This window comes from Kitasatospora sp. NPDC001664, from assembly GCF_053596675.1.
Map to the genome: position 1 here is coordinate 168,924 of NZ_JBSFGS010000003.1, position 112,943 is coordinate 281,866.

General features: G+C 73.6%; 96 protein-coding genes, 1 pseudogene and 1 riboswitch (2 of these 98 cut by a window edge). Of the genes and pseudogenes, 48 read left to right on the forward strand and 49 right to left on the reverse strand.

The annotated features are described in order from the left end of the window. Positions 1-729: the 5' portion of an MFS transporter gene (locus tag ACWCYY_RS05565; RefSeq protein WP_449795200.1), read on the reverse strand. It extends 627 nt beyond the left edge of the window; the window shows 729 of its 1,356 coding nt (coding positions 1-729); its start codon is at positions 727-729; the stop codon falls past the left edge of the window. An 89-nt stretch (positions 730-818) separates the two neighbouring features. Further along, positions 819-1,385: a TetR/AcrR family transcriptional regulator gene (locus ACWCYY_RS05570; RefSeq protein WP_449795201.1), complete on the reverse strand. Its 567-nt coding sequence runs from the start codon at positions 1,383-1,385 to the stop codon at positions 819-821. Between the two features lie 312 nt (positions 1,386-1,697). Here ACWCYY_RS05570 and ACWCYY_RS05575 point away from each other — a divergent pair, with 312 nt between their 5' ends. The 3 genes from ACWCYY_RS05575 to ACWCYY_RS05585 all read left to right on the forward strand — a co-directional run bounded on the left by ACWCYY_RS05575 (position 1,698) and on the right by ACWCYY_RS05585 (position 3,721). Next, the gene (locus ACWCYY_RS05575) at positions 1,698-3,176 is read left to right on the forward strand and encodes an alpha/beta hydrolase (protein ID WP_449795202.1); all 1,479 of its coding nucleotides are present in this window, start codon (positions 1,698-1,700) and stop codon (positions 3,174-3,176) included. Positions 3,177-3,251: 75 nt separating this feature from the next. Next, positions 3,252-3,500: a hypothetical protein gene (locus ACWCYY_RS05580; RefSeq protein ID WP_345286713.1), complete on the forward strand. Its 249-nt coding sequence runs from the start codon at positions 3,252-3,254 to the stop codon at positions 3,498-3,500. 50 nt (positions 3,501-3,550) lie between these two features. Further along, positions 3,551-3,721, forward strand: a complete 171-nt coding sequence (locus tag ACWCYY_RS05585; protein ID WP_449795203.1) for a hypothetical protein — start codon at positions 3,551-3,553, stop codon at positions 3,719-3,721. A gap of 10 nt (positions 3,722-3,731) precedes the next feature. On the opposite strand, the gene ACWCYY_RS05590 is transcribed toward ACWCYY_RS05585, so the two are convergent. Together ACWCYY_RS05590 and ACWCYY_RS05595 are read right to left on the reverse strand one after the other, a co-directional pair. After that, positions 3,732-4,049, reverse strand: coding sequence for a cupin domain-containing protein (locus ACWCYY_RS05590; protein ID WP_449795204.1), 318 nt, complete (start codon positions 4,047-4,049; stop codon positions 3,732-3,734). Between the two features lie 116 nt (positions 4,050-4,165). Then, the gene (locus tag ACWCYY_RS05595; protein WP_449795205.1) at positions 4,166-4,696 is read right to left on the reverse strand and encodes a DUF4240 domain-containing protein; all 531 of its coding nucleotides are present in this window, start codon (positions 4,694-4,696) and stop codon (positions 4,166-4,168) included. A gap of 130 nt (positions 4,697-4,826) precedes the next feature. On the opposite strand from ACWCYY_RS05595, the gene ACWCYY_RS05600 reads away from it, so the two are divergent. The 5 genes from ACWCYY_RS05600 (at position 4,827) to ACWCYY_RS05620 (ending at position 8,287) form a co-directional block, all read left to right on the forward strand. Beyond that, positions 4,827-5,492, forward strand: a complete 666-nt coding sequence (locus ACWCYY_RS05600; protein WP_449795206.1) for a class I SAM-dependent methyltransferase — start codon at positions 4,827-4,829, stop codon at positions 5,490-5,492. 31 nt (positions 5,493-5,523) lie between these two features. Continuing rightward, positions 5,524-6,297 (forward strand): leucine-rich repeat domain-containing protein, encoded by a 774-nt coding sequence (locus ACWCYY_RS05605; RefSeq protein ID WP_380148491.1) that lies wholly within the window; start codon positions 5,524-5,526, stop codon positions 6,295-6,297. A gap of 119 nt (positions 6,298-6,416) precedes the next feature. After that, the gene (locus tag ACWCYY_RS05610) at positions 6,417-7,220 is read left to right on the forward strand and encodes a TauD/TfdA family dioxygenase (protein ID WP_449795207.1); all 804 of its coding nucleotides are present in this window, start codon (positions 6,417-6,419) and stop codon (positions 7,218-7,220) included. A gap of 204 nt (positions 7,221-7,424) precedes the next feature. Next, positions 7,425-7,805, forward strand: coding sequence for a hypothetical protein (locus ACWCYY_RS05615; RefSeq protein ID WP_380148495.1), 381 nt, complete (start codon positions 7,425-7,427; stop codon positions 7,803-7,805). Positions 7,806-7,849: 44 nt separating this feature from the next. Next, positions 7,850-8,287, forward strand: a complete 438-nt coding sequence (locus ACWCYY_RS05620) for a DUF6210 family protein (protein WP_380148497.1) — start codon at positions 7,850-7,852, stop codon at positions 8,285-8,287. A 24-nt stretch (positions 8,288-8,311) separates the two neighbouring features. Here ACWCYY_RS05620 and ACWCYY_RS05625 read toward each other — a convergent pair whose 3' ends face one another. The 4 genes from ACWCYY_RS05625 to ACWCYY_RS05640 all read right to left on the reverse strand — a co-directional run bounded on the left by ACWCYY_RS05625 (position 8,312) and on the right by ACWCYY_RS05640 (position 13,741). Then, positions 8,312-9,175, reverse strand: coding sequence for a maleylpyruvate isomerase family mycothiol-dependent enzyme (locus ACWCYY_RS05625; protein ID WP_449795208.1), 864 nt, complete (start codon positions 9,173-9,175; stop codon positions 8,312-8,314). 230 nt (positions 9,176-9,405) lie between these two features. Beyond that, positions 9,406-10,797, reverse strand: coding sequence for a GNAT family N-acetyltransferase (locus ACWCYY_RS05630; RefSeq protein WP_380148502.1), 1,392 nt, complete (start codon positions 10,795-10,797; stop codon positions 9,406-9,408). Positions 10,798-10,894: 97 nt separating this feature from the next. Beyond that, positions 10,895-12,352: a pyridoxal phosphate-dependent decarboxylase family protein gene (locus ACWCYY_RS05635; RefSeq protein WP_345287471.1), complete on the reverse strand. Its 1,458-nt coding sequence runs from the start codon at positions 12,350-12,352 to the stop codon at positions 10,895-10,897. Positions 12,353-12,637: 285 nt separating this feature from the next. Then, on the reverse strand, positions 12,638-13,741 hold the full coding sequence (locus tag ACWCYY_RS05640) for a hypothetical protein (RefSeq protein WP_345287469.1): 1,104 nt from the start codon (positions 13,739-13,741) through the stop codon (positions 12,638-12,640). 296 nt (positions 13,742-14,037) lie between these two features. On the opposite strand from ACWCYY_RS05640, the gene ACWCYY_RS05645 reads away from it, so the two are divergent. The 3 genes from ACWCYY_RS05645 (at position 14,038) to ACWCYY_RS05655 (ending at position 17,156) form a co-directional block, all read left to right on the forward strand. Next, positions 14,038-14,313, forward strand: a complete 276-nt coding sequence (locus ACWCYY_RS05645; protein WP_345287467.1) for a hypothetical protein — start codon at positions 14,038-14,040, stop codon at positions 14,311-14,313. A 42-nt stretch (positions 14,314-14,355) separates the two neighbouring features. Further along, entirely contained in the window at positions 14,356-16,182 is a 1,827-nt protein-coding gene (gene glmS, locus ACWCYY_RS05650; RefSeq protein ID WP_449795209.1) for a glutamine--fructose-6-phosphate transaminase (isomerizing), read from the forward strand. 317 nt (positions 16,183-16,499) lie between these two features. After that, complete coding sequence (locus ACWCYY_RS05655) at positions 16,500-17,156, forward strand: NADPH-dependent F420 reductase (protein WP_449795210.1); 657 nt, start codon at positions 16,500-16,502, stop codon at positions 17,154-17,156. Between the two features lies 1 nt (position 17,157). Here the strand turns inward: ACWCYY_RS05655 and ACWCYY_RS05660 are convergent, their stop codons facing one another. The 5 genes from ACWCYY_RS05660 to ACWCYY_RS05680 all read right to left on the reverse strand — a co-directional run bounded on the left by ACWCYY_RS05660 (position 17,158) and on the right by ACWCYY_RS05680 (position 20,879). After that, positions 17,158-17,820 carry a DedA family protein gene (locus ACWCYY_RS05660; RefSeq protein WP_449795211.1) on the reverse strand — a complete coding sequence of 221 codons (663 nt, stop codon included), beginning with the start codon at positions 17,818-17,820 and terminating at the stop codon, positions 17,158-17,160. A gap of 36 nt (positions 17,821-17,856) precedes the next feature. Then, complete coding sequence (locus ACWCYY_RS05665) at positions 17,857-18,054, reverse strand: DUF1918 domain-containing protein (protein WP_345287459.1); 198 nt, start codon at positions 18,052-18,054, stop codon at positions 17,857-17,859. Positions 18,055-18,129: 75 nt separating this feature from the next. Further along, on the reverse strand, positions 18,130-18,834 hold the full coding sequence (locus ACWCYY_RS05670) for a TetR family transcriptional regulator (protein ID WP_449795212.1): 705 nt from the start codon (positions 18,832-18,834) through the stop codon (positions 18,130-18,132). Between the two features lie 87 nt (positions 18,835-18,921). After that, positions 18,922-19,584 carry a response regulator gene (locus tag ACWCYY_RS05675; protein WP_449795213.1) on the reverse strand — a complete coding sequence of 221 codons (663 nt, stop codon included), beginning with the start codon at positions 19,582-19,584 and terminating at the stop codon, positions 18,922-18,924. Further along, positions 19,572-20,879 (reverse strand): sensor histidine kinase, encoded by a 1,308-nt coding sequence (locus ACWCYY_RS05680; protein ID WP_449795214.1) that lies wholly within the window; start codon positions 20,877-20,879, stop codon positions 19,572-19,574. The genes ACWCYY_RS05675 and ACWCYY_RS05680 overlap by 13 nt, the downstream gene beginning before the upstream one ends. 173 nt (positions 20,880-21,052) lie before the next feature. Between ACWCYY_RS05680 and ACWCYY_RS05685 the strand changes: the two genes are divergently transcribed. The 4 genes from ACWCYY_RS05685 to ACWCYY_RS05700 all read left to right on the forward strand — a co-directional run bounded on the left by ACWCYY_RS05685 (position 21,053) and on the right by ACWCYY_RS05700 (position 25,661). After that, on the forward strand, positions 21,053-22,333 hold the full coding sequence (locus ACWCYY_RS05685; protein ID WP_449795215.1) for a glycosyltransferase 87 family protein: 1,281 nt from the start codon (positions 21,053-21,055) through the stop codon (positions 22,331-22,333). A gap of 41 nt (positions 22,334-22,374) precedes the next feature. Beyond that, the gene (locus ACWCYY_RS05690) at positions 22,375-23,547 is read left to right on the forward strand and encodes a glycosyltransferase family 4 protein (protein ID WP_449795216.1); all 1,173 of its coding nucleotides are present in this window, start codon (positions 22,375-22,377) and stop codon (positions 23,545-23,547) included. A 124-nt stretch (positions 23,548-23,671) separates the two neighbouring features. Further along, entirely contained in the window at positions 23,672-25,015 is a 1,344-nt protein-coding gene (locus ACWCYY_RS05695; protein ID WP_449795217.1) for a GH1 family beta-glucosidase, read from the forward strand. 145 nt (positions 25,016-25,160) lie between these two features. Next, positions 25,161-25,661 carry a hypothetical protein gene (locus tag ACWCYY_RS05700; RefSeq protein ID WP_380148510.1) on the forward strand — a complete coding sequence of 167 codons (501 nt, stop codon included), beginning with the start codon at positions 25,161-25,163 and terminating at the stop codon, positions 25,659-25,661. Positions 25,662-25,700: 39 nt separating this feature from the next. On the opposite strand, the gene ACWCYY_RS05705 is transcribed toward ACWCYY_RS05700, so the two are convergent. Both ACWCYY_RS05705 and ACWCYY_RS05710 read right to left on the reverse strand, forming a co-directional pair. Beyond that, positions 25,701-26,384 carry a response regulator gene (locus tag ACWCYY_RS05705; protein WP_380148512.1) on the reverse strand — a complete coding sequence of 228 codons (684 nt, stop codon included), beginning with the start codon at positions 26,382-26,384 and terminating at the stop codon, positions 25,701-25,703. Next, positions 26,374-28,359, reverse strand: a complete 1,986-nt coding sequence (locus ACWCYY_RS05710; protein ID WP_449795218.1) for a histidine kinase — start codon at positions 28,357-28,359, stop codon at positions 26,374-26,376. The genes ACWCYY_RS05705 and ACWCYY_RS05710 overlap by 11 nt, the downstream gene beginning before the upstream one ends. Positions 28,360-28,570: 211 nt before the next feature. Here ACWCYY_RS05710 and ACWCYY_RS05715 point away from each other — a divergent pair, with 211 nt between their 5' ends. The 3 genes from ACWCYY_RS05715 (at position 28,571) to ACWCYY_RS05725 (ending at position 32,987) form a co-directional block, all read left to right on the forward strand. Beyond that, positions 28,571-28,669, forward strand: a complete 99-nt coding sequence (locus ACWCYY_RS05715; protein ID WP_345287441.1) for a class III lanthipeptide — start codon at positions 28,571-28,573, stop codon at positions 28,667-28,669. A 101-nt stretch (positions 28,670-28,770) separates the two neighbouring features. Next, on the forward strand, positions 28,771-31,458 hold the full coding sequence (gene lanKC / locus ACWCYY_RS05720) for a class III lanthionine synthetase LanKC (RefSeq protein ID WP_449795219.1): 2,688 nt from the start codon (positions 28,771-28,773) through the stop codon (positions 31,456-31,458). Then, positions 31,455-32,987, forward strand: coding sequence for an ATP-binding cassette domain-containing protein (locus ACWCYY_RS05725; protein ID WP_449795220.1), 1,533 nt, complete (start codon positions 31,455-31,457; stop codon positions 32,985-32,987). The genes lanKC and ACWCYY_RS05725 overlap by 4 nt, the downstream gene beginning before the upstream one ends. Before the next feature lie 7 nt (positions 32,988-32,994). Here the strand turns inward: ACWCYY_RS05725 and ACWCYY_RS05730 are convergent, their stop codons facing one another. Further along, complete coding sequence (locus tag ACWCYY_RS05730; protein WP_380148519.1) at positions 32,995-34,365, reverse strand: PucR family transcriptional regulator; 1,371 nt, start codon at positions 34,363-34,365, stop codon at positions 32,995-32,997. A gap of 189 nt (positions 34,366-34,554) precedes the next feature. On the opposite strand from ACWCYY_RS05730, the gene ACWCYY_RS05735 reads away from it, so the two are divergent. Beyond that, positions 34,555-35,892, forward strand: a complete 1,338-nt coding sequence (locus ACWCYY_RS05735) for a lipase family protein (protein ID WP_449795221.1) — start codon at positions 34,555-34,557, stop codon at positions 35,890-35,892. Positions 35,893-35,899: 7 nt separating this feature from the next. On the opposite strand, the gene ACWCYY_RS05740 is transcribed toward ACWCYY_RS05735, so the two are convergent. After that, on the reverse strand, positions 35,900-36,646 hold the full coding sequence (locus ACWCYY_RS05740; protein WP_449795222.1) for an alpha/beta hydrolase: 747 nt from the start codon (positions 36,644-36,646) through the stop codon (positions 35,900-35,902). Between the two features lie 398 nt (positions 36,647-37,044). Between ACWCYY_RS05740 and ACWCYY_RS05745 the strand changes: the two genes are divergently transcribed. The 3 genes from ACWCYY_RS05745 to ACWCYY_RS05755 are packed head-to-tail and all read left to right on the forward strand — an operon-like array spanning position 37,045 to position 43,802. Next, entirely contained in the window at positions 37,045-41,547 is a 4,503-nt protein-coding gene (locus ACWCYY_RS05745) for an AAA domain-containing protein (protein WP_449795223.1), read from the forward strand. Further along, on the forward strand, positions 41,544-42,398 hold the full coding sequence (locus tag ACWCYY_RS05750) for a hypothetical protein (protein ID WP_449795224.1): 855 nt from the start codon (positions 41,544-41,546) through the stop codon (positions 42,396-42,398). Before ACWCYY_RS05745 ends, ACWCYY_RS05750 begins: the two co-directional genes overlap by 4 nt. A gap of 42 nt (positions 42,399-42,440) precedes the next feature. Further along, entirely contained in the window at positions 42,441-43,802 is a 1,362-nt protein-coding gene (locus ACWCYY_RS05755; protein ID WP_449795225.1) for a hypothetical protein, read from the forward strand. A 72-nt stretch (positions 43,803-43,874) separates the two neighbouring features. Here the strand turns inward: ACWCYY_RS05755 and ACWCYY_RS05760 are convergent, their stop codons facing one another. Continuing rightward, a complete protein-coding gene (locus ACWCYY_RS05760) occupies positions 43,875-45,710 on the reverse strand; it encodes a cholesterol oxidase substrate-binding domain-containing protein (RefSeq protein ID WP_449795226.1) in 1,836 nt (611 codons plus the stop codon). A gap of 120 nt (positions 45,711-45,830) precedes the next feature. Further along, positions 45,831-45,973, forward strand: a riboswitch (SAM riboswitch). A 193-nt stretch (positions 45,974-46,166) separates the two neighbouring features. Here ACWCYY_RS05760 and ACWCYY_RS05765 point away from each other — a divergent pair. After that, positions 46,167-46,880, forward strand: a complete 714-nt coding sequence (locus tag ACWCYY_RS05765) for an IclR family transcriptional regulator (protein ID WP_345288705.1) — start codon at positions 46,167-46,169, stop codon at positions 46,878-46,880. Between the two features lie 67 nt (positions 46,881-46,947). Here ACWCYY_RS05765 and ACWCYY_RS05770 read toward each other — a convergent pair whose 3' ends face one another. After that, positions 46,948-47,868 carry a phytoene/squalene synthase family protein gene (locus ACWCYY_RS05770; protein WP_449795227.1) on the reverse strand — a complete coding sequence of 307 codons (921 nt, stop codon included), beginning with the start codon at positions 47,866-47,868 and terminating at the stop codon, positions 46,948-46,950. A 131-nt stretch (positions 47,869-47,999) separates the two neighbouring features. Here ACWCYY_RS05770 and ACWCYY_RS05775 point away from each other — a divergent pair, with 131 nt between their 5' ends. From ACWCYY_RS05775 to ACWCYY_RS05785, 3 genes and pseudogenes are all read left to right on the forward strand, one after another. Next, positions 48,000-48,851, forward strand: coding sequence for a peptidoglycan DD-metalloendopeptidase family protein (locus tag ACWCYY_RS05775; RefSeq protein ID WP_449795228.1), 852 nt, complete (start codon positions 48,000-48,002; stop codon positions 48,849-48,851). A gap of 165 nt (positions 48,852-49,016) precedes the next feature. Then, a pseudogene (locus ACWCYY_RS05780) lies at positions 49,017-49,730 on the forward strand (FHA domain-containing protein); the annotation flags it as partial. A gap of 161 nt (positions 49,731-49,891) precedes the next feature. Next, complete coding sequence (locus ACWCYY_RS05785) at positions 49,892-51,247, forward strand: serine/threonine-protein kinase (RefSeq protein ID WP_449795229.1); 1,356 nt, start codon at positions 49,892-49,894, stop codon at positions 51,245-51,247. Positions 51,248-51,296: 49 nt separating this feature from the next. Here the strand turns inward: ACWCYY_RS05785 and ACWCYY_RS05790 are convergent, their stop codons facing one another. Then, positions 51,297-52,313 (reverse strand): hypothetical protein, encoded by a 1,017-nt coding sequence (locus ACWCYY_RS05790; protein WP_449795230.1) that lies wholly within the window; start codon positions 52,311-52,313, stop codon positions 51,297-51,299. A 172-nt stretch (positions 52,314-52,485) separates the two neighbouring features. On the opposite strand from ACWCYY_RS05790, the gene ACWCYY_RS05795 reads away from it, so the two are divergent. Continuing rightward, the gene (locus ACWCYY_RS05795) at positions 52,486-52,935 is read left to right on the forward strand and encodes a hypothetical protein (protein WP_345288700.1); all 450 of its coding nucleotides are present in this window, start codon (positions 52,486-52,488) and stop codon (positions 52,933-52,935) included. A 173-nt stretch (positions 52,936-53,108) separates the two neighbouring features. On the opposite strand, the gene ACWCYY_RS05800 is transcribed toward ACWCYY_RS05795, so the two are convergent. The 4 genes from ACWCYY_RS05800 to ACWCYY_RS05815 form a co-directional block, all read right to left on the reverse strand. After that, a complete protein-coding gene (locus ACWCYY_RS05800) occupies positions 53,109-54,824 on the reverse strand; it encodes a methyltransferase (protein ID WP_380148528.1) in 1,716 nt (571 codons plus the stop codon). 184 nt (positions 54,825-55,008) lie between these two features. Next, positions 55,009-56,220 carry a 4-hydroxybenzoate 3-monooxygenase gene (locus ACWCYY_RS05805; protein WP_449795231.1) on the reverse strand — a complete coding sequence of 404 codons (1,212 nt, stop codon included), beginning with the start codon at positions 56,218-56,220 and terminating at the stop codon, positions 55,009-55,011. A 92-nt stretch (positions 56,221-56,312) separates the two neighbouring features. Continuing rightward, positions 56,313-56,861 (reverse strand): histidine phosphatase family protein, encoded by a 549-nt coding sequence (locus ACWCYY_RS05810; RefSeq protein WP_449795232.1) that lies wholly within the window; start codon positions 56,859-56,861, stop codon positions 56,313-56,315. Positions 56,862-56,874: 13 nt separating this feature from the next. Beyond that, positions 56,875-57,828: an NAD-dependent epimerase/dehydratase family protein gene (locus ACWCYY_RS05815; RefSeq protein WP_449795233.1), complete on the reverse strand. Its 954-nt coding sequence runs from the start codon at positions 57,826-57,828 to the stop codon at positions 56,875-56,877. Positions 57,829-57,920: 92 nt separating this feature from the next. On the opposite strand from ACWCYY_RS05815, the gene ACWCYY_RS05820 reads away from it, so the two are divergent. Next, a complete protein-coding gene (locus tag ACWCYY_RS05820; RefSeq protein WP_380148536.1) occupies positions 57,921-58,304 on the forward strand; it encodes a VOC family protein in 384 nt (127 codons plus the stop codon). A gap of 61 nt (positions 58,305-58,365) precedes the next feature. On the opposite strand, the gene ACWCYY_RS05825 is transcribed toward ACWCYY_RS05820, so the two are convergent. The 6 genes from ACWCYY_RS05825 to ACWCYY_RS05850 form a co-directional block, all read right to left on the reverse strand. After that, positions 58,366-58,932 carry a Uma2 family endonuclease gene (locus ACWCYY_RS05825; protein WP_449795234.1) on the reverse strand — a complete coding sequence of 189 codons (567 nt, stop codon included), beginning with the start codon at positions 58,930-58,932 and terminating at the stop codon, positions 58,366-58,368. A gap of 96 nt (positions 58,933-59,028) precedes the next feature. Beyond that, positions 59,029-61,035 (reverse strand): hypothetical protein, encoded by a 2,007-nt coding sequence (locus tag ACWCYY_RS05830; protein WP_449795235.1) that lies wholly within the window; start codon positions 61,033-61,035, stop codon positions 59,029-59,031. Beyond that, positions 61,032-62,204, reverse strand: a complete 1,173-nt coding sequence (locus tag ACWCYY_RS05835) for a VWA domain-containing protein (protein ID WP_380148542.1) — start codon at positions 62,202-62,204, stop codon at positions 61,032-61,034. The genes ACWCYY_RS05830 and ACWCYY_RS05835 overlap by 4 nt, the downstream gene beginning before the upstream one ends. Continuing rightward, positions 62,201-64,558 (reverse strand): DUF5682 family protein, encoded by a 2,358-nt coding sequence (locus ACWCYY_RS05840; protein WP_449795236.1) that lies wholly within the window; start codon positions 64,556-64,558, stop codon positions 62,201-62,203. The genes ACWCYY_RS05835 and ACWCYY_RS05840 overlap by 4 nt, the downstream gene beginning before the upstream one ends. Then, entirely contained in the window at positions 64,558-65,655 is a 1,098-nt protein-coding gene (locus ACWCYY_RS05845; RefSeq protein ID WP_380148545.1) for an ATP-binding protein, read from the reverse strand. The genes ACWCYY_RS05840 and ACWCYY_RS05845 overlap by 1 nt, the downstream gene beginning before the upstream one ends. After that, entirely contained in the window at positions 65,652-69,323 is a 3,672-nt protein-coding gene (locus ACWCYY_RS05850; protein WP_449795237.1) for a DUF4132 domain-containing protein, read from the reverse strand. Before ACWCYY_RS05850 ends, ACWCYY_RS05845 begins: the two co-directional genes overlap by 4 nt. A 171-nt stretch (positions 69,324-69,494) precedes the next feature. Between ACWCYY_RS05850 and ACWCYY_RS05855 the strand changes: the two genes are divergently transcribed. Both ACWCYY_RS05855 and ACWCYY_RS05860 read left to right on the forward strand, forming a co-directional pair. Then, complete coding sequence (locus ACWCYY_RS05855; protein WP_380148549.1) at positions 69,495-70,328, forward strand: aldolase; 834 nt, start codon at positions 69,495-69,497, stop codon at positions 70,326-70,328. A 2-nt stretch (positions 70,329-70,330) separates the two neighbouring features. Continuing rightward, positions 70,331-71,230, forward strand: a complete 900-nt coding sequence (locus ACWCYY_RS05860) for a dihydrodipicolinate synthase family protein (protein ID WP_449795238.1) — start codon at positions 70,331-70,333, stop codon at positions 71,228-71,230. 33 nt (positions 71,231-71,263) lie between these two features. On the opposite strand, the gene ACWCYY_RS05865 is transcribed toward ACWCYY_RS05860, so the two are convergent. Together ACWCYY_RS05865 and ACWCYY_RS05870 are read right to left on the reverse strand one after the other, a co-directional pair. Beyond that, on the reverse strand, positions 71,264-71,845 hold the full coding sequence (locus tag ACWCYY_RS05865; protein WP_345283595.1) for a helix-turn-helix domain-containing protein: 582 nt from the start codon (positions 71,843-71,845) through the stop codon (positions 71,264-71,266). 90 nt (positions 71,846-71,935) lie between these two features. Further along, positions 71,936-72,490 carry a DinB family protein gene (locus tag ACWCYY_RS05870; RefSeq protein WP_345283593.1) on the reverse strand — a complete coding sequence of 185 codons (555 nt, stop codon included), beginning with the start codon at positions 72,488-72,490 and terminating at the stop codon, positions 71,936-71,938. Positions 72,491-72,826: 336 nt separating this feature from the next. On the opposite strand from ACWCYY_RS05870, the gene ACWCYY_RS05875 reads away from it, so the two are divergent. Then, a complete protein-coding gene (locus ACWCYY_RS05875) occupies positions 72,827-74,896 on the forward strand; it encodes a S53 family peptidase (protein WP_449795239.1) in 2,070 nt (689 codons plus the stop codon). Positions 74,897-75,054: 158 nt separating this feature from the next. On the opposite strand, the gene ACWCYY_RS05880 is transcribed toward ACWCYY_RS05875, so the two are convergent. Next, positions 75,055-75,774, reverse strand: a complete 720-nt coding sequence (locus ACWCYY_RS05880) for an alpha/beta hydrolase (protein ID WP_345283589.1) — start codon at positions 75,772-75,774, stop codon at positions 75,055-75,057. A 290-nt stretch (positions 75,775-76,064) separates the two neighbouring features. After that, the gene (locus ACWCYY_RS05885) at positions 76,065-76,640 is read right to left on the reverse strand and encodes a TetR family transcriptional regulator (RefSeq protein WP_345283587.1); all 576 of its coding nucleotides are present in this window, start codon (positions 76,638-76,640) and stop codon (positions 76,065-76,067) included. A gap of 108 nt (positions 76,641-76,748) precedes the next feature. Here ACWCYY_RS05885 and ACWCYY_RS05890 point away from each other — a divergent pair, with 108 nt between their 5' ends. Continuing rightward, positions 76,749-78,983, forward strand: a complete 2,235-nt coding sequence (locus ACWCYY_RS05890; RefSeq protein ID WP_345283585.1) for an MMPL family transporter — start codon at positions 76,749-76,751, stop codon at positions 78,981-78,983. Positions 78,984-79,022: 39 nt separating this feature from the next. Here ACWCYY_RS05890 and ACWCYY_RS05895 read toward each other — a convergent pair whose 3' ends face one another. After that, the gene (locus ACWCYY_RS05895) at positions 79,023-79,811 is read right to left on the reverse strand and encodes an N-formylglutamate amidohydrolase (RefSeq protein ID WP_449795240.1); all 789 of its coding nucleotides are present in this window, start codon (positions 79,809-79,811) and stop codon (positions 79,023-79,025) included. 122 nt (positions 79,812-79,933) lie between these two features. Between ACWCYY_RS05895 and ACWCYY_RS05900 the strand changes: the two genes are divergently transcribed. Beyond that, positions 79,934-80,788: an S-methyl-5'-thioadenosine phosphorylase gene (locus tag ACWCYY_RS05900; RefSeq protein WP_345283582.1), complete on the forward strand. Its 855-nt coding sequence runs from the start codon at positions 79,934-79,936 to the stop codon at positions 80,786-80,788. A gap of 34 nt (positions 80,789-80,822) precedes the next feature. Here ACWCYY_RS05900 and ACWCYY_RS05905 read toward each other — a convergent pair whose 3' ends face one another. Continuing rightward, positions 80,823-81,287: a cupin domain-containing protein gene (locus ACWCYY_RS05905; protein ID WP_380148556.1), complete on the reverse strand. Its 465-nt coding sequence runs from the start codon at positions 81,285-81,287 to the stop codon at positions 80,823-80,825. A gap of 111 nt (positions 81,288-81,398) precedes the next feature. Here ACWCYY_RS05905 and ACWCYY_RS05910 point away from each other — a divergent pair, with 111 nt between their 5' ends. Next, positions 81,399-82,235 (forward strand): DNA-formamidopyrimidine glycosylase family protein, encoded by an 837-nt coding sequence (locus tag ACWCYY_RS05910; protein ID WP_449795241.1) that lies wholly within the window; start codon positions 81,399-81,401, stop codon positions 82,233-82,235. Here ACWCYY_RS05910 and ACWCYY_RS05915 read toward each other — a convergent pair. Further along, positions 82,177-82,818: a uridine kinase gene (locus ACWCYY_RS05915; RefSeq protein ID WP_449795242.1), complete on the reverse strand. Its 642-nt coding sequence runs from the start codon at positions 82,816-82,818 to the stop codon at positions 82,177-82,179. The genes ACWCYY_RS05910 and ACWCYY_RS05915 overlap by 59 nt on opposite strands. Before the next feature lie 272 nt (positions 82,819-83,090). Between ACWCYY_RS05915 and ACWCYY_RS05920 the strand changes: the two genes are divergently transcribed. From ACWCYY_RS05920 to ACWCYY_RS05950, 7 genes are all read left to right on the forward strand, one after another. Further along, a complete protein-coding gene (locus tag ACWCYY_RS05920; RefSeq protein WP_345283578.1) occupies positions 83,091-83,612 on the forward strand; it encodes a hypothetical protein in 522 nt (173 codons plus the stop codon). A gap of 112 nt (positions 83,613-83,724) precedes the next feature. Beyond that, positions 83,725-84,570 (forward strand): DUF4097 family beta strand repeat-containing protein, encoded by an 846-nt coding sequence (locus ACWCYY_RS05925; protein WP_345283576.1) that lies wholly within the window; start codon positions 83,725-83,727, stop codon positions 84,568-84,570. 75 nt (positions 84,571-84,645) lie between these two features. Then, positions 84,646-85,617, forward strand: a complete 972-nt coding sequence (locus ACWCYY_RS05930; protein ID WP_449795243.1) for an ATP-binding cassette domain-containing protein — start codon at positions 84,646-84,648, stop codon at positions 85,615-85,617. Continuing rightward, entirely contained in the window at positions 85,614-86,405 is a 792-nt protein-coding gene (locus ACWCYY_RS05935) for an ABC transporter permease (protein ID WP_345283572.1), read from the forward strand. Before ACWCYY_RS05930 ends, ACWCYY_RS05935 begins: the two co-directional genes overlap by 4 nt. A gap of 96 nt (positions 86,406-86,501) precedes the next feature. Continuing rightward, positions 86,502-87,761, forward strand: coding sequence for a cytochrome P450 family protein (locus ACWCYY_RS05940; RefSeq protein ID WP_449795244.1), 1,260 nt, complete (start codon positions 86,502-86,504; stop codon positions 87,759-87,761). Next, entirely contained in the window at positions 87,755-88,264 is a 510-nt protein-coding gene (locus ACWCYY_RS05945) for an HD domain-containing protein (RefSeq protein ID WP_449795245.1), read from the forward strand. The genes ACWCYY_RS05940 and ACWCYY_RS05945 overlap by 7 nt, the downstream gene beginning before the upstream one ends. Before the next feature lie 56 nt (positions 88,265-88,320). Beyond that, complete coding sequence (locus tag ACWCYY_RS05950; protein ID WP_449795246.1) at positions 88,321-88,485, forward strand: hypothetical protein; 165 nt, start codon at positions 88,321-88,323, stop codon at positions 88,483-88,485. Here the strand turns inward: ACWCYY_RS05950 and paaK are convergent. From paaK to ACWCYY_RS05970, 4 genes are all read right to left on the reverse strand, one after another. Next, entirely contained in the window at positions 88,482-89,807 is a 1,326-nt protein-coding gene (gene paaK / locus ACWCYY_RS05955) for a phenylacetate--CoA ligase PaaK (RefSeq protein ID WP_449795247.1), read from the reverse strand. The genes ACWCYY_RS05950 and paaK overlap by 4 nt on opposite strands. A gap of 121 nt (positions 89,808-89,928) precedes the next feature. Further along, positions 89,929-91,149: an RCC1 domain-containing protein gene (locus ACWCYY_RS05960; protein WP_449795248.1), complete on the reverse strand. Its 1,221-nt coding sequence runs from the start codon at positions 91,147-91,149 to the stop codon at positions 89,929-89,931. A gap of 31 nt (positions 91,150-91,180) precedes the next feature. Beyond that, positions 91,181-92,401, reverse strand: coding sequence for an RCC1 domain-containing protein (locus ACWCYY_RS05965; protein WP_345283563.1), 1,221 nt, complete (start codon positions 92,399-92,401; stop codon positions 91,181-91,183). A gap of 47 nt (positions 92,402-92,448) precedes the next feature. Further along, a complete protein-coding gene (locus ACWCYY_RS05970) occupies positions 92,449-92,661 on the reverse strand; it encodes a hypothetical protein (protein WP_345283562.1) in 213 nt (70 codons plus the stop codon). A gap of 287 nt (positions 92,662-92,948) precedes the next feature. Between ACWCYY_RS05970 and ACWCYY_RS05975 the strand changes: the two genes are divergently transcribed. Both ACWCYY_RS05975 and ACWCYY_RS05980 read left to right on the forward strand, forming a co-directional pair. Then, on the forward strand, positions 92,949-93,845 hold the full coding sequence (locus tag ACWCYY_RS05975; protein ID WP_345283560.1) for a hypothetical protein: 897 nt from the start codon (positions 92,949-92,951) through the stop codon (positions 93,843-93,845). Further along, positions 93,845-95,197, forward strand: coding sequence for a hypothetical protein (locus tag ACWCYY_RS05980; RefSeq protein WP_449795249.1), 1,353 nt, complete (start codon positions 93,845-93,847; stop codon positions 95,195-95,197). The genes ACWCYY_RS05975 and ACWCYY_RS05980 overlap by 1 nt, the downstream gene beginning before the upstream one ends. 60 nt (positions 95,198-95,257) lie before the next feature. Here the strand turns inward: ACWCYY_RS05980 and ACWCYY_RS05985 are convergent, their stop codons facing one another. From ACWCYY_RS05985 to ACWCYY_RS05995, 3 genes are all read right to left on the reverse strand, one after another. Beyond that, a complete protein-coding gene (locus tag ACWCYY_RS05985) occupies positions 95,258-96,190 on the reverse strand; it encodes a hypothetical protein (protein WP_449795250.1) in 933 nt (310 codons plus the stop codon). Next, positions 96,187-97,149 carry a hypothetical protein gene (locus tag ACWCYY_RS05990; protein WP_345283554.1) on the reverse strand — a complete coding sequence of 321 codons (963 nt, stop codon included), beginning with the start codon at positions 97,147-97,149 and terminating at the stop codon, positions 96,187-96,189. The genes ACWCYY_RS05985 and ACWCYY_RS05990 overlap by 4 nt, the downstream gene beginning before the upstream one ends. A 196-nt stretch (positions 97,150-97,345) precedes the next feature. Further along, the gene (locus ACWCYY_RS05995) at positions 97,346-97,963 is read right to left on the reverse strand and encodes a TetR/AcrR family transcriptional regulator (protein WP_449795251.1); all 618 of its coding nucleotides are present in this window, start codon (positions 97,961-97,963) and stop codon (positions 97,346-97,348) included. Positions 97,964-98,472: 509 nt separating this feature from the next. Here ACWCYY_RS05995 and ACWCYY_RS06000 point away from each other — a divergent pair. From ACWCYY_RS06000 to ACWCYY_RS06015, 4 genes are all read left to right on the forward strand, one after another. Next, positions 98,473-100,326 (forward strand): FAD/NAD(P)-binding protein, encoded by a 1,854-nt coding sequence (locus ACWCYY_RS06000; RefSeq protein ID WP_449795252.1) that lies wholly within the window; start codon positions 98,473-98,475, stop codon positions 100,324-100,326. A 32-nt stretch (positions 100,327-100,358) separates the two neighbouring features. Next, complete coding sequence (locus ACWCYY_RS06005) at positions 100,359-102,056, forward strand: AMP-binding protein (RefSeq protein ID WP_345283548.1); 1,698 nt, start codon at positions 100,359-100,361, stop codon at positions 102,054-102,056. Positions 102,057-102,095: 39 nt separating this feature from the next. Further along, complete coding sequence (locus ACWCYY_RS06010) at positions 102,096-102,557, forward strand: cupin domain-containing protein (RefSeq protein ID WP_345283546.1); 462 nt, start codon at positions 102,096-102,098, stop codon at positions 102,555-102,557. 153 nt (positions 102,558-102,710) lie between these two features. Then, positions 102,711-104,003, forward strand: coding sequence for an MFS transporter (locus tag ACWCYY_RS06015; protein WP_449795253.1), 1,293 nt, complete (start codon positions 102,711-102,713; stop codon positions 104,001-104,003). A gap of 340 nt (positions 104,004-104,343) precedes the next feature. On the opposite strand, the gene ACWCYY_RS06020 is transcribed toward ACWCYY_RS06015, so the two are convergent. Then, on the reverse strand, positions 104,344-107,478 hold the full coding sequence (locus ACWCYY_RS06020; RefSeq protein WP_449795254.1) for an AfsR/SARP family transcriptional regulator: 3,135 nt from the start codon (positions 107,476-107,478) through the stop codon (positions 104,344-104,346). Positions 107,479-107,643: 165 nt separating this feature from the next. On the opposite strand from ACWCYY_RS06020, the gene ACWCYY_RS06025 reads away from it, so the two are divergent. Beyond that, positions 107,644-109,920 (forward strand): ATP-binding protein, encoded by a 2,277-nt coding sequence (locus ACWCYY_RS06025; protein ID WP_449795255.1) that lies wholly within the window; start codon positions 107,644-107,646, stop codon positions 109,918-109,920. On the opposite strand, the gene ACWCYY_RS06030 is transcribed toward ACWCYY_RS06025, so the two are convergent. The 4 genes from ACWCYY_RS06030 to dacB all read right to left on the reverse strand — a co-directional run. Further along, positions 109,854-110,288, reverse strand: coding sequence for a hypothetical protein (locus ACWCYY_RS06030; protein WP_449795256.1), 435 nt, complete (start codon positions 110,286-110,288; stop codon positions 109,854-109,856). The genes ACWCYY_RS06025 and ACWCYY_RS06030 overlap by 67 nt on opposite strands. Next, positions 110,285-111,532 (reverse strand): hypothetical protein, encoded by a 1,248-nt coding sequence (locus ACWCYY_RS06035; protein WP_449795257.1) that lies wholly within the window; start codon positions 111,530-111,532, stop codon positions 110,285-110,287. The genes ACWCYY_RS06030 and ACWCYY_RS06035 overlap by 4 nt, the downstream gene beginning before the upstream one ends. Positions 111,533-111,658: 126 nt before the next feature. After that, positions 111,659-112,468, reverse strand: a complete 810-nt coding sequence (locus tag ACWCYY_RS06040; protein WP_449795258.1) for a peptidoglycan-binding protein — start codon at positions 112,466-112,468, stop codon at positions 111,659-111,661. A gap of 134 nt (positions 112,469-112,602) precedes the next feature. Continuing rightward, positions 112,603-112,943 carry the 3' portion of a D-alanyl-D-alanine carboxypeptidase/D-alanyl-D-alanine endopeptidase gene (gene dacB, locus ACWCYY_RS06045; protein ID WP_345283528.1) on the reverse strand. The gene runs 1,294 nt beyond the window's last position, so 341 of the gene's 1,635 nt are visible here — the last part of the coding sequence; the start codon falls outside the window, past its right edge — the gene reads right to left on this strand; its stop codon occupies positions 112,603-112,605.

The following is a 112,943-nucleotide window of genomic DNA, read 5'->3' on the forward strand; positions in this document are numbered from 1 at the left end:
TTGGGTCCGGCGGAAGAGCAGGAGGAGCAGCGCGGCGGCGGCGAGCGGGCCCAGCACCGCGGGGGAGGCCCAGCCGTCGGCGCGGGCCGAGGTCAGGCCCTGGACCAGGGTGACGACCGCGGCGGCGCCGACGAGCGCCCCGGGCAGGCCGGCTGACGGTGCGACACCTCCGCGCGGGGCGTCGGGCGGGACGGTGCGGAGCGCGGCGGCGAGGGCCAGCGCGGCGAGGAGGGCGCAGACGTGGAAGATCCAGCGCCAGCCGACCGCCTCGGTGAGCACCCCGCCGAGCAGTACCCCGGCCGCCCCGCCCGCTCCCGAGACCGCGCCCCAGACCCCGAGCGCCCGGGCCCGGGCGGCCCCCGGTGGGAAGAGCCCCACCAGCAGGGCGAGTGCGGCGGGGGCGGCGGCCGCCGCGCCGATCCCCTGCACGGCCCGGGAACCGACGAGCAGCCAGGGTCCGTCGGCGAGCCCGGCCGCCACCGAGGCGGCGGCGAACAGGGCCAGCCCGGCGGTCAGCACCCGGCGCGGCCCGAGCAGGTCGGCCGCCCGGCCGCCGAGCAGGAGCAAGGCCCCGAAGGCCAGCCCGTAGGCGTTGACCACCCAGGCCGTGCCGTCGGGGGAGAGGCCGACGCCGTCGCGGATCTGCGGCAGGGCGACGTTCACCACGGAGGTGCTGAGGACCACGGTGAACTGGGCCGTGGCGAGGGTGGTGAGTGCGGTGCGGTGCATGGTGTCCCCCCTTGGATTCTGCTGATGAGTGGTTGACCACTCACTCTTCGGGCCTGAGAGTGGCGGTCCGTCAGGACCGCCCGCTGCTCTCAGTAGTGCGTGATCCCCGCGCTGAGCGTGCGGGTCCACGGCGCGTCCACCGACTCGACGTCGAGCGAGACGATGAGGTGGCAGAGCATGCCCACCGCGAAGAACTCCTGCACCTGCCGCTCGTCCCCGCCGGAGGCGCCCCGTACGTACTCCACCACCCGGGCGTACCCCGCCCGGACCGCGTCGCGGACGGCCGGCACCGAGACGGCGGCCGCCTGGGCGTGCAACTGGACCAGGAGCAGGTCGTTGTCGCTGATCAGCTTGGCGTACGCGTCCCCCATCGAGGCGAGGACCGCCTCCGCCGCGCTGCCCTTCGCCTCGGCCGCGCCGCGTTCGAGTGCGGCGCGGACCTGGACGAAGCAGTGCTCGACCACGGCGGCGAACAGTGCCTCCTTGCTCGGGAACAGCCGGTACACGTACGCCTGGGAGATCCCGGCGGCCTTGGCGACCTCGGTGGTCGTGGTGCCGAAGTACCCCCGGGCCGCGAAGGCGCCGATGGCGGTGCGGAGCACCGTCTCGCGGCGTTCGTCGGCGGTGGAGAGTTGGCGTTGGCGTCCCGTCTGCATATGAGTAATAAACCACTCACACTTCTGGTCCGTCAACCCCCTCGGGGCGGTGGGCCTCGGCGGAGGCGTCCACCGAGGCCGGCGGCCGGCCAGGTGCTGATGTTCCCTCAGCTCCGTTCGGCGTGCCCGAGGTTGGCGCTGCCCTGGCGGACCGGGGCGTCAGGGTCGCGCGGCGCGTTCCCGTAGGGGGTGGCGCGTCCCGCTCCTCCATGAGTTGGATCATGAAGCCATCCCGACGTCGTACGGGGAGGGGGCGTGGCGGATCGGAGACTGATGGACATCCGAGGTACTGATACCGCACAGGGGGCCGGCATGGTTCTGCGAGATGGACGCACTGTTTCCGCACTGACGGTGGGCGCGGTGGCGGCGTTGATGGCCGGGCTCACCCCGGCGGCCGCAGTCGCGGCGGAGGGCTCGGTGGAGGGGTACGGCAAGCAGCAACTCCGCTGGGAGCGCTGTGACGTCAACGGAGACGCGCGGCTGGAGTGCACCGAGGTCAGGGTGCCGCTGGACTACGCGGACCCCGGCGGCCGGACCATCGGCATCGCGGTGTCGCGGGTCAGGGCGGGCGACCCCGCGAAGCGGCGCGGCGTGCTGCTGATGAACCCGGGCGGACCGGGCGGCCCCGGGCTGACCCTGCCCGTGGACATCGAACCGGTGCTGTCGGCGGAGGTGCGGGACCGCTACGACCTGATCGGGTTCGACCCGCGCGGGGTCGGGCAGAGCTCGCCGGTCGGCTGCGGCCTGACGGCGGACGAGATGACGGTCCACCACCCGTACTCGGCGGCGACCTTCGAGAAGGACGTGGCCCGGGCGCGGTCGGTCGCCGAGAAGTGCTGGTCCAAGTCGGCGGACCTGCTGCCGCACCTCACCACCCGCAACACCGCCCGGGACATGGACGTGGTGCGGGCGGCCCTGGGGGAGCGGAGGATCTCCTACCTCGGCCACTCCTACGGCACCTACCTGGGCGCCGTCTACACGCAGCTGTTCCCCCGGCGGGCGGACCGCTTCGTGCTCGACAGCGCCCTCGACCCGGCCCTCGCCTGGCGGGGTACCTTCCGCGGCTGGTCGGAGGGCGCCGAACTGGCCTTCACCCGCTGGACGGAGTGGGCGGCGGCGCGGAACTCCGCGTACGGGCTGGGAGCGACGGCCGCCGAAGTCCGCGCGGGCTTCTGGGAGTTGGTCGCGCGGGCCGACCGCACGCCGATCACGGTCGGCGGTGAGACGCTGAGCGGTGACGCGATCCGGCTGCGGTACGAGGGCTTCGTCCACGTCGAGACCGTCACGCCATGGGTCGTCGCGCTGAAGACGGCGGCTGCGGGCGGATCGGCCGGTGCCGCTGGTGCCCCCGCCGTGGCCGTCGAGGCTCCGTCGGACAACGCGGTCGCCGCAGCCTGGGCCGTCTTCTGCGGCGACACCCGGAGCTGGCCGCGCGACCCCGAGCAGTACCGCCGGGACGCGATCCGGGACCGGGCCACCCGTCCGCTGGCCGGCGACCTGGCCGCCAACATCCAGCCGTGCGCCTTCTGGAAGTCGGCCGCCCGAGAGCCCGCCACGGTGGTGGACAACGAGGTCAACGCCCTGATCGTGCAGAACGAGTGGGACCCCAAGACGACGCTCGCCATGGCCCGGGGCATGCGGCGCGCCCTGCACGGCGCCCGGATGGTCACGGTCGCCGGCGGCGAGGGCCACGGCGTGGTGGTGGCCGGCCCGTCCTGCGCCGACGGCCCCGTCAATCGCTACCTCACCACGGGCCGCCTCCCCGCGAAGGACCTCACCTGCGGCGGCTAGTGTCCTACTTTCGTCGAGCGGGTTCGAGACTCACGGAGGATGCCCGACTCGCGCGGGCCCGGCTAGCGTCGTGGCATGAGCTCCTCCTCCGGCACGTCGAAGAACCCGCCGCTCACCTCCGTCGCCAACCTGCTCGCCTTCGTCCTCCTGGTCGGCGGCGCCTCCGGGCTGCTGCACGAGCTGTTCGGCTGGATCCACTTCCTGGGCTTCACCCGCTTCCTGGTCCCCTCGGGGTGGGAGGTCTTCGGCTACGTGGTGATGATGGCGGTCGGCCTGGCCGTCGGCGGAGCCGGCGAGCGCTACGCGAAGCGCCACAAGGGCTGACCGCGTCGGACTCCTGGTCGGCGGGTGGCCTGCCGTGACAGGCTGCGGGCATGTCGGAGGCGGAGGCGCGGCCCGTTCGCCGCAGGGTGAGGTTGATCGGCTTCTGGGGCACGGCGGGGAGCGACCACCTCCCCCACCCCGCCGCACTGGTCGACCCTGGGTGGGACGAGTCCGAACGCCACCAGGTGGCCGGCTACCTGGAGAACGCGGCCAGGACGTAGCCGGCCCGGTTCAATCGGCGGGGTCCTCCTCCGGGACCTCGACGATGAGGAGGGTGCCGTGGCTGCCGGGGCGGACGGCGTGTCCGGTGTGCGCGGGTACGTGGTACAACTCGCCTGCGACGAGGGTGAGTTCGGTGCCGGCGACGAGGAGTTCGAGGCGACCCTCGATGACCAGGAGGACCTCCGGGGTGGGGTGGCTCTCAAGAGGGAGGGCGCGGCCGTCCATGTGCAGGAGCTTGACGGTGGCGGTGCCGACCTCCGCGAGGACGCGGGAGCTCCAGGCAGCGGGGAGCTGAGCGGCGGCGGCGGGAAGGTCGACGAGGTTCACGGCACGTCCTTTCGGCAGGCGGCCCGGCCAGGGGCGGGCGCCTGTGGTGGTGTTCGGTGGATGCCTTGGAAACTACCGGGCGCGCGGCGTGCGTTGGTCGACCGTTTGGTAAAGCTTCAGAGGTAGAGGGCCGCGAGGCGGGGCAGGCGCCGCGCCATCTCCGCGTCGTCGTCGAAGTCGAAGTCCTCGCCCATGTCGGGCGGGGTGGCGGCGGCGGGACGCGCGGCGGCGCGGTAGAAGGCGTCGCGGTCACCGGTGAGGCGGGTCCAGGCCTCGGCGGGCGCGTAGAGCACGCCCTCCTGGAAGAGGTCGTCGCAGTCCGCGTCGGGCGCGTCGGCGAGGACCACGGGGTGGTCGGCCAGGGCGTCGGGCGAGGCGGCGGCCCGCTCGTACCAGTCCCGGCCGAGGGCGATCAGCCCTGCCCGGAAGTCCATGAAGCTGTCGTCGGAGCAGCCGCCGTGCAGCAGGTAGGCGGCGGCCCACACGTCCCAGCGGTACACCGCCTCGCGCAGGCGGTCGAGATGCCCCTGGAACGCGACCACCTCCTCCGGCGAACGCTTCGTCAGTTCGCCCACCAGTGCCTCGTCCACCGGCCCGGGCTGCCGCCGGGCCGTCTCCACGATCTGCCAGAACTCGTCGATCTCCATACCGGGAGACCCTGGCATCCGCCGGTGACAATCGTCGGCTGGAGGCAGGGGAAGTCGGAGGGGCCGGACGCTTCCGCGGGTGGGGCGACGGCTTCCGGAAATGTCAGGGGCGGCTGGGAGGATGCCGGACATGGACGACCGTAGCTCCGCCATCGCCGGGTACTGGAATGCCGCCGCACCGACCTTCGACGACGAGCCCGACCACGGTCTGACGGCCACTCACACCCGGCTGGCCTGGGCGCGGTCACTGGACTCCTGGCTCCCGTCCGGGGCACCGCTCGACGTGCTGGACCTCGGCTGCGGGACGGGATCGTTGTCGCTGCTGCTCGCGGAGGCCGGCCACCGCGTGACGGGCGTCGACCTGGCGCCGGCCATGGTCGAGCGGGCGCGCGGGAAGCTGGCCGCGGCCAGTCGTCCGGCCCGCTTCCTGGTCGGGGACGCGTCGGCGCCGCCGACCGGGGACGAGCGGTTCGACGTACTGCTCTCGCGCCACCTGCTCTGGACGCTGCCCGACCCCGAGGCCGCGCTGCGCGAGTGGGTCGGGCGGCTGCGGCCCGGCGGGCAGTTGGTGTTGGTGGAGGGTCGGTGGCGCGAGTCGGGGCCGGAGGCGGAAGCGGAGCCGTACGTGGCCGGCGCGGAACTGCTCCCCTGGCAGGGCGGGATCGGCGCGGACGGCCTGACGGCGGCGGTCCGGCCGCTGGTCACCGAGCTGCGGGTCGACCACCTCAGCGCCGTACCGGAGTTGTGGGGCGGCCCGGTCCACGACGAGCGGTACGTCCTGGTGGCCCGGGTCTGAGGGGTCTCGCCGCGGTCCGTAGGGTGGCGTCATGCCAAGTGGAGCGAGCTGGATGCGGTGGACGGGCGGGGCGGACCGGGGAGCGGCCCAGGAGGTCTGCCGGTGCTTCAGCCGGACGGCCCGGTACCCGCGGGCCCGGGTGGGTTTCCACCGTGAGCGGCAGGACCTCTCGGCGCCCGGGTGGCTGCGGCTGCTGGAGCTGGTGGACGAGGCGGTTGAGGACGGGCGCGAGGAGTTCCGGCCGTTGGCGGAGCTGAGCCCGGAGGAGCGGCGGCAGGTCGTCACCCTGCCGCCGAGCATCGCCGGTCTGACCTCCGTCCGGCACCTCGTGCTCTACGGCAGCAACCTGGTCCGCCTCCCGCCGGAGATCGGCGCGATGACCGCGCTGGAGGAGTTCACCCCGTACACCTCGGGCCGGCTGCACTGGTTCCCGTACGAGATCACCCGCTGCACGCGGCTGGTGCGCAGCACGGTGAGCACGCGTGCACTGTTCGGCAACCACAAGTTCCGTCCGCCGTTCCCCCGGCTGCGGCCGGTCCGGGACTCCGTCGGAGTGGACCTGACCGACCTCGATCCCAAGCGGTGGGGGCCGACGGCCGTCCACGGCTGCAGCGTCTGCGACCGGCCGATCGCCGGGGGCGGGCTGCACCAGGTGTGGTTGACGCTCCAAGTGGCCACGGACGCACTGCCGTTGCTGGTCAACGCCTGCTCGGCGGCGTGCGTCGCGGCACTGCCGCCGGCCGCCGAGGGATACGCACCCGGCCCGCACGCGGGGGGCCGCGTGGACCTCCCGGCCGATGGGTAGGGCGGTTTCCGGTCGTATCCGTCCGACGGGGCGTCAGGACGGGTGACCGGCGCGGCGCGGGGGCCTAACCTCGCGGTGTCGTCGGGCCCGGCCCGGGGTGGCCGGGGGAGGGGGGATTGATGGAGCTGCTGACCGCAGTGGCGGGGTCCTCGGTGTGGCGAGGTGCACAGCTGGACGAGCGGGACTGGGCGGTAGCGGCCGACTGTCCGGTGTCCGAGCTCGCCGAGCGGCTCCGGCGCGGGCCGGGGTTGGCCGTGGTCCGGGGGATCGGGCTGGACGGGCTGACGGACGGCGAGTGCGTACGGGTCGCCCGGCGGTACCTGGCGGGGCTCGGTACGGTGCGGCCGGAGGACCCGGCACGGCCGGCCGACAGCCTGGTGGTCGCGGGCGCGGCACGCGACGAGGCCGGGCTCGACCTCCACACGGACCGGGCGATGTACCCGGGGCCGCCGCGGCTGCTGGGCCTGCTGTGCGTACGGCCGGCGGCGACCGGCGGTGAGTCGCTCCTGGTCAGCGGACACGCCGTCCACGACGCGCTGCTCGCCTCCCGACCGAGGGCGCTCGCGCCGCTCTACGCGGACTTCCACTTCGGCGACGGCCCGGACTTCGCCCGCACCTACCCCGTCTTCCGGCGCCGGGACGGACGTCTGGACGTGCAGTACAACCGCTACTGGATCGGACGGGGTCATGCCGAGCGCGGGCTCCCCCTGACGGGCGCTCAGCTGTCCGCCCTGGACGCCTTCGAGGAGGTCCTCGCCGAGCCGGGCCTCGCCCTACGGGTGCCGCTGCGCCGGGGCGACCTGCTGCTCGTCGACAACATGGCGGTGCTGCACGGCCGGACGGCCTTCACCGACCCGCCGGAGCCGGAGCCGGAGCCGGAGCCGGGGGAGGGGCGCTGCCTGGTCCGGGTGTGGGCGGACTAGGGTCTCCCGCAGCGCGGGCGGGCCGCCGGGAGGGGAGACGTGACGGCGAACGCCCCGGGCCCGGCCGGGTGAAGCGCCGCGACTTCGGCCTCATCGCGCTGGTGGCGCCAGCGCTCCATGAGCTGCTGCGGAGTGTTCCTCGAGCAGGGCGTCGGCCGGGCAATCCCGGTGCGCCGTGCGGCGGTCCGGGCCTACGATCACCGGGTGACGAGTACGGGGTGGCGCGTGGCGGCCGGTGTGGTGGCTTCGGGGGCGTTCTTCTGGGCGGTGGCCGGGACGGTCGACGTGGGCCTGGTGCACAGAGGGCGCGGCTACTCCGTGCCGGACGGCGGTGGCTGGTACACCTTCGCGCTGTTCGCCGGTTTCGTCACCGCCTACTTCTGCGTGGCCTCGCTCGTCGACACCACCGCCGAGCGCCACGCCGCCCTGGTCCCGGCCGCCGGGGCCTTCTTCGGCGCGGTCTGCTGCCTGCTGATGGGCCAACAGGTCCGCCACTGGGTCGCGGCCGCCGTCCTGGCCGCGGTCGGGTCCGCCCTGCCGGTGGTCGTCGCCCGGCTGCGGAGCCGCGCGCGCCGGTTCGTGTGAGGGGTGCCGACGTGGCCCGCCCGGCGCACCGGCAGGATGCCGCCATGGACCGCCGCCGCCTCCACGTCGACCTCGACCACGTCGAAGCCCTCGCACACGACTGGCTCTACGTGGTGATCGAGGCCCCCACGGGCGTGGTCTACGAGCTCCAGTACGCAGGAACGCTGTGCCGCCGGGCGGGAATCGAGGGCCACCTCGTCCCGACGGAGTCGACGGTGGGCCACGCCGCGCTGATCGACCTGTTCGTCGACCGGCTGGGCGGCGTGGGGACCCCGATGGACGCCGTCCCGCAGCACCTCGACGCCCTGCGCGCCGCGGTGGAGCACATCGTCCTCCCCGTCGGTACCTCGTCGGACGGCCTCGGCCCGACCCTCAGCCGCATCGGCGTCGACGAGACGCGGCTGGCGGAGGCCACCGAGGCACACGTCCCGGTGACCACCGAGTTCGGCCCCGGCGTGCTGGTCTGGTCGAACTCGGACTGAGTGCCCTCGGCCGTATGCGCCCGCTCAGGGGGTGGCGACCAGCTTGCTGAGGCTGGTGGCCAGCCAGGGCTTGCGACCGCCGGCGCGCATCCTGCCGAGGGCGATGGCCTTCCACATCGGGGCGCGCTTGAAGGAGACCAGCAGGAAGGTGACCGGGTCGGCGGTGATCCGGCAGTCGTGGGGGCGGGTGGGGGTGTCGTCGCGGGTGACGGTCATGGTGCCGTCGTCCACCACCACGGAGAGGCGGAGTCCGCCGTCGAAGGCGAGGTCGAAGGAGCGCCGGACGCCGCGGGAGCGGGTGGTGTCCAGGGCGAGCGGCATCATGGTGGGGATCGCCTGACCGAGCACCAGGGAGGCCTCGTCCTGGGTGATGGGCCAGGCGTCGCCGGTGCCGCGGGCGATGTCGAGGCCGTGGAGCAGGGTCTCGCTGAGCACCAGCCCCGTGGCGGCGGCGACGGTGAGCGAGCGCTCGGGGCCGTACCAGGGGGTGGCGACCGGGTCCTCGGGGTCCAGGCCGGCGGTGGCCCCGAGGAAGGTGGCGGCCCGTTCGCTGATGAACTCGCCGATGCGGGACCGCTGTTCGCCGTCGAAGAGGGCGATGGCCTTGGCGTTGACGGCGGCGATCCGTTCGGCCAGCAGGCCGTCCTCGCCGCTAGGCAGGATGCCGGACCAGTCGACCGGCTCGTCGGTGACGGCGGAGGAGTAGGCGAGGTGTACGGCGGCCAGGTGGGCGGCGGTGTCACCCACGGTCCAGCTCGGAAGTCCGGACGGAGCGTCCAAGTCCTGTGTGCCGGAGAGGAGTTGTCCGAGTCGGGTGACGGCGCCGACGAGTGCGGCGCGAGTCCGCTCGTGCTCGCGGACGGCATCGGAACGTACGACGGCACCCATGCCGGCCCCCAGGTTCTCGAACGGACCCCGAACCTTACCGGCGGGTAGCCTGCTCGCGGTAGGGCTGTCCACGGTGGGCCGCGGCCGGCTCTCCCCGGCCCGTTCTCCGAGCGCTCCGTTCTTCCGTCGGGCCGCCCCGGCGCGGTCCGGTCCGCAGCATCACCTGACGCACCTTCCGGGACCGGCGCGACCCGCGCACGGGGCATCGCCGGGTCCCGGACGGCGCGGTGTCAGCGGGTGGGCCAGGGGGCGGGGAGGGGTTCGGTGGCCTGGGTGAGGTGGGCGGTGATGACGAGGGTGGCGTCCTCGACCTGGTAGTCGAGGGGGGCGGAGAGGCGGCGCATGGTGGAGATGAGGCCGGTGTTGGCGGCGTGGGTGACGGCGTAGACGGTGGGGACGCCGGCCTCGAGGGCGAGGGCGGCCATCCGGCGGAGCAGGTCGACGCCGAGGCCGCGGCGCTGCCAGGCGTCCTCGACCAGCAGGGCGACCTCCGCGCCCTCGTCGTCCCACATCAGGTGGGCGAGGGCGACGATCCGGCCGTCGGGGGCCTCGGCGACCAGGGTCTGGCCGTGCCGGGGGTCGAGCAGGTGGTCGAGGTAGCGGTCGGCGTCGCGGACGGGGCCGTGGTAGCGCTTGCGGAGGGTGTCGGGGGAGCAGCGGGCGTGCATGGCCAGGGCTTCGGCCTTGTCGGAGGTGTCGGCCCGGCGGACGGTGAGGTCGGTGCCGGCGGGCAGCCGCAGGCGGGCCTTGACCTGGGGGACCCGGGGGCCGAGCAGGGAGTCCAGCTCGACCAGGGCCTGGGCCCGGGCGAACTCGGTGGGGGTGAACGGCAGGTGCGGGCGGCTGAGTTCGATCAGGTCGCCGGAGGGCACGGGCAGCCGCATCAGGTGGCCGTCCATCCCGGCCGCCGCGGCGGCCCCGCCGCCCGGGAACTGCCGGATCGTGCACCGGCCGAACAACTTGCGCAGCGCGACCGGGAGTTCGGCCGCGTCCAGCGCAGTGCGGGTGGCCAGGGCGAGCACGTGGGTGGGCTCGTCCACCAGGTCGTGGGCGTCGGCCCGGTCGGTCCAGATGTCGGTGCCGCCGCCGGCCGCGACGGCCCGGGCGAGCTCGGTGCGGCCGAGCGGCAGCGGGGCGCGGACCAGGAACTCGTCCACCGCGCCCGCGGGCAGCGGGTGGGTCTGCATCGAGACGATGGAGACCTGCCGGCCGGCCAGTTCGGTGCAGATCCGGGCCAGGCTGCCGGGGGAGTCGGAGACGGTGGCGCGCAGCCGCCAGAGCGCGGTGGGCACGTGCTCGTCCAGCGGGCCGGTCACCGGGGCCGCCTCGGGGCCGCCCGGGGGTGCGGTGGGGTCGGGGCCGGGCGGTCCGTGCGGATGCCGGTGTGCCCACCATGCGTGGAACACCGCCGTGGCGACCAGGGCGAGGGCCGAGAGGACCAGCAGCAGCGGTCCGTCGTGGCCGTGCACGACCGTGTTGGCGACCAGGTCGGCGGCCGCCACCGCGACGAAGACGGCGGCGAGCTCGGTGGTGGAGTGGCGCCAGCGGTGGTTGCGGGCGCTGCGCCGCTGCGCCCGGGAGGGGGCGGCGGGCTGCTGGGCGAGGTGAGAGGTGCTGTCCATGGAAACATGGTGCTCTGCCGGTGTTTCACGATCACGAATCCCCCGTGACCTGTTGGTTAATCTCTGCGGAGGGCATTCGAACGGTCCTTGGGCCGCTTCAGGAAGCGGACGGACGGTCCGTCAGTTCGCGCGCTGCGGCGCGGACTTCGGCCAGCAGCAGCTCCAGGTCGGCCTCCGTGGTGGCCGGGTTCAGCAGACAGGCCCGGAGGATCTCGCGGCCGCGGTGGACGGCGCCGGTGACGAAGGCCCGGCCGCGTGCCTGGACGGCGGCGGGGAGGTCGTGGTTGACGGCGTCGCCGCCGGTGTGGCGGAAGGCGACGATCGAGGTGTGGACCGGGGCGGTCAGCTCCAGCTCCGGGTCGGCCTCGACCAACGCGCCGAGGTGGCGGGCGAGTTCGGTGGTGCGGGCGATGTCGGCGGAGAGGCCGGCCCGGCCCTTGTGGGCGATGGTGGCCCAGACCTTGAGCGAGCGGAACGGGCGGGTCTGCTCCATGCCGTACTCGGAGAACCAGCCGAAGTCCCCGGCCGCCGCGTCCCGCAGGTAGGAGGGGACGAGGGAGAAGGAGTCGCGCAGCGCGTCGGCGTCGCGCACCAGTGCGCAGCCGCAGTCCACCGGCACGCCCAGCCACTTGTGCGGGTCCAGGGCGAGCGAGTCGGCCCGGTGCATGCCCGCGTAGCGGTCGGCGATCACCGGGTCCAGCACGCCCCAGGCGCCGTACGCGCCGTCCACGTGCAGCCACAGGCCCTCGGCCTCGGCCACGTCGGCGATCGGGTCGAAGGCGTCCACCGCGCCGGTGCCCACCGTCCCGGCGGAGGCGACCACCAGGAAGGGGAGCAGCCCGGCGGCCCGGTCGGCGGCCACCGCCTCGGACAGGGCGGCCGGGTCGAGCCGGCCGTCGGAGTCCTCGGCGACGGTCCGCAGGTGGCGGCTGCCCAGGCCCAGCAGCTCGACGGCCTTGCGGACGCAGGAGTGCGTCTCGGCGGTGGCGTAGGCGATCAGCGGGGGCAGGCCGGACAGGCCGTCGGCCCGCAGGTCGTGCCCGGCCCGGACGGCGGCCCGGTGCCGGGCGGCGGCCAGGCAGAGGATGGTGGCCATCGAGGTGCCGGAGGTGAGGATGCCGCCCGGGGTGCCCTTGGCGGCGGAGGGGACGGCGGCGGGGAAGCCGACCAGCTCGGCGATCCAGCGCACCACCGCGCGCTCCAGGTGCACGTCGGCGTGGTCGCCGCCGGCCGAGCTGGGGTTGGTCGCGGCGGCGGCCAGGGTGGCCAGCACGCCGGCGGGGGCGGGCGCGGAGTTGACCCAGCCGAAGAAGGCGGGGTGCCCGTTGCCCATCGGGGCGCTGAGCACCTGACGCTCGATCACCTTGAGCAGCCCGTCCAGCGGGGTGCCGTCCTCGGGCAGCGGGAGTTCCAGCAGGGCCCGCCGGTCGGCCTCGGCCATCGGCTGCCAGACGGGGCCGTCGGCCACCCCGGCGAGGTGGTCGGCGGCCAGGTCGGCGACGGCCCGGGCGGCGCTGCGGAAGTCCTCGTGCGAGGTGGAAGGGGTGGTGCTCATGCTGGCGCTCCATCAGACGGCTGTGGAGGGACGGCTTCCTCGACGTACCCGGTGCGCTCGATCGTACGCGGCGCCCGGTCGCCCGGTCCCCGCCGTCCGGCGGGTGGACACCGCGCGCGCCGCGTGGTGCCAGGTCGCCCCGGGGGCGCGGGGAACTGCGCGGAACGGAAGGCGGCCCAGCGCTGGATCGGGGCAGGCGAGCCGGTTCCACGTCCTGCCGTTCCCCAGCGCGCAGTTCCCCGCGCCCCCGGGGTGACCACGACCGGACCCGGGTGTCGGCCGGCCTCAGTCCAGGGTGCTGGAGAGGCCGCCGGCGGAGCGGCAGTAGCCCTGGATCTCCTTGTTGGTGATCTTCGAGCAGAGCCGGGCGCCGGCGCCGGACTCGGTGTAGTTGACGGTGTAGTAGCTCATCAGGCCCTGGGTGCAGGCCTTGCGCTGCCAGCCGTCGGCGGCGGTGGCGCACTGGTTGGCCGCCCAGTCCTCGCGGTCCAGGTTGTACTTCATGGTCCGCGAGCCGACCCCGCGCGAGCAGTCCTGGGCGCCGCCGGAGGCGACCCCGTTGAGGCACCACTTGAGCGCGTCGGCGAAGACGCCGGGGTTGTTGGCGTAGTCGTGCGAGGAGAGGTAGAAGGTCGGCGCGTAGAAGAAGCAGGCCGACTGGAAGAGCGAGGGCTGGTCCTTGCAGGGGTAGAGCGGGTCCTTGGCGAGGGCGGCCGGGTCGAGGTTGGCCTTGGCCTTCTCGTCCTCCTCGTCGGGGCCGAACAGCTGCATGAAGAGGCCCTCGGAGCAGGTGATCTTCCGGCTGTCGGTGGGGAACTTGTTGCACAGCGCGCGGGCCTTGGCCACGTCCTGCTTGGCGACGAACATCGTGCCGTGGCCGACGCCGTGGATGCACGGGCCCTTGTTGGCCGGGGCGCAGAGCTTGAGCAGGTCCTCCTCCGGGTTGGCGGAGGCGTTCAGCATCTCCTCCACCGCGCCGTGCAGGTAGCCGGCCGCGCAGGTCTCGTGCGGGAAGGAGATGACCTTCTGGAAGTCGGCGTTGAAGCGCTTGACCGCGGAGTGGCCGAGCTCGTGGGCGATCGGGTGGCAGAAGCGCACCGTGTAGGGGAGCTTCTTGGTGATCGCGTCCAGGTCCGCCAGGGCCTGGCCCGGGTCGGTGGCGTCCATCTTCGCCATCAGCTTGTTGCGCAGGGTGGAGCGGGTCCACACCGCCGGGTCCCCGGAGGGGGAGGGCGAGGCGCCGGCCGGGACGATCGCCGCCTGCTGGGTGGCCGGGGCGGCGGCCGCGGTCTTCGGCGCCGGTGGCGTCCACTCGGTCACGGCCACCGAGCCGAGGCCGAGCGCGCCCAGCAGGAAGGCGGTGATGATCGCGAAGAGTCGCGGCTGCATGTGCTTCGGTCCCCCGGCGGTCGCTACGGACGGTGGCGGTTCCCATCCTGGCTGTTCTCGACCGAAACGGAGCGTTTCTGACGGCCATTCGGGAGTGTCGGCTCGGCCGACTGGTCAACGAGGGACGGGCCCCCCGGTCACCGGAGCCACAGGCTCTCACAGCTTCTCCTCATCCGGTCGGCCGACCCCGTGGTACGGACCAATACGGCCCCGTTGCGTCGGAAGAGGGGGATCCCTGCCCGATTTCGGGCACGATTATTGGATTGGACGACCGAGAACGCATAGGCTCCCCTCTCGTGTCCGCCTCACCGCACCCTCATGAAGACCTGCTCGTCCACCTCACCCGGACCACCCCACTGGGACCGGGCGAGGCCGTACGGGTGGTCGCGGAGGTGCTCGCGTACTTCTCGGAGACCACCGAGGAGTACGTCCGCCGCCGTCACGGTGAGCTGCAGGCACGAGGACTGACCAACGAGAGGATCTTCGACCGGCTGACCGGAGAGCTCGCCGCGCGCCGGGTCGCGGCGCCCGAGCTGTCCGTGCGTCAGCTGCGCCGGATCGTCTACGGCTGACGCCGCCTCAGGGGGCGGCGGGATCAGAGGAGTTACCACCACATGTGCGGAATCGTCGCCTACATCGGCCCGAAGGACGCCACCGCCTTCCTGCTGGAGGGCCTGCAGCGCCTGGAGTACCGGGGGTACGACTCGGCGGGCATCGCCGTCACCGGCAAGACCGGCGGCCTGAAGGTCTGCAAGACCAAGGGCCGGGTGGCCGACCTGGCCGCCGCCGTCCCGGCCCGCTTCAAGGGCACCACCGGCATCGGGCACACCCGCTGGGCCACCCACGGCGTGCCGAGCGACGCCAACGCCCACCCGCACCTGGACAACGCCGAGCGGATCGCCGTGGTCCACAACGGCATCATCGAGAACGCCGAGGAGCTGCGCGCCAAGCTGACCGCCGACGGCGCCGTCTTCCGCTCCGAGACCGACACCGAGACCCTCTCGCACCTGATCGCCGCCCACCTGGGCGATGGCGTCGACCTGGAGGAGGCCGTCCGTTCGGCCCTCAAGAAGGTCGTCGGCACCTACGGCATCGCCGTGCTCGACGCCACCCAGCCCGACCGGATCGTGGTCGCCCGCAACGGCAGCCCGATCGTGCTCGGCCTCGGCGAGAAGGAGATGTTCGTCGCCTCCGACGTGGCGGCCCTGGTCCGCTACACCCGCCAGGTGGTCCACCTGGAGGACGGCGAGCTGGCCGTGGTCAAGGCCGACGGCTTCCGCACCTTCACCGAGGACGCCCGCACGGTGACCCGTCAGCCCTCCACCGTGGACTGGGAGATCGACTCCTACGACACCGCCGGGCACGAGCACTACCTCCACAAGGAGATCCACGAGCAGCCCGCCTCGGTCGAGCGCACCCTCGGCGGCCGCCTCGACGAGCGCTTCGCCACCGCCCACCTCGGCGGCCTCAACCTGGACGCCCGCGTGCTGCGCGAGATCCGCCGGGTGAAGATCCTCGGCTGCGGCTCGGCCTACTACGCCGGCGAGATGGGCGCCCAACTGATCGAGGAGCTGGCCCGCATCCCCGCCCACAGCGAGCCCGCCTCCGAGTTCCGCTACCGCAACCCGGTGATCGAGGCCGACACCCTCTACGTCGCGGTCAGCCAGTCCGGCGAGACCTACGACACCCTGGCCGCCGTCCAGGAGATCAAGCGCAAGGGCGGCCGGGTGCTCGGCGTCGTCAACACGGTGGGCAGCGCCATCGCCCGCGAGGTCGACGGCGGCATCTACCTGCACGCCGGCCCGGAGATCTCGGTCGCCTCGACCAAGGCCTTCACCTCCACGGTGATCGCCTTCGCCCTGCTGGCCCTGCACTTCGGCCGCATCCACGACCTCTCGCCGGCCGACGGCCGCCGGATCGTGGCGGGCCTCAAGGCGCTGCCCGACCAGATCCGGGAGATCCTCGCCGAGGAGGAGAAGATCGCCGCGCTGGCCGAGGAGTACGCCAAGCACGAGGGCATGATGTTCATCGGCCGGGTGCGGGGCTTCCCCGTGGCGCGGGAGGGTGCGCAGAAGCTGAAGGAGATCAGCTACGTGCACGCCGAGGCGTACCCCGCCAGCGAGTTGAAGCACGGACCGCTCGCGCTGATCAACCCGGAGCTGCCGACCGTCGCCCTGGTGCCGGACGACGAGCTGCTGGACAAGAACCTCACCACCCTCGGCGAGATCAAGGCCCGCTCCGGCCGGGTGCTGGCGGTGGCCCACCGCGAGGTGGACGCCAAGCTGGCGGACCACACGGTGATCGTGCCGCGGTCCGAGCCCGAGCTCGACCCGCTGCTGCTGAACATCCCGCTCCAGCTGCTGGCGTACTACGCGGCCGTGGCACTCGGCCGGGATGTGGACAAGCCGCGCAACCTCGCCAAGAGCGTCACCGTCGAGTAGGAGGGGTCGCCTCCGGCGGGGGTCCCCGGGACGGGGGAGGGGAGGGGCGGCCGTGGCACTCGGCCGGGACGTGGACAAGCCGCGCAACCTGGCGAAGAGCGTCACCGTCGAGTAGTCCTGGTCGTACGGGACCGACTTAACGGAGCGCGTGTCGTTCCGCGGTGGACTTCCCGGCCCGGTGGGGGTGCGAATGCCGCTCCCCGCCGGGCCGGAGGCACACCGGTCCGTCACTCTCCGCTCGCCCGGCGGCCACGCTGTGCCGATGTGCGCTCGGTAGGGTGTGGGCCCACAGCCGGTTGAGGGACGGGAGTCGTGTGATGCGGGTCGGGATCATCGGTACGGGCATGGTCGGTCGTGCGCTGGGCGGGAAGCTGGTGGAGCTCGGGCACGAGGTGATGCTCGGCTCGCGCACCGAGCAGAACCCGACCGCCGTCGCCTGGGCCCAGCAGGCGGGCGAGAAGGGCAGCCACGGCACCTTCGCCGAGGCGGCCGCCTTCGGCGAGCTGCTGGTCGTCGCGGTCTCCGGTGTGGTGGCGGTCAAGGCGCTGGCGACGGCCGGCGACGAGAACCTGACCGGCAAGGTGCTGATCGACGTCTCCAACCCGCTGGTCTTCTCGCCGCTCGGCGAGGTCAGCCTGGAGCCGGTGAACGTGGACAGCATCGGCGAGCAGATCCAGCGGGACTTCCCGCAGGCCCGGGTGGTCAAGGCGCTCAACACGCTCAACTGCGACGTGATGGTGGACCCGAGCCGGGTGCCGGGCGACCACCAGCTCTTCATCGCGGGCAACGACGATGCCGCCAAGGCCGACGTGACCGAGCTGCTGCACTCCTTCGGCTGGCCCAAGGGCGCGGTGCTGGACCTCGGCGACATCACGGCCTCGCGCGGGCTGGAGATGCTGATGCCGTTCTGGCTGCGGCTGATGAACCACTACGGCCACGCCGACTTCAACTACTCGATCCGCTCGGCCCGCTGACCTACCGTCCGGCGGACTTCCGCGCGTCCTGACGGCGCGCCAGGTGCCGCCGCCGGAGCCGGTACCCCACCAGCCCGGCGGCGGCCACGCCGGCCGCGACGAGCAGGACCAGCTGGTAGCGGGCCAGCTGGCGGTAGATCGGCCCGATGTTGTCCCCGGCCAGGTAGCCGGCCGAGGCCCAGACGCCCACCCAGAGCAGCGCGCCCAGCACGTTGGCGGGCATGAAGCGCCGCCAGGACATCCCGGTGGTGCCGGCCACGATGCCGTTGGTCTGGCGCAGCACGTCCACGAAGCGGGCGACGGTGACCACCTTGCCGCCGTGCCGGGTGAAGAAGTGCTCCCCGCGTTCCATCCGCTCCGGGGTGAGCAGCACGTACCGGCCCCAGCGCTCGATCAGCCGGTGCCCGCCGGTGCGGCCGATCAGGTAGCCGAGGCTGTCGCCCGCGACGGCCGCCAGCACGGCGACGGTGACCACTCCCGCGATGCTCAGGCGACCGGCCCCCGCGTACACCGCCGCCAGCACCAGCACGGTCTGGCCGGGCACCGGGACGCCGCAGTTGTCCAGGAAGACCAGCAGCCCCACCGCCGGGTAGCCGTAGCTGTCCAGCAGTGGGGCGAGCGAGTCGAGCGGGGCGGGGAGGTCGGCGGGCGGGGTGTCCGTCATGGTGCTCCGGTGGCCGGGGGCGGGGGCGGTGTCCGTTCAGTGGGCGGCCTGCTGACGCTCGATCACGGTGCAGTCGGAGCCCGGGTAGACCAGGGCCTCGTGTCCGTCCTCGAAGTGCACCAGGTACGGCGGTTCGCCCTGGGTGCCGCGCACCTCGAGGATCTCACCCTCCCGGTCCTTCATCCCGACCGCCCTGCCGTGCATCACCAGGTGGTCGCCTGCGGTCGCGTGCATGGTCCGGCTCCTTCCACTGTGCTGGCGGGTCCCGTCTCCACTGTGCGGCGGGCGCGGGGAGGCCGCAACGGCCGGTCAGGACGCCTGGTGGTCGGTGAGGTAGCAGCGGAGCAGGCGCTCGCACTCGGCGATCAGCGCGGGGTCGCCGTGCGGGTCGGTCCGGAAGGCCAGCTTGAGCACCGCGTCCGCGCACTCCAGCGCGACCCGCAGTGCCAGCGGGTGCCCGGGGCCGGCGAACAGGCCGCCGCCGAGGGCCTGGAGGCGCTGGGCGACGGCGGCGTTGTTGTCGAGCTCGGTGTCCAGCAGGTGCTGGTCGTCCACCCCGCCCTCCTCCTCGGCGGCGGCGCCCTCCGCCCCGGCGGTCAGCACCTCGACCAGCCCGAAGTCCAGCTGGCCGAAGCCGGGCACGGCGCGCTTCATCGCGACGAACTCGGCCACCGCCAGGTGGACGAAGCCCGGCACGCCGGGCGGGGCCTCGGCCCGCAGGCGCCCGCCGAGGCGGTCCAGGTAGAGGTCGAGGTTCCGGGAGGCCAGCGCGGAGAGCAGGCTCTCCTTGCCGGAGAAGAACTGGTAGAGCGTGCCGATCGGCACGCCGGCCCGCAGCGCGGTCTCCTTGGTCGTCAGCGCACCAGGGCCGACTTCGTCCAGCAGCTCGGCGCAGGCGTCGAGCAGGCGCTCGTAGCGCTCCTGGCTGCGCTGCTGCACCGGCCGCCGCCGGGGCGGGACGGGGGCGCCCGGCAGGCTGGTGCTCGGGCCGGGGCCGTCCGTCTCCTGCTTCATGGGCCCACTCTGCCGCATCCGGAACGCGGTGCGCCAATCTCCAACGCGAGTCGCGCTCATGTTGTCCGCCGGGCTGACGGCCCGTCATCAGGCCTGGGTGCCGCGCAGGTGGGCCAGGACGGCGAGCACCCGGCGGTTGCCCTCCTCCGGGTCCAGGTCCAGCTTCATGAAGATGTTGCCGGAGTGCTTGACCACCGAGGCCTCGGTGACGCACAGCCTGGCCGCGATCGACTGGTTGTTCCAGCCCTCCGCCATCAGGGCCAGCACCTCGCGCTCGCGCGGGGTGAGCCGGCCGAGCGGGCGGGCCGCCGTCCGGTGGGCCAGCAGCACCCGCACCACCTCGGGGTCGATGACGGTCTGCCCGTCGGCGACCCGGCGCAGCGTGTCCAGGAACTCGGCCACCTCGCCGACCCGGTCCTTGAGCACGTACCCGAGCCCGCCCCCGCCGCCCGGTGCGCCGCCGAGCAGCTGGGCGGCGTAGGCGGTCGCCACGTACTGGGAGAGCACCAGGACGGGCAACTCCGTTCGACGGGAGCGCAGTTCGAGCGCTGCCCGGAGGCCCTCGTCCCGGAAGTCCGGCGGCATCCGGACATCGGTGAGGACGAGGTCGGGGCGGTGCTCCTCCACGGCCGCGGCCAGCGCCCGGGCGTCGCCGACGGCGGCCACCACCCGGTGGCCGCTGCGGTCGAGGATCTCGGTCAGCCCGGCCCGGAGCAGGACGGCGTCCTCGGCCAGCACTATCCGGAGCACGGTACCTCCACCCGGACGAGGGTCGGGCCGCCGGCCGGGCTGGAGACCAGCAGCCGGCCGCGCAGCACCGCCAGACGGTCCGCCAGGCCGGACAGGCCGGTGCCGGCCTCGGGATCGGCGCCGCCCCGTCCGTCGTCGGTGATCAGCAGGACGAGCCGGTCGTCCGCCAGGGTGCCGGTGACGCCGACCTCGGCCGCGCCGCTGTGCTTGGCCGCGTTGGCCAGGGCCTCCGTCACGGTGAAGTACGCCGTGGCCTCCACCAACGGCGGTAGCCTGCGCGGCAGTTCGATCTCCACCCGGACCGGGACCGGCGAGCGCTCGGCCACCTCGGCCACCGCGGCGGCCAGCCCGTGGTCGGTCAGCACCCGCGGGTGGATGCCGCGCACCAGCTCGCGCAGCTGCTCCAGTGCCCGGCGGGCCTCGGCGCGGCCCCGGGCGACCAGTGCGGCCGCCTCGGGGGCCGCGGCGCCGAGCTCCAGCTCGGCGAGGCCCAGCGTCATGGTGAGCGCCACCAGCTGCTGCTGGGCGCCGTCGTGCAGGTCCCGTTCGATCCGCCGCCGCTCGGCCTCGAAGGCGTCGGCCAGCCGGGCCCGCGAACGGGTCAGCTCGACCACCCGGTGCCGGTCCCGGTCGTCGGGCGCGGCGGCCAACAGGGCGGTGGCCACCCACACCTGGCCCGCCGTCAGCCAGGCAGCGGCGTACGCCGACAGTGCCACCCCGGCCAGACCGGCCAGGCTGAACGGCAGCGCGGAGAACGGCCCCGGCACGGCCCGGCCCGGGATCAGCATCACCGTCTCCGGGGCCAGCGCCCACACCACCACCGGGGAGACCACCAGGGCGCAGCAGAAGGCCAGCAGCGCCAGGACCCCCAGCCCGGCACCGGGGAAGACCACCGCCAGCAGCGCCGCGTAACCGCACTCGCGCCAGGTGGCCCGCTCCGTCAGCCGGTGCCGCAGCAGGCCGCGGCCCGTGGGCGCGGGCCCGTGCGGATCGGCGAGCGGGTCGGGCTGCACCAGTCGCAGGCGGCGCCGCTCCACCCGGGCGACCCCGACGGCGAGCAGCGGGACGCCGGCCAGCACCAGCAGGCCGACCCCCGCCACCGAGAGCAGGATCCCGACGGCCAGCAGGACCGCCAGGGCCACCAGCAGCCCGAGGCCGAATAGCGTGCCGCCCAGCAGGTGCAGCCAGCAGCGCGGCGGCCAGGCGGAGAACAGGAACTCCGCCGGCCGCCGTCCGAGCGCCCGGCGGACGGTGCTCGCGGGCGGCGCCGGGTCGGCCTGGTGCGGGAGGGACATCCGGGCCCTTTCTGTCGGGATTTCTTGATCATCAAGCACCCTAACCCGAGCCGACGGCCGCTGTCGGTAGGGAAAACCCGACCTCCGGCCCTCGACCCAGACCCCCTGACGGGGAGGGGGCGCGCGGCTGGAATGGAGCCGTGCCGAAACGACTGTTCACACCATCGATCACCTTGCCGGACCGAGGAGTTGGGACTGCCTGGTGGCTCGCCGCCGCCGGCTACGCGGTGGCGCTCGCCGCGCTGTCCGGGCTGACGCCGCACCGGGTCTGGGGCGGCTGCGCCGCCGTCGGCTACCTGGCGGCCGCCGCCCTCGCGGGACGGTCGCGCGGCCGGGCCGCGGCGCTGCCGGCGGCCCTGGCGGGGAGTGTCCTGCTGCCGCTCGTGGTGCTGCTGACGAACGGTCAGGCACAGAGCGAGGTCGGGGTGGTCGCACGCTCCGCCGAGGTCCTGCTGCGCACCGGGACCCCGTACCTGGCCGAACCGCAGGGGGTGGACGACTACAACCCCTACCTGCCCGGCATGGCGCTGTTCGGACTGCCCGCCCGGCTGCTCGGCGACGGTCCGGGCGTGCTCCCGGTGCTCGGGGACCCCCGGCTGTGGTGCGCCGCCGCGTTCGTGTTCTGCCTCGTCTGCGCGTCGGCCCTGGTGCGGCGCGGCGGCCGGCCGGCGGGGGCGGGGGCCGAAGCCGGGCGGGTGGTCGGGCACCTGGTGGCCTCCCCGCCGGTGGCGCTCCCGCTCTGCGTGAGCGGCGTGGACCTGCCGCTCACCGGGCTGCTCGTCCTCGCGCTCGCCCTCGCGGCCCGGCGGCGGCCGGTCGCCACCGGGCTGGTGCTGGCCGCCGCCTGCTCGCTCAAGTGGACCGCGCTGCCCGCCGTCGCGGTGGCGGCCGCCCTGCTGACGGTTGGTCAGGCGGCGGATCGGTCGGCGGATCGGTCTTCGGGTCGGGCGTCCGGCGGAGGGCGGCGTCCCGCCGCGCGGTGCCTGGCGGCGTGGGCGGCCGGGACCTCGGTGCTGGTGCTGCCCGCCCTGGTGGCCGTGCCCGGCCGGCTGGTCGAGCAGGTGCTGCTCTTCCCCACCGGCCGGGGCGCCGTCCCGACCCCGGCCGCTAGCCCCTTGCCCGGACGGCTGCTGGCCGAGCTCGGGCCGGTCGGCCAGTACACCGCCGCCCTGCTGCTGTGCGCCGGAGCGGCCGTGGTCGCGGCCTCGCTCCTGGTGCGCCCGCCCCGGACGCTGCTCGCCGCCGCGGACCGGCTCGCGCTCGGACTGACCGTCGCCTTCCTGCTCGCGCCGGCCGGCCGGTTCGGCTACCTCGCGCTGCCGCTGCTGCTCGCGCTCTGGGCCCGGCTCGCCGCTCCGGCGGACAGCTCCGCGCCCACCGCCGCGCCCGTCGCCTCGGCCGCGCCCGTCGCTTCGGCCGGCCCGGCTCTGCGGGCCCGCCCGCTCGCCTCCTGAGTCCCCGTCAGCCACCGCAGAAACCCCGAGAGGTCACCACCGTGGGCACCACCCTCGTCATCACCAACGACTTCCCGCCCCGCCAGGGCGGCATCGAGACCTTCGTGCACGCCATGGCCACCCGGCTCCCGGGTCACGACGTGGTCGTCTACACCTCGGCCGAGCCGGGCGCCGCCGACTTCGACGCCACCCTGCCGTTCCCGGTGGTCCGCGCCCGCGCCCGTACCCTGCTCCCCACCCGACGGGTCACCGACCGCGCCGTCCGACTGGTTCGCGAACACGGCTGCGACCGGGTGTGGTTCGGCGCGGCGGCCCCGCTCGCCGCGATGGCCCCCGCGCTGCGCGAGGCGGGCGTCGAACGGATCGTGGCCACCACCCACGGCCACGAGATCTGGTGGGCCCGGGTGCCCGGCGCGCGCAGGCTGCTGCGCCGGGTGGGGGAGAGCGCCGACGTGGTCACCCACCTCGGCGAGTACACCCGGGCCCGGATCGGCCCGGCGCTGGGCCCGCGCGCCCGGCTCAGCCGACTGGTGCCCGGCGTGGACGCGGAGGTGTTCCGCCCGGGGGCGACGGCGGACCTGGGCCGGGCGGTCCGCGACCGGCACCGGCTGCACGGCCGCCCGGTGGTGCTGTGCGTGGCCCGGCTGGTGCCCCGGAAGGGGCAGGACGTGCTGATCCGCGCGCTGCCGCTGATCCGCCGTGCGGTGCCGGAGGCCGTCCTGCTGATCGTCGGTCAGGGGCCGGACGAGCGGCGGCTGCGCGGGCTGGCCGCCGGGCTGCCCGAGGGCTCGGTGGTCTTCGCCGGCGGACGCGGCCACGCGGAGACCCCCGCCTACTACGCGGCGGCCGACGTCTTCGCGCTGCCCTGCCGCACCCGCCGGGCCGGGCTGGAGGCGGAGGGGCTGGGCATCGTCTACCTGGAGGCCGCCGCCAGCGGCCTGCCGGTGGTCGCGGGGGACTCCGGCGGGGCCCCGGACGCGGTGCTCGACGGCTTCACCGGTCTGGTCATCGACGGCCGGGACGTGGCTGCCGTCGCCCTGGCGGTCATCCGGTTGCTGCGCACGCCGGAGGGCGCCGCGATGGGCCGCGAGGGCCGGGCCTGGGCCGAGCGGGCGTGGGCCTGGGAGGGCTCCGCCGCGCACCTCGACGCGCTGCTCGCGCCCGGGCCGGCGCCGTCGGGGCCGTCTGAGCCGTCGGGGTCATCGTGGCCGTAGGCGGGCCGACCCGGCGGCACCGGTGGATCGGCCGTGCCCGGCTCTGGCCCTCGGCGGGTGGATCTCCCTAACATGAGCACCCCTCGCGTTTTCGGAACCATGCTCGTCCTGCGGAAGGAATCCCATGACGGACCGTCACGACCTGCCCCCCGGTTTCCGCTGGGGCGTGGCCACCGCCGCCTACCAGATCGAGGGCGCCGCCCGGGAGGACGGCCGGGGGCCGTCGATCTGGGACACCTTCACCGCGCGCGAGGGCACCGTCCGGGACGGCCACACCGGCGACACCGCCTGCGACCACTACCACCGCTGGCCCGAGGACGTCGCGCTGATGCGCGGGCTCGGGGTGGACGCGTACCGCTTCTCCATCGCCTGGCCGCGCGTCCAGCCCACCGGCCAGGGGGCGGTGAACGGCGCCGGGCTGGCGTTCTACGACCGGCTGGTCGACGCGCTGCTGGACGCCGGGATCGAGCCGCTGCCCACCCTCTTCCACTGGGACCTGCCGCAGGCCCTGGAGGACGGCGGCGGCTGGCTGGAGCGGGACACCGCGTACCGCTTCGCCGAGTACGCCGCCGTGGTCGCCGACCGTCTCGGCGACCGGGTGCGCAGCTGGATCACCCTCAACGAACCCTTCGTGCACATGGTCTACGGCTACGCCCTCGGCAACCACGCCCCGGGGCGGGCCCTCCTGCTGGACGCCCTGCCGGTGGCCCACCACCAGCTCCTCGGCCACGGGCTGGCCGCCGCCGAACTCCGGGCCCGGGGCGGGGCGGTGCTGATCACCAACAACCTCACCCCCGTCCGTCCCGCCTCCGGCTCGGCGGAGGACCTGGCGGCCGCCGAGGCCTATGACACCCTGCACAACCGGCTCTTCAACGACCCTGTCCTGCTAGGGAGTTACCCCGACCTCTCGGCCTTCGGCGTGTCCGCCGACCTCGGCGGAGCGGTCCGCGACGGCGACCTCGAACTGATCGCCGCCCCGCTGGACGGACTGGGCGTCAACTACTACAACCCGACCCTGATCACCGCTCCCGCCGACCCCGGCCTCCCGTTCGCCGACGCCCCGATCGAGGGCGTCCCGCGCACCGCCTTCGGCTGGCCGGTGGTCCCCGACGGCCTGCGCGAACTCCTGGTCGGCCTGCGCGGGCGCTACGGCGCCGCCCTGCCCCCGGTCACCATCACCGAGAACGGCTGCTCCTACCCCGAGGACCTCGACGACCAGGACCGCATCTCGTACCTCTCCACCCACCTCGACGCCCTCGCGGCCGCCGCCGCCGAAGGCGTCGACGTCCGCGGCTACTTCACCTGGTCCCTGCTCGACAACTTCGAATGGGCCGAGGGCTACCACCAGCGCTTCGGCCTGGTGCACGTCGACTTCGACTCCCAGAAGCGCACCCCCCGCGCCTCCTACGCCTGGTACCGCGACCTGATCGCCCGTCACCACACCCTGCACGCGCGCCGGGTGCACTGATGCGCGGATCCGTTCGGCGCGGGACGTGGGCCGCCGGCCTCGCCCGCGTCGATCGGACGGCCGGGGCGTGGGAAGATCGGTTCACCGACGGCATCCGTACCGGAGCGGTCGGCAGAGCCGTCCGAACCGTGATCGAGGAGCAGCTGTGACCGAGCAGCCCGGCCCGCAGCAGCGCATCGCCGAGGTCATCCGCCCGGCCATGCTCGACGGCCTGCAGGACGCCCACCTGACCGGCAGGCCGGGCACCGAGCTCATCAACCAGTGGGCCGACTGGATCGCCGCGGTCGTCGCCGGGCAGGTGGTGCAGTCGATCGCGGCCGAACGCGACGCCTTCGCGGACCGGGTGGACACCCTCAGCCAGGTCGCGAGGCGCAACCTGGAGGGGCAGAAGGACGCCGCCCGGGAGGTGCGGCGACTCGAGGCCCGGGTCGCCGAGCTGGAGGCGGAGCTGACGCGGCTGCGCGAACCCGGAGCGGTGGTCCCCGGCCCGGAGGTGGTGCCCGACGCGGGATCCGCGGCCGACGAGCCCGCCGGGTCGCTCCGGGACCGGCTCCGCGCCAAGTACCCCGCGACGGCGGAGGCCCTGGACCGCCGGGACGCCGAGGGCCGCACGAGCGACCCGGACGAACCGAACGACCTGCCATGAACCCGGAGCGGTAGCCGGCCTCCCGGGCCGTCAACCCCCTCACGGGCCGCCCAGCCCCGCCTCCCGGGCGCGGACGATCGCCTCGGCGCGGCTGGCGGCCTGGAGCTTGACCAGGATGTTCGCGAGGTGGTTGCGGACCGTCTTCGGGCTGACCACCAGGCGTCGGGAGATGGTCGCGTTGTCCAGACCGCGGGCCACCAGGTCCAGTACCTCCCGCTCCCGGGCCGTCAGGCCGGGCAGCGCGGCGCCGGGGCCCGTGGTGTGACCGCCCGTCAGGTACGCCAGGGCCCGGGTCGCCACCGCCGGGCCGAGCACCACGCCGGCGCCCGCGACCGTCCGGACGGCGCGCTCGATCTCCTCCGGGGCGGCGCCCTTGAGCAGGTAGCCGCGGGCGCCGGCCCGCATGGCGGCGAACACCGAGTCGTCGTCGTCGAGCATGGTGACCACCAGGACGGCGGTGTCGGGCCGGGACCGCAGGATCTCGCGGGTGGCGTGGATCCCGGAGCCGGTGGCGGTGCCCAGGTCGAGGTCCATCACCACGACGTCGGGCCGGTGCGCCTCGGCCGCCGCGACGGCGCGCTCCAGCGTGTCGGCGGTGCCCACCACGGTCAGCCCGGGGAGCGAGTCGAGCAGCGCCGTCATCCCCATCCGGAAGACCGGGTGGTCGTCGACCACCAGGACGGACAGTGGTGCCGGGGTCGGTGACCAGTCGTCAGTCAGCATGCCGGGCGGCCTCCTCGACGGGGACGGACAGGACGAGGCGGGTGCCGGTCCCGGCCCCGCCCGGGTGCCACTCCACGGTGCCGCCGATCTCCTCGGCGCGTTCGCGCAGCGACTGGGTGCCGACGCCCGGCCGGGCGCCGGCCGCGATGCCGAGGCCGTCGTCCTCGACCGAGACGGTCAGCAGCCCGCCGCCGCGCGGCTCGACCACGCCGCCGCGCAGCGAGACCACGCAGCTGCGCGCGGCCGCGTGCCGGGCGACGTTGAGCACGGCCTCCGCGACGATCGCGTACACCGCCCCGGCCACCGCGGGCCGGACCTCGGGGACGTCCTGCTCGCGCACCGACACCGCCAGGCCGTCCGCCTCGTAGCGCATCACCAGCTCGCGCAGCGCCGGGACCAGGCCGAGTTCGGTCAGCACCGGCGGCACCAGGCCGCGGGCCAGCTGGCGGACCTCCTCGACCCGCGCGTCCACCTCCAGCCGCAGCGCGCCCAGCAGGGCGTCGGCCCGCTCCGCGCCCTCCGGCAGCAGGTTGCGGGCGGCGGCCACCCCGAGGCCGATGCCGGCCAGGGCCGGGCCCAGCTGGTCGTGCAACTCCCGGCGCAGGACCCGCCGTTCGTCGTCCCGGGCGGCGGCCAGCCGACCGCGCGACTCGCGCAGCGCCCGGGTGACGGCCGCCAGGTGGACCGCGGTCGCGACGACCGGGGCCACCTCGTCCAGGGCGGCCCGGGTGCGGCGGTCGAAGCGTTCGCCGGGCCGGGAGGTCACCAGCAGGGTGCCCGCCGTCCGCTGACGCACGGTCAGCGGCACCGCGAGGCGGTCGTCCCGGGGGTCGGCCGGGCCGCCCTCGGTGGCCAGCGGCCGCCCCTCGGGGTCGAGGATGCCCGCCGAACCCAGGTTGAACGCGGCCGCCACGCTGCGGGCGATGCCGGCCAGCGTCTCCTCGGGCGTGGCCGCGCTGCCCAGGTGGCGCCCGACCCGGCTCAGCACGGGGGCCGCCTCCTCCCCGTGCACCAGCCGGTCCACCCGCCGCTGCAACCAGGTCCGGGCGGGCTGGAACCCGGCGGCGGTGACCGCGGTGGCGAGCGTCGGGCCGACCGGTCCGGCGGTCGGCAGCAGCACGCCGAGCAGGGCCGCCAGCGCGACGTACCCGGTCACCAGCAGCCCGGTGAGCAGGGACCAGACCAGGGTGCGGCTGACCGCCAGGTCGATGCCCCAGAGCCGTTGGCGCAGCACGGCGACCAGCACGGCGGCCGGGAAGAAGGCCTGCGAGGCCAGGTGGGTGAGCGGGGTGAAGAGCCCGAGCAGCAGGCCGTCGCCGTCGCTGCCCACCGCGAGCGGCAGGAAGGCCAGCGAGATGAGCGCGGTGCCGATGGCCAGCCAGCCGAGACCGCGGGCCGACGGGTCCCGGTAGCGGCGGTACGCGGCGTGGCCCGCGGCCGTCAGGCCCAGCACCAGCACGGCGGCCATCAGTCCCCGGAGCACCGGTTCGGCGAGCCGCGCGCCGGGGTTGGCCAGCCGGACGGCCAGCAGGGCGGCCGTCACGGCGACCCCGGCGGCGAGCGCGGCGCGGACGGCCGGTGGCACCGGGCGCCGGGCGGAGACCAGGTAGGGCACCACGGTGGCCAGGGCGAGGGTGCCCGGCACCCAGGCGGTGGCCTGCAGCACGGCCCAGCCCGGCAGCGGCTCGTGCACGCCGAGCCGGACCGCCAGCCCGGCGGTGACCGCAGCGGTGCCGCCGCCGACGGCGGTCAGCGCGACCAGCCAACCCGCCGCGTTCGCACGGCGGTTGAGGACCACGGCGGCGACCAGTCCGTAGACCAGTGCGTCGGTGGTGTCGACCACGCAGTACCACCGGTCCGAGGTCCAGGGCACCTCGGCCGTCGCCATCAGGACGACGGACCACAGACCGGATCCCCAGGACAGCAGGAGGACCACCCCGGCGCCGGTCCTGGTACGTGCTCTTCCGCTTGGCATCCGCCGAGGGTAGGTGCGGCGGCTTGTCGTCGGATTGACGCCGGGTCAACGAGCGCCCGGGCCGCGTGCGCCCAGGAGAACGGGACGGCGGGCCCATGGAGTCCGGGACGCCCGGAACGGCAGCCTTCGTGGTGCCGGCCCCGAGGGGGACGGCACACCACCACCAGCCGGTGCGCGCTCCGCGTACCCGACCACGAGGGAAGTGACCAGGATGAGCGTCCTGAAGCTCCAGAACCTGCAGCCGCGCACCACCGCCGCCAAGGCGCCCGTGCTCTCCATCACGAGCAGCAGCAGCATCTGCTGCGGCTGACCCGGTGACCTCCGTGCGGGGGCGCGACGCGCCCCCGCACGGGCCCCCGCCCACGTACCGGCCGCTGTCGGCGGCACCCCCGCACGACCAGAGAGGCTGACATGCGCGACGAACGCTGGGTCGACCGGTTCCTGTTCGCCTGGAACGACACGCTGTTCTTCGACCCGCTCGACGTCCACTACCGGCCGAGGGACGACCACTTCCTGGCCGGGCTCGACGAGCGGGTGCGGGCCCGGTTCGTCCGCAGCGGCCTCTGGTGGAGCCACCGCCACGACCGGGACCTCCCGGCGCAGGGCTGGAAGATCCACGTGTCGGCCGGCCTGCACCAGGTCCGGGAGACCGCCGCCGCGGTGATCGGCTACCTGACGGAGCATGAGGTGGACTTCAAGATCGCGCTGGACCTCAACGTCCACGAGATGCTCAACTCCAAGGCGATGGCCCGCGGCAGCAGCGGGAAGCTGGTCACCGTCTACCCGCGCGACGAGGCCGCGTTCCGGTCCTGCCTGGACGGTCTGGCCCGGCTGCTGAAGGGCGTCGAGGGCGCCTACGTGCTCTCGGACCTGCGGTACCGGGACAGTCACGCGCTCTACTTCCGCTACGGCCAGTTCCTCGACACCCACACCGTCGACGCCCTCGGCCGCAAGGTGCCGAACGTGCTCGGGCCGGACGGCACCGTCCCGGACGAGCGCCAGCCCGGCCGGGCCCGGCCGCCGTGGGTCCCCTGGCCGTTCGCCGACGGGGAGCCCGAGGGCGAGGAGGCGGGGAGCGAGCTGCTCGGCGGCCGGTTCCGGGTGACCGAGGCGCTCCAGTTCTCCAACAGCGGCGGGGTCTACCGGGCCGAGGACACCGCCGACGGCGACCGGCCGGTGGTGCTCAAGGAGGCCCGCCCGCACACCAACCTCAACCCGCGCCAGGACCACGACGCCCGGGACATCCTCGCCCGCGAGTGGACCTTCCTCAACCGGCTGGCCGGCACCGGGTCGTTCCCGGCCCCGGTCACCACCTTCCGGCACTGGGAACACCACTACCTCGCCGAGGAGTTCGTCGAGGGCACCGACATCCGCGCGGTGCTGCTGGAGCACAATCCGCTCGCCCGGCCGGGGGCCGACGTCGAAGCCTCCCGCGCGTTCCTGCGGATCTGGCTCACCGTCTTCCGCGGGCTCGCGCAGGCGGTCCGGGCCGCCCACGAGCGGCAGGTGATCCTCGGCGACCTCACCGCCGCCAACCTGCTGGTGGACCCGGAGACCTACGCCGTGACCGTGGTCGACCTGGAGGCCTGCCGGCTGGCCGGGGGCGCGGGAGGGGCGGCCGAGGCCGGGCTGGAGAAGCCGGTCGAGCTGTTCACCCCCGGGTTCAGCCTCTCCCGGGGCCGCTACCAGGCCTTCGGGACCGAGGGCGACCTGTACGCGCTGGCCACCACCATGGCGTACTTCGTCTTCCCGGTCATGGCGATGTCCTACCTGCGCGAGGACGTCCTGGAGGTCTACCGGGTCTTCGTCGACGCCCTGGGCTGGCCCGAGCGGATCCACCGGCTGCTCACCGACCTGGCGGGGGCCCGGATCACCCTGGACCAGGCGCTGGAGCGCCTGGCGGACGAGGACGGACTGCTCGGCCAGGTCCGCCCCGCGCCCCGGCCGCCCGTGGTCGAGGAGGAGCTCGGGCTGGCCCGGGCCGAGGACGGGGTGGCCGCCTTCGTCCGGGCCGCCGCCGACCCCGGGCGCAGCACGCTCTTCCCGGTCGACCCGTTCGCCCACCTCACCAACCCGCTGAGCCTGGGCTTCGGGGCGAGCGGTGTGCTGTGGGCGCTGAACGCCTCCGGCGTCCCGCTCCGGCCGCAGTGGCGCCACTGGCTGCGCGACGCACTCGCCGAGGCCGACCCGGCGGAGTACCCGAACGGCCTGATGAGCGGCCTGGCCGGGATCGCCTGGGCCGCCGACTCGCTCGGACTCCGGTCACCGGCCCGCGAGTTGCTGGCCGTGGCCAACCGCCGGGCGGACCAGGGCGACGACTACACCTTCTACTACGGCCTCGCCGGGCTCGGGACGACCAACCTCCGGTTCTTCCTGCGCGACCGCGACCCGGAGCACCTGGCCGCCGCGCGCGAGTGCGCCGCCGCGCTGGCCGCCACCGCGCACCGGGAGGGCGGCCGGGCCCACTGGCTGAACGCGTACGCCACCGAGGAGCCGCTCACCGGGCTGGGCTTCGGCCAGGCCGGGGTGGCGCTGTTCCTGCTGAGGATGCACCAGGTCACCGGTGAGCAGCGGTACCTGACGCTCGGGCGGGAGGCGCTGGCCTGGGAGATGGCCCACGCCGAGCCGCTGGACGACCAGGGCCGGATCATGTTCCGGCACCAGGGGACGATGGAGCCCTACGTCGAGGTCGGCTCGGCGGGCGTGGCCCAGGTGCTGCTGCGCTACGGCTGCCTGGACGATGCCCGGGCGGTGCTGCGGGGGCTGGACATCACCCAGTCGGTGCTGCCCGGGTACGCCTTCGGGATCACCGGGATGGCCGACGCGCTGCTGGACGCCGCCGAGTTCACCGGTGACCGCGCGTACCGCGACACCGCGCTGCGCCAGCTGGACTTCGTCCGGAAGGTCTTCCTGTTCGAGCCCGCCGAACGCTTCGTGACGCCCCGTCAGGACGGGGCGGCGCTGCTGGGCGTCCCCGGCGAGGGGCTGCTGCGCTGCGCCTGCGACTACCTGACCGGCTCGGCCGGCGTGCTGCGGGTGCTGCACCGGGTGAACAGCGGCGGCACCGCCGACTTCCTGCTGGACGAGGTGGCGCGGTGAAGCGGCTCTGGCAGGTCCTGCGGGGGCGGCGCTCCCCGTTCGTGCTGCTGCTCGCCGCCGAGGCGGGCACCGGCGGCGCCGAGGCGCTGCTGCACCCGCTGATGCTCAGGGCGCTGTTCGACCGGGCGACCGGCGCCGCGGACTTCCACGGCTTCCTGCTGCTGGGCCTCGGCTACCTGCTGCTCGGCCTGGGCCTCAACTCCGCGGCCTACGGCATCTCCTGGGGGCGCAAGCGGTTCGAGAACTCCCTCGTGCTGAGCCTGGAGTCGGAGCTGCTGGAGCGCACGCTCGGGCTGGACGGCCGCGCGGTGGCGGAGGCCGGGAACGCCTCGTACACCGCCCGGATCCACCAGGACGTCCACGAGGGCGTCCTGCCGGCCCTCGACGTCTGCCTGCGGATCGCCCGGCAGGCCGTCGCCTCGGCCGCCTTCCTCGGCGTGCTGCTGTACCTCTCCTGGCAGGCCAGCCTGCTGCTGCTGGTGATCGTGCCGCCACTGGTGCTGGTCAGCAACCGGCTGGCCCGGCGGATCGAGGACAACACCGACGCCGAGCGCGAGGCGGAGGCCCGGTACCTCAACACGCTGACCCGGACACTGGAGGCCTTCCACGCGCTGCGCGGCCTGCGCTCGCTGCTGCCCGGCACCCGCCGGGTTAACCGGGAGGCGCTGCGCGGACACCTCGACCTCACCTTCGTCAACTACCGCCTGGCGCAACGGCAGCGGACCCTCAGCGACCTGGTGATGAACCTCTCGGACACCGCCTCGATGATCGTCGGAGCCTCCTTCGTCTTCGCCGGCCGGATGTCCTTCGGCAGCTTCCTCGCCTTCGTGAACTCGCTCTGGCGGGCCGTCACGGGGATCTTCGACCTGGTCAACACGATCCCGCAGGTGCGCCGGAGCAGCGCCGTCCTGCAGCGCGTCCAGGCCCTTCGCGACTCCCCGCCGGTGCGGTACCACGAGCAGGGCCCCCGGGCGTCGGTGCACGGAGCCCGGGTCGGGTACGCCGACGGCTCCGAGGTGCGGATCGAGGACTTCGAGCTGGGCGCCGGTGAGCAGGTGCTGCTCCGGGGCCCCAACGGCTGCGGCAAGACCACCCTGCTGCACGTCCTCGCCGGGACCCTCGCCCCCGACGCCGGCTCGGTCACCCTGCCGCCCCGGGTCGCCAGCGTGACCAGCCCGGTCAACCTCCCGCCGCTGCCGGTGCGGGAGTTGGTCGCCGACGGACCGCTGCGCGCGAGGCTGGGGCTGGACGGCCTGGCCGGCCAGCTGCCCTCCGAGCTCTCCTCCGGACAGCGGCAGCGGGTGGCGATCGCCGCGCTGCTGTGCGAGGACGCGGACCTGTACCTCGCCGACGAGCCGTTCGCCAACCTCGACGGGGCCGGCCGGGAGCTGGTGCTGCGGGTGCTGCGGGAGCGCACCGCGGGGCGCTCCCTGGTGGTCGTGCACCACGGGGACGAGCACCTCGACGGGGGGTTCGACCGGGTGGTGACCCTGGGGCGGGCCGCCGCCCCGTCCCCGCTGCCCTCCTGACGGCGGGTCAGCCGGTGTCCTCCCGGGCGCGCCGCGTGGTGTCCGGAGCGTCCGGGGCGTGCTGGGCGTGCTGGGCGGCCATCGGGTGCCGGGCGTGCTGGGTGTGCTGGGCCTGCTGGGCCTGCTGAGCGTCCTGGGCGGCCAGGGCGGCACGCAGGCTGAGCTGGTCGGCGCCTCGGGCGGCGTCCAGGCCGGTGAGTTCGGCGGCCCGGCGCAGGCGGTAGTCGACCGTGTTGGGGTGGACCAGGAGCCGGGCGGCGGCCCGGCGACGGTCGAGGCCGCAGGCGAGGTAGCTGCGCAGGGTGTCGAGCAGGTCGGGCCGCCCGGCCAGCGGAGCGAGCAGGGCGGCGAGCCGATCCCGGGCCGGGCTCGGGCGGCTCAACTGGTACTCCAGCAGCACGTCGTCGAGGAGGTAGAGCCCCGGCCCGCGACCGGACGCCCCGGCCACCGCCCGGACCTCGCCCACCAGCCGGGCCGCGTCCGCGACCCCGTCGGGCGCCGCGGTGGCCGCCGCCACCAGCAGCTCGGCGCCGCACCGCTGACCGAGCTGCTCGACCAGCCGGGCGAGCCGCTCGCGGGCCGGCCCGTCGAGACCGGCGGGTGACGCGGCGTCGGGGATCAGTACCAGGCCGCTGTTCCCGGACAGTCGGAAGAGCAGCTCGCCGTCGGTCCGGCGCTGCAGTTCGTGGCGCAGCCGGCGGAGCTTGCGGCGGCCGGCCACCGCGTGGTTGACGCCGGCCAGCAGCTCGTCGGGGTGGGGCCCCACCGTGATGCCGAGCACCAGGTAGCCGGCCGGCAGCGCCAGGCCCGCCCGGTCGGCCGCCGCCTGCGGGTCGCCGCCCTCCAGCAGCCTGGACAGCAGCTCCTGCCGGGCGACCTGTTCGTCGCCCAGCGCGGCCTGCCGCTCCTGCACGTACCCGGCCGCCACCGCGCAGCTCACCAGCCGCAGGTAGTCGAGCAGCCGGTGCTGGACCAGCAGCACGTCCGGCAGGTCCTCCGGCCCGGCGGCGGCGAGCACCCGGTCCGCGCACTCCTGCGCGCCGTAGTGGTAGGCCCCGACCACGGCCTCCAGCGGCACGCCCTCGTCCGCGCGCCGGGCCGAGGACTCGCTGATCCGGGCGAGTTCGGCCTCGCCGGGCAGCTCGCCGGTGCGCAGGGTCTCGGTGAACGCCCGGATGCCGCGGTCGACCTCACGGGTGATCTCGCCGCGCAGCTGCTCGGAGGGCAGGGCCTCGTACGCCGGCAGGTGCTCGACCAGCCGGGCCATCACGGCCGGTGCGAGTGCCGCCGCGGCGGCCCGGAGCCGTTCGTGGACGGGAGTGCCGCCGAGCCGTGGCACCGTCTCGTGGGGCGTCGGGTCGGACACGGGGCTGGACACGGTCACAAACCACCTCGCGAATCTCTGGTGCACGGCCCGGGGACACTCCGCCGTGCCGCCGCCATCATGTTTCCGGGACGTCACTTACCCGTTGGTAACACGTTCACCGGTGTACCACCCGACGTCTGCGGACCCCGACCGCACCGTCCACCGGACCCTCACACCCACCCACCCCACGGGGGACCCCACATGCGCAAGCACACCTCCCGGCTGCTCGCCGTCGCCGTCACCGCCGCCCTGGCCGCAACGCCCTTGGCGGCCACCGCGGTTCCCGCCTCGGCCGCCACCGCCTCCGCCTCGGCTGACTCCTTCTACGCCTACGACGGCAGCGCGCCGCTGGCCTCCTTCGAGCCGGGCGCCGTCCTGAAGACCAGGACCCTGACCTACCACCTCGTGGGCCTGCCCACGCCGGTGCGGGCGATCCAGCTGCTCTACCGCACCACCGACGCCCAGGGCCGCCCCGCCGCCAACGTCACCACCGTCGTGCGCAGCCTGACCGGTGACTCCACCAAGGCGGTCTCCTACCAGTCCTTCTACGACTCGCTCGACCCCGCCGACAGCCCGTCCCGCGCGATCGCCGGCGACCTGAGCCTCGGCGGGCTGATCCCGAACGCCGAATCGCTGTTCCTGATCCCGGCCCTGACGCAGGGTTACAACATCGTCATCCCGGACACCGAGGGGCAGAGCGCCGACTTCGCGGCCGGCCCGGAGTACGGGACCAACACCCTGGACTCGATCCGCGCCGCCGTCAGGTCCGGGGCCACCGGCATGAACGCCGACACCCGCTTCGGCCTGCTCGGCTACTCCGGCGGCGCCATCGCCACCAACTGGGCGGCCGCGCTGGCCCCGTCCTACGCGCCCGACGTCAACGCCAAGCTGGTCGGCTTCTCCGAGGGCGGCCTGCTGGTGGCCCCGGCCCACAACCTCAAGTACGTCGACGGCTCGCTGGCCTGGAGCGGTGTCATCCCGATGGCGGTGATCGGTGTCTCCCGCTCCTTCGGGATCGACCTCAAGCCCTACCTCAACGACTACGGCCTCTCGGTGTACCGGCAGTTGGAGGACGGCTCGATCATCGACGCCGTCGGCCACTACCCGGGACTGACCTGGAAGAAGATGGCCAAGCCGCAGTACGCCGACCCCAACTCGGTGCCCGCCTTCGTCGACGCGGTCAACCGGGTCAACCTCGGCTCGGCCCCCACCCCGACCGTCCCCGGCCAGATCGCCCAGGGCAACGGCGGCGTCCTGGAAGGCACCTTCGCCAGCCCCGCCGGCATCGGCACCGGCGACGGCGTCATGGTCGCCGGCGACGTCCGCGCGCTCGCCCGCCAGTACTGCGCCACCGGCAACGGCGCGATCACCTACCAGCAGTACAACCTGCTCAGCCACCTCGGCGCCGCCGTCGCCTGGGCCCCCACCGCCTTCGTCTGGATGAACGACCGCTTCGCCAACCGCCCCGCCCCCAGCGACTGCGGCCACATCCCGGCCGGCAACGACCTCACCCCGGAGCGCGCCGTCCCGGCCTCCTGACGGGAGCTCAGCCGCCCGCCTGCCCGCCCGTCCGCGCCGGGCGGTCCGCGGTCGCCAGCCGGTGGAGCAGCTCGACGGTCTCCTCCCGGTGCGAGGCGAAGGCCCCGTGGTCGCTGCGCCATGTGACGGTGTGCGTCGCGCGGGCGGCGAAGCGGCGCTGCAGCTCCGGGTGCACGGCCCGGTCCTCGGAGCACAGCACGTAGGTGCTGGGCCGCTCGCGCCAGGCGGCGCGGCCGGTCGGCTGGAGGCCGGCCGCCATCACCTGGGGGACCAGCCGGGCGGTGTGACGGGCGCGCTCCTCCTCGCTCAGCAGGGCGTGGAAGAGGGCGCCCGCCGCCTCCGGGTCGATCGTGGTGGTGCCGGCGCGGTCGCCGACCATGGCCGACGCCAGACCGGTCGGCGGCGCGCCGGCCAACAGCCCGAGGGCGGTCTCGCCCTGATCGGGCATCATCGCGGCCAGGTACACCAGGTGGCCGATCCGGTCCGGGGCGAGGCCGGTGATCACGGCCCCGCCGTAGGAGTGGCCGCAGACGACGGCGGGGCCGTGCCCGGAGAGCCCGTCAAGTGCCGCCTCGGCAGCGGCGACGTCACCCGCCAGCGAGCCGCGGTGCAGCTCGGCGACGGCCACCGGAACGCCGCGGGCCCGCAGCCCGGCGGCGACGCCGTCCCAGGCGTGCCCGGTGTGCCAGGCGCCGTGCACCAGCAGCACCCCGCGGGACGGCTCGGCGGCGGGGGTGGAGAAGGAAGGGTTCATGACGGGCCTCTCGGTGCTCGTGGATCCATGGCCGCAGGGCCGCACCGCGTGTCGGTGCGGCCCTGCTCCCATGAGAGTCACCGGCCCGGCAAAAGGATTCGGGCCAATCAGAGCACCCTCGCGCCTCCCGCCATTCGTGCTATGACCTGACCGTCCGTCACCGGGCTCGCAGGGCGGTGGTCCACTGGGCGATCATCCGGAGACCTTCCGGTTCTCGGCCATTGCCGTACGTGAACCAGCCACCTTGTGCTGATCCCCCCCTTGCCGCAAGGGCCTCCCCCATTCTGGAACGTTCATCACCGGCCGAGGGGAGAATGGTGAGCGCTTCACGGCGTCATGCAAACGATCCGGATGTCATCGGACAGACCGCTGCGTTGGTGGGATTCCTGCGCGAAGTCGTGCAGAGCGGCAACAAACGGCAGCGGGACACTCGTTCCTGGGGTCCGCTCTGGCTGGCTGATCTGCCGGCGAAGGTGCCCCGGCCGTCCGATGACGAGGACCGGCCGTTGTTGCTTCTCGACCCGGTACCGCAGGTCGCGGCACCGGAACTGCCGACCGTGCTGGAGGGATGGGTCGACGAGCGGCTCTGCCAGGACGCCGACGTCGAGGACCTACCGCTCATGGAGGAGGGCCCGTACCGGACTTGGGCACCGGGGCCGGGGGAGACCGATCGCTGGCAGGACCGTGAGACGGTCGTGGCCAGGGAGGACGCGGAGGAGGTCCTTCGGGCATACGGGCCGTGGCTGGCCAGGTGGCGTCTGTGGGCTGAGCGTGAACGGGCCGAGCGTTCGCACCGAGAGCTCTACGAACGGCTCTACCACTGGCACCAGCAACTGCTGCAGCAGGACGACCAGTTCGAACTCGTACTGGCGGTCGGTCTGTTGTCCTGGAGCGAGCCGAACGGTGGGGCGATCCACCGGCATGTCCTCTCCCGGCGCGTGGAGACCCAGGTGGACCGGCGGACCGCGCGGATCACCGTCCGGATGACAGGGGACGGGGCGGTCCGTCTCGAGGACGGTGACTTCCTCGAGACGAGTGACGGATGGGTGCCCGAGCGCTCGGCCGCGTTCAGCGAGGAACTCTCCACGAGGCCGTTGCACCTGTTGGGCCAAGAGGCTCTGGAGAGCCTTGCGCAGTGGCAGGACCTGGTCCTTCCCAGGCCGATGTCCTTCAGCTCCAACTGGCGTCCACCGGTGGCGCCCGACGCGAGCGCGAGGCTGACCTTCGCGCCGGCCCTCCTGATGCGGCCCAGGGACCGCAATGCGGTGCTCAGCTTCTACGACCGCATTGCCGAGACCGTGGTCTCCGAGCACCAGGCGCCACTCGGGCTGGCGCAGTTGGTGATGCCACTGGACGCGGACGACCGGAGGAACTGGGGCGGAAGGCAGCCCGCACCGCTCTTCGGTGATGAACCGTTGTTTCCCGGGAAGACCAATGCCCAGCAGCGGTCCGTCCTCGAACGTCTACAACGCGACACCGGGGTTGTGGTCCAGGGGCCACCGGGCACCGGAAAGACGCACACCATCGCCAACCTGCTCTCCGCGCTCCTTGCACAGGGGCAGCGGGTGCTGGTCACCAGCGCGAAGGATCAGCCGTTGACCGTGCTCCGGGACAAGCTCCCCCCGGCGGTCCGGGACCTGTGTGTCCTCTTGCTCAGCAGCACCAGTCAAGACGGTGCGAACGAGCTGGAGCGCACCATCAACGCGTTGAGCGATCAGGTAGCCGCGGGAGACACCGACCAGCTCCGGGACGAGATCCGACGGCTGACCCAACGCCGGTACGAGGTGTGCAGCAGGATCAAGCTACTGACCGAGCAGGTGATCGCCCTTCGTGAGTCGGAGGTCTACCAGCACCCCGAGGTGGCGCCCGGGTACTCCGGGACGCTGGCCGCGATCGTGCGGAAGGTCCAGGAGGAGGCGGTCCGCTCGGGCTGGATCGGCAGACTGTCCGACCGAGCACCAGCAGTACCCCCTCTGGACGCCTCGGAGGCGGAGGAGATGCTCGCGCTGCTGCGCGAAGGCGCGGGACAGTGGGCCGAGGTACCCGTCTTTCCGGCGGCGACGACCCTGCCGACTGCCGGCCAGGTCACGGTGGAGATCGTTGCCAGTCAGCTGAGCGTCTCCGGACTCTCGCCCGCCGCCGTCGGGATCCGCAACCGGTTGGCCGCATTGGACACCTCCGTCACCGACGAACTGACGGGTCTTCTGGAATCCGCCCGGAGCCGGCTGCACCGGATCGGTGTCCCGTTGGACGCGACGGACTGGTCAACAACCGACGACTGGGTGGTGCGAGCGCTGACCGACCGGCTCGGCCGACGGCAGTCGGAGCTGTGGCGCCGGGTCGCCGAGGTCGGGACAGTCCTCGCGGACGTGGCCGATGCCCTCGACCGGGTCGGCCTGCGTGCGGTGACGCTTCCAGAGCCCTTGGAACCCGAGCAGGCGCACCGGATGGCGGCCACTGCTCCGGCACTGATCGGTCACCTCGCGGCGGGCCGGCAGCTGCGGGCGCTGTTCGCACCGAAGGCCCAGCGGGAGGCGGAGGAGTTGCTCGGCAACTGCCGAGTGGATGGGCGAAGGCCGACCACTGCGGCCGACATCGGCGCCGTCAGTGCTCACTTGCAGGCACACACCGCCCTGGTGGCGGTCGCGGCGCGCTGGGCACAGGTCGGGGCGCCCGTGGCCGACGCACCGCTGGAGGTGCGGCTGGCGGCACTTCGCGAGCGGTACCGGCACCTGGACGAGATCGAGGGCTTCGGCCGTGTCCGTGAGCGGGCCGACGAGATCCTCGTACGTCACGGGCTTTACCTCGACCTGACCCGGCCGCAGGCGTGGCACGACTTCGGTGAGGCCGCTGCGGCACTGACCGGCCGTCAGCGTGCCGAGGAAGCCCTGGAGCGGCTCGCCCGGTGGGATCGGATCCTGCGTGGTGAGGACGGCGCCGCCACGGCGCCGCCCGAAGCGCTGGCCATGGCAGAGGCGCTGCGGCAGCGCGACGTGGATCAGTACACGAAGGAGCTGGAGGCCCTCGGAACGGCTCAGTTTCGGGATCTGCGCCGTCGGCGCTGTGCCGAACTGCTGGATCGCCTCCGTGCGGTCTCGCCCGCGATCGCGGGGAGGGTGGTGGCCGATGCGGACGACCCGGCTTGGGACGCCCGGCTCGGTCGGCTTCAGGAGGCGTGGGCCTGGGCGAAGGCCAGCCAGTTCGTCGATGACGAGCGTGCGCCGGGCCGGGAGCAGCGCCTGGACGGCGAGTTGACCGAGCACGAAGCCAAGTTGGAGCAACTCACGGGCGATCTGGCTGCGGCGCAGGGCCGGTTGCACTGCCTCGTCCGGATGACCTCGGAACAGCGGTCGGCGCTTCAGGCGTACCGCACACACATGGCCTCGTACGGCAAGGGCAAGGGCAAGAACGCATCCCACTTCAAGGCAGCTGCCCGTAGCGCGATGAACGTCGCCCAGGGGGCGGTGCCGGCGTGGGTGATGCCCATCGCCAGGGTTGCCGAGATGATCAGGCCGAGCCAGGACACCTTCGATGTGGTGATCGTCGACGAAGCCAGTCAGGCGGGCATGGACGCGCTCTTCCTCCTCTGGCTGGCTCCGCGGATCATCGTTGTCGGAGACGACAAGCAGTGCACGCCACCTGTCACCGGGTTCGGCCGCACCCAGCTGATCCAGGACAGACTGACGGCACACCTTCCGGACGTGCCCGCACACCTCCGTCAGCTGTACATGCCGCACTCCAACCTCTATCAGCTGCTCTCGGCACTCTTCCCCTCGACCATCCGCTTGCAGGAGCACTTTCGCTGCATGCCCGAGATCATCGGCTGGTCCTCGGCGACCTTCTACAGCCCACCCGGCCTCGTGCCGCTTCGTCAGTACGGTGGCGAGCGGTTGGATCCGCTCCTGACGCACTACGTCGAAGGCGGAGTCGCGGAAGGGCGGGACAGCCGGATTCGCAACCCCAAGGAGGCCGAGGCGATCGTGGACTGCCTCGCCGAACTGACGACGGATCCGGCCTACGAGAACAAGAGCATGGGAGTCATCGTGCTCCAAGGGGGCTTCGGCCAGGTCAAGTTGCTCGAGCAGCTCATCGAGCAGCGCATCCCCCCGCCGGTCCGCGAACGCCACCACATCCGGGTGGGCACCCCGGTGCAGTTCCAAGGAGACGAGCGCCACGTGATCCTGTTGTCCATGGTGGTCGACCGGGTACGGCGGATCGCCGGCGGTCTGCGAAGCGAACAACAGGCGTACAACGTCGCGGCCAGCCGGGCCCAGGACCAGATGCGCCTCTTCTATTCGGTGCCGCCCGACCAGCTCAAGCCGGGGGACCTCCGGCTCAACTTGCTCAGCTACATGCAGAACCCGCCTGCGGCGATGGCGGAGGCCGCCGACATCGGCCCGGTGCTTCCCGACGTCCGGCGTGCCCCCTTCGAATCGCTCTTCGAACAGCAGGTTTACCTGAGGTTGAAGCAGCGGGGATACCACGTCGTGCCGCAGTACCCGGCCGGTAGCAAGCGGATTGACCTCGTGGTGATCGGTGCGCGTGGCCGTCTGGGGGTGGAGTGTGACGGCGACTACTACCACTCGACCCTGGACCAGATTCGCTACGACCAGCAACGCGACCGCGAACTCCAAAGGGTCGGTTGGAAGTTCTGGCGCATCCAGGAGAGCGAGTTCAGGTTCGACCCCGACGAGGCGCTGGCAGGGCTGTGGATGGAGCTCGACCGGCACGGCATCCAGCCGGCCGACTACTCGCGACCGCCCACCCGGTCGGCGGACGCGCAACCCTGGGAGCCGCTCGAACTGGCGGACGCCAACGGGCTTCCCGACGAGGAGCCCGAGGAACTGCGCATCGGGACCGAGACCACCGTAGGCACCGAAAGCACCGGAGGAACCGAATGAACCAGTCCCACAACCGTCGGCTCCAGTCCGTCCTGGACGAGACCACGGTCCAGGAAATCGCCCGGGCGGTCGCTGGCGACGATGACCTGTTCTACCGCCGCGGCTTCGAGATCGAGGCGTTCCTGAGGCGGGCCGGCTGGCAGGACGTGCCCGAGTTCGACGGCCAGTACCGTCGGGAGTGGGCGACCGAACTGCTGATGGAGCGTCGGCATCAGCCGGAAGAGGTCGAGAAGGTACTGATCAGGCTTGCGGATCCGCGCGAGTACCTCGAGGAGCCCGAGATGCTCACCGAGGTCGTGACGTTCGTCAACTCCTTCCTCATCCACGAGGGGTACCGGCTCGAGAATCCCGGCGGTAGCCCCCGGGTGGTTGCCTGCGACCCTGCACTGGCACACCCCACGCACTACGGCGCCACCGAGCTCAAGGTGGTGATGTCGGACCTCGTGGCGGACGAGGCGATGGCCGCACTCCTCCAGTGGAGGCTGGACGAGGCCAGGACCTGTTACGCCAACGGAGCTCACGTCGCGGCGATCATCATGCTCGGCTCCTTGATGGAGGGCGTGCTGCTCTGCACGGTCCTGGAGCGCGACCGGTCCCTCCTCGGCCGCGAGTCCGAGGACAACATCAGCCTGGACAAACTGATCAGGGCCTGCCACCAGGCCGGGTACCTCGGCGCCGACGCCGAGAAGTTCAGCCACGAGCTTCGCAAGTACCGGAACTTCGTCCACCCCAAGGCCGAAGCACGCCAGAGCCATCGGCCCGACCGCGACACCTTGAGCATCTGCTGGCAGGTCGTTAACGCCGCTCTGAACGACCTCGCCGACACCCGTCAGCCGCCCGCCGCCCGGTGACCGTTGAGGGCACTGCCGAACCGAACGTCCACTCCATGATCCGTGACCACCGAGGGGGAGAAGATGGGTAAGAAGGCAACCGCCGTACTCAGTGACCTCGTCCAGCCGCTGAACGTGGCGGTCCATTCGAGCTCCGGACTGGCGGGGAGCGTCGCCGCAGTCGCGGCCGCTGACGACCGGCAACGCCGGGAGAACAACCAGGAGTTGCTGAGGCGCAAGCCCGGATTGCGCGCCGTTCCGGTGGAGCACCGTGGGCAGTCGATCGTGCTCACTCCCTGGAAGCTGCTGCACGTGCTGGGCCGGGCGAACGTCCTGGCCCGGCAGGGGGCCGGCCGAGGGCTGGCGGAGCACTGGGCGGCCCTCAAGTACTGTCAGGCGCTGGAAGGAAACCGTGGTCGCTTCCTCGCCCTCTCGGCGGAAGGGGGCAATCCAACGCGCCACTACAAGGCAGTCCAGTCGGGCGAGTTGGGGGTCGGGCTCGCCCTCGCCGTCGCACAGGAGGTGCTCGGGCGGCGGTACCCCGGGTACTCGGTCTCGGTGGTCGACGCTGATGTCGCCTTGCGAGCGGGGTGGACGCTGACCGGAAAGGACGGTTCTCTGTACCGGGCCTCCAAGCGCCCGCATTTCCTCCTGGAGGTCTGGAAGCCGGGTGCGCCGTCGAAGGTGGTGCTGGTTGCCTGCAAGGGAGTCCACGGCAAGCGCGCACAGGTGCACAGCCAGCTCTCCACCGCGGCGGTCCATGTTGAGGCGGTTCACCTTGGACGGCCGGGCGAGACCCCGGCCATGGTGTTCAGCACCGAGATCCCGAGTTCGGACCCCATCACCGTTCACGTGCTGGAGGCGCCGGGTGAGGGCACGCTGCATCTTTCCGGCGAAGCAGGACTGGACGTCCGGCCGGAGGATCGTGCGATCGTGCCGGGAATCGACCTGGCGTGGGGCGACGAGGGGACGCCACGGATGGTCTCCGGCTACCACGTCCGGCCCGCGGAGAACGGCTGGTTCCGTCGGGTCCTCGCGCACGCGGATGCGGCAGGTCTGATGGCCTTCACCGGCGGGGGTGAACCCACGGCGCGCTACCTCTCGAAGCGTCAGGGGAGGAACCACTACGACCAGTACACGCATGCCGGCACGGGTATTGTCCAGGACGTCGCGCACGTCATCCACGGCGTCGAGTTCGTGGGCACCGACCATGTCTTCCGGCTGAACGGCACGCGGGTCGAGGCGTTCTCGGGGATCGCCAGTGACCTTTTCACGGACCTGGTTGCCGGACGGGTGGAGGGCTACCGCCGTCAGGCTCACCTGCTGCGCTCCGAATGGACGGATGATCAGGACGGTTCCGGGTGGGGAGGACCGATCTCCCTGAACCAGGACGGATCGGTCATGGCCATCCGTATCCTGCGCTGACGGCTGGTCCGGCCCGGGAGCTGGTGATCCGTCCTCCGTCCGTGAGGGCGGAGCACCAGCTCCCAGTTGAGGTCAGGCCGTCCGCAGGAGGGCGTCCAGGAAGGGGTTGCCGAAGACGTGGTGGGGGTCGAGGCGGTCGAGGGTGGTGACGGCCTCGTTCCAGTCGGGGAAGGAGGCGGGGATGGTGGTGGTGAGGAGGGTGGGGTCGGACCAGGCGGCGGTGTCGGTGTAGGCCCAGCCCTTGGACCATTCGACCCGGAGGGTCGCGCGGGTGCCGTCGAAGAGGGCGAGCAGGGCCTGTTCGAGGTCGCGGCAGAAGCGGTGCAGGCCGGGGGTGCCGGGGAGGGTGAGGATGTCGAGCCAGAGGGCGGTCTCCCGGTCGGGGTGGGCGGGGTCGGGGCGCAGGGGGGAGAGCAGGGCGGGCCGCGCGCCGGGGATGCCGGTGGCGGAGGGGTCGTCCAGGCCGGTGACGCGGATCTCGACGGCGCCGTTGACGGGGTACTCGCCGCGTTGCTGGTACTCCGTCAGCAGGCGCTCGTAGGTGGTGGTGAAGGCGTTGACCGCCCACTGGAGGTCGGCCCGCCGCAGGTGGACCGCGTAGCCGTTGGCGGTGACCCGCAGGGTGGTGGGGCGGACGTACTGGAGGAGGGCCCGGGAGGGGCCCCAGAGGTCGGAGCGCAGGCCGTCGGCGAGCAGGTGGGTGAGGAGCTCGCCGGTGAGCAGGGAGCGCAGCAGGCCGCTGGAGAGCAGGACGTCGGTGAGGTCCCCGGTGAGGCCGATCTTGGTGATGAGGAACTGGAGCTGCCCGAAGACCGGGGCCAGTTCCGGCGCACCGGAGACCAGTTGGCCGGCCAGGTCGGCGACCGGCTTCGGGATGTTGTCGGAGAAGGGGTAGTTGTAGGGCTCGTCGACGCTGCGGGCGGCGAACGGCCGCCCGGGGGTGAGCCGCCAGGTCTTGAGCCAGGGGTGGGTGGTGAAGGCGTACCAGATCGCCTCGGCCCGGCCGTCCCGGTCGACGAAGGAGGCGAGGGTGCGGGCACCCGCGGTGCCCGGGGCGGCGAAGAGCTCGGTGGCCGGGACGTCGACCCGGCTGACGCAGCGCAGCGGACGGTCGGGCCCGACCCGGAGCACCGCCTCGGTGAGGAAGGCCCGGCCGAGCTGGACCAGCAGGGCGCCGGACTCGGCCTCGGTGCGGTCGTAGGTGCGGAGCGCGTAGCGGCCGGCGGTCCCGTCCCAGACCACGGCGGTGAGCGAGACCACCTGGTTGGAGAGCGAGCCGTAGCCGTGGCCGGCCGGGGCGGTCTCACCGGCCGCCGGGACGGCGGTGCCGTGGCCGCCGATCGCGAGCACGCCGCCGACGGTGAGGTCGCCGGGGGCCGGGCAGCCGGTGACGCCGAGGCCCTGCTCGGCGAGGCGGGCCAGCAGGTCCTCCATCGCGGCGCCGGTCTGCACCCGCACGGTCGGTGCGCCGGCCACCGTCGCCCCGGTGAGGGTGACGGCGGTGAGGTGGCGGGTGGTGTCGACCAGCAGGACGCGGGCGGTCGACGGGGTGCCGGGCGCGACGGTGAGCGGGGCCCAGCCGTGCCGGTGGCCCTGGGGGCGCAGCCGCCAGCCGGCGGCGCGGGCCCAGTCCGCGAGTTCGGCGACCTGCTCCGGGGTGGTCGGCTCGCAGACCCAGAGCGGGTCGGTGCGGACCTCCCCGGCCCAGTTCTCGAACACCCGTTGGTACGGGACCAGCCCTCCGGGGAGACCGGCGGGGGCGGCGCCGACGGCCTGCGCGCTGTCGGGCCCGACGGTGCCGCGCAGCAGCCAGGCCGCGCCGGCCGTGCCGAGGGCCGCGGCGAGCGTCTGACGGCGCGTCAGTCCCCGGTCGGTGTGCTGTGGTTGCCCTGCTCGTTGGTCTGTCACGCGGCGACGCTACCAATGTGGATCATCCGACGGGCCGGTTTCGGCCCGGGGCGGGGCGGTTCCGGACGAGGTGGGGGGAGGTTGGTCACGGCGCCGCCACGACTTGATATGGTTCCTCGCGAATCATCCAGAGGGGTGGAGGGACCGGCCCTACGAAGCCCCGGCAACTCCCCGTTCGACCCGGCGTCCGAAGTACGCGCCGTGCCGTGCGGGAGCAGTGCCAACTCCGGCCTGTCGCCATAGTGGCGCGGGGAAGATGAGGAGACACGGTGCTCTCTGTGCTGTCCTTCGCCCGGGCGCTACCCGCCCCGGCGCTTTCGCGTACCCGTTTCGTGTCCGGCGCAGGCATTCGGCCCACTTCTGCGGCCTTCCCTCGCTGACCACCCCCGGCTCCCCGCACGGAGCCCCCGCGGGCGGACCCACCCGCCGTCCGCGGTTCTGAGACGGAGTACACCCATGGAAACCATCAGCGGCGTCGGCGTCCTCGACAAGGTCACCTCGATCCTCGGCACCCTGGAGGCCGGCCCGACCACCCTGGCCGGGCTGGTCGCCGCCACCGGCCTGGCGCGGCCGACCGCCCACCGGCTGGCGGTCGCGCTGGAGCAGCACCGGCTGGTCGCCCGCGACATCGAGGGCCGGTTCACCCTCGGCGCCCGGATCGGCGAACTGTCGGCGGCGGCCGGTGAGGACCGCCTGCTGGCGGCGGCCGGGCCGGTGCTCGCGCACCTGCGCGACGTCACCGGGGAGAGCGCCCAGCTCTACCGGCGGCAGGGCGAGATGCGGATCTGCGTGGCCGCGGCGGAGCGGCTCTCCGGCCTGCGGGACACCGTCCCGGTCGGGGTCACCCTTCCGATGCGGGTCGGGGCCGCAGCCCAGATCCTGCTGGCCTGGGAGGAGCCGGAGCGGCTGCACCGGGGCCTGCAGGGCGCCAGCTTCACCGCGACCGCGCTGAGCGGGGTGCGGCGGCGGGGCTGGGCGCAGGCCGTCGGGGAGCGCGAGCTCGGGGTCGCGTCCGTCTCGGCGCCGGTGCGCGGCCCGTCCAACCGCGTGGTGGCGGCCGTCACGGTGTCCGGTCCGATCGAGCGGCTCAGCCGCCACCCCGGTGCCCGGCTGGCCCAAGCCGTGGTGGACGCCGCCGAACGCCTCACCGAGGCCGTCCGGCAGTCCTGAGCCCGGCCCGTCCTGACCTCTGGGATCGGCAGTCCTGAGCCGGGCAGCCGGGTGACCCGAGGAGTCGTCAGGGGTTCGCCCGGCGGACGCGCCGAGCCCGGAGGTACTCGCGTGTCAGCAGGCGGAGCGCGGCGCCCTTGGGCGGGCCGGCCGGGCGCCGGAGGAGGGCGGGGAGGTCGGCCCGGGCGGCGCGGGAGGTGAGCGCGTCCAGGCCGACCATGCAGCGGACCATCGGACGGTGTGCGGGCGGGGCGAGGTCGATCACGGCGCGGCCCTCGGCGAGGGTGCGGTCGGCGTGGTCGAGCTGAGCGGTGATCAGGGCCCGGACGGCCGGGAGGTCGGCGGCCCGTTCGAGGTCGGGGCGGGTGACGCCGTGCCGCTCCAGGGCCTCCTGGGGGAGTGTCAGCCGGCCGTCGGCCAGGTCCTCGGCGAGGTCGGCGACGAAGTCGATCCGCTGGGCGGCGTCCAGGTAGGTGCGGCAGGCGGCGCGGTAGTCGCCCTGGTCACCGTCCGGGCCGAGCAGGGCGGCGACGACCAGGAAGGCGGGCAGCGCGTAGGCGTCCAGGTAGGCCTGGTAGTCCGCCTCGGTGGCGAAGCCGGGGAAGTCGAGGTCGGCGAGGGCGCCGGCCAGGTGCTCCGGCACCAGCGTGCGCAGCGCGGGGTGGGCCTCGACGGTGTGCAGGAACGGGCGCAGCTCGGGCTGGTCGGTGGCCCCGGTGGCGAGGGCCCGCTCGACCTCGTGCTCCCACCGCGCGTACGCCGCCCGCCGTCCCTCCGGAGGGCCGCTGTCGAGCAGGGTGTCGGTGCGGTGCATGTAGGCGGTGGCGGCGATCACGTGCGGCACCAGACCTGCGGGGAGCAGCAGTTGGGCGGCCAGCGCCGCCTCGCGCCGGTACCGCGTGACCTGCCGCCGCTGACGGGTGTAGTCCTCCCGCAGCCCGGGGTCGGTGATCCCGGCCGCGTCCAACGCCCTCGTCCAGCCACTCATCCCGGGCCCGCCCCTCTCCTTGATCGTCTCCGCGAACCCTAACCGGACCCTCGGAGTTCCGAGGTGTCCGGGCGGCGCGGGGCCGGGGACGATGGGCCGGGGCGGCGCCGGCCGCCGGAGGAGGGTGGGGCGTGCGCAGGGTGTGGTGGGTGCTGCTGGCCTTGGCAGCGGCGTTGGTGACGGTGCCGGGGGTGGCGTCCGGGGTGGCGTCGGCGGAGCGGAGTGCGGAGCGTCCGGCGTTCCAACTCCCGTTCCCCTGCGGGTCGGTGTGGCAGTTGAACACCTGGGGCCATGACCCCGCGCTGGACATGGTGGTGGACGGGAACACCGGCTCGGACGGCCTTCCGGTGCTGGCCTCGGCGGCGGGCACGGTCTCCGCGACCTACCGGGACAACGGCTCCGGCAACACGATCCAGATCAACCACGGCGGCGGCTGGTTCACCGCCTACTACCACCTCAAGGACGCCCCGGACGCGTACGTGAAGAAGGGCGACCGGGTGGCCGCCGGTGCGGCCATCGGCCGGATCGGCACCTCGGGGGCCTCCAACTGGGCGCACCTGCACTACGAGCAGCGCTACCTCGCCAAGGGCGACTTCACCGACGAGCGCCACCGGGTGCCGTCCCTGCTGGACGGCGTGCGCTACTCGGGCCCGAACGCGAGCTGGACCGGCGTCGTCAGCCGCAACTGCGCGGGCGCCCCGCCCGCCTGGCAGGACTGCCCGAGCGGCTACGTCTGCTTCTACGACGGCCCGGACGGCACCGGTTCGGTCTGCCGCTCCGACTCCGACCAGCCGGTGAGCAGCTGCGGGTTCCGCCGCTCGTACTTCAACAACGGCTCGCCGCAGCCCGGTTACGACCACGTCCAGGTCTCCTTCCAGGGCGGCGGAGGGCTCTGCCTGCACCGCGGCTGGACCGAGGGCCGCGGCAGCCTGCCGGACGGCGGGAAGGTCGTCGAGGGCTTCGTCTGGCGCGGAGAGTGCTGAGAGTGGTGAGGCCGGTGAGAGCTGTAGGAGCAGTGAGAGCTGTGAGAGCGCCGGGACACCGGACGGAGTGCTGATCCGGTGACCGCTCCAGCGGTGATCGTTATCTGAACGATGTGTTCCGCTCGTTACCCTTCCTCCACCACCAGTGGGGAGGGGTATCGGCGCGTGTACAGCATCATCGTGGTTCCGGGGCCGGGGATGGAGCCGGAGGGGCAGTTGCGGCTCGCCCCCGGCGAGGGCGTCCGCTTCGGACGTGAGGGAGGGTCAGGAGACCTGGTCATCCGGCACGGTGGCGTCTCCAGAGTCGCCGGGGAGATCACCGCCGACGGGAGCCACTGGCTGCTCAGCAACCTCAGCCGCTCCGCCACCTACGTGGTGGAGAACCCGGAGGGCGCCGGCGAGCACCTCAAGGTCTCCCCGGGGCGGCTCGGCGCACCGGTGCCCTTCGAGTTCTCCCGCCTGGTCCTGCCGGCCGGGTCGGAGCTGGTCACCCTGGACGTCTGGGCGCCCCGGCACGACTACGCCGACCGCGACCTGCCGGCCTTCCCCGGGGGCGAGCCCACCCTGCTGGCGTTCCCCCTCGACCGCTCCAAGCGGTACTTCCTGGTGCTCGCGGCCCTGTGCGAAGCACGTCTGCGCACTTCGCCGCACGCCGCGCTCCCCACGGTCGACCAGGTGGTCGAGCGGCTGCGCCCGCTCTGGCCGGCCGCCAACCGGGCCGCCGTGCAGTGGAACATCGACTACCTCGCGGTGAAGCTGCGGATCAAGCCGGGCCCGGAGAGCTCCGACCCGGGCCCCCGGCTGGCGGGCAAGAAGGACTCGCTGGTCTCGCTGGCGCTCCGCTTCGACCTGGTGCGCGAGGACGACCTCGGTCTGTTGGACCTCGGCGGCGCGACCGCCCTGGGGCCGGCGGTGGCGGGGCGGGCGGCCTGTCCGACGGTGGCCCCGGAGGCGGTTGACCAGGAGCCGGTGGCCTGTCCGGCGGTGGCCTCGGAGTCCGTGGCCGTGGAGTCCGTGGCCGTGGAGCCGGGCGGGGCCCGGTGACCGGCCGTGGTGACGGGCCGTCGGACCACGTGGCCGTCCCGGCCGGCTACCGGATCGGGCCGTGGACGGTCGGCCGGCCGCTCGGCTGCGGCGCCTTCGGCACCGTCTACGCCGGCACGCGCACCGTTCCGGTGGCCGGGGTGCCCAGCCGGGCCGCCCTGAAGATCCTGCCGACCGGCACCCGCAGCCCCCGCCAGCTCGCCCACCTGCGCGAACTGGCCGAGCGGGAGGTGGAGTTGCTCCGCAAGGTACGGGCACCCCGGCTGATCCGGCTCTACGAGGTGCGGACGGTGGACGACTCCGCCCGGCCCGAGATCGACGGGGCGAGCGTGCTCGTCCTGGAGGAGGCGGAGCGCTCGCTGGACGACCTGCTCACCGCCGGCCCCGTCCCGCGCGGCGGTCCCGCCCTGCTGGTCGACGTCTGCGCGGGCCTGGACCAGCTGCACCGGGCCGGCTGGGTGCACGGTGACCTCAAGCCCGGCAACGTGCTGCTGATGGCCGACGGCACCGCCCGCCTCGCCGACTTCAACGTGGCCGCCGAGCTGGAGGGCACCCACGCCTACGCCCCGGTCTTCGGCACCGCCGACTACACCGCGCCGGACCTGCTCTGGTGCGAGATCGGCGAACGCGGCCGCAAGGTCCGCCCGAGCGCCGACATCTGGGCCTTCGGCGTGCTGGCCCACCTGGTCCTCACCGGCGGCCACCCCCTGCCCGGAGGCACGCCCGGCGCCCGGCGCGACGCCGCCCTGCGGTACGCGCGGGGCGAGGAGGAGCTGCGCCTGTCGCCCGAACTGCCCGAGCAGTGGCGCCCCGTGCTCATGGACTGCCTGGCCCGCCGGCACGAGGACCGGGCCCCGTACACCGCCGCCTCGCTGCTGCGCCGGGTCGAGGCCGCCGCCGCCGGGCGCCGCGCCGCCTGGCGGCCGGGCCCCTTCCTGCGACGCCGCCGCGGACCGCTGCTGACGGTGCTGATCGCGACCGCCACCGCCACCCTCTCCGCCGGCCTGCCGGCGCTGCTGCCCAGCACCGGCTACGACCGCTGCGACCGCGGCACGGTCTGCTTCTTCACCGAGCCGGACGGCCAGGGCGACTACTGCGCCTGGGTGGACGGGGACGACGACTGGTCCACCGGGGAGACCGGTTGCGCCTGGGCCGCGCGGCGGCCGCCGCTCTCGGTCTTCAACAACGGACAGAACCTCTCCGAGGGGGCCACCAGGGTCGACGTGGAGTACTTCGCCGGCACGGGGTGGGAGCAGCGGATCGGCTGCCTGCCCAACGGCGAGCGGCGCAACCTCGCGGACGGGGACCGCCTGCCGCGCTCCCACCAGTGGATCAGGTCCTGCGCACCGTAGCGCGCCCGGGCGCCCGGGCGGGTCCGGGGACGCCTCAGGGGACGGGCCGTCACGTCCCGTTCCCCTCGCCGCCGTCCGGGTGCAGGCCGAACAGGCCGAGCACCGCCCCGGCCTGCGCCGGGTCGTCGGCCTCGACGGCGACCGGGCCGGTCACCCGGAGCCGGAGGTGGGCGAAGGCCGGGGCGAGGGCCGCCAGCGCGGCCGCGGGCTCGGGCGCGCCCACCCGCTCGCAGTGCCAGCGCTCGACCCGCAGTTCGCGCAGGGTGAGGCTCTCCAGCTGCGGCAGGAGCGGTGACCCGGCCAGGGCGGTGAGGGTGTCGAAGTCGTTCGAGTCGAACTCGACCCGGCCGAGGTCGAGCCGACGCAGGGCGGGGAGGTGCCCGGCGCCCAACTCCTCGACCTGGTCGACCGAGCAGGCGACGCCGAACACGTCGCTCTCCAGGTCGACTTCGAAGGCGGTCAGCGCGGGGAGGCGGCCGGGGTGGAAGACGGATCCGTCCGAGAGCACGGCGCCGCGGGTACGGAGCCGGGTCAGGTTTTGGTGCTCCACCGCGTCCACCAGGAAGGCGCCTTCGAGCTCCAGGCTCCGCAGGGCCGGCAGGGCCTCCCAGGGCGCGGTCCGGACCAGACCGGTGCCGTGGTGCTCCAGGGGGTCCAGCCGGCGCCCCGTCGAGCTCTCGCCGTCCTCGAAGAGGTACTCGAACGCGTGGCCCAGGTAGAGGTGTTCGAGCCGGGGGAGGGGATGGCGGACCAGGGTGGCCGCGGCGCGTTCGGCGGAGTGGTGGTGGTCGGTGAGGTGGAGTTCGAGGGAGCGCAGCTGCCGTGCGGCCGGGTGCGCGAGCAGGGCCTCGATCAGGGCACCCTCCCACTGCTCCGGGTCGGCCGCGTCGGCCGTGGTGACACCGTCCGCGCTCATCCGGGCCACCAGGGGGCCGCGGCGCGCGGCCGGGTCGGGGGCGAGGCGGAAGACGGCGGTCTCCCAGGCGCCGTCGGCCCCGGTGCACCGCCAGGAGCCGTCGGACAGGAGCAGTTCGGGGAGCTGTTCGGGGAGCTGAGCGTCCGTCACGTCGCCGTCGGGCACGGTGGTCTCCGGTTCATCGGTGGGGCGTCGGGGTTCGAGGGCCGATCCTGCCATCCGGGCGCCCGGGCGGGAGGACGACCCTAGGTGTTCCGAGGTACTGCGGCGGCGCGTGCCGGGACAGGCTGAGGCCCTCAACCGAACCAGAGGGGGAACCACCATGAACCTCAAGCGCTCCGTCGTCGGTCTGCTCGGTGCCGCGGCGCTGCTGCCGGCCCTGCTCGCCGGGGCCGGCTCGGCCCAGGCCGTGCAGGCCGCGCCCGCGGCGATCACGGCCGGCTCGCCGTCGGCGTCGGGGGTCACGCCGGACTACTACGGCTACGACCGGGACATGTTCAACATCCCCTGCAACTACGGCAGCCTGTGCGTCGCGGTGAACGACCCGGTCCGCCAGAAGTGGGCGGTCTTCCGCTTCGACCCGTGCCGCCTGTACAGCGTGTCGAACTGGGAGGGCACCGGATACCTCACCAACAACCAGACGCCCAACACCGTCTCGCGGTTCTACGGGGGCAGCGGCCAGCAGCTGTTCACCTCCACGGCTGGTTCGGGCTCCTCGACCCGCCAGCTCACGGTGAACTGGTCGCCCGTCTGGTCGCTGCGCAACTGCTGACGCGCCGCCATGCGGCCCGGCTCCGTACCACGGGAGCGGAGCCGGACCGCCGCGTGCGCCCGACGGGCGGTCACCTGCCACGAGGACCACGGAAGGTGACCGACCGTCAGGCTCCACTCGGCCGTTACGGGCCGTTATGGGCCGTTATGGGCCGCTACTGGCCGCTAGGGTCACTACGGCCGGTCGGGGCCGGCGGCCTGGGCCGGGACGGGTGCCCCGGCCCGGCGGGCGTGCAGGACCGTGGCGTCGAGCGGCAGCGGGGAGCTGCCGACCAGGGTCAGGCCCGCGTCTGCCAGCAGCCGGGCGTAGTGCTCGGCCCGGCGTTCCCGGCCGCCGACGTTGCACCGCATGTGCAGGTCCCACGCGGTGGCCAGCGAGGGCGAACCGTCGGCCGGGAGCACCCGTTCGACGATCAGCAGGTCCGCGTGGGCCGGCATGGCCGCCGCGCAGTGCCGCAGGATCTCCCGGCAGCGCTCGTCGTCCCAGTCGTGCAGGATGCGCGACAGCAGGTAGACGTCCCCGCCCGGCGGCACGTCGGCGAAGTCGCCCGCCAGGTAGGTGCAGCGGTCACCGCACCCGGCCGCGTCCAGGGCCCGCCGGGCGGCCTCCACCGCGTGCGGGCGCTCCAGCAGGACGCCGCGCAGCCGGGGATGGGCGGTGAGCAGCCTGCCGAGCAGCTCGCCGTTGCCGCCCGCGACGTCCACCACGGTGCCGCCGGCCGCTGCGGTCACGGCCGGATGGGCCGTCAGCGGTTCGAACATCCGCGAACTCGCCGCCATGGAGAGGTCGAAGAGCTCGGCCAACTCCGATTGCCGGGCGAAGTGTTCGAAGTGGTTCTCCCCGTGGAGGTGGTCGAAGGCGACCCCGCCGGTCCGCACGGTGTGCCCGAGCTCCGCGAAGGAGCGGTAGAACGGCCCGCCGTACATCAGGGCGAGCGGCCGCATCGAGGACGGGGCGTCGCTGCGCAGCAGGGCACCGAGCGCGGTGAGCCGGTAGCCGTACCCGTCGGTCTCGACCACGTCCAGCATGGCGAGGTAGCGCAGCAGGGAGGCCAGCGCGTCGGGGTCGGCGCCGACCGTCCGGGCCAGGGCCGCCAGGCCGGTCGTCGTACCGGTGTCCAGCGCGTCGGGCAGCCGCAGTTCCGCCGAGACGGCCAGCGCCTGGGTGGTCCACGCCCCGGTGAGCAGCAGCAGGAGCGTTTCGGCGGGCCGGTCGGCCTGACGGCCGCTCAGGTGCCCCGCCAGCACGTCCGGGTGCTCGCCCGGGACGTACAGCTCCAGCCGCCGGTAGCCCGCCTTGGAGTCCGGGGGCACGGTGAAGTAGAGGACGGTGCCGTCCTCGTGCGGGTTGTAGCCGCCGCCGTCCGGACCGGCGCCGTGCCGGGCCAGCAGCGCGCAGAGCCCGCGCAGCACCAGCGGATCGGGGTGCTCCACCTCCAGGGCCAGGTGCGCCTCGTGGTCCTCGGCGCGCTCCTGCCGGGCCAGCGGGCCGAGCTCCGAACCCGGCGGCACGGTCAGCACGAAGACCTCGACGGTGCGGCCCGTCCCGGCCACGGTCGGGCGCAGGATGCGCACGTCCAGGTCGGCCGGCTCCCGCCCGTGCCGGGCGGCCAGCCGGTCCCGGACCACCACGCTCGGCCTGGCCGTCACCCCGGGATCGAGCCCGCAGTCGGCCAGCAGGCCGCGGTGGGCCTCGGCGGTCGGCGGGAAGACCAGCAGCGCGGCGTGCGAGAAGCGGCAGTGGTCCGCGAGCGCGCGCAGCTCGGGGCCGTCCAGGCCGGGGAGGAGCAGCGGCAGCAGGGCGGCGGTGTCCTGCTGCCGGACGAAGGAGACGGCCTCCGCTAAGCGGGCGGCGTCCGTGCGCAGGGGGGTGGTGGTGCTCGTGGACATGGTGGTGCGTCCTCATCTCTGGTGTGTGGTGCGGGATTCCGGGGGTCCAGGGATTCCGGGCGTCCAGGGTTCCGGGGCTCCGGGTTCCCGGGATTCCGGGCATGGCAAAGCCGGACCCGGCCGGGGCAGGCGTGTGCCTGTTCCGGCCGGGCCGACGTGAGGGGGTGGTCCGGGGAGGTGGGACTCAGACGCCGACGTAGTGGTCGGCGAACCAGTCCTGGAGGGTGCGCGAGCCGCGCAGCGAGGCGAGGCGTGCGCGCCGCAGTCCGTGGTGGAAGTCGGAGGCGTCCGACTGCGGTGGGGCGTTGAGGAGTTGCACCATCCAGTGCGAGAACTCCTGGGCCCGCCAGATGTGTTCGAGGCTACGTCGGGAGTACGCTTCGAGACCGCTGGAGTCACCCTGGTGCAGCTGGGCGATCAGCGCCTCGGCGAGCAACTCGGCTTCCAGGACGGCGAGGTTGGCGCCCTTGGCCGCCGAGGGGCTGAGCAGGGCGGCGGCGTCCCCGGCCAGGAGGAGCGAGCCGTACCGGAGCGGTTCGAGGACGTCGGACTCCAGGTCGATCACGGAGCGGTGGACGATCGGGCCCCGGTGCAGCGGGCCGTGCTCCTCGGCGCGCAGCCTGCGCTCCAGCTCCTCCCAGACCTGCTCGTCGGGCAGGGCGTCGGCCGAACTCCCGCGCTCGCACTGGAGGTAGTAGCGGGTGAGGGTGGACGTGCGGGCCATGTGCCCGGCGAAGCCGCGGCCGTGCACCGCGTAGCCGACCGCGTCCAGGCTGGGCGGCGCCTCGGCGAGCAGGCCCAGCCAGGAGATCCCGTGGTCGTGCCGGTGGTGCCGGACCGCGCCGGGCGGAAGTGAGCGGCGGGCCGCGCCGTGCCGGCCGTCGCACCCGGCGACGTAGCGGCCCTGCCAGGCGGCGGTGGCGCCGTTCTCGCGGCTGCCGACGGTGACGCGGGGACGGTCGGAGGCGGCGTCCAGGACGGCCAGCGCCTCGGTGCCGAAACGTACCTGCCCACCGGCCTGCCGGTAGTGCGCCAGCAGGTCGGCCACCAGCTCGTGCTGGGGGTGGACGGTGTGGCGCTCGCCCCGGCCGAGGGTGGAGTAGTCGAGGCGGAAGGCGCCGTCCTCGGTGCGGAACTCGCACAGCGCGTGCTCCCGTCCGCGTCGGCGCAGGCCCTCGGCGAGGCCGTGCCGCTCCAGGATCCGCACCGTGTTGGCGGCCAGGTACCCGGCCCGGGAGCGGGCCGCGAGCTGCTCGGGGGTGGCGCGTTCCAGGATGACGCAGTCGATCCCCGCGGCGTGCAGCAGATTGCCGAGCACCAGCCCGGCGGGGCCGGCCCCGAGGATGAGCACGTCAGCTGAATTGCGCACAGCTGGGATGATCTGACTCTCCGTCATGGAATTGGATCATAGGCAGTTGCCGAGCGGATGAGCGGAGAAGTTCACCCGTATGCAGGCAGATGGGCGGCGGTGAATGAAGAACTGCCTGCTCAGGGGCGCCAGTTGGTAGGCAGAGTGTAGTGGTGGCCGGGCTGCCAGGCCGGGGCGGCGGTGAGCAGCTCGGTGAGCGGCCTGGCGAGCAGCAGGTGGTCGAGGGCGATGCGGTTGGCGGAGTGCGCGATCAGCAGGACGCGGCGGCCGTCGTGGCGGACGGCCAGCTCGGCCAGCAACTCGGCCGTGGCGTCCACCACTTGACGGTAGCTCTGGCCACCGCCGGGGAAGGGGTCGTCGAGCCGGCGCAGGCGCTGGGCGGAGACGGCGGCGGCCGAAGTCCCGTTCAGGGCACCGTAGTCGCACTCGCGCAGGCGGGCGTCCTGGGTCGGCTCCAGGCCGGGGAAGGCGATCCGGGCCGTCTCCACGGCCCGCCGGAGGTCAGAGGTGAGCACGTCCGCGAAGCCGCCGCCGCGGCGGCGCTCCCCGAGCTCGGCGGCCTGCCGGCGGCCGAGCTCGGAGAGGCTGCCGGGCAGCCACCCCGTGGCGATTCCCGCCTCGTTGTCCGTGGTGGTGGAGTGTGTCTCGTAGACGATCTCGACGGCCAAGGCGGGGCTCCTCTCAGGCGGCGGTGCGGCCGCGCCACCACTCCACGGTAGCCTCGAACTGCTCGTCCAGCGGGGTCGCGCGCACGGCGAACACGGCCTCGTACGCGGAGGAGTCCACCACGAACGGGCGGTCGAACTGGTAGCGGGTCTCCTTGAGTTCGCGCAGCAGCGGCGAGAACAGACCGGCGAGGCCGAGCACGGCGGAGGGCAGCCGCTTGACGGTGGGCACGGTGGTCCCGGCCGCGGCGGCCATGCCGTGCACCATCTCGCGCGCCGAGCGGGCGGGCAGGGTCGGCACGTGCCAGGCCCGGCCCCAGGCGCGCTCGTCGGAGGCGGCCTCGGCCAGGGCGCGGGCCACGTCGGGGAGGTAGGTCCAGCTGTGCGGGGCGTCCGGGTCTCCGAGCACCGAGACGCCCTTCCCCGCCAGCAGGCGCGGGACCGCACGGGCGGCGAGGTGGCCGCCCTCGGTGACGCCGGGGCCGAAGAAGTCCGAGGCACGGACCTCCACCGCACGGATCCGGCCGGCCTCGTGCAGCGCCTCGGCCTGTTCCCAGATCGCCGCCCTGGTCCGGCCCTTGGGGCCGGTGGCGGCGAGCGGCAGCTCCTCGGTGAGCGGGCCGGCGGGGGCCGTCGGCCCGTAGCCGTAGAGGTTGCCGAGCAGCACCAGTACGGCGCCGCTCGCCTCGGCGGCGGAGAACAGCGAGGCGGCGAGCGGCGGCCAGGCGGTGGTCCAGCGGTGCAGCGGCGGCGCGGCACAACTGTGGATCGCCACGGCCCCCTTCGCGGCCTCGGTCAGCCGGGCGGCGTCGGTGGCGTCCAGTGCCAGGTGCTCGACGCCCGGCTCCGCGGCCGCCCCTGCGGGCAGGCCGGAGCGGGTCACCACCCGTACCTGGTGCCCCTGTCCGACCAGCTCACGAGCGGTGGCGGCCCCGGCGGGCCCGTGTCCGACGATCAGATGAAGACTCACTCCCGCACCCTAGCCCGACACCCCGTCGCCCGTTCGGGTGGCCCTGCCTGACACCCCCTCAGGGCCGCCGTCGGTTCCGTAGACTCACCGTCATGGCATGCCGCATCAGCGAGTTGGTCATCGACTGCGTCGACCCGGAATTGCTCGCCGCCTTCTGGCGCGAGGTCCTCGGCTACGTCGAGCTCGGCCGCGAGTCCGACGGCAGCATCGAGATCGGCCCACCGGGTACCGGCTTCGGCGGCCCGCAGCCCACCCTGATCCTGAGCCCGAGCACCGACCCCCGCCCCGCCAAGCTCCGTCTCCACATCGACGTCAACCCCACCGACCGCGACCAGGCCGCCGAACTCGACCGCCTCCTCTGCCTCGGTGCCCGCCCCACCGACATCGGCCAAGGCCCCGACGTCCCTTGGCACGTCCTCACCGACCCCGAGGGCAACGAGTTCTGCCTCCTGCGCCGCCGCCTCGACCCGGCCTGACGCCCCGTCGGGTGCGCGGCAGCGTGGGAGCTCCCCCGGACCCGACCCGCCCGAGCCCGGCTCAGCGGTGGGCCGTGTCGAGGGTCAGGTCGAACGGGGCGGGGAGGCGGAGCGGGGTGCCGAAGGGGTGGGGGCCGTCGGTGGTGGCGTAGCCGAGGCGGCCGGGGGCGGAGAAGAGGGTGCACTCGCGTTGCTGACGGTCCACCAGGAGGTAGAGCGGCGCGCCGTACTGGCCGTAACGGCGGCGCTTGACGGTGCGATCGGTCTCGCCGTTCGAGGTCGAGGTCACTTCGACCACCAAGAGGGTCTGATCCGGGAGGAGGGCGCCCTCGGTCTTCGCGGCGAGCTCGCGGGGGACGACGGCCAGGTCCGGGATGAACCAGTTCTCGGAGCCGGGTAGGTCGAGGTTGCCCGATCCGGAGGCCAGATCGAGCGCGTTCAGGCGTGGCGTGAGCTGGAGCCGCACGAGGTCTGCGGCGTTCTCGTGCGCCCAGGACGGCGACAAGGGCGTGATCACTCCCTCGATGATCTCTGCCCGGTCTCCCGCGACGTGCTGGATCGCGTACTTGAGGGCCCGCTCCGGGTCGCTGACGGTGTAGTCCCCGGGAGTGTGGGCTGCCGTACTCATCTGTGTGCACCTCCGCTGCTCCGGGTCGATTCTCCATCAGGACACCCGCTCAGCTAAGCCTCCGAGGACGCCGAGCGGGGCGGGACGGCCGGTCTGTCACTCGATCAGGTGGGGGCGGTGGTGGAGTTCGAGGGCGAGGTGGAGGTGGAGGGCGGCTTCGGTCCAGGTGGCGGGGGTGGGGGTGGTGGCGAGGGCGTCGAGGAGGGTGGCGGTGTGGTGGAGGCCGGTGCGGCGGAGGGCGGTGGTGGTGGGGGTGAGGTCGGGGCGGGGGTGTCGGAGGCCGGTGTGGGCGAGGTCGGCGAGGGTGGTGAGGGCGGATTCGAGGGCGTGGGTGAGGGGGTCGGTGGGGAGGGGTGCGAGGGGTGGGAGGGGGACGGGGGCGGCGGGGGTGAGGTCGGGGACGGTGGGGCCGTCGGGGGTGAGGAGGGCGAGGGGGTCGAGGACGGGGTGGCCGGCGTGGTGGTGGAGGAGGCCGCTGACGTGGGTGACCCGGCCGGCGGCGAGGGTGGCGGCGAGGGAGTCGAGGCGGGTGGGGCAGACCGGGTCGTGGTCGGCCCGGAGCAGGACCGCGGCGCCGGAGCTGTCGCGGAGGACGGCCTCGACCTGCTGCCGGGCGGGGTCGTAGCCGACGGAGTCGACGGCGGAGACGGCGAGGACGACCGCGTCCTCGGCCTCGACCCGGGGCCGGATCAGGCGGGGCGGACGGTGCTCGGAGCGGCGGAGGTGGGCGGCGAGGTCGTCGACCAGCAGGGGCGGCGGCAGGGCGGCCCAGGCGTTGCCGAGCGGGGTGACGGTGGTGGCGGCGACCCGGCCGCGGCCGATGGTGACGGTGCGGTTGGGGTGGCGGGAGAGCTGTTCGCTGACCAGGTTGGCGGTGGCGAGGGCGCGGAGGGTGGAGCCGAGCAGCCGGCGGTCGGCGAGGTCGGGGCCGGTGAGGCGGGTGTCCTCGGGGAACTGCCAGTGCCTGCGCAGCACGAGGCCGATCCCGGCGTCCGGGTGGGCGTAGTAGAGCTCGGCGGTGCGTGACCGGGCCGAGGGGCCGGTGATGCGGCATCCGAGGGCGACCAGCCGGGCCAGCCGGAGCGGGGTTTCCGCGGACTCCCGGGTGCCGAGTGCACCGGCCAGGTCGAGGGCGGCGGCGCGGCTTCGGGCGTGCAACTCGGTGATGAGGTAAGCCAGTTCGATGGGGGAGTAGCGGCCGTCCCGGGCGGTGTGGGCCTCGGCCTGGCGGTGCAGGGCACGGACCGCGGCGGCCGGCCAGTGCAGGGAGGCGGCGGTCAACCGGGCAGTGGTGCGCTCCAGTTGGGCCGTGAAGACCGGGGTGGTGTGGGCCGCCCCGTCCAGCAGGAGTTCGTCCGCCAGGCCGACGGCGGTGCTGAGGGGATCGGAGTGGTCGGCGGAGGGTGCTTCGCCGAGGGTGACCTCCGTGGCGCCGGAGGCCTCGGCGGCGCGGAAGGCCCGGACGGCGAGGGCGACGGTCTCGCCGTGGAGGTGGGCGGCGGCGTCGCTGATCGCGTAGCCGAGGCCGTGCGGGACGGGGAACCGGACGGTGCAGGAGGGGAGTTCGACCCACGGCGCGGGGTGGCCGGGGCCGGCCGGATGGACGGTGGCCCGCTGGCCGCCCCGGGCCAGGGTGCGGCGGGCGGCCGCGAGGGCGGGGCGTCCGAGCACGGCTTCGAGCTGGTCGTCGTCGAACTCGGCGGGGGACCAAGTCTGTTCGGGAGTCGCAGCGGAGGAGGGGCGGTGCCGGTAGGAGAGGACCAGGGCGATGAGGTGACGGCAGACGCCCGGTGCACCGCAGGTGCAGGAGGCGGCGTCCAGGCCGAGGCCGGGCGGCAGTCGGCTCTGGCTGCCGTCGGGGTGGCGGCCGGAGAGGGTGCCGTCCTCGGCGAGGCTCAGCTCCGGGCCGGTGCCGGACTCGACCTCGCGGGCGGCGCGCTTGACCAGGCCCCGGTTGGTGAGGGCGGCGAGCGTGTCCGGAGTGAGGGCGAGCAGGTCCGGGCGCCGGTCGGGGTCCGTGCCGGGAGTGGGGGCCGGGGGTGCGGTCGGGGCGGCGGGCGGGGTGGCGGCCGACGCGGAGGGGCGGGACGCGGGCGCGGTCATCGGCCGACCTTCTCCGCGACGAAGGCGGCCAGGTGACCGGGCGTCATGGCGCCGACGTGCGCGCCCGCCTCGGCCAACTGTCCGGCCAGGACCCGGTCGTAGGACGGATCGGCCTGCTCGTCCAGGGCCGCCAGGCCGAGCACGGTGGCCCCCTGGCCGGTCAGCGAGCGGACGGTGCGCAGCAGGCGGTAGCGGTCGCCGCCCTCGTAGAAGTCGGAGACCACGGCGACCACGGTGCGGCGCGGGTTCTCCACCAGCCCGGCGGCGTGGTCGAGGGCCCGGGCGATGTCGGTGCCGCCGCCCAGCTGGACGCGCATCAGCAGCTCGACCGGGTCGGCGACGTCCGAGGTGAGGTCCACCACCGAGGTGTCGAAGGCGATCAGGTGGGTGCGCAGGCCCGGCAGGCCCCAGAGACAGGCCGCGGTGACGGCGGAGTGGATGACCGAGCCGACCATCGAACCCGACTGGTCGACCAGCAGGATCAGCTGCCACTGCTCCAGGTGCCGCCGGGAGCGGGAGTGGAAGCGGGGCCGCTCGATCAGCACGCGGCGCTGCTCGGGCTGGTAGTGCCGGAGGTTGGCCCGCAGCGTGCCCCGGAAGTCGAAGTCCCGCGCGACCGGGAGGCGGCTGGGGCGGCGTGAGCGGGCGCCGGTGAAGGCGCGGCGCAGCTCGGGTCGCAGGCGTGCCATGAGGTCCCGCACCACGGCCTCGACGATCCGACGGGCGGTCAGCAGCAGGTCGGGGTTCATCAGGTGCTTCGTTCGCAGCACGGCCCGCAGCAGTGTGGTGCTGGGCTCGACCCTGGTCAGCACCTCCGGGTCGGTGAGGATCTCCTCGATCCCGTAGCGTTCGACCGCGTCGCGCTCCAGGCGCTCGACCGTCTCCTTCGGGAAGAGGCGGTGCACGGCGTCGAGCCAGTCCACGGCGGTGAGCAGGGAGGCGCCGTCGCCGCCCTCGCGCGGGGCGGCCGGCGGGTGGCGCCGGATCCCGCGCTCCGTCAGGTCCTCGTCCCGCCCGTAGAGCCACTCCAGGGCGGCGTCGCGTTCGGCGGCGGCCGGGGCGAGCGGGCCGGTGACGCGTTCGGCGGGAGCACCGAGCAGCAGGCGCCAGCGCTCCAGCCCGGCGTCGGGGACGCGGACGGGAGCGGGGTCGTGAGAGGGAGCGGTCATCGGGTGGTCCGGGGGTCGGAGGTGAGGCCGTGGCGGTGGAGCAGCTGGTGCACCTGCTGCTCCAGGGCACGGGCACGGGCCAGATCGAGCGGGTCGGCAGTGGTGCGCAGGAGCGTCCGGGCGGAGCCGCGGCGCCCGCGCCGTTCCAGCAGGCGTTCCGCGATCCGTTCGCGTTCGCGGGGCGGGAAGTGGGCGAAGGCCTGGCGCAGGGCGGGCAGGCCGGTGAGGAAGTCGTGCTCGGTCATCGCGGTGACCAGCTCGTCCAGGGCGTCCAGCAGGGCGGGCGCAGGGGAGTCGGTCAGCTCCTGGCGGGCGAGGGTGAACAGTCCGGTGAGCCAGTCGCCCAGACGGGCCGGACCGGCTGTGGCGAACTCCCGGGCAAGGGCGGGCAGTTCGGGAACCGGAGCGTCGAGTGAGCGCAGCAGTCCGAGGGCGGCGCCGCGCAGGTCGGGCGGAGCGGCCGGGTCGGTGGTGATCCGGCGGGCGGTGTCGAGCACGGCGGCCCCGGGGAGGGGGAGCAGCTCCTCGGCGTGGCGCACCGCGTCCCGGACGGCGGCCAGTGCGCGCAGGCGCCGCGGTTCGGGGCGGGCGTCCGTGCCGCTGCCGCCGCCGTGCAGGCCCTCGGCCAGCCAGAGGACGCGGTCGGCCGACGCGCCGATGATCCGGGCGAGCAGGGGTGAGCCGGCCGCCCCGTAGACGCGGTCGTGCCGCCACAGGTGCAGGGCCGTGGCCAACACGGCACCGGCGTCCGCGAGTTCGGGGACGGACGCGGCCCGGTCGGCGAGGGTGTGCAGGAGGTCGGCGGAGAGTGCGTCGGCGCCGCAGAGCACCGCGTCGAAGAGCCGTGCGGCGAGCGCGGCACCGGTGGAACTCCCCTGGTGCAGCTGCTCGGTGAGGCAGGCCGCAGCGGCGTCGGCGACCCGGGCACCGTACGCGCCGGCCTCGACCAGGGCGGCCTCGCGCCCGGTGAGCGGGGTGGGCTCCCAACACTCGGTGAAGACCGGGTCGGCACCGGAGGCCGGGCCGGAGGAACGGGTGTGGCCGGGGACGCCCAACACCCGCAGCTGGTGCAGCAGTCGGCTGCGACCCAGTCCGGCCGGCTCGGTGAGGTCGGCCGTCACCGCCGAGCCGAGCAGCACGCCGTGCCGTTCGAGCTCGGTGGCGGCGTCGTGCACCAGCGGCGGTGCGGGGGTGTCCGGGTGCAGCCGGCCCGCGCGCTCTCCCGTACCGGCGGCCACCATCTCGACGACCACCGGATCGGAGCCCGGGGCGAGCGTGCCGCGCCCGTTCCACGGCAGCGGTTGTTCGAGCGCCTCCTTGACCAGTGCGCCGGCCAGGCCGTCCAACACGTCGGTCCGGCTGCGCACCCGGTGACCGCGCAGGGCGGCCAGACCGTCGGCCAGGCTGCGCGCCGCCACCAGGTCGGCGGTGGAGGCGGGCACCCGACGGTGTCGCAGCCGGCGGACCACCTGCTCCAGCAGGCCGTCGGCGGCGGCGGACGGGCCGTGCTCCCAGAGGAGTTGGTAGTAGCCGGGCGACGGCAGGCCGGACTGGTAGCCGGCGAAGGCGTCCAACTGCCGGAAGGAGTACGGGACGAGGAAGCTCCCGCCGACCGCGCCGGGCGCCGGGGCCGGGACCGGTGGCCACGCGGGCGTGGACGGGGCGGAGGAGAGCAGGGCGCGGAGGGCCGGGACGTGGAAGCCGCCGGCCACCACCAGCACCGGGCCCTCGTCGCGGGCCGTGGCGGCGCGCACCCAGGAGGCCATGTACTCCTCCCGGGCCCGGTCGCCCGGGTCGGCGGTGGTGTCGCCGCGCACCAACGCGAAGTAGGCGTCCAGCCGTTCGGTCAGACCGTCCGGGTCGGCCACCTCGAAGAGGCCGTCCCAGAGGGTGTCCACCGAGTCCGTGCCGAAGTGCGCGCACAGCCGGGCGACGGCCTCGGCGTACCGTGACTCGGCGTCGGCGAAGCGGTTGGCCGTAGCCGTAGCGGATGTGAGCGTCGAGGTTCGTTCGGTGAAGGCCGGGTGCCAGGCGGGCAGGTCGATGAAGCGCACCTGTGCCCCGGCGGCCCGGCCGTGGGTGAGCGCGACCCACTCCGGCGAGTGTTCGCAGAACGGCGCCCAGGAGGTGGCGGTGCGGTCGGCGTCGCGGTGGTGGCTGAAGACGGCGACCGGGAGGTGGTGGCCGAGCAGCAGCTCGTCCAGCCGGTCGTTGAAGTCGGCCGGGCCCTCGATCAGGACGTGGGCCGGCCGCAGCTCCGCGATGGTGCGGGCCACCAGCCCGGCGCAGGCGGGGGAGTGGTGGCACACGCCGAGGAGGACGACAGCGGAGGCCCGGGCATCCTGAGGGTCCATCACTCCGCCAGCAGGTGGCGGGCCCGGTGCAGGGCCTTCCACTGCGCTCCCCGCCGCCGGGAGCCCTCCTGCTCCAGGAAGCGCCGCAGCCGGGCGAGGTCCTCCGGGCTGTCCTTGGCGGCCGTTCCGGCCAGACAGGTCACCAGGTCGGCGGCGTCACCGGGTTCGCCCCGCAGGTACCAGCCGCGGACGCCGATGGCATGGGCGACCGAGACCGCCTCCGCGGTGCTCATCACGGCGGAGATCCGCTCCCCGCCCGGAGCGGCGGAGCCGGCGCCCTGCCGCAGCTCGCGGAAGGTGGTCACCAGCACCTCCAGCACGTCGCGGTCCGGTGCCACCGTCACGCCCGAGCGGCGCAGCAGGGCGCCGGCCTCGGCCTCGACCAGGGCCAGCTCGGTGTCGAAGTCCGGGATGGGGAAGACGGTTTCGAAGGTGAAGCGGCGCTTGAGCGCGGCGCTCATCTCGTTGACGCCGCGGTCCCGGGTGTTGGCGGTGGCGATCACGTTGAACCCGGCACGGGCGAAGACCATGCCGTCCGGGCCGTCCAACTCCGGTACGGCCAGCACCCGTTCGGAGAGCAGGGAGAGCAGGCAGTCCTGCACCTCCAGCGGGCAGCGGGTGATCTCCTCGAAGCGGACGATCCGGCCCTCCGCCATCCCGCGCAGCATGGGGGCGGGCACCAGGGAGCGCGGGGACGGGCCCTCGGAGACCAGCAGCGCGTAGTTCCAGGAGTACTTGATCTGATCCTCGGTGGTGGCCGCGCCGCCCTGCACCGTCAGGGTGGAGGTGCCGCTGACGGCCGCCGCGATCAGCTCGGAGAGCAGCGATTTGGCGGTGCCGGGCTCGCCGACCAGCAGCAGGCCGCGGTCGGTGGCCAGGGTCACCAGGGCGCGCTCGACCAGGGCCGTGTTGCCGACGAACTTGCGGCTGACGCCGGCCCGTTCGTCCCCGATCACGAAGCGGCGGGCCGCCCGCAGGCTGAGCTGCCAGCCCGGCGGGCGCGGATCGCGGTCCTCGGCGCGCAGGGCGGCCAGCTCCTCGGCGTGGCGCACCTCGGCGGGCGGACGCTGGAGGTCGGGGACGTCGGACGCGTTCACGCCGAGGTCACCTCCTCCAGGTCGGCGAGCAGCTCGGAGGCGGCGATCGGATCCAGGTCGCGGAAGCGCAGCCGATGGGTGTCGCTGTTCCAGTGGTCGCGCGGCACCACGTCCAGCCAGACCGTCTCGAAGGTCTGGTCGGGGAACATGTCCACCATGCCGACCGCGATGCCTTCGTGCAGCTGGATCACCAGGTGGCAGCGCTCGCCCAGCCGCTTGGAGAACCACCGCTCGACACCCGCGTCCTGCGGTGCCCCGCGCTCCCAGCCGCGCTTGGTCAGGCCGAGCAGCCTGCCGACCGGGACCTTGCTGCCCTCGAAGCGGTGCAGCCGGTTGGCGGCCAGCTCGTCGTCGCTCAAGTGGTTCACTGCCCGGCCCAGTTGCGGGAAGGGCTGGAGCAGCTCGTAGTCGGCGAACAGCTCCGACCAGGCGGCCTGCGCCGCGCCGTCGAGCAGCAACGGGTGCGCAAGGCGGACGGTGGCGGTCCCGGGCAGCTGGTAGGCCTCGTCCGCCACGTCGGCGAAGGTGCGGTCCTCGGCCACCCGGAAGGCGGTGGTGGCGGTGCGGCCCGCTCCGCCGTCGTGGTCGGCCAGCCAGACCAGGCGTCGCGCCAGGTGCCAGACCAGCGGGTGCCGGACGAAGAGGTCACGGAACTCGGCTGCGGTCCATGTGCGTTGGGCCACCATCGCCGCCTCCAGGCGGCGCAGCTGGTCGGCGGCGACGGTGCGCACGTCCTTCTTCAGCGCGGCGAAGCGCTTGCGCTCGGCCGGGGCCAGCTCCGGATCGTCCTTGGCTCCCGGCGCGGGCAGGTCCTTGCGCCGTCGGCCGTCGCCGTCCAGCACGTAGGGGCGCAGCTGCTCGTCGAAGCCGACCGTGAAGCGGCGCGGCCCGTAGTCCACCACCGTGGTGCCGTCGGCGTCGAGGCCGAGGTCCGGCACCAGCCGGTCCGAGAGCTGGTCGGCCGTCAGGCCCAGACCCTCGGCCACCTCGGCGATCCGCTCCTGCGCACGGGACTTGAGCGCCTTGAACTTCACCCGCTGGGCGATGCCGTGCAGGTGGAGCAGTGCCACGTCGGTGCCGATCGCGGCGAGCACGCCCAGCCCCTCGACCGCCCGGTGGTGGGCGCCCTCGCCCGGCCATTCGCGGAGCACCGGGGTCAGCCGGCGCACCGTCTCGTCGTCACCGAGGGAGCCCAGCACGGTCAGCGCCCAGCTCTCCTTGGACGGCATCCCGGCCTGACGCCACTCCTCGAACAGGGCCCAGCCGAAGGCGGCCAGCGAATCGGCCCGGCAGGCCCCGGTGACGACCGGCACCCCGGCGTACGGCTCCTCCGGGCGGGAGAGCGCGAGCATGGTGAGCAGGTGCCGTACGGCCGACTCGGGCAGCGCGGCGCCGGAGGTGAGCAGCAGCTGGGGCAGGACGGCGGGCTGCAGCCAGGCCGGGAGCTCGGGCATCTTGGCGGGCAGCGCGTTCTCCAAGGGGTCGGCTGCCAGCGCCTCGCCGACGATCCCCGCCGCCTCGACGCCGTAGCGACCGGCCACGGCGGCGGACAGGGTCGGCGTACCGGCCTCGGCGGCGACCAGGCGCAGTGCCTGTTCGGCGGCCTTCCGGGCCGCACCGTCCGGGCCGACGGCCTCCGGTACCAGCAGCAGGGCACCCTGGACTCCGTGCCGGGCGAACCACGAACGGGCCGTCGGCTGGGCCGACTTGAGCCGAACCAGGCAGTCCGCCATCACCCGGGCCACCCCGGCGTCCCGGAACGGGAGCAGCAGCGGGGCGATGCTCGCCGGCTGCGAGGAGGCGGCCGCGAGCAGCGCGGGCAGGGCGGAGAGGCCGTAGCGGGCGATCACCGGCCGCAGCTCGTCCCCGCCGCCCCAGGTCTCCACCGGCCGCCACTTCTCCAGCTGCGGGGCGAGCAGCTTGCGCGGGCCGAGCATCAGCAGCCGGCGCGCGTGCCAGAGGTTGCCGCTGTGCCCGAAGACCTCCCTGGCCTCCCTCGCCCAGTCCGTCCCGCTCGGGAAGGGCCAGGGTTCCTCGGCGGCGGCCCAGCGCTCCTTCTCGTCGGCCCGCCACTGCAACTCCGGTGCGGCGTCGGCCTGGAGACCGGTGAGTACGCGGACGGTGCGGCGGGTGCGGGGGCGCGCCCACGGCGGGGAGACCAGCAGCGCGGGCAGCTCGTCCGGGGCAGCCTCGGCCACCCGGGGCCGGAGGCCGTCCAGGGATGCGATCAACTCGGTCGTCCGTGCGTCGAGTTGTGCCGTCATCTCGGGCAGGACGGCGTGCTGGAGCTGGACGTGGGTGGTCAGCAGGCGGCGCGCGTCGGCGGCAGTCGGCCCGTCGGCGAGCACCGTCTCGGCCAGCAGGCGGGCTGCCCGGACGGGGTAGCGCTGCATGGCCTCCTGGAGCGCGGGCCGGGCCTGCTTCTCGGCCAGGCGGCCGAGCAGGAAGCGGAACGCCTGGTCGGTGGGGAGCTGCACCGCGACCGAGGTGACGGTGCGCAGCTCGTCCGTGCCGTGGTACTGCCCCAGGGCGGCGTCCAGGTAGCGGCCCGCCTCGGTGCCGACGCCGTCGGCGAGGGTGGCGAACAGGCCCACCGTCCAGTCGTGGTAGCCGAGGACGGGGTTCGGGTCGAGGCGGTCGAGCTGGGCCGGGTCGTCCACGGTGGCCAGCAGCAGGGTGAGCAGCGTGCTGCTGTAGCGCGGTGCGTCGGTGAGGCAGTCCTCGGTCCAACCCGGCGTGCCCGGGGCCAGGTAGGCGGCCAGCAGGCGGCCGGCGGGCGTGGTGCGGAGGTCCTCCAGCGCGTCGATGGCGTCCTGGTACACGGCCTCGTCGGCGACGGCGAGCAGGGCGCGGAGCCGGCCGGCCAGCTGGGCGGCGCTGTTGAGCTCGGGCCGCTGGGGGGAGCGGTAGCGGAGCTGGACGTCGACCCTGACCATCCCGCTCTGGTGGTAGTGGACGTGCAGCCCGGCGAGTTCCACCAGGGCGCGGGCGGCGAACGGCAGGCCGAACCGGACCGCCCAGTCGTCGACGAACGGGGACTTCTCCAGGCCGTTGTGGTGCCAGGCGGGCGGCAGGATCGCGGCGACCACGGCGGCCCCCAGCGGGTCGGCCTCCCCGGCCAGGTACCCGCGTGCGGCGGCGACCAGCTCCGCAGGGGCCTGGCGGGACGTCAACACCTGCTCGATCCAGCCGTGTTGGGCCTCGATCCGCTCCTCGGCCTGGCGGACGGCCTTGGCCGCCGGGCGCGGCACCGGGCGGACCCGGCCACCGCGGCGCGGCTGGAGGACGCGGTGCCAGGAGGCGGGGAAGACGAAGGTGGTCTCGTCCGGCAGCCCGCCCGCCCCCGCTTCCGTTCGGTCCTCCACCTCAGAACCTGCGACCGTCTCCGTCATCGCCTCCGCTTCCGTGTCAGCGGCGGGAGTCGGAGCGACGGCAGCGGTCGGAGCGGGGGCGGCGGGAGCTCCGTCGGCGGCGGTGTAACCCTTGCGGGTCTTCTCGCCCATCAGCTTCGCGAGGTGCGCCTCGGCGGCATCGGCGGAGGCGAGCTCCTTGACCTGCTCGCGCCCCGCCGTCCCGATCCGGCCGTAGCGCACCACCACCGAACTGCCCTCGACCGCCGCCTCCCAGAACTTCGCAGATCCGTCACCGACGAACTCCCAGCGCCGCACCGCTTCTCCTCCAAGGCATGGCCGGCCGCCCGGAGCCGTGATCGTCCGGTGTGCCTGAGCAGCACCCTAGCCCCGCGCCCCGACAGCCCGGAGGCGCGGACCGTCGACAGATGACACAAGGTGTCCTATGGTGAACCCAGTTTCCTGACCCCGAGCAGAGGAGGCCGCACCATGGCTGCGGAAACCTTCGGCACGTCCAAGTCCGACCTGGTGGAGCTCGCCCACCGGCGGATGGACACGGCCATCCCCGACAACGACTGGACCGTCCGTCAGAAGCTCGCGCTCACCTGCCGGATCCTGTTCGACGCGGGCCACGACTCCGGTCTGGCCGGGCAGATCACCGCCCGCGCCGAGCGGCCGGGCACGTACTGGACCCAACGGCTCGGCCTCGGCTTCGACGAGATCACCGAGGACAACCTGCTGCTGGTCGACGAGGACCTGAACGTCCTCGAGGGCGAGGGCATGGCCAACCCCGCCAACCGCTTCCACAGCTGGATCTACCGGGCCCGCCCCGACGTCGCCTGCGTGATCCACACCCACCCGCTGCACATCTCGGCGCTCTCCATGCTGGAGACGCCGCTGGTCGTCTCGCACATGGACCTGTGCCCGCTGTACGACGACTGCGCCTTCCTGGAGAAGTGGCCCGGCATCCCGGTCGGGAACGAGGAGGGCGAGATCATCACCGCGGCCCTCGGCGACAAGCGCGCCCTGCTGCTGGCCCACCACGGGCAACTGGTCGCCACCGGAAGCATCGAGGAGAGCTGCACCCTGGCCGTGCTGTTCGAACGGGCCGCCCGGCTCCAGCTGTTGGCGAGCGCCTCCGGCCGGATCCAGGAGATCCCCGAGCTGCTCGCCAAGGAGGCGCACGACTGGACCTCCACGCCCAAGCGCGGCCAGGCCAACTTCGCGTACCACGCCCGCCGCGCCCTGCGCGCGGGCCACGGCGACGCCCTCACGGGCGGGACCGCCGCCCGCTCCGCCCACCACTCCCAGAACGGTGCCTGACGATGACCCACACGACCCTGGACGGCATCATCGCCTACCCGGTCACCCCCTTCGCCGCCGGTGACGGCACGGTGGACACCGACCGCCTGGCCGCCCTGACGGACCGTCTGGTCCGCTCCGGGTGCCACGCGGTCGCCCCGCTGGGCTCCACGGGGGAGAGCGCCTACCTCTCCGACCAGGAGTGGTACGCGGCGGCCGAGGCCTCGGTGGCCGCGGTGGCGGGGCGGGTGCCCACCGTGGTCGGGATCGCCGACCTCACCACCCGCAGTGCCGTCGAGCGGGCCCGGTTCGCGGAACGGGCCGGGGCCGACGTGGTGATGGTGCTGCCGCTGTCGTACTGGCGGCTGGACGAGCGCGAGGTGGTCCGGCACTTCACGGCGGTCGCGGACGCCGTGTCGGTGCCGGTGATGATCTACAACAACCCGGCCACCGCCGGCGTCGACCTGTCGCCCGAGCTGATGGTGCGTCTGGTCCGGACGGTGGAGAACATCACCATGGTGAAGGAGAGCAGCGGGGACATCCAGCGCATGCACCGCCTGCACCGGCTCACCGACGGCGAGCTGCCGTTCTACAACGGGAGCAACCCGCTGGCCCTGGAGGCCTTCGCGGCCGGCGCGGCGGGCTGGTGCACCGCGGCCGCCTGCCTGATCCCCGAACTGACCCTGGAGCTGCACCGGGCCGTCCGGATCGGTGACCTGGACGCGGCCCGGAGCGTCTTCTACCGTCAACTGCCCATGCTGGACTTCCTGTTGAGCGGCGGCCTGCCGACCACGGTGAAGGCCGGGCTCGCGCTGCAGGGCTTCGAGGCCGGCGACCCCAGGCAGCCGCTGCTGCCGCTCGACGAGGCGGGCCTGGCCCGGCTCGCGGGTCTGCTCGCGGCGACGGCGGCCGTACCCGCCTGACCGGCCGCACGGCCGGCCGGGGCCGAGCCCCCGTCAGGGGAGCGGCGGCACCCGTCCGGCGGAGTCGGCCGGATCGTCGTGGATCACCACCAGGATCTGGGCCGGCTCCGCCCCGGTGCTCCGGCAGCGGTGCGGCAGGGCCGAGTTGAAGTACACGCTGTCCCCCGGGCCGAGCGCGACCGTCCGGTCGGAGAACTCCAGCTCGGCCGTGCCCGCGTGGACGAAGAGGAACTCCTCGCCGGCGTGCGACTTCCACGGGCTCTCGGCCCCGGCGGTCGGCGGGTGCATCACGAAGGGCACCATCTGCTTGCCGCTGAGGCCGGTGGCGATCCCCTCGTAGCGCGGGGCGCCCGGGCCGTCGGCGCCGTCCGCGATCCTGGTCCGCTCGCCGGCCCGTACCACGGTGACCAGTTCGGGCTCGACCTCCTCCGAGAACAGCCGCCCGACCTCCACGCCCAGCGCGTCCGCCAGCCTGAGCGCGGTGGAGATCGACGGGTCGCTGAGCCCGCGCTCGACCTTGGACAGGTAGCTCTTGGTCACCCCGGCCCGCTCCGCCAGGGCCTCCAGGCTGAGCCGCTGCTGCTTGCGCAGGACCCGCACCCGGCTGCTGCTCATTCGGACACCCTCTCGACCCGTACGGACCGTACGAGTATCCCACCGCGGCCGCCGGTGCCCGCCCCGGCGGCCGCGGTGCCCGAGCGGGCGTCAGCCCATGCTCTTCGCACCGTCGATCGCCTCGCGGACGATGTCGGCGTGGCCGGCGTGCTGGGAGGTCTCCGCGATGACGTGCAGGAACACCCGGCGGGCCGACCACTTGGCGTCCTCGTCGAACCACGGCGCCTTGGGCAGCGGCTGGACCGCGTCCAGGTCGGGCAGGGTGGCCACCAGCTCGTCGGTGCGGGCGGCCACCTCGGCGTACGCGGCCAGCACGCCCTCCAGCGTCTCGCCCGGCAGCAGGCGGAACTCGTTCTCCCGGGCCGCGAAGTCCTCCTCGGTCATCGCCGCGAAGTCCGGCATCGCGGACGGGCCCTCGAGGATGAAGTCGACCCAGGTCCGCTCCACGCCCGTGACGTGCTTGATCAGCCCGCCCACGGTGAGCCCGCTCACCGTGGAGCGGTGCCCCGCCTGCTGGTCCGTCAGCTCGTTGGCGGTGAACCGGAGGAAGAACCGCGACTTGGCGAGCTGCTCCAGCAGGTCGGCGCGCTCCCCGGTGACGGCCGGGGCGGTGATCGGGGCCTGGAGGTTGGTGGTCTCGGTCATGGTGGCTCTCCGTCTTCGTCGTTCTGGTCGGTCGTTCCGTCGACAAGAGAAAAGGTAGGCCCCATCTAGGTCAGAACGTGTCCGCTTCGCCGCCGGGAGCCTCCCGGATTCCGGAAACTTCCCCACTGCGGCCCACGGGGCAGGAGATCCCCTCGATCCGGTCATGGCAGGGCAAAACTTGGCGGCCCGCTCTTGAGCCGCACACGCCAGTCCGAATAGACAGCTTCCGCACACCACTTCAGTCGCCGCTGCGGCGGCCCGTCGCCGCCGCAGCGCGCTCCGTCACGCCTCCACGAGGGGCAGTTGACGCTCCGTCGAACCGAGAGGGGAGCCGACGTGCCCACCGCACGGAAGCAGCTTTCCAAGAGCGCCGGCCCGGTCACCGCCACCGCCGCGATCGCGGCCGCAGCCGCCCTGGTCCTCGCGACCCTGGGCGCCGCGGCACCCGCCTCCGCCACACCCGTCGGCGAGGGTGCCAGGACCCTGAGCGGCAGCCACCCCGCCTGGGCCACCCCGCAGGCCGATGCGGGCGCGGTGGACGCCGCCGTGCCCGCGAGCGCCCGGATCTACCTGGCCGGACGGGACGCGACCGGCCTGGCCGCGCTGGCCCGGGCGGTCTCCGACCCGGGATCCCCCGCCTACGGCCAGTTCCTGACGGCCGACCAGGTGCGGGGCAGGTTCGGCGCCACCACCACGCAGGTCGCGGCCGTCACCTCCTGGCTGACCGGCGCCGGTCTCACCGTCTCCTCCGTCACCGCGCACCACGTCCAGGTGACCGGCCCGACCGGTGCGTTCGCCAAGGCCTTCGGCACCGACTTCCGCAGCTACCGCACCGCGGACGGCACCCACCGCGCCCCGGCCCGGGACGCCCAGGTGCCCGCGCAGGTGGCCGGCGCCGTGCTCGGCGTCTCCGGCCTGGCCGACGCGATCCACGTCAACGTCTCGCACGCCGTCTCGGTCCGGGAGGCCGAACGGCGCTCCGCCGCGGCCCAGGGTCTGGCCGCACCCGACAAGAGTGCCCCGGCCGCGCTGCCGACCGTGCCGACCTGTTCGGAGGACGGCTACGGCTCCAAGACCGCCAAGGGCGCGCCCGAGGGCTACGAGAAGAACGAACCCTTCGCCCCCTGCGCCTACGTCCCCGCCCAACTGCGCACCGCCTACGGGGTGACCGCCGCTCGCGCCACCGGCAAGGGGGCCCGGGTGGCCGTCATCGACGCCTACGGCCTGCCCACCATGGAGCAGGACGCGAACCACTTCTCCACCGCGCACGGCGACCGGCCCTTCGCGCCCGGCCAGTACACGGAGCACGTCACTCCGGCGCAGTGGACCCACCAGGACGAGTGCGGCGGGGCCGACGGCTGGGCGGGCGAGGAGGCGCTGGACGTCGAGATGGTGCACGGCCTCGCCCCCGACGCCCAGGTGGTCTACGTCGGCGGCAACTCCTGCTACGACGAGGACCTGTACGACGCGATGGCCAAGGTGGTCGACGAGCACCTGGCCGACGTGGTCTCCAACTCCTGGGGCGAGATCATGCACGCCACCGGCGGTGACATCGACCCGGCCGTGGTGGCCGCCGACAACCAGGTCTTCCAGCTCGGCGCGGTGACCGGCATCGGCTTCGCCTTCTCCTCCGGCGACTGCGGCGACAGCTCCCCGGGCGCCGCCGCCACCGGCGTCAACTGCGAGGCGACCACCGACCAGGCGCAGACCGACTGGCCGTCCTCCTCCCCGTGGGTCACCTCGGTCGGCGGCACCGCACTCCAACTCCGGGACGGGGGAGGCCGGTACGGCGACGAGGTGTCCATGGGTGACAAGCGCTCGGTGCTCTCGGCCGACCAGAAGTCCTGGACCCCGTTCCCCGGCACCTTCTACTTCGGCGGTGGTGGCGGCGTCTCCAAGGACTTCGCCCAGCCCTGGTACCAGAAGGGCGTCGTCCCCGACCGGATCTCCACCACCGCCGCCGACGGCACTCACTCCGCCACCCCGCTGCGCGCCACACCCGACCTCGCCATGAGCGGTGACCTGGTCGCCGCCACCCTGGTCGGCTACACCGCCGACGGCACCTACAGCGAGGGCGGCTACGGCGGCACCTCGGTCTCCGCCCCGGAGGCCGCCGCCATGCTCGCCGACGCGGTCGAGGCCCGCGGCGGCCGCGCCCTCGGCTTCGCCAACCCGGCGCTCTACGACCGGGCCGGGCGCGGCGTCTTCAACGACGTCGACGACACCGCCAACCACTCCAAGCGCGGCAACGTGGTCGACCTCGGCACGGTCAACGGCGCCCTGAAGGTGCGCCTCTACCGGATCGGCGCCGACTACGGCCTCTCGGCCGCCCGCGGCTACGACACCGCCACCGGCCTCGGCTCCCCGGGCCGCGACTTCCTCCGCTCCTTCCGCCTCGGCGGCTGACGGTGACCTGACCGCCCTCCGGGCCGCCCTCGGGCCGCCCGGAGGGCGGTCAGGGGCGCGGGGAAAACTGCGCGCTGCGGAAGAGGACGACCCGTGTGCCGGGTACGGACACTCACGTGCAAGTGAGACTCCGTACCCGGCACACGGGTCACGTCCAACTACACGGTGGCCAGCGGGAGTTCGAAGCCGCCGGGTTGGGCGTCGGTGAGGGAGAGGGCGGCGGCGACCTCGCTGGGGAAGGGGCGCAGGCCGAGCAGGGCGGCGGTGAGGTGGGCGGTGGCGCGGTGCCAGTCGCCGGAGCGCTGCAGCAGGGCGTGTCCCGAACCCCGCACGGTGTACCCCGCGACCCGGGCGCCGGCCTCGCGGGCGCGGGCGGCCAGCAGCCGGGTGGCGGCGGGGTCGGTGACGGTGTCGCGGTCGCCGTGCAGGGTGAGCAGGGTGCGGTCCTTGAGCTGGGCGACCGGCTCCTCGGGCGGGCACCACGGGGCGAGGGCCACCACGCCCGCCACGCAGGGGTGGCCGGCGGCGCGGATCGCCGCGCGGCCGCCCATGGAGTGGCCGATCAGGACGGTCGGCACGGGGCCCAGGGCCTCGGCGAGGTCGCTGAGGGCGGCCTCGGCGTCGCGGGCCGCGTCGGCGTGCTCGCCGTTCCAGCCGCGGTAGCGGTACCGGACGGCGCCGAGCGCGATCCGCTGACCCGCCGTCACCTTGGCCACCGCGCGGGCGAACCCGGCCATCCGCAGGGCCGGCAGGTTGACGGGCCCCGGCCGGTCCTCGCTGAACTCCTTGCCGCCGTGCAGCACCAGCACCGCGGCCTCCGCACCGTCCGGGCGCCGCCCCCGCCACCGCAGGCTCCGGTGGCCCACCGCTCTGCTCACGTCTCGTTCGTCCTCCCGCTCGCGCCCCCGTCCGGGGACGGCCACTGTATGCCCGCGGTGCCCTCCGACCGCCCTCGGGCCGCCCGTAGGGCGGTCAGGGGCGCGAGGAACTGCGCGAGACGGAAGACGACCACCCGTGTGCCGGGTACGGAGATCCACTTGCACGTGAACGTCCGTACCCGGCACACGGGTCGTCGCGTTCCCCTGCGCGCAGTTCCCCGCGCCCCTGACGGCCCTCCGGGCCGCCCGAGGGTCGCCGGAGGGCCGCCGGAGAGCCGCGCTCCGGGTCGCTACTCCAGGGTGTTGACGCCCGCGCGGAGGAAGGCGATGGCGGCCTCGATGTTCTCCTGCTCCGGGCTGTTGCAGAGCTCCGAGATGACCCCCGCCGCCGCGGCCGCCGCCATCCGGGGCGCGAAGTCGTCCGGCGAGCTGCCGGTCTCCTCGGCGAAGAGCCGGGTGCCCTCCTGGATCACCTCCGCCAGACGGGAGTTGGCGACGGCCTTGAGCTGGGGATTGGCTTCGAGCATCTGATCGCTGAGCTGGTCCAGCTCGGTGTTCTCGGCGAACCGGGTGCGCAGCCAGTGCTCCAGCGCGTCCAGGATGGTCCACTCCGCCGGGCGGTCCCGCAGGCCGGCCGCGAGCTCCGCCGCGAAGCCGTCGAAGTGGGTCAGGGCCAGGTCGAGCTTGGACGGGAAGTAGAGCGTGACCGTGCGGGCCGAGACCTCGGCGGCGACCGCGATGTCGGCGATGGTCGTCGCGTCGAAGCCCCGGTCGGCGAACCGCTCCAACGCCGTCCGCACGATCGTCTCGCGGCGCCTGGCCTTGGAGCGCTCCCGGAGGCCGTCCTGGCGCTCGTCAGTGGTCATGCTGCGGAGATTACCACCCAGGGTTAAATTACAGTCCAGTGTAAAAATGCCGTACGGTGCAACGAGACGCCCGGACGGGGCACGGAGCGAGGCGAGAGGGAGGACGGCATGGCGGCACGCCTGTACGGCTTGGGACGGTGGGCGATACGCCGCCGTGGAGCGGTGGTCGCGGTCTGGCTGCTGGTCCTGGCGGTGGTCGGTGGTCTCGGCGCCACCCTGCACGGCAAGCCGAGCACCGAGTTCACCGTGCCGGGCATCGAGTCCCAGCAGGCCCAGGACCTGCTGGAGCACCGGTTCCCGACCGCATCCGGCGGCACCGCCCGGGTGGTGTTCGCCGCCCCCGAGGGGAAGGCGCTGACCGATCCGGCCGCCCAGCAGGCCGTGGCCGAGGGCCTGGGGCGGGCCGCCGCCGTGCCCGGCGTGGTGCACGTGGCCCCGCCCGCCGAGACCGGTGCCGTCTCGCCGGACCAGCGGATTGGCTTCGCCGACGTGCTGTTCGACCGCCCGGCCGACCAGGTGCCGCAGAGCTCCAAGGACGCGCTCACCGAGGCCGTCGCCCCGGCGCGCGGCGCCGGGCTCCAGGTGGAGCTGGGCGGTTCGGTGATGGCCCCGGTGACCGAGGTCGGCGGCCCGGCCGAGGTGGTCGGCGTGGTGATCGCCTTCGCCGTGCTGTTCCTCGCGCTGGGATCCCTGGTGGCGGCGGGGCTGCCGCTGCTGACCGCCGCCGTCGGCGTGGTCATCGGGGTGATGGGCGTTCAGTTCGTCTCCCGCTTCGTGGACCTCACCAGCACCGCCACCGTGCTCGCCCTGATGATCGGCCTGGCCGTCGGGATCGACTACGCACTCTTCATCATCTCCCGCCACCGCGAGCAACTCGCCGATCCTGAAGCCGAGTTGGACGACTCCATCGCGCGGGCCACGGCCACCGCCGGCAGCGCGGTGGTGTTCGCCGGAGCCACCGTGATCATCGCGCTGGCGGCCCTCGCGGTCACCGGCATCCCCTTCCTCACCGCGATGGGCCTGGCCGCGGCCGTCACCGTGCTGCTCGCGGTGCTGATCGCCGTCACCCTGGTGCCCGCCGCCCTGAGCTTCGCGGGCGAGCGCCTGCGCCCGAAGGCCAAGGCCACGAGGAAGGACAGGGCCACGAGGAAGGACAGGGGCACCGAGGGCCCCGCGGACTCCCCGTCCTGGAGCGCCCGTTGGGCGAGCCTGGTGACGCGCCGCCCGCTGGCCGTGCTGCTGGTCGGCGTGGTCGGCCTGGTGGCCCTCGCGCTGCCCGCCAAGGACCTGCGCCTGGGCCTGCCGAGCAACGCCTCGCAGCCCACCAGCAGCACCCAGCACAAGAGCCACCAGCTGCTGACCGAGGGCTTCGGCCCCGGCTTCAACGCCACCCTGGTCGCCGTCGTGGACACCGCCCGGGTGCCCGCCGAGCAGCGCCCCGCCACAGTCGCCGGCCTGGCCCGCTCGCTGGCCGCCGACCCCGGTGTGGCCGTGGTGGCCCCGCCGACCGCCAACCCCGACGGCAGCCTGAGCGTGGTGGCCGTGGTCCCGAAGTCGGGACCGGACGACCAGGCCACCAGCGACATGGTGCACCGTCTGCGCGCCCTGGCCCCGGAGGTCGAGAAGGCCGGCGGCACGCTCTACGTCGCCGGCGGCACCGCCGCCACCATCGACATCTCCCAGAAGCTGTCGGACGTGCTGCCGCTCTTCGTGGGCATCATCGTGCTGCTCGCCCTGGTCCTGCTGACCATCGCGTTCCGCTCGGTGCTGGTGCCGGTCAAGGCCGCGCTCGGCTTCCTGCTCTCGATCGCCGCCTCGCTCGGCGCCACCGTCTGGGTGTTCCAGCAGGGCCACCTCAACGGCGTGCTGGACGTGCCCTCGGCCGGGCCGGTGACCAGCTTCCTGCCGGTGCTGCTGATCGGCGTGCTGTTCGGCCTGGCGATGGACTACGAGGTCTTCCTGGTCAGCCGGATGCGCGAGCACCACGAGCACACCAAGGACGCGGCCGGGGCGGTCACCCAGGGCCTGGCGCAGAGCGGACGGGTCGTCACCGCCGCCGCGCTGATCATGGTCGCGGTCTTCGGGGGCTTCGTCTTCAACCACGACCCGATCATCAAGTCGATCGGCTTCGCCCTCGCCTTCGGCGTCCTGATCGACGCCTTCGTGGTCCGGATGACCCTCGTCCCGGCCGCCATGGCGCTGCTCGGCCGCCGGGCCTGGGGCCTGCCGAAGTGGCTCGACCGGATCACCCCGGACGTGGACATCGAGGGTGCCAAGCTCCCGCCCCGCACCCCTGCGGCCACCGCCGCGCAGGCGGAGGAGCCGGTGACGGCGGGGCGCTGAGCCGTGCCGTCCGCCGTCCACCGGTTGTCCGAAGGTGCGTCAGACCCGGTCGACCAGCCGGGCCAGGGCGTCGGCCAGCGCGCCGAGGCCCGGGCCGGCCGGGCCGCCCGGTTCGGTCATGTAGCCGTCGCGGCGGATCTCCACCATCAGCGCGCTCACCCGGGCGTCCTTCCCGTAGTGGCGCAGCGGCACGTAGGTGCCGGCGAAGGGGCTGTCCAGCCCGGTGCCGCCGAGGCCCTCGAAGCACGCGCGGGCCGCGGTCAGCAGTTCGGCGGGAGTGTGGACCGGATCGGTGCCGAGGCAGACCGGCGGGCGCGGGTCCTCACCGTGCAGCTCGTACGGCAGGGCCGCCGTCGGGTAGGAGTGCACGTCGATCACCACCGCCCGGCCGACGGCGGCCAGCCGCTCCTCCACCGCCTCGGTGAGCGCGGCCGCGTAGGGGTGGAAGTACCGCTCCAGCAGCGGCTGCTGGTCGTGGTCGGAGGCCCGGAGCGGTTCGCCGTGGGTGGTGCGGGTGTAGACGGCGCCCATGCCGGCCTTCAGCATCTCCTCGCGCTCGTCGGGGAAGCGCTCCGGGTCGACCACCAGGCGGGAGAGCCGGTTGACGAACCGCCAGGGCGTGAGCGCGGCGGCCGCCGCGGCGCGGGCCGCCAGTTCGGCGGTGTGGGCGTCGGTGATGTGGTCCAGCTCCCGGGCCAGGGCCGGGTCGTCGAGCAGGATGCCGCGGCGGACCTCGGGAGGGACCACCCGGGAGGAGTGCGGGACGTGCAGGATCACCGGGGAGCGGGCATCACCCGGGTGGAGCCGGTACGGGCTGTCGTCGGTCACGGAGGTCCCCCGGGGTCGGTGGTGGCGGCATCGGCGGTGGTGGTGCGGGGCCATCATGCCCCGGCTCCGTAGAGTGGGTTCGATCTTCGAGCACCGACCGATGCGACTGAGAGGCCGTCACCATGAGCCAGAGCGCAGACCGTTCCGCCCGCGCCGAGCTGGGCGTGATCGGCGGGTCCGGACTGTACGCCCTGCTGGACGAGGTCACCGAGGTGGTGGTGGACACCCCGTACGGGCCGCCGAGCGACTCGCTCTTCCTCGGCGAGGTGGCCGGCCGCCGGGTGGCGTTCCTGCCCCGCCACGGGCGGGGCCACAGCCTGCCGCCGCACCGGATCAACTACCGGGCCAACCTCTGGGCACTGCACTCCCTGGGGGTCCGTCAGGTGCTCGGCCCCTGCGCCACCGGCGGCCTGCGGGCCGAGTACGGGCCCGGCACGCTGCTGGTGCCGGACCAGTTCGTCGACCGCACGGCCGGGCGGCCGCAGACCTACTACGACGGCCTGCCGCTGCCCGGCGGCGGCCACCCCGAGGTGGTCCACGTCTCGATGGCCGACCCGTACTGCCCCGACGGCCGCGAGGCCGCCCTGGCCGCCGCCCGCGGCCGCGGCTGGGAGCCGGTGGACGGCGGCACGCTGGTGGTGATCGAGGGGCCGCGCTTCTCCACCCGCGCCGAATCCCGCTGGTTCACGGCCAACGGCTGGTCGGTGGTCGGCATGACGGGCCATCCGGAGGCGGTGCTGGCCCGCGAGTTGGGCCTCTGCTACACCTCGCTGGCCCTGGTCACCGACCTCGACGCGGGCGTGGAGACGGGTGAGGGCGTCACCCACGCCGAGGTCCTGGAGGTCTTCGGGCGCAACGTCGACCGGCTGCGCACCGTCCTCTTCGAGGCCTTGGAGGGCCTGCCGGCCAAGCGCGACTGCGTCTGCTCGCACGCGCTCGACGGCCTGGAGACCGGGCTGCCGGGCGTCGGCGCCTGACCGCGCCCGACCGGCGGCGGGCGGTGACGCCCGGTCAGCCGGCCCCGCCCCGGGCGGGCGCCGGGGTGTCCACCGAGAGCGGGCCGCCGGCCGGCGTGAGGTAGGTGACCATCAGGACCACCGGCTCGGTGCCGTGGTTGTCGCCGACGTGCGGGTGCTCGGGCCCGGCCGGTTCGAAGACCACGCCGCCGGGCCCGGTGGTCTCCACCGTGCCGTCGGCCAGCACCCGGGTGAGGGTGCCGGACCTGACCACGGCGAGCACCGGCCCCGGGTGGTAGTGCCAGCCGGTGGTCCCGCCGGGGGCGATCACCACCTCGCCCACCACCACGTCGGTGTCGCCCCCGGGGCGGAACGGCAGCGGGCCCCGGTGCGAACCCCGGGCCAGTGGGGTGGTGCTGATGCCCCGGGCGGTGTCCCCGCCCGCCCGGATCGACCCGGCCTCGCGCGGCCGCGGGACGGTGCGTACGACGGTGGGTGCGTCCGTGGTGGTGTTCCGCATGGTGTTCCGTGCCCCCGCACATCGGTGTCGATGATCGGATGATCACCGGCACGCGAACATACCAGCGTTGTTGATCTTCATGTTCGCCCGCCGGTGCCCGATGATGGACGGGTGCCAGAAGGAGACTCCGTCCACCGCGTCGCCACCGAGCTGGACCGGGCCCTCACCGGCCGGGCGCTGGTCCGGGCCGAGCTGCGGGTGCCCGCGCACGCCACCGCCGACCTGACGGGCCGTCGGGTGCTGGGCACGGTGCCGCGCGGCAAGCACCTGCTGACCAGGTTCGACGGCGGCCTGACCCTCCACACCCACCTGCGGATGGACGGCCGCTGGGCCGTCTTCGCACCGGGGGAGCGGTGGTCCGGCGGCCCGGCCCACCAGGTCCGGGCCGTGCTCGGCACCGAGGGGCCGACCGCCGTCGGGTACCGGCTGCCGGTGGTCCGGCTGCTGCGCACCGCCGAGGAGTCCACCGCGGTCGGCCACCTCGGCCCGGACCTGCTCGGCCCCGACTGGGACGCGGCCGAGGCCGCCCGCCGGATCCTCGCCGACCCCGAACGCCCGCTCGGGGAAGCCCTGTTGGACCAGCGCAACCTCGCCGGGATCGGCAACATCTACGCCAACGAGCTCTGCTACCTGGCCTCCCTCACCCCCTGGGCCCCGGTCGCCGACGCCGCCCCCGTGCTGGACCGCCTGCTGGCCCGTGCCCAGCGGCTCCTGGACGCCAACAAGGCCCGCTCCGGTCACCCGACCGTCCCCGACGCCCGCCCCGGCCGGATGCACTGGGTCTACGGCCGCGACCGCAGGCCCTGCCTGCGCTGCGCCACCCCCGTCCGGGCCGCCACCCACGACCGCGACCGCCCGGCCTACTGGTGCCCCCGCTGCCAGCGGGGTCCTACCCCTGAGGCCCCGTCACCAGGGCCGGGTGGCGCGGGTCGTCGCAGCGGACGGTGAGGTCGGCCAGCCCGGCCGGGTCGGTCTCCTCGGCGTAGCGGGCGAAGGCCGGCAGGGTCCAGTGCTGTCCGGGTGCGGTGCGGCGGGCCAGCGCGGCGGGGGTGAGCGCCAGGTGGACCGTCAGGTCGAAGGGCAGCCAGCGGCCGAGCAGTAGCGGCCCGTCCAGCAGCAGCACCGCGTCCGGCGGCAGGGTGACGTACGCGGCCCGGGTGGAGCGGTCGGTGGCGGGATCGCGGAAGGTCGGCAGCACCCGGCCGCTGCCGCCGGGCTCCAGCGGGTCGAGCACCTCGCGCAGCAGGGTGCGCTCGTCCAGCCAGAGGTCGTGGAACGCGTCGGCGTCCTGGTGCCCGTACTCCAGCCGGATCGAGGCGGCCTGCAGGAAGTCCACCGCCGAGACCCGCTGCACCGGGCGGCCGCGCAGCCGCAGCGGCTCCACCAGCGCGTCGGCCAGCTCGCCGGGCCGGGCGGCGTCGGCGCCGTCCAGCGCGACCCGGATGCGGCGGCCGTCGTTGACGGGCAGCGCGGCGATCCGGTCGGCGAGCAGCTCGGCCAGCCGCTCGGGCGAGATGGGCTGCACCGGCACGGGTGCTCTCCTCTCCGTAGGGGACGTCCTCCGCTCTCAAGGCGCGGCGGTGCCGGTGTATGCCCGTGCGGCCGGTGGTGCCACCTGGTGCAGTGATGGCACCATATGGCGCCACCATGGCGCCGCACGATGCGACAGAGAGGCAGTGGTGGCACCGCGGATCGGCTCGGATCTGCTCATCGGTGCAGGTCAGGATGGTTTGGCGCCACATTGCGCCACTATGGCGCCAGGGGGGCTTGCGGATGGTGCCATCATGGTGCCATGATGGCGTCATGGACCTCACCCCGTATGTCGACAACCTCCGCCGCGAACTCGCGGTGGCCGCCGAGGCGGGGGGCGAGGACGCCCGCGAGCTCGCGGAGCGCCTCACCGCCCCCCTGGAGTCGGCGACCAGGCTGACCATGCTCAACGTGCTCTCGGCCGCGATGGACGAGATCACCCGCGAGCTGGCCCCGGGCTCGGTCGACGTGCGGCTGCGCGGGCTCGACCCGGACTTCGTGGTGACGCTGCCGCCCGCCGACCGCGGTGCGCCGGCGGAGCCGTACGCGCCCGCCGAGCCGTACCCGGCAGGGAGCGAGCTCGACGAGGGTGGCGCGACCGCCCGGGTCAACCTGCGGCTGCCCGCCCCGCTCAAGGCGCGGGCCGAGGAGGCCGCGAGCCGCGAGGGCCTGTCGGTCAACGCCTGGCTGGTGCGCGCCGTCTCCTCCGCCGTGGACGGCGGCTCCGCCGCCCGGCCGGGCCGCCCGGGAGGGCTGCACTCCGTCGGGCAGAGCATCACCGGCTGGGTCCGCTGACCGGGGCCCCGCCGCCCAGCACCTCCTGACGGCGCGTCATCCGCGCGCCGAAATCCACCGGACGTCTCCCACCTGCGGAGATGCCATCGAGAGCCAAGAGGACGCCACCGCTATGCCTTCTTACGACACCCCCGCGCCGATCTCCGTCACCGCCCACGTGGAGGCCGGCTCCATCCGCATCGCCGCCGCGGACCGCGCGGACACCGTGGTCGAGGTGCTGCCCCGCAACCCCAAGAAGGACGCCGACCGCCGGGCCGTCGAGCAGACCGAGGTGAGCTTCGCGAACGGCACGCTCAGCGTGAAGACCCCCAAGTTCCGCAACACGCTCCGCAAGCCCGGCACCGTGGACGTCACGGTCGAGCTGCCCACCGGCTCGGCGGTCGACGTGACCGCTGCCTGGGCCCAGGTGCTCGGCGAGGGCCGGCTCGGCGAGGTCCGGGTGAAGACCTCGAGCGGTGACACCCGGCTGGACACCACCGGCCCGCTCCGGCTGACCGCCTCGCACGGCTCGATCACCGTCGAGCGGGTGGACGGCACGGCCGAGATCACCACCAGCACCGGCAGCCTCCGGGTCGGCAGCGTCAGCGGCTCCGCCGTCCTGAAGAACTCGCACGGCACCACCTCGGTGGACCTGGTCGGCGGTGACCTGCGGGTGAGCGGCGCCAACGGCGACATCGACGTGCGCCGGGCCGAGGGCTCGGTGACCGCCACCACCGCCCACGGCACCATCCGGGTCGGCGAAGTGACGCGCGGCACCGCCCAGTTGGAGACCAGCTACGGCGCCATCGAGGTGGGCATCCGTCAGGGCACCGCGGCCTGGCTGGACGTCAACTCCGGTGCCGGCCAGGTGCGCAACATGCTCACCGGCTCGGACGCCCCGGCGGAGAACGAGGAGACCGTCAAGGTCCACGCCCGCACCCGCTACGGGAACATCGACGTCCTGCGCGCCCGGGGCTGACCCCTCGGCGGAACCAACTCACCGACCAGGCAAGTCCGTTCACCGAAAGGGGAGGGCTCCGTGCCTTCATCTGTCATGCCCACGCCCAGGCGCAACGGCGGGCCCTCGCAGGCACCCGCCGCCGTCACCGCCGTCGGCCTGCGCAAGTCCTACGGCGACAAGACCGTCCTCGACGGGGTCGACCTGCGCATCCCGGCCGGATCCGTCTTCGCCCTGCTGGGGCCGAACGGCGCCGGCAAGACCACCGCCGTCAAGATCCTCTCCACCCTGATCGGCGCCGACGGCGGACAGGCCCAGGTGGCCGGCCACGACCTGGCCGCCCAGCCGCAGCAGGTCCGCGCCGCGATCGGCGTCACCGGCCAGTTCTCCGCCGTCGACGGGCTGATCACCGGCGAGGAGAACATGCTCCTGATGGCGGACCTGCACCACCTCCCGAAGGCCGAGGGCCGCCGCGTCACGGCCGAACTCCTGCGCCGCTTCGACCTGGTGGAGGCCGCGAAGAAGCCAGCCTCCACCTACTCCGGCGGCATGAAGCGCCGCCTGGACATCGCGATGACCCTGGTCGGCAACCCGCGGATCATCTTCCTCGACGAGCCCACCACCGGCCTCGACCCCCGCTCCCGCCACGCCATGTGGCAGATCGTCCGCGAGCTGGTCGCCGACGGCACCACCGTCCTCCTCACCACCCAGTACCTCGAGGAGGCCGACGAACTCGCCGACCGCATCGCGGTGCTGAACGGCGGCCGGATCGTCGCCGAGGGCACCGCCGGCGAGCTCAAGCGCCTCGTTCCCGGCGGCCACGTCCGCCTGCGCTTCACCGACCCGTCCGCCTACCAGGCCGCCGCTGCCGCCCTCACCGACGCCGCCCGCGACGAGGAGGCGCTCGCCCTGCAACTCCCCAGTGACGGCAGCCAGCGCCAACTCCGGCGCATCCTCGACCACTTGGACAACCACGGGATCGAGGCCGACGAGCTCACCGTGCACACCCCCGACCTGGACGACGTCTTCTTCGCCCTCACCACCCACCCCGCGGAGGCCTCCCGATGAGCTCCCTGTCCCTGGCCGTGCGCGACTCCTCCACCATGCTGCGGCGCAACCTCCTGCACGCCCGCCGCTACCCGTCGCTGACCCTCAACCTCCTCCTCACGCCGATCGTCCTGCTGCTGCTCTTCGTCTACGTCTTCGGCGACGTGATGAGCGCGGGCATCGGCGGCGGCGGGGCCGACCGCTCCGAGTACATCGCCTACCTGGTCCCCGGCATCCTGCTGATGACCATCGGCGGCACCACCGTCGGCACCGCCGTCTCGGTCTCCAACGACATGACCGAGGGCATCATCGCCCGCTTCCGCACCATGGCCATCCACCGCGGCTCCGTCCTGATCGGCCACGTGATCGGCAGCGTGGTGCAGTCCGTCGCCGCCGTCGTCCTGGTCGGGGCCGTCGGCGTCGCCATCGGCTTCCGCTCCACCGACGCCACCGTCCTGGAGTGGCTCGCCGCCCTCGGCCTGCTCACCCTCTTCGCCCTCGCCCTCACCTGGATCGCCGTCGGGATGGGCATGGTCAGCCCCAGCGCCGAGGCCGCCAGCAACAACGCCCTCCCGCTGATCTTCCTCCCGCTGATCTCCAGCGCCTTCGTCCCCGTCACCGCCATGCCCGGCTGGTTCCAGCCCGTCGCCCAGTACCAGCCCTTCACCCCCGCCATCGAGACCCTGCGCGGCCTGCTGCTCGGCACCGGGATCGGCCACAACTGGTGGATCGCCCTGCTCTGGTGCCTCGGCCTGACCGTCCTCGGCTACCGCTGGTCCAAGTCCGTCTACGACCGCGACCCCAAGTGACGGACCACCACCGCCCCCGAGGGGCGGCCTCCCCTGACACCACGTCAGGGGAGGCCGCCCCGCAGGCGTTTCCCGGCCGACCCTAGGGTGGAGCGGGTGACGACCTCCCGACTCCCCGCCGCCGACCCGGTGGCCCTGCTCACCGCCGACCCGTACGCCGGCTACGCCGCCCTCCGCGAGGCCGGCCCCGTGCACCGGGTCACCGGCCCCGACGGGCTCCCGGTCTGGCTGGTGACCCGCTACGCCGACGTCCGCCGGGCCCTGGCCGACCCGCGTCTGGCCCTCGACAAGCGCCACGCCGCCCCCGGCAACTACCGCGGCTTCTCGCTGCCGCCCGCGCTCGACGCCAACCTGCTCAACATGGACCCGCCCGACCACACCCGGATCCGCCGCCTGGTCTCCCAGGCCTTCACCCCGCGCCGGATCGCCGCCCTGCGCCCCGCCGTCGAGCGGACCGCCGAGGAGCTGCTCGACGCCATCGCCCCGCTCGGCCGGGCCGAGCTGATCTCCGCCTACGCCGCCCCGCTGCCGATCACCGTGATCTGCGACCTGCTCGGCGTCCCCGCCGACCACCGCCACGACTTCCGGGCCTGGACGGACACCCTGGTCGCCCCCGACCCGGCCCGCCCGCAGGACGCCAAGGCCGCCGTCGGCGCGATGCTCGGCTTCTTCACCGAGCTGATCGCCCGCAAGCGCACCGAGCCCGGCGAGGACCTGCTCTCCGCGCTGATCGCCGTCCGCGACGACGAGGGCGGCGAGGGCGGCGCGGGTGCCCAGGACCGGCTCGGCGAGGACGAGTTGACCTCGCTCGCCTTCCTGATCCTGTTCGCCGGCTACGAGAACACCGTCCACCTGATCGGCAACGCCGTGCTCACCCTGCTCACCCACCCCGAGCAGCTCGCCGCCCTGCGCCGCGATCCGGCCCTGGCCGCCGGGGCCGTCGAGGAGTTCGCCCGCTACGACGGCCCCGCCCCGCTGGCCATCCGCCGCTTCGCCACCGAGGACCTCACCATCGGCGGCGTCGCCGTCCCGGCGGGGGAGACCGTCCTGCTCGCCCTGGCCTCCGCCAACCGCGACCCCCAGCAGTTCCCGGAGCCGGACCGCCTCGACCTGGCCCGCCCGGAGAACCAGCACCTGGCCCTCGGCCACGGCATCCACTACTGCCTCGGCGCCCCGCTGGCCCGGCTGGAGACCGAGGTCGCCCTCACCGCCCTGCTGCGCCGCCTCCCGTCCCTGACCCTCGGTCAGCCCGCCGGGGAGCTGCGCCACCGCCCCTCGCTGCGCGCCCGAGGCCTGCTGGAGCTGCCCGTACAGTGGGCCTCCACGACGACGGTTGAGGAGGGGGACGGATGCTGACCCTGGCAGAGGTGGACGCCCTGGCGGAGCAGGCGCACGCGGGGCAGGTGGACAAGCTCGGCGTCCCGTACATCGGGCACGTGCGGGCAGTGGCGGCCGGACTGGCGCCGTTCGGCGACGGGCTGCGGATGGCAGGGCTGCTGCACGACGTACTGGAGGACACCCCGCTGACGGCCGAGGACCTGCTCGCGGCCGGGGTGCCGTCCGCAGTGGTGGCGACGGTGCGGCGGGTCACCCGGGTGGCGGGGGTCGGGTACGAGGAGATGGTCCGTCAGGTGGCGGGGGACCAGGCCGCCGCCCTCGTGAAGATCGCCGACAACGCCCACAACTCCCACCCCGACCGGGTGGCCGCGCTGGACACGGCCTCCCGGGAGCGGCTGGCCCTCCGGTACCGGGGAGCACGTGCGGTGCTCTGGCGGGCGGTTCCCGAGGCCGACGTCCGCGCGGTGCTGGAGCTGGTCAACCCGGCGCTCCTGGCGGAGCTGGCCGCGGTCGGCGGATGAGCGCAGGCTGGGAGGTGGCCCCGCAGCAGTGGGCCCACGACCCAGGGAGCACCACCATGTCGGACATGCAGCAGCGGCTCGGCGAGAAGGACGCCACCGACCGGGAGGACGTCCGGTCGGCCGACCCGGAGGAGGGCATCACCTCGTACCAGATCATGCACGCCTGGGAGGAGTCGCAGGCCGAGGGCGACCGCGACGACGAGGACCGCGGCGACCGCTAGGAACCGCCCTCGGAGCGCAGGTCGGCGATCCGCTGGATCTTCCCGACCGAGCGCTCCAGCGTGTAGGGGTCGACCACCTCCACCTCGGCGCTGACGCCGATGCCGTCCTTGATGTCCCGGACGATCGCCGCCCCGGCGTCGGCCCGCTGCCGCGGGTCGGCGTCGGGGCGGGCCTCCACCCGGACGGTGAGGTGGTCGAGGCGGGCCCGGCGGGTCAGGCGGAGCTGGAAGTGCGGGGCGACCGCGGGGGTGCGCAGCAGGATCTCCTCGATCTGGGTGGGGAAGAGGTTGACCCCGCGCAGGATGATCAGGTCGTCGCTGCGGCCGGTGACCTTCTCCATCCGGCGGAACGCGGGCCGGGCGGTGCCCGGCAGCAGCCGGGTCAGGTCCCGGGTGCGGTAGCGGATGACCGGTAGCGCCTCCTTGGTGAGCGAGGTGAACACCAGCTCGCCGTGCCCGCCGTCGGGGAGCGGTTCGTCGGTGAAGGGGTCGACGACCTCGGGGAGGAAGTGGTCCTCCCAGATGTGCAGGCCGTCCTTGGTCTCCACGCACTCCTGCGCCACGCCCGGTCCCATCACCTCGGAGAGGCCGTAGATGTCGACCGCGTGGACGCCGGTGCGCTCCTCGATCTCGCGGCGCATCTCCTCCGTCCAGGGCTCGGCCCCGAGGATCGCGACCCGCAGCGCGGTGGAGCGCGGGTCGACCCCCTGCTTCTCGAACTCGTCGAGCAGGGTGAGCAGGTAGGAGGGGGTCACCATGACGATCTCCGGCCCCAGGTCCCGGATCAGCTGGACCTGACGGGCGGTCATGCCGCCGGAGGCCGGGATGACGGTGCAGCCGGCCCGGGTGGCGCCGTCGTGCGCGCCGAGGCCTCCGGTGAACAGCCCGTACCCGTAGGCCACGTGCACCTTCTGCCCGGCCCGGCCGCCGGCCGCCCGGATCGAGCGGGCCACCAGGTCGGCCCAGACGGAGAGGTCGCCCTCGGTGTAGCCGACCACGGTCGGGCGGCCGGTGGTGCCGCTGGAGGCGTGGATGCGGCGCACCCGCTCCATCGGGACGGCGAACATCCCGTAGGGGTAGGTCTCGCGCAGGTCCGCCTTGGTGGTGAAGGGGAAGCGGGCCAGGTCGGCCAGGGTGCGGCAGTCCTCGGGGCGCACCCCGGCGGCGTCGAACTTCCGCCGGTAGAGCTCGACGTTGTCGTAGGCGTGGCGCAGGGTGCCCTGGAGCAGGGTGAGCTGGCGCTCCCTCAGCTGCTCGGGCGTCAGCCGCTCGCCGGCGTCCAGCAGTTCCGCCGGAAGGGGCTCTCCGAGGCGCTTGCCCATCGCATCTCCTCCGCCACTCGGTCATCCGACCGGTCATTCGGTTGGTGCGCGAAAACGGTGCCCAGTAATCCACCGCCCGCCCCGGCTGTCAAGATCCGGGGCGGGCGGAGCGGACGGAAGGTCAGTTGGCCAGACTGAAGTCACCGCCGACCGGGGCCGCCAGCTTGTCCACGCCGGTGAGGGCGGTGAGCGTGGTGACGGGGGTGGAGCTGTCGGTGGTGGTGCCGTTGCCGAGCTGGCCGGAGCCGTTGTTGCCCCAGGAGCGGACGGTGTTGTCGCCGAGCAGCACGATGGTGTGCTCGCGGCCGCCGGCCACCAGCTGGATGCCGGTCAGTGCGGGCACCGGTACGGGGGTGATCCGGTAGTCGGTGGTGCCGTCGCCGATCTGGCCGGAGGTGTTCTGGCCCCAGGCCTTGAGCTTGTTGTCGGAGTCGGTCACCGCCATGCTGTGCTTGCAGCCCGCCGCGACCTGGGAGACGCCGCCGAGCCAGATGCCCTGGGTGTCGACCGGGCTGTAGCGGTTGATGGTGGAGTTGTCGCCGAGCTGGCCGGTGGCGTTGTAGCCCCAGGCCTTGATCGCGTTGCCGCTGGTGGGCTTGGTGGTGCTGCTCGGCGGGCCGACCAGGGCGAGGTTGTGGTCGCAGCCGGCCGCGATCTTGGTGACCCCGGTCAGCCCGGTGACCTGGTTGGGGACGGCGCGACTGGCCGAAGTGCCGTCCCCGAGTTGGCCGTTGATGTTGTAGCCCCAGGCCCAGACGGTGCCGTCCTCGCGCAGCGCGATGCTGTGGTTGAGCCCGGCGGCGATGGCCACCACCTTGTTGAGGCCCTCGACCCGGACCGGGACCGAGCTGTCGTTGTTGGTTCCGTTGCCGAGCTGCCCGTAGTTGTTGTGACCCCAGGAGACCACCGTCCGGTCGGCCAGCAGGGCCAGGCTGTGGGTGCCGCCGGCCGCGATGTCGGTGGCGTTGGAGAGGTTGACCACCTGCCCGGGCGCGTTGTGGCTGAAGACCGAACCGTCGCCCAGCTGGCCGGAGTTGTTGGAACCCCAGGACTGCACGGTGCGGTCGGTGAGCAGTGCCAGACCGTGCCCGTTGTGGGCGCCCGCGCCACCGGCCGCGATCTTCACCACCTCGGCGCTGGTGAGGCCGAGCACGGTGGTGGCGGTGGTGCGGAAGTCCGTCCAGGTGCCGTCACCGAGCTGGCCCGAGCGGTTGTTGCCCCAGGACTTCAGCCGCTTCTCCTGGGCGTGCGCGCTGCCGGCGGGCAGCGCCAGCGGGGCGGCTATGGCGACGGCGGCGAGGGTGGCGGCCAGCGTCCGGCGGGCCGTGCGCGAGTGGGTCATCTGCTACCTTCCGAAAGGGAGTTGGGGAGGTTCAACGCGCCAGGCTGAAGCTGCCGCTGGACGGCGCCGCGACCATGGACACGCTTCCGGACTTGGCCAGCACCTGCACCGGGGTGAGGCGCTGGGTGGTGGTGCCGTCGCCGAGCTGGCCCTTGTCGTTCAGGCCCCAGGCCTTGACGGTGCCGTCGGCCAGCACCGCCAGGTTGTGGGCCGAGCCGGCCGCGATGGCCAGCACACCGGTCAGGTCGGAGACGGGGACGGAGGTGTTGCGCTGGGTCTGGGTGCTGTCGCCCACCTGGCCGTTGGTGTTCAGGCCCCAGGCCCGGACGGTGCGGTCCTCCAGCAGGGCCAGGCTGTGCGAGCCGCCGGCGGCCAGCGCGGAGACGCCCTTGAGCTCCAACACCGGTACGGGGTACGGCTTGTTGGCCACGGTGTCGTCGCCGAGCTGGCCCTTGTCGTTGAGGCCCCAGGCGACGGCGGTGCCGTCGGCGAGCAGCGCCATGGCGTGCGAGGACCCGGTGGCGATGCTCTTGACGGTGGTCAGCTCCGGAATGACGGCGGCCGTGGTCCGGGTGGCCGGGGCCGGGGCGGGCACGGCGGCGCCGGTCGCGGGCTTGGCGGTGATGCCGAGCTGGCCCTTGTCGTTGTTCCCCCAGCTCTTCACCGTTCCGTCCTTGAGCAGGGCCAGGCTGAAGCTGTCACCGGCGGCGACGGCCTGCACGTCGTTGAGGCCGGCGACGGTGACCGGGAGCTTGGCGTCGGTGGTGGTGCCGTCGCCCAACTGCCCCTTGTCGTTGAGACCCCAGGCCCGTACGGTGCCGTCCTTGAGCAGGGCGAGCGCGTGCGAGCCGCCCGCCGCCACGGCCTCCACCTCGGTCAGCCCCGGCACCAGGCCGGGCACCGACCACTCGTCGGTGGTGCCGTTGGCCCCGTTGCCGAGCTGGCCCTTGTCGTTGCGGCCCCAGGCCTCCACGGTGCCGTTGCCCATCAGGGCGAGGGCGAAGCCGGCGGCGGCCGCCCCGGTGCCGCTGCCACCGGCGGCGATCCCGTTCACCTCCGCGCCGGACAGGCCGACCACCGAGATCGGGCTGAGCCGCTGGGTCTTGGCGGTGCCGTCGCCGAGCTGGCCGTTGGTGTTCTGGCCCCAGGCCCGCAGCCGCAGGTCGTAGGCGGAGGCGGCCGAGGTCGGCAGGGCGGTGGCGCCCAGCAGGGTGAGGCCGGCGATCACGGCGGGGACGGCGGTGGCGGGCATACGGCGGAGCGTGCGGTGCGGGCGCATTTCTTCCTCTACGTCGGGGGTCACTGGAGCGGGGCGGAGCGGCGGACGGGGGCACCGTGGAGCGCGGCGTGGCCGGGCAGGGGTGCGAGTCTGTCCTGGGCGGTGGTGGAGCTGGTGGTCCTGGGCGCGGCGGGCTCGGTGAGCTGAGCGGCCGTCAGGGACGGGACGGCGGCCAGGGCGAGCAGGACGGCACCCGCCCGCAGGCAGCGGACAGGGCGGAGCAAGGGGGTCATGGGGGATTCCTCGACGATCCGGGCCGCTCGGCGCGGTGGGCGCGCGGCCACTGGGGGACAGGGGATCGGGATCGTTCGAACACCTACCCGGCTCGGCGGGCCGTCCTCACGGGCCGCGACGGCCTTCCACGCCAATGGCCCAGCGAGATAGTTCGTCTTCGCTCTATCGGCCCGTTCTGATTGCGGTGAGTAACCACGGCTTGAAGGATGACGGGAGATCGTGGGCGTCCGTCGGCTGACCGGCGCTCAAAAGTCCGGCAAGACTGCCAAGTTCAGCGGAGCGAACCGTGCTGCGGAATCAACGCGCCAGACTCCTCGTCATCACCCTCAGTAGCGCACTCGCCCTGGCGGGCCCGGCCTCGGCGGAGGACACCGAGCCGGCCACGGTGGTGAACGGGACCTTCTCCTCGCCCAGCGTGCCCGCCGGCCAGGACTGGGCCAGCGGCATCGACGGCTGGAAGGGCGGTGGCGTCGCCTCGACCGCCAGGGCGGAGCATCCGCGTGGCCTCCAGGCCGCCTCCCTGACCTGGGGCGGCAAGGCGGTGCCGGCCGGCACCCGGCTGCGCGGCATCCGGTCAGGGGCGACGGTCACGGTCAGCTGGGACGAGAGCCCCGCGACCTGTGCGAGCGGGGGGACCCGGCTCGGGTACACCGTGGCGGTGGCCGGTGACGCGAACGGCCGCGGGAGCTTCACGACCACTCCGGTCAGCAACCGGTCGAACTGGTACACGGGGCGGACGTACTCCTTCTCCGCGGCCGAGGACGCCCCCGAGATCACCTTTACGGCGACCACCGACGTCGGGTGCGGGCCGCTCATCACCAACGTGGTGGCCAAGCAGACCTCGCCGCCGCTCACCGCACCGTCCAAGCCCGAGGAGAACGACCCCTGCGCGGGCGGGAACGCGAGCAGTCCGGCGTGCAAGGACGTGGCCGGGAGCAAGGAGAAGATCGAGAACTGCCCGCCCACCAGCAAGGAGTGTCTGGGCGGCGTGGCCGGGGACGGCAAGGCCGAGAAGGACGGGATCGCCCAACAGACCCAGGCCGTCGCCGACTTCGGCAAGGTTTCCCGGGACGAGCCGCCGAACGCCGCCGCGAACGAGCTCTGCGCCCTGCCGAACGCGCTGACCGCCTCGGCCGGGCCCGGGGACGCGGTCGTCCCGCCGAGCGAGTGGTGGTTCTGCTGATGCGCCGTCATCTCCTCGTCCGGCTGGGCTGCCCGGCTGCCGCGCTGGCCCTGGCCGTCACCGCGCCGCCGCCGGCCCACGCCGCCACCCCCGTCCCGGTCGCCGTGCCCAACGGAACCTTCGCCCGCCCGGCCGCGCCCGACAACGGCACCCAGGCCGGCCATGCCGACTGGTACCCCGAGACCAACGCGGTGGTCTTCGGCAAGGCCCTCGCCCAGCACCCGCAGGGCTACCAGGCGACCTCGCTCAACTGGAACGGGCTGCCGCGCTCGATGCGCACCCGCCTCTGGGGCGTCAGGAACGGCTCCCAGGTCACCCTGCGCTGGGACGACAGCCCGAGCACCCATCCCGGCTGCAAGCTCGACCAGGTGAAGGACGGTCAGACCTACAACGTCTCGCTGGTCGTCCCGACGGGCATCCCGCCGGACCCGCAGGTCACCACCGGCGGCACCGACACGGTCGGGAAGGCGAACTGGACCACCGGCCGGGTCTTCGGGTTCACCGCGACCGAGGACAACCCGATGGTCTCCTTCGACTCCGAGGAGACCGGCTCGCTCTCCTGCGGGCCGCTGATCACCAACGTGACGGCCGAGCAGGTGCCGGCGCCGGTGGACCAGAAGGTCGCCAAGGAGCGGCTGCCGGGCCCCGCGGCGTACAACGGGGTCTCGACGCTGGAGCCCGGCGTGGCGGTGGACGACTGCGAAGGCTCCACCACCGCCTGCCGGTTCACCGTCGACCGGCGCTACTCCTACCAGTACTACGGGAGGACCCGGATCGTCGGTGAGGTGTACGTGAACTGCACCCGCAACACGGTGGTGGACGACCACCCGATGACCAACACCGAGCCCCCGTACGACAACCTCACCCAGTACTACGCACTCAAGGGCGCCCCGCTCACCCCGGACCGCGCCGACATCTCCGTCAGCCGCCCCAACCTGGCCGCCCAGGTGGCGGCCGGCTTCGCGGCGGGCGGCGGGAATCCGGCGGCGGTCTCCACCAGCAACCCGCTCACCTGGAGCCGTACCACCACCAAGTCGCTCAACCCCACCATCCAGCCCGGCGAGGTGAGCTGGATCGAGGTTCAGCCGGCCCGGGAGCGGGTGGTGGGCTCCTTCACCAACTCCCGCAACGGCTACCGTCTGGACGCCGCCTTCGACGTCCCGGCCACGTCCCTGCCCGACCGCTACTTCCAGCGCACCGGCCCGCTCAACGAGGTGGAGCTCCAGCGCTGCGGCACCGCCCGCCCGAGCGGCGGCACCCCGGACAACGCCCCGGGTGCCGACCAGCGGCTGCTCACCCTGGAGGCCCCGCCGGTCGGCCTGCGGGCTCGGTCCGTGCCGCTCAACCCGTAGTCGGCGCACACGACGTGGCCGCCTGCCGGAGCTCCGGCAGGCGGCCACGTCGTGCCGGGCTCAGTCCTGGGGTGCCCAGGCCCCGTCGGCCGTCAGCCGGTACCGGGCGTCCGGCCGGGTGCCGTCGGTGCGCGGTGCGAGGTCGAGGACCTGGTCGGGCAGGGCACGACCCGGCGGACGGAGCGTCAGGCAGCGGTCCGGGCTGGTGAAGGTCTGCGCCACCAGGGTGCTGACGTTGACGCTGGAGGGGCTGTCCACGGTGACGTTCTTGATGAGCTTCCCGGTGCCGTCCACACTGAGCTCGCCCACCGTGCGGGTCATCGCGTTGAGCACGCCGAACTGGAGCTCGTCCCCGGGCCGCACGGTGAACTTCACCTGCGTGGTCTCGGTGTTGGTGCGCCGCCACTCCTTGGAGTAGGTCGCCTTGAAGGCCATCGAGAAGGTGGCCTTGGCACTCAGCTTGACCTGTCCGGAGGCGCCGGCCGACCCGCCCGCCGCCAGCGTCGCGCCGCTGGTGATCTCGGAGTTCGGCCCCTTGTCCTTGGGAGCGGTGTGGTCGGTGTGGGTGATCTCGTTCTTGTTGCTCACGCCCACGCTGCCGGCCACCGTCGTGGTGTTGTCGACGGTGCCCTCCAGCGTGGCGGTGCCGGAGATCTCGCCCGAGACGTTGTCGGTGGTGGTGGACTCCAGGATCACCGTGCGGTGCACGTCGATCGGCTTGTTGGTGCAGTTGATCGCCGCGTTGCCGAGCGACATCACCGCGGTGGTGAACTCACGGGAACCGGCGGGGAGGATCCGGAAGGAGCAGCCGTACTCCCCGCCGCAGCCGCGGGCCACCGCGGCGGCGTCGGGCAGCGGCGTGGCGCCCTCGAAGGCCTCGGCGACCGCCATCTCCTCGATGCCGGCGCCCTCCGCGGCGGCGGGCCAGGGGGCGGCGGTCAGCACCGCCAGGGCGGTCAGCACTCCGGCCGCCCGCATCCGACGCGTCCTCATCGCTGCCTCCACTCACCCTGCGCGGTCCGCACGTACACGGCGCCGGGACGGCGGCCGCCCTGCTCCGGGGCCAGTTCGACCAGCCCGGCCGACCGGCCCTTCGGACGGAGCGTCAGGCACTTGTCCGGGCTGCTGAAGCTCTGCGCCACGATGGCGCTGACGTTTGCGGTGGAGGGGCTGTCCACCGTGATGTTCTTGACGAGCTTCCCGGTGCCGTCGACCGTCAGTGCGCCGGCCGTGCGCACCATGGCGTTCAGCACGCCGAACTGGATCTCGTCGCCCGGTCCGACGGTGAACACCACCCGCGTCGACTCGGTGTTGACGGACTGCCAGCGGTGGGAGTACGTCGCCTTGAAGGCCGTCGAGAAGCTCGCCTTGGCACCGACGTGCAGGCTGTTCGAGCCGGAGACGGTGACCGGGACGTCCACCGAGGTCTTGGCCTGGTCCTGGGTGGTCGGGCCCTTGTCCTTGCTCGATCCCCACTGGGTGGTGCCGCCGACGACGCCCGGCGCCACACTGGCGGCGGCCGAGGCGGCCACCGTGCCGTCGATCGCGCCCTCGACCGCCGCACTGCCGGAGATCTCGCCGCCGATGTTGTCGGTGCTGCTGGTGACGAAGGTGACGGTGCGGTCGATCTGCATGTCCCCGTCCGAGCAGTTGATGGCCGCGTTGCCCAGGGACATCACGGCGCTCAGGTACTCGCGCGAGATCGCCCGGTCGACCCGGAAGGTGCACGGCGCACCTTGGGCGCAGAGGTCGGTCACCTCCTTGGTGGTGGCCAGGCGTTGCTCGCCGTCGTACGCCTCGGCCACCAGGGGCGGTGGCGCCCCGGCCGCCTCGTCGGCGCTGCTCGGCAGGGCGAAGGGGACCAGGACGGCGAGCGCGGCCACGGGGGCCAGCACGGCGGTCCGGGCACCGTGCCGCCTCCTCCCGGTCGGCGGGCATGCGGCATCAACCACGGGAACTCTCCTGAGTCGTGGGTCGGGTCGGTGCCTTCATCCTCCGGTCGGCCCCGGCGGCGGGCGACCGGTCGCCGGGACGCCTGCGCCATTCGATGGCGCGTCAACCTCCGTGTGGAGCAGCCGCCTTGAGGACACCGGCCACGACCGGAGTAGTCCGCCGGGCGGTGCGCGGCCGCGGCGCGTTGAATGGGACTCAGCGCGGTGCGAGGCCGTCCAGCAGGGTGGTGAGCACGCCCCGCAGCCGGAGGGTCAGCAGGCCCTCCTCGGCCGGGGCCGGGTCCTGCACCCAGCGGAGCAGGGTGCCCAGGTAGAGGTCGTGGAGCAGGTCGCCGACCTGGTGGGCGGGCAGCAGGGTGGCCAACTCGCCCCGGTCGGTGCCGGTTTCGACGATCCGGGTGAAGATCTCGGCCAGGTAGGGCCGCTCGGTGAGCGGCCGGCCCGCCCGGACCCAGGCGGTGAGCATGGCCACCGTTATCGCGCGCTCGCCCTCGTTGATCCGCCCGAGCACCGTCATGCAGTGCGTCAACCGGCCCACCGCGCCCAGCTGTTCCTCATCGGGCAGCTCCTCCAGCGAGGCGGCGAGCTCGGCCTGCCGGTGGCGGCCCCACTCGCTGATCAGGTCCTCCTTGCGCTGGAAGTGGTTGAAGAAGGTGGCCCTCGCCACGTCCGCGTCCTCGGCGATGTCGTCGATCGAGGTGCCGTCGTACCCCTGCTCGGCGAAGAGTCTCAGCGCGGAGTTGTAGAGGCCCTCCTTGACCCGCAGCTTGTTGCGCTCCCGGCGCCCGAGTGACGTTCCCGCTGCCCTGGTCATGCCCCATGCCCCCCGCTGCCGATCCCCCAGGCCAGCTTTATACCATGGTCGAAAGTTGACCGTGGGTAACGTTTTGACAGTCCGTCAGGTGGGTAGCCGGGGCCGTCCGACCGCCCCGGCGAGATCTTCGGTCGCTGTCCGCGACGGCCGGGCGGGCCGAAATTCGTCAATTCGACGGCGATGCGCCGCGCGGAAATGCTCCGTGGGGAATCCGCCTACCTGACAAAGGGCCCCGGCAATTCATCGGTACGTCGTCAATTCGTTTCGCCGGGCGGCCGGGAGGCCTGACATAGGCCAGGCCGGAAAGTGCCGACAAACCGGGACGAACTCATCGACCCCCGAGGTCAGTTCGTCAGATCGCCGCTCACACCACGGACGCCGGTGATGTGCGTCACAGTCAAAACTGTACTTGCGTCCACCTTTGGACGCCCATTTACTTCAGTCATCGAACCGCAGACAGGGAAGGCACTCAGATGCAGGACTCCGCCCTGAACATCGCGATCATAGGAATGGGACCTCGGGGCCTTTCGGTCCTGGAGAGAATGGTCTCCCGGCTCTCCGCCGAGCCGCTTTCCCGGCCGGTCCGGATCTACACCGTCGATCCGGGCGAAATGGGTGCGGGCCGGGTCTGGCGCACCGACCAGTCCGAGTGGCTGCTGATGAACACCGCCGCCGGTGAGGTCAGTCTCTACTCCGGCGAGCCCGACGACGGCCCGTGGCGCGCCGGCGCCGGCCCCTCGCTGCACGAGTGGCTCGCCGCCGATCCCGCGACGTACCCCGAGCTCGGATCGCCCAACACCTACGCCCCGCGCCGGGTCTACGGCCGCTACCTGCACGACGTGTACCGGCGGATCACCGCCCGGCTCCCCGAGGGCGTCGCCGTGGTACCCGTCACCGCCCGGGCCCGCTGGGCCAAGCGCGGCGAGACCCGCGACTACCGCCTTACCACCAGCGACGGCCAGCAACTCGACGTCGACAAGGTGGTGCTGACCACCGGTCACCCGCACAACTTCGCCGGCGGCGCCGACCGCGACCTGCTGGACTTCGCCTCCCGCCACCGCGGCACCAGCTACCTGCGCGGCGACTCCGCCGCCGACATGGACCTGGAGGACATCCGCCCCGGCCGCCCCGTCGCGGTGATCGGCCTCGGCCTCACCTTCTACGACGTCACCACCGTGCTCACCTCCGGCCGCGGCGGCCGCTTCGTCGAGCGGGTCGACGGGCGCCTCAAGTACGAGCCCTCCGGCCACGAGCCGCACATCTACGCCGGATCCCGCAGCGGCCTGCCGCTGCTCGCCCGCGGCCGCAACCAGAAGGGCTCCGACTACCGCTACACCCCGGCGATCTTCACCCTGCAGGCGCTGGCCGACGTCCGCCGCCGCGCGCTGGACGAGAGCGGCTCGGTCAAGCTCCGCTTCCGCGAGCACGTCCTGCCGCTGATCCTGCGCGAGGTGGACCACACCTACTACCGCACCACCGTGCTGCACCGCGACGGCGAGCAGGCCGCTGCCGAGTTCTCCGACGCCTACAAGCTCGCGGTCGGCTGCGACCAGGAGCAGGTCGCCAAGCTGCTGGCCGACACCGGCCTGGCCGGGCTGCCGCAGATCGACCTGGAGCGGATGGCCCGCCCCTTCGCCGGGGAGGCCTTCGCCTCGCCCGCCGCCTTCCACGCCCGGCTCACCGAGGTGCTCTGCTCCGACGCCGCCGAGGCCGAACGCGGCAACATCGACGGCCCGTTGAAGGCCGCCCTGGACACCCTGCGGGACATCCGCGGCTCCGTCCGGGAGGCGGTGGAGTTCGCCAGCCTGCACCCCGACTCCCAGCGCGACGAGTTCCTCACCTGGTTCAACCCGATCAACACCATGGTCTCGGCCGGCCCGCCGTCACTGCGCATCCGCCAGGCCGTCGCCCTGATCGAGGCCGGCGTGCTCACCGTGGTCGGCCCCGACCTGGAGATCGGCCGCTGCGAGGACACCGGGCAGTTCTCGCTCGAATCCCGTTCCGTGCAGGGCTCGTTCGTCAACGCCACCACCCTGATCGACGCCCGCATCCCGCGCTCCGACATCCGGGTCGACGCCTCCCCGCTGATGCGCCAGCTGCTCGGCGACGGCTGCGCCTCCGCCCACACCAACGTCAGCGAGCAGGACGGCGCCAGCTTCACCACCGGCGCGCTCGCCGTCACCGAACGCCCCTACCGGGTGATCGACCGCGCCGGGACCCCGACCAAGGGCCTGTACGCGCTCGGCATCCCCACCGAGGAGCTCCGCTGGTTCACCCAGATCGGCAACGGCCGCCCCGGCCCGATGGTCGGCTTCCACGCCGACGCCGACGCCATCGCCCAGGACGTCCTCGCCAGCGCCTGACCGTCTCGCCGCCTACCAGGAGTTGACGCACCGTGACCGAACACCCCGACGCGTACCAGGAGTTCAGGGCAGCCCGGGACCTCCTGCTGGAGCTGCGCGAGGACCACGACGCCGCCGTCGCCAAGTTCAGCTGGCCCCGGCTGGAGAAGTTCAACTGGGCGCTCGACTGGTTCGACCGGATCGCCGAGGGCAACGAGCGCACCGCGATCCGGATCACCGACGGCACCGAGGCCGTCCAACTCAGCTACGCCGAGCTCTCCGCCCGCTCCAACCAGGTCGCCAACTGGCTGCGCGCCCAAGGCGTCCGGCGCGGTGAGCGGGTGCTGCTGATGCTCGACAACCAGCTCGCCGTCTGGGAGTCCATGCTCGCCGCCATCAAGCTCGGCGTCGTGGTCCTCCCCACCTACACCACCATCTCCGGCGACGACCTCGCCGACCGGATGGAGCGCGGCGAGGTGGCCCACGTCCTGACAGCCAGTCACCTCACCGGGCTGTTCGACCCGTTCACCGAGGTCACCCGGATCGCCGTCGGCGAGCCCGTCCCCGGCTGGCGGCCCTACGCCGAGGCGTACCGCGAGAGCACCTCCTACTGCCCGCAGCGCGAGACCCGCGCCGACGAGCTGCTCTTCCTCTACTTCACCTCCGGCACCACCTCCCGCCCCAAGATGGTCGCCCACACCCACGTCAGCTACCCCGTGGGCCACCTGACCGGCATGTACTGGAACGGCCTGCGCCCCGGCGACGTGCACTGCAACGTCTCCGCCCCCGGCTGGGCCAAGCACGCCTGGTCCTCCTTCTTCGGCCCGCTCAACGCCGAGGCCACCGTGCTCTCCGTCAACCTGCCGCCCGGCGCCTCGCCCCGGCTGCTGCTGGAGATCGCCGACCGCGAGCAGGCCACCAGCCTGTGCGCCCCGCCGACCGCCTGGCGCACCCTGCTGCAGACCGACCTCGGCCACAAGCCGGCCGCCCTGCGCGAGGCCTCCTCGGTCGGCGAGCCGCTCAACCCCGAGGTGATCGAGCAGGTCCGCACCGCCTGGGGCCTCACCGTCCGGGACGGCTTCGGCCAGACCGAGACCACCGCCCAGATCGGCAACACGGCCGGCCTGGCCGTCCGCCCCGGCTCCATGGGCAAGCCGCTGCCCGGCTACCCGATCCTGCTGGTCGACCCCAAGACCGGCCGGGCCGGCGACGAGGGCGAGATCTGCGTCGACCTGACGGACCGTCCGGTCGGCGTGATGACGGAGTACCTCGGCGACCCCGAGAAGACCGCCAAGACCCTCGCCGACGGGCTCTACCACACCGGCGACATCGCCCGGCGCGACGCCGACGGCTACCTGGTCTACATCGGCCGCAACGACGACGTCTTCAAGTCCTACGACCACCGCATCTCCCCGTTCGAGCTGGAGAGCGTGCTGCTGCGCCACGAGGCGGTGGCCGAGGCCGCCGTCGTCCCGGTGCCGCACCCGGTCGGCTACCGCGTCCCCAAGGCCTACGTCGCCCTCGCCGACGGGTACGCCGCGGACGCCGACACCGCCCGGGCCATCCTCGCCTTCTCGGCCGGGCAGCTGGCCCCGCACCAGCAGATCAGCGCGCTGGAGTTCGCCCACCTGCCGAAGACCACCTCCGGCAAGATCCGCCGCGCCGAACTGCGGGCCGGCGCCGCCGGGGTGGAGCACCGGGCCGAGGACCTGCTCGAGGAGCAGACCGTCCACGCCGCCCCGGGCCTCTGACCCCTCCTCACCTCCCATCCCCTTCCTAGGAGTTCCACCATGCCCGAGTACATCGCCCAGCAGCGCAAGGTCGAGGTCTTCCCGGACCTGCTCGGCGCCGGTTCCAGCGGCGACAACCTCAACTGGCAGGCCTACGTCCAGCCCGGCCGCCAGGCGGTGGACGTGCACTGGCTCTACACCGGCGAGGAGACCGGCCCCGACGGCGCCGAGGCCTACATCGCGCACTTCGGCCCCGGCGCCCACGGCGACCTGCACCGCCACCTCGGCTTCGAGCTGCTCTTCATCCTGGAGGGCGAGCTGGAGAACGACAACGGTGACCGCTACCTCCCCGGCACCCTGGTGGTCGAGGTGCCGAACAGCATCCACCGGGTCTCCAGCACCAAGGGCTGCAAGATGATGGTCATCCGGGAGAAGCGCACCCTCCCGATCCAGCCCGGCGAGATGCCCGACACCGGCCTCGCCCTGGACGGCGCTCCGCTTCCGTCGGACGCGCAGGGCTGACACGCCTGGTACCGGGCACACCTGGTACCCGGCACACCTGACATACCCGCTTGCCGTGCACCGGAGATCCCTTCCCGCTCCGGTGCACGGCTGCCACCGTTGCTGTACGCCCTTTCTGCGGTCCGCCCCGAACCACGACCAGGAGACCTCCCCATGGTCCAGTTAACGACCCCGCCCACACCGTCCACCCCGCCCACCCCGGCGGAGCCCACCGTCGGCCGGTCCGGCAAGGTCCACGGCACCCGCTACAAGTGGGGCATCCTCTGGATCGGCATCTTCGCCCAGGCCGCCTTCAGCGCCACCTTCCAGGGCATCCCGACCTCCGGCTCCATCCTGCAGACCGCCTACTCCCTGAGCACCGGTCAACTCGGCTTCGTGCTCGCCGCGGTGACCGCCGGCATCTTCGTCACCGACGTCTTCTGGGGCATCCTCTCCGACCGGATCGGCGAGCGGGTGGTGCTGATCACCGGCCTCTCCGGCACCACCGTGGCGCTCGCCCTGGTCACCGCCTTCCTGGTGCCCTCCGGCGGGGCCGTGCCCTCCTACGTCGCGCTGGCGGTGGTGCTCTTCTTCGCGGGCGCCCTCGGCGGCTGCGTCAACGGCGCCTCCGGCCGCGCGGTGATGGGCTGGTTCCCGCCCGCCAAGCGCGGCTTCGCCATCTCCCTGCGGGTCGCGGCCGTCCCGGCCGGCGGAGCGATCGGCGCCGCGGTCCTCCCGCCGCTGGCCCTCGGCGCGGGCTTCCGCTGGGTGTTCGCCTTCCTCACCCTCTTCTGCCTGCTGGCCACCCTCGCGGTGGTGATCTGGCTGGACGAGCCCCCGCTGGCCCGCACCAAGCGCGACGGCTCCACTGCCGCCACCGAGGTCCCCGACCCGCTCAAGCGCTGGGACATCTGGCGGGTCGCCATCACCGCCTTCCTGCTCGACCTGCCGCAGTTCCTCGTCCTGACCTTCGGCTCGGTCTTCCTGCACACCGTCAAGGGCATGTCGATCGGCTCGATCGCCGTCCTGCTGGTGGTCGTCCAGATCCTCGGCGCCATCTCCCGGGTCTGGGGCGGCCGTTGGACCGACCGCCACGGCGGCCGCTACCGCCGCACCCTGGTCACCCTCTACTCCTGGGTCATCGCCGTCGCCTACACCGGCATCGCCGTCTTCGAGTCCTCCCCGACCTGGATCGTCGCCGGCCTCCTCATCCTGGCCGGCTTCCTCTCCTGCGGCTGGCACGGCGTCCACTACGCCGAGATCGCCACGATGGCCGGCGCCGAACGCTCCGGCACCGCCCTCGGCCTCGAGAACACCATGGTCTTCGCCGGCGCCTTCGCCACCCCCCTCCTCATCCCCCTCCTCCTCGACGTCTCCGACTGGTGGGCCGTCATGATCCTCATCGGCGCCGCCCCCGCCGTCCTCTCCGCCCTCCTCATGCCCCGCGAACTCCCGCGCACCGCATGACCACATGACGAAGGGCGGCACGCCGTCGTGGCGTACCGCCCCAGAAGGTAGAACGTGCGGCCCGCCAATTCATTCGAATCGGCGGGCCGTGCTCACTCGGCTCGCGTCAGGGGTATGCAGATCCGGGCCTGGGCCGGAGCAGGGGAGAGCGCCAGGACAAAACCCATGGCCAGAGCCATGCCGAGGGCGAGACGAATCAAGGTCGTGCATCCATTTCGGTCTGAGGTTGCGCCAAGGGAACCTAATCCATTAGATTGGGTTCCGGGGAGTACTGATGATCGAAATTTATCCCACCAGCCCCACGCACCACAAATCCGAGTGGCACCCCCTTTTCGAAAACTCATTCCCCCTGGAGGCGGGTGCGGAGGTATTCGGAGGCGCTCAAATCAAGAGAGGCACCGAGTGCCACCGCCCGGTGCCAGACTTTCCGGGCCTCGTTGCTCTTGTCGAGGCGGACGAGAACCGCGGCGAGGGCGTCCGATGCCTCGGCCTCGTCGGCGGCGTGCGGGATGGACCGGGCGGTCAGGACCGCCTTCCGGAGGTGCTCCTCGGCGAGTGGGAGCAGGTCGAGCCGTGCGGCGGCCCGGCCTGCACCCAGGAGAGCGGTGGCCCGTTCGTGCAGTGCTCCGATGTCGCGGGCGATTTCCTGGGCTTCGGTGAAACTGGCGAGGGCCGAGTGAGGGTGGCCGCTCCTGAGGTGGATGTCCCCGAGGGCGGTGAGGGCGTTGGCCTGGTTGCGACGGTCGCCGAGCTGTCGGTAGGTCTCCAGGCCCGTTTCGCAGAGGATCAGCGCGTGCGGAAGTTCTTCGGGGCTGTCGATGGCGTCGGCCAGATTGATCCGGAGCGCGGCGCGGTCGACCTCCGAACCGATGATGGCATTAAGTGCCAGTGCCTCCTCGAAGCTTCTGCGTGCGGAGAGCCGGTCGTCCATGGCCAGGTGGACTTCTCCGATGTTGTTGAGGATGCCGATCTCCCTCTGGAGGTCGCCGATCTGGCGCACCTCCGTGAGGGAGTCGAAGAATGCCGCCAAGGCGGACGGATAATCGGACGAATAGAGCAGGATGATGCCCAAATTGTTCGAATACCGAACACGGTTGTGCCTGGTCACCGGGAGTGCCAGCCCCCGTCGCTGCAGCGTCAGTGCCACGTCGTACTCACTGACGTGCCAGTGCAGCAGCGCGAGCTGGGCGAGCGCCTCCGCCTCGCCCTCGAGGTCCTGGACGCCCCTGGTCAATCCCAGCGCGAGCTCCCCGGCCTCGGCGGCCTGGACGTAACGGGAGGAGCGGGCATGACTGGCACTCAGGTCGATCAGGGCCCGCGCCTCGGCCGTCCGGTCGTTGACTGACCGCCAGTGGTCGACGGCGGCGCCGTGCATCTCCACGGCGTCCTGCCAGTGCCCCTCCTGGTTGAGGTGTTCGGCCAGTACGTGCGCCATCCGGGCCGCCTCGGACCTCAGGCCGTTCCGGCGCGCGTGCCGTTCGACGGAGAGCAGGGAGGCGCGGGTCTCGCTGAGCCACTTCCTGGCGTCCGCCTCGTCCTTCCAGTGCGGCTCCGGCGCGGGGCTGATGCCGGCGGGCAGCGGAAGACGGGGGCGGCCGGGATGGACGAGGCGGTCCGCCCGGTCGGCGAGCCGGATCTGGCAGTGGGCCAGGCGACGGTGGGCCGCCGCGCGTTCGTCGGGCGTCTCCTCGGTGTCGGCGAGCGTTCTGGAGTACTCCGCGAGCAGGTCGTGGAAGCGGTAGCGGTCGGGAGAGAGTTCGGTGATCAGGTGGTAGTCGAGGAGGTTCTCCAGGATGCGCTCCGCAGTGTCGAGCGACCTTCCCATCAGGGCGGAGCCCTCGTACAGGTCGAACTCGCCGGCAGGATGGAGCCCGAGCCGCCGGAACGCACTCTGCTGGTCCGGTGTCAGCAGCATGTAGGAGAGTTCGAAGACCCGTGCCACGTCCCGGAACTCGTCCCGGATCTCGCCCAACCGCCCCGGCATCCGGGAGAGGCGTCGGGAGAGGTGCTCGAGGGTCCAGGTGGGATGGTCCTTGAGCCGGCTCGCGGCGATCTCGATGGCCAGCGGCAGGTGCCCGAGCTGGGCGACCAACCTGGCGAGCACCTCAGTGTCGTCGACCCGCTCCGGGCCGACCAGGTGCTGGAACAGCGCCGCTGCCTCCTCGGGGGCGAGCAGGTCGACGAAGTAGGTGTGTACGCCGGGAAGCCCGCTCAGCCGGTGACGGCTGGTCAACAGGACGACGGAGGAGGCCGATTCGGGTAACAGCGCCCGGACCTGCTCGGGGTTCGCGACGTCGTCGAGCAGGACGAGCACTCTGCGCCGCGAGAGCTCGGAGCGCCACAGCGCGCTCAGTTCCGCGGTCTCGTGCGGCAGCGCGGCGGTCGGCGTGCCCAGTCTGCGGAGAAGGGTGACCAGAGCGCTGTGGACCGAGACGGGGGGCTGGCCGGGAGAGTGCGCCCGCATGTTCTGGTAGATCTGGGCGTCGGGGAACCGGGCTCGGAGGCGGTCGGCGAGGTGGAGGGCGAGTTCGGTCTTCCCCACGCCGGCCATGCCGGAGAGCGTCTGGAGCGCGAGATTTCCCTGAAGCCGTTCGGACAGGCGGTCCAGGTCACCGTCACGACCGATCAAGTGGCTCCGGCTGGGCAGGTTGGACGGGCCGGCGGCGGTCGGCGGCTGGGCGACCGGAGCGCCCCGTCCCCGGTCCGGCAGCAGGTCGCCGACCGGGACCTGCTGGAGGATGCGCTCGTGCACGAAGGTCAGGCGCGGGCCGGGGTCCACCCCGAGGTCCTCGCGCAGCCGTTGGCGCATCCGGTGGAAGAGGGTCAGTGCATCGGACTGGCGCCCGGAGCCGTAGAGGGCGACGAGCAGCTGTTCGGCGATGGTCTCGTGGGTCGGGTGCTGGTCGAGCTCGGCGGAGAGGTCGGGCACGAGGTCGGCGAACCGGCCGAGCGCGAGCTCCAGGGAGAAACGGCCGAGCCGGACCGAGAGCCGGCGGTGGAGCATGGTCGTGCGGGCGTTCTCCGCCCAGGCTCCGGGCAGGCCGGTCAGCGGCTCCCCGTGCCAGAGCTCCTCGGCGTCCTGGAAGGCCCGCAGGGCGCGGTCGCCGTCACCCGCCTCACTGAAGGTGCGGGCCCGTCCCGCCAGCCGGAGGTACTGCTGCCAGTCGACCTCGGCAGGGTCGGACTGCAGGGCGTAGGTCTGCGCGCCGGAGACGAGCGTCGCGCCCGTGGTGGGGCTCGCCAGTTCGGCGGCACGCCTGAGGGTGGAGCGGAGGCGGGAGGCACAGCTGTAGAGGTTCGACGGAGTGGCCGTGGCGGGGTCGTCCCACATCCGGTCGGTGAGGGTCGTGTGGGAGAGCGGTCTGCCGAGTTCGTACGCGAGTGCGGCGAGGAGGGTCTTCTCCCGTGCCGAGCGGAGCGGAAGTACCTGACCAGCCGCTTTCACCTGCACCGGTCCGAGCAGACGGATCGTCAACACAGCCCCCCCAGCGGACAGTTTGCGTGTTTTCGATTATGGGAGCATGACAGGGGGGAGCATGGCCATAGCACCTCGGAGTGGAGAGCAACTGATTTACGTAGGGTTCAGTATCGGACCGCGACAGACCTGCTATGGGAGTTCGCCGCGGGCAACGGGGGTGCTGTGGAACTACTGACCAGCGCGGAGCTGAAGGCCGCCCTCCGGCGGGCGACCGGTCGGCAGTGGGAGCAACTGATGCTCCTGGTCGGCCCGTTGGCCAAGCCGGAGAGCGAGGATGAGTACGAGTCCCTGGTGGCCTCCCTGCTGGCCCACCCCGAACTGGTGCCGGGGCTGCGACTGTGGGTCGCGATCTCGGGGAGCGAGGCGGGCAACACGATTTCGGGGTCGGCGCAGTTCACCGGGACGACGGTGCAGGCCCGCGAGATCCACGGAGGAATTCACCTGGCTTCGAGCCACCCTGCGCACCCCGCACCCCGCCAGTTCCCGCGTTCCAGCGGCGAGTTGGTCGGACGGGCCGGAGCCGTTGCCCGCCTGGAGGAATTGCGGCGGGAGAGTGGCCGGGACGACCCGCTGGTCGTGGTCACCGGGCCTGCGGGGGTCGGCAAGACCACGCTCGTCCTGCACTGGCTGCGCGGTCTGGCGGACGAGTATCCGGACGGCCAGCTCTACGTGGACCTGCGCGGGCACGAGATGGAGTCCGCAGCTGGCGCCGGGGAAGTGCTCGGCGGCTTCCTGCGGGCACTGGGCATCACCGCGGTGCCGCCGGACCAGGCCGAACAGGCATCGCTCTGGCGCTCGTTGAGTGACGGAAAGCGCTTGATGGTGCTCTTCGACAACGCCCTGAGCGCGGCCCAGGTCCGGCCGCTGCTGCCGGCCTCGGGTCGCTCCTTGGTGGCGGTGACCAGCCGACTGCGGCTGTCCGGGCTCCAGCTGGACGGCGCCGGCCTGCTGCGCCTCGGCCTGCTCGGCCCGTCGGCCTCCGCCGCCCTGCTCCGCGACCGGATCGGGCCGGACCGGGTGGCGGCCGAACCGGGGCCCGCCCGCCAGGTGGTGGACCTGTGTGCGGGGCTGCCGCTCGCGCTGTGCGTCGCTGCGGCCCGGGTGGTCACCAGTCCGTCCCAGGCCATCGCCGACACGGCAGCAGCGCTGGACCGCGAGGCGGACCGGCTGACCGAGCTCCGGGTGGAGGGCGAGCGGGCGGTCCAGGGAGCGCTGGACGCCTCCTACCGGGTGCTCGCGGAGAGGGCGGCCGACCTCTACGGGCGACTGGGGCAGGTGCCCTTCGCCGATTTCCCTGCGGAGTTGGTCGCGGCGGTCGCGGGCGAGCCGTGGCGACGGACCGCGGAACTGGTCGAGATGCTGACGGGCATTCACCTCCTGGAGGAGTCGGGCACCGGTCGGTACCGCTTCCACGACCTGGTGCGCCTGCACGCCCGGAGCGTCGGGGCCGCCGGGCCCGAGGTGCTGCGCCGCGCGGTCGAGTGGTACCTGGCGAGCGCGACGGAGACGGAGGCCCTGATCACACCGAGCCACCGGACGCTGGAGCGGACCTACCGGGAGTCGCCGGTGGAGCCGCGGCGCTTCGCCACCGAGTCGGAGGCCCTCCGGTGGCTCGGTGCGGAGCAGTACCAGCTGATGGCCGCACTGCGGGGCGCCGAGGAACGGGGCTGGCCCGAGTACGTCTGGCAGCTCGCCGACGCGATGTGGCCCTTGTTCCTCAGGCTGCGCCCGTACGGAATCTGGCTCGAGGCCCTCGAGCGGGGGCTCGCGGCGTCCCGGGCGGTGGGCGACCGCGCGGCGGAGGCCCGGATGCTCACCTCCGGCGGCGGGGCGCTGCGGGCGCTCGGGCGGCACACCGAGGCGGCGGAGTGGTACCGGGAGGCGTTGGTGCTGGCGTTGGCGGACGGGAACCGCCGGGACGAGGCGCAGGCGCGGCACGGGGCGGGGCAGTCCGAGTTCCTGGCGGGGCGTCACGAGGAGGCGGTGGCGGAGCTGGCGGTCGCGCTGGCCATCCGGGAGGAGATCGGGTACCCGCGCGGGGCGGCGCTGACCAGGGTGGTGTTGGGGGAGGTGCGGCAGGCCCTGGGGGAGCCGGAGGCGGCGGTGGACCTGTTCGGGTCGGCCAGGGCAGGGCTGTTGGCCGTCGGGGACCGCTACGACGCCGCGCGGGCGCTGGCGCTGCTGGGGCGGGCCAACGGAGCGGCCGGGGCCGAGGCGCTGGCGGGGGAGCAACTCTCGTCGGCGCTGGCGGAGTTCGAGGAGGCCGGATCCGTGCAGTGGCAGGCCAGGTGCCGGGAGTTCCTCGGTGAGCTGGCGGAGACGGCGGGCCGGCCGGGGGCGGCCCGCCGCTGGTACGAGGAGGCGCTGGAGCTCTACCGGTCGCTGCACGCCCCGGACGTGTCGAGGCTGACCGAGAAGCTGGAGCAGCCGTCCGACTGAAGGCGCATCGGAGGGTGCCCGGGGAAGGTGAAGCCCATCGCCCTGGGCTTCCCGGCGAGCAGCCAGGAGTGCACCAGGGAGCCGGTGAGGGTGAGGGCCACCGGACCGGGCGCGATCACCACGGGCCCGGTCCGGGTGGCTGCCCGGACGGTGCCGTCGAGGGCTGCGAAGGCGGCCACCGTGCAGCCGGGGAGGAGGTCGAGGAGCCAGGCGGCGAGCCGGGTGGCCTCGACGGCGGACATCAGCTGGCGGCTGGTCAGGACGTCGGCCTGGCAGAGTTCGGCGGCGGGCGCGTCTGGATCGAGACCGACGGCGAGGTGCTCGTCCTGGCCGACCGGGTCCGAGAGGTGCAGGCGGACGAGGTTCACCAGAGCCTCCCCGGGTCGTGGCTGCCGAGTGCGGACGGCAGCGGCAGCGGGTCGTCGGAGGGTGCGTGGGCGGGTTCGCCGAGTCCGAGCAGGCGGTAGATCAGCGCGCGGACGTTGTGGTTGAAGCGGCCGGGTTCGGAGGAGATCCGTTCCGCGATGGCGGTGGACTCCTCGGGCCGCAGGCGCTGTTCGGCGTAGTCGAGCTGTTCGGCCAGCGAGTGGGTGAGGGAGAGCGCGGGGGCGGTCCGGGCCAGCAGGGCGCCGGGGGAGTGCGGGTTGAGGTCCCCGGCGGCCGGGAAGCGGGCCAGCAGGGTGGGGGTGCCGGTGAGGGCGCCGTAGAGCGAGACCGAGCCGTGGTCACCGATCAGGTAGTCGGCGGCGATCAGCAGCTGGCGCCAGTCGGTCTCCGGCGGCAGCAGGTGGACGCTCTCCCTGGCGCGCTCCGGGAGCCAGCCGTTGACCTGCCAACGGCCGTGCCCGGCCCAGACGTTGGGGTGCACCAGCAGTGCGGTGCGGTAGCGGTCGGCGGGCAGTTCGGCGAGCAGCCTCGGGAGCAGGGCGTCGATCCGGTTGAACGAGGAGGCCCGTCCCCAGGTCGAGGTCGTCAGGACCAGCCGCTCGCCCTCGCGCAGGCCGAGCGCCCGGCGGTACTGCTGACGCAGTGGCAGGCTGGCGGCGATCCGGTCGTAGCAGCCGTCGCCGATCACCTCGGCGATCGGCAGTGCCTCGGGGCACCAGCGGGCCAGCTCGTCCAGGTCGGCCCGGTGAGCGAGGGCGACGGCGGCCGGGACCACCCGGCCCTCCCAGGTGAGGTACGAGCGGCCGATGCCGCCGATGGTGCGGTCCGGGCCGAGGGCCGGGCGGTGGTTGAGCTTGACGTGCCCGGCGCCGTGCGGGAGCCGGAGCAGCGGTCCGCGGAGCTGCTCGACGCCCTTGGACCCTGCGGCGAGGGCGAGGTCGAAGTCCGTGCGCAGTGCCTCCCGCCAGGGCATGACGGTGGCGCCGAGCGAGCGGAGGAAGTCGGCGGCCCCGGCGTTGAACTGGTGCGGAGCGACGGTGAAGACCACGTTGACCCGGAGGTCGGCGCGCAGCAGCGGGAACACGTCCTGGAGACGGAGTCCGTAGACGAGCGTGTGGACGACGACGAGGACGCGCTTGCAGTCGGGCAGCGTGAGCCACTGCCGGTGCTCGTCGGGGGCGGTGGCCCCGGGTGTCGTGATGGGCTCGGTCGAGGCGAGTGGCATGGTTGCGGTCCCCCTGGATCCGGTACGGCGGCCGCGGGTGTGCGGCCGCCGTTGGGAGGGTTGCCCGGCGGGTTTGGCGGAAGCCCTGCCACCTGCTTGCGGAAACCTTGCGAAGGAGGTGACCGGCTAGATGCGGTCACCGAAGTCGGCTTGGAGGCGGTGGAGTTGGCGGGGGCCGGGGATGCCGTCGGCTTCGGGGCCGGTGTCGCCGATGTGGAGTTGGTAGGCGCGCATGGAGGCGGTGTCGGCGGGGCCCCAGTCGGGGCCGGGGCCGACGGTGTAGTGGGAGCAGCCGGCGGCGGTGAGGAGGCGGCCCATGGTGGTGATGTGGGGGCCGTGGGAGCCGGGGCCGTAGGGGTGGCCGTCGATGACGACCTGACGGGGGATCAGGGGGGTGGGGAGGTCGGACTCGTCGGCCTGCTGGCCGAACCAGGTGATGCCGGGGCGGCCGCGCCAGGCCGGGTCGGCGCAGACCAGGCCCTCGGGGAAGTCGGGGTAGCCGTAGGAGTCGACGTAGGCGGAGCGGCGCCGGTAGGTGCGCTGGTAGACGCCGTCGCCGTTGGCCGAGCCGTCGTCGTTGGTGTTGCCGGCGATGACGGTGATGGTGTCGGCGGTGTAGGCGGTGACCAGGCCGGTGTGTTCGCCGCCGGGGCCGTAGGGGCCGTCGGGCGCGCCGAAGAGGACCTGGGCGCCGACGGCGGGGCAGACGGAGAGGCGGCTGCGGCGGGCGAACCAGTCGCGGGCGGTGGAGCAGGAGGCGGTGTCGGGGTAGAGCCCGGAGTTGCCGCTCTCGGCGGCGACGGCGGAGACGAAGTCGGCGCACCAGCTCTCGGCCGGACGGCCCATCGCGGTGGAGAAGCGGTTGCGGTTGCCCGCGCCCTCGCGGTAGCCGAGGTGGCTCCGGGCGGTGTGCAGCATGGCCCGTGCACCGGACATGGTCTGTCTCCTGACGAATAGGCGAGCGGGCCCTGCCAAACGAGGTTCGGCAGGGCCCGGTTACGGAGCGTCAGGCCCGGTCAGGGGCGCGGGTGGAGGCGCGACGGAGGCGCGGGCGGGGGTGCGGGGAGCGCTCAGCAGCGGCCGAGGGTCTCGCACTCCTCCCAACGGGTGGCCGGCACCAGGGCCGCCTCGGGCGAGGCGGAGGACGGCGCCTGGAAGGAGCGGGCGGCCGGGGCGTTCTGGCCGCTCTTGGCGGGGGCGTTCGAGCCGGCGGCCGGGGCGGCGGGCGCCGGGCCGGTGGCCAGGCGGACGGCGATGGCGTCCAGGACGAAGCGCGGGCGGGCGCCCGGGAAGTTGTTCATCATCGCGCTGAAGGCCAGGCGGCGGCCGTCGGGGGCGGTGGCGTAGCCGATCAGGTTGTCGACGCCGCTCATCGAGCCGCTCTTGGCGTGCACGTTGTTCTCGGCGGCGG

Excerpts from the sequence above, each read along its gene's own strand:
- ACWCYY_RS05920 (WP_345283578.1), top strand. The coding sequence starts at position 83,091 with ATGGACCTCACCCCGTATGTCGACAACCTCCGCCGCGAACTCGCGGTG.
- ACWCYY_RS05870 (WP_345283593.1), bottom strand. The coding sequence starts at position 72,490 with ATGACCGAGACCACCAACCTCCAGGCCCCGATCACCGCCCCGGCCGTC.
- ACWCYY_RS05925 (WP_345283576.1), top strand. The coding sequence starts at position 83,725 with ATGCCTTCTTACGACACCCCCGCGCCGATCTCCGTCACCGCCCACGTG.
- ACWCYY_RS05890 (WP_345283585.1), top strand. The coding sequence starts at position 76,749 with ATGGCGGCACGCCTGTACGGCTTGGGACGGTGGGCGATACGCCGCCGT.
- ACWCYY_RS05800 (WP_380148528.1), bottom strand. The coding sequence starts at position 54,824 with ATGTCCACGAGCACCACCACCCCCCTGCGCACGGACGCCGCCCGCTTA.
- ACWCYY_RS05695 (WP_449795217.1), top strand. The coding sequence starts at position 23,672 with ATGACGGACCGTCACGACCTGCCCCCCGGTTTCCGCTGGGGCGTGGCC.
- ACWCYY_RS05630 (WP_380148502.1), bottom strand. The coding sequence starts at position 10,797 with ATGGACAGCACCTCTCACCTCGCCCAGCAGCCCGCCGCCCCCTCCCGG.
- ACWCYY_RS05620 (WP_380148497.1), top strand. The coding sequence starts at position 7,850 with ATGGACCGCCGCCGCCTCCACGTCGACCTCGACCACGTCGAAGCCCTC.
- ACWCYY_RS05960 (WP_449795248.1), bottom strand. The coding sequence starts at position 91,149 with ATGACCCACTCGCGCACGGCCCGCCGGACGCTGGCCGCCACCCTCGCC.
- ACWCYY_RS05680 (WP_449795214.1), bottom strand. The coding sequence starts at position 20,879 with ATGTCCCTCCCGCACCAGGCCGACCCGGCGCCGCCCGCGAGCACCGTC.
- ACWCYY_RS05930 (WP_449795243.1), top strand. The coding sequence starts at position 84,646 with ATGCCCACGCCCAGGCGCAACGGCGGGCCCTCGCAGGCACCCGCCGCC.
- ACWCYY_RS05655 (WP_449795210.1), top strand. The coding sequence starts at position 16,500 with ATGCGGGTCGGGATCATCGGTACGGGCATGGTCGGTCGTGCGCTGGGC.
- ACWCYY_RS05965 (WP_345283563.1), bottom strand. The coding sequence starts at position 92,401 with ATGCCCGCCACCGCCGTCCCCGCCGTGATCGCCGGCCTCACCCTGCTG.
- ACWCYY_RS05600 (WP_449795206.1), top strand. The coding sequence starts at position 4,827 with ATGGACGACCGTAGCTCCGCCATCGCCGGGTACTGGAATGCCGCCGCA.
- ACWCYY_RS05710 (WP_449795218.1), bottom strand. The coding sequence starts at position 28,359 with ATGCCAAGCGGAAGAGCACGTACCAGGACCGGCGCCGGGGTGGTCCTC.
- ACWCYY_RS05795 (WP_345288700.1), top strand. The coding sequence starts at position 52,486 with ATGAACCTCAAGCGCTCCGTCGTCGGTCTGCTCGGTGCCGCGGCGCTG.
- glmS (WP_449795209.1), top strand. The coding sequence starts at position 14,356 with ATGTGCGGAATCGTCGCCTACATCGGCCCGAAGGACGCCACCGCCTTC.
- ACWCYY_RS05950 (WP_449795246.1), top strand. The coding sequence starts at position 88,321 with ATGTCGGACATGCAGCAGCGGCTCGGCGAGAAGGACGCCACCGACCGG.
- ACWCYY_RS06040 (WP_449795258.1), bottom strand. The coding sequence starts at position 112,468 with ATGTCCGGTGCACGGGCCATGCTGCACACCGCCCGGAGCCACCTCGGC.
- ACWCYY_RS05830 (WP_449795235.1), bottom strand. The coding sequence starts at position 61,035 with ATGACCGCGCCCGCGTCCCGCCCCTCCGCGTCGGCCGCCACCCCGCCC.
- ACWCYY_RS05995 (WP_449795251.1), bottom strand. The coding sequence starts at position 97,963 with ATGACCAGGGCAGCGGGAACGTCACTCGGGCGCCGGGAGCGCAACAAG.
- ACWCYY_RS05935 (WP_345283572.1), top strand. The coding sequence starts at position 85,614 with ATGAGCTCCCTGTCCCTGGCCGTGCGCGACTCCTCCACCATGCTGCGG.
- ACWCYY_RS05885 (WP_345283587.1), bottom strand. The coding sequence starts at position 76,640 with ATGACCACTGACGAGCGCCAGGACGGCCTCCGGGAGCGCTCCAAGGCC.
- ACWCYY_RS05900 (WP_345283582.1), top strand. The coding sequence starts at position 79,934 with ATGAGCCAGAGCGCAGACCGTTCCGCCCGCGCCGAGCTGGGCGTGATC.
- ACWCYY_RS05835 (WP_380148542.1), bottom strand. The coding sequence starts at position 62,204 with ATGACCGCTCCCTCTCACGACCCCGCTCCCGTCCGCGTCCCCGACGCC.
- ACWCYY_RS05705 (WP_380148512.1), bottom strand. The coding sequence starts at position 26,384 with ATGCTGACTGACGACTGGTCACCGACCCCGGCACCACTGTCCGTCCTG.
- ACWCYY_RS05575 (WP_449795202.1), top strand. The coding sequence starts at position 1,698 with ATGGTTCTGCGAGATGGACGCACTGTTTCCGCACTGACGGTGGGCGCG.
- ACWCYY_RS06015 (WP_449795253.1), top strand. The coding sequence starts at position 102,711 with ATGGTCCAGTTAACGACCCCGCCCACACCGTCCACCCCGCCCACCCCG.
- ACWCYY_RS05970 (WP_345283562.1), bottom strand. The coding sequence starts at position 92,661 with ATGACCCCCTTGCTCCGCCCTGTCCGCTGCCTGCGGGCGGGTGCCGTC.
- ACWCYY_RS05660 (WP_449795211.1), bottom strand. The coding sequence starts at position 17,820 with ATGACGGACACCCCGCCCGCCGACCTCCCCGCCCCGCTCGACTCGCTC.
- ACWCYY_RS05825 (WP_449795234.1), bottom strand. The coding sequence starts at position 58,932 with ATGAGTACGGCAGCCCACACTCCCGGGGACTACACCGTCAGCGACCCG.
- ACWCYY_RS05640 (WP_345287469.1), bottom strand. The coding sequence starts at position 13,741 with ATGCAGCCGCGACTCTTCGCGATCATCACCGCCTTCCTGCTGGGCGCG.
- ACWCYY_RS05715 (WP_345287441.1), top strand. The coding sequence starts at position 28,571 with ATGAGCGTCCTGAAGCTCCAGAACCTGCAGCCGCGCACCACCGCCGCC.
- ACWCYY_RS05595 (WP_449795205.1), bottom strand. The coding sequence starts at position 4,696 with ATGGAGATCGACGAGTTCTGGCAGATCGTGGAGACGGCCCGGCGGCAG.
- ACWCYY_RS05635 (WP_345287471.1), bottom strand. The coding sequence starts at position 12,352 with ATGAGCACCACCCCTTCCACCTCGCACGAGGACTTCCGCAGCGCCGCC.
- ACWCYY_RS05740 (WP_449795222.1), bottom strand. The coding sequence starts at position 36,646 with ATGAACCCTTCCTTCTCCACCCCCGCCGCCGAGCCGTCCCGCGGGGTG.
- ACWCYY_RS05665 (WP_345287459.1), bottom strand. The coding sequence starts at position 18,054 with ATGCACGCGACCGCAGGCGACCACCTGGTGATGCACGGCAGGGCGGTC.
- ACWCYY_RS05585 (WP_449795203.1), top strand. The coding sequence starts at position 3,551 with ATGTCGGAGGCGGAGGCGCGGCCCGTTCGCCGCAGGGTGAGGTTGATC.
- ACWCYY_RS05855 (WP_380148549.1), top strand. The coding sequence starts at position 69,495 with ATGGCTGCGGAAACCTTCGGCACGTCCAAGTCCGACCTGGTGGAGCTC.
- ACWCYY_RS05805 (WP_449795231.1), bottom strand. The coding sequence starts at position 56,220 with ATGACGGAGAGTCAGATCATCCCAGCTGTGCGCAATTCAGCTGACGTG.
- lanKC (WP_449795219.1), top strand. The coding sequence starts at position 28,771 with ATGCGCGACGAACGCTGGGTCGACCGGTTCCTGTTCGCCTGGAACGAC.
- ACWCYY_RS05770 (WP_449795227.1), bottom strand. The coding sequence starts at position 47,868 with ATGAGTGGCTGGACGAGGGCGTTGGACGCGGCCGGGATCACCGACCCC.
- ACWCYY_RS05980 (WP_449795249.1), top strand. The coding sequence starts at position 93,845 with ATGCGCCGTCATCTCCTCGTCCGGCTGGGCTGCCCGGCTGCCGCGCTG.
- ACWCYY_RS05605 (WP_380148491.1), top strand. The coding sequence starts at position 5,524 with ATGCCAAGTGGAGCGAGCTGGATGCGGTGGACGGGCGGGGCGGACCGG.
- ACWCYY_RS05670 (WP_449795212.1), bottom strand. The coding sequence starts at position 18,834 with ATGAAGCAGGAGACGGACGGCCCCGGCCCGAGCACCAGCCTGCCGGGC.
- ACWCYY_RS06000 (WP_449795252.1), top strand. The coding sequence starts at position 98,473 with ATGGGACCTCGGGGCCTTTCGGTCCTGGAGAGAATGGTCTCCCGGCTC.
- ACWCYY_RS05765 (WP_345288705.1), top strand. The coding sequence starts at position 46,167 with ATGGAAACCATCAGCGGCGTCGGCGTCCTCGACAAGGTCACCTCGATC.
- ACWCYY_RS05735 (WP_449795221.1), top strand. The coding sequence starts at position 34,555 with ATGCGCAAGCACACCTCCCGGCTGCTCGCCGTCGCCGTCACCGCCGCC.
- ACWCYY_RS05840 (WP_449795236.1), bottom strand. The coding sequence starts at position 64,558 with ATGGACCCTCAGGATGCCCGGGCCTCCGCTGTCGTCCTCCTCGGCGTG.
- ACWCYY_RS05750 (WP_449795224.1), top strand. The coding sequence starts at position 41,544 with ATGAACCAGTCCCACAACCGTCGGCTCCAGTCCGTCCTGGACGAGACC.
- ACWCYY_RS05860 (WP_449795238.1), top strand. The coding sequence starts at position 70,331 with ATGACCCACACGACCCTGGACGGCATCATCGCCTACCCGGTCACCCCC.
- ACWCYY_RS06010 (WP_345283546.1), top strand. The coding sequence starts at position 102,096 with ATGCCCGAGTACATCGCCCAGCAGCGCAAGGTCGAGGTCTTCCCGGAC.
- ACWCYY_RS06035 (WP_449795257.1), bottom strand. The coding sequence starts at position 111,532 with ATGCCACTCGCCTCGACCGAGCCCATCACGACACCCGGGGCCACCGCC.
- ACWCYY_RS05985 (WP_449795250.1), bottom strand. The coding sequence starts at position 96,190 with ATGAGGACGCGTCGGATGCGGGCGGCCGGAGTGCTGACCGCCCTGGCG.
- ACWCYY_RS05610 (WP_449795207.1), top strand. The coding sequence starts at position 6,417 with ATGGAGCTGCTGACCGCAGTGGCGGGGTCCTCGGTGTGGCGAGGTGCA.
- ACWCYY_RS05625 (WP_449795208.1), bottom strand. The coding sequence starts at position 9,175 with ATGGGTGCCGTCGTACGTTCCGATGCCGTCCGCGAGCACGAGCGGACT.
- ACWCYY_RS05820 (WP_380148536.1), top strand. The coding sequence starts at position 57,921 with ATGGCATGCCGCATCAGCGAGTTGGTCATCGACTGCGTCGACCCGGAA.
- ACWCYY_RS05865 (WP_345283595.1), bottom strand. The coding sequence starts at position 71,845 with ATGAGCAGCAGCCGGGTGCGGGTCCTGCGCAAGCAGCAGCGGCTCAGC.
- ACWCYY_RS05905 (WP_380148556.1), bottom strand. The coding sequence starts at position 81,287 with ATGCGGAACACCACCACGGACGCACCCACCGTCGTACGCACCGTCCCG.
- ACWCYY_RS05570 (WP_449795201.1), bottom strand. The coding sequence starts at position 1,385 with ATGCAGACGGGACGCCAACGCCAACTCTCCACCGCCGACGAACGCCGC.
- ACWCYY_RS05580 (WP_345286713.1), top strand. The coding sequence starts at position 3,252 with ATGAGCTCCTCCTCCGGCACGTCGAAGAACCCGCCGCTCACCTCCGTC.
- paaK (WP_449795247.1), bottom strand. The coding sequence starts at position 89,807 with ATGGGCAAGCGCCTCGGAGAGCCCCTTCCGGCGGAACTGCTGGACGCC.
- ACWCYY_RS05945 (WP_449795245.1), top strand. The coding sequence starts at position 87,755 with ATGCTGACCCTGGCAGAGGTGGACGCCCTGGCGGAGCAGGCGCACGCG.